The organism is Pseudomonas stagnisoli (assembly GCF_048595745.1).
Classification (GTDB): Bacteria; Pseudomonadota; Gammaproteobacteria; order Pseudomonadales; family Pseudomonadaceae; genus Aquipseudomonas; species Aquipseudomonas alcaligenes_A.
Window position 1 is genome coordinate 1,892,886 of record NZ_CP184361.1, and the last position, 87,115, is coordinate 1,980,000.

Sequence of the window (87,115 nt, forward strand, 5' to 3'; positions counted from 1 at the left end):
GGTGCTGGATGCCCGCATCAAGAAGCTCACCACCAGCCTCACCCCGCTGACCACCGATGCCGAAGCCAGCCATGGCGACCTGCTGGATCGTCTGGTTGCCGACATCGGTTGCAGCCCGCGTGCCCTGGCCGCAGCCCTGCTGAAGAAGGCCACCGGTGGTCAGGCCCTGGACCTGGCCAGCGTCGAGCGCGAGCAGCCGCTGGTGCCGAGCGCCGGTCCGGCCCGCGAGCGCCGTGAGCGCGACGGCGACCGCCCGGAGCGTTCCTACGATCGCGGTGAGCGTGGTGAAGTCCGCGAGCGTCGCCCGATGGCCGCGCCGAGTGAAGGCAAGGCCCGCTGCCGTACCGCGCTGGGCGCGCGTGACGGTATCGCGGCGAAGAACCTGCTGGGCGCCATCCTCAACGAAGGCGGCCTGCAGCGCGACGCCATCGGCCGCATCCAGATCCGCGAGACCTTCAGCCTGATCGAGCTGCCGGAAGACGGCCTCGATCGCCTGCTCGGCAAGCTGAAGGACACCCGCGTTTCCGGCAAGGCCCTGAAGCTGCGTCGCTATCGCGAGGACTGAGTCCTGCCGCTGTGAGAGAGCCCCGCTTGTGCGGGGCTTTTTTATGCACGGTGCTTGCGTCGGTCGATGAGCACCGCGATGGCGGCCAGCAGAATGGCCAGGCTGTAGGCGAACAGGCCGAGGTTGATGCCGAAGATCATCTTCTCCGAGCCGTCGGACAGCACCATGGAGCCGTCATAGTGGTCGCGCAGGGCGTAGGCGACGAGGAAGCCGCCGGTAACGAAGAGGGTGATCAGGCTGCTCAGGCGGATCTCGCTCCTGAGCCAGACCAGCCACATGCTGAAGGCGCCCAGGGCGCAGTTGGTGGTCAGCTGCCAGACCTCATGCAGGCGGGCATGGGGTGTCCAGTGCGGGTTGAACACGTGACTGGCGTTGATTTCGAAGATGGGCACCACCACGGCGTAGAAGGCGATACCGACTGTGACCAGTAGCTTGGCGAACATGGCGACGCTTCCCTATCCCTGAAGGTGCCACCACTCTAACCAGGCATTGGGCGAAAGCCCAGTTCAGGCGCGCTTGGGCTCCATCTGCTCGCGCACGCTGCGCAGGTCGCAGGCGTCCTGGTTGAGCAGGTGGATGACGTTGAGCAGCTGCTGGCGCAGCACCTCGTCGCTGGTCCGCTCGGCGGCGCGCATCACCGTCAGGGCGGCGTCCTCGTTGTGGCTGGCGACCAGATCCAGGGTCTTGCGGAGGGTGCGTGTGGTGCGCATGTCTGACGGCCTTGCTGGAAAACTGCCGGCAGCATAGGTGAAGGCTATTTCCTTTTTATTTCAGCAGCTTGCCCGTCAGTCGAAGCGATAGACATCCATCCCCAGCGCGCCATAGGTGAAGCCGCTGTGCACCAGGCTGAAGTGCTCACCGGCCCCCAGGGCGAAGAACAGCGGCAGCAGGTGTTCGTCGCTGGGGTGGTTGCGCACGGCGTGCGGTGCCTGACGGCGATAGTCCAGCAGGGCAGCACGGTCGTCCTGGTGCAGGCGCTCCACCATCCAGTCGCGAAACTCGCCGGCCCAGGGGGTGATCACCTCCGGGTCGGCGCGCCAGTTCAGCTCGCCCAGGTTGTGAGTGATGCTGCCGGAGCCGACCAGCAGCACGCCCTGCTCGCGCAGGCTGCGCAGGGCCTGGCCAACCCTCACTTGCAGGGCCGGGCCGGCATGACTGGGCAGGGACAGTTGCACGACCGGAATGTCGGCATCCGGGTACATCAGCATGAGCGGTACCCAGGCACCATGGTCGCGCGGGCGCTGCTCGTCGAGTTCCGTGGGCAGTTCTGCATCGATGAGCAGCTGGCGAACCTGCTGCGCCAGTTGAGGCTCCCCTGGCGCGGGGTACTGCACGGCATACAGCTCGGCGGGAAAGCCGCCGAAGTCGTGCCAGGTGCGCGGCTGCGCGGCGTTACCGACTCTTAGTTCGTAGCTTTCCCAGTGAGCGGAAACCACCAGCACCGCGCGCGGGCGTGGCAGCGCCGCAGCCAGCAGGGCCAGGGCGGGGCCGCTGGCACCTGGCTCGAGGGCGAGCATGGGGGAACCGTGGGAAATGAACAGGCTGGGCAGCATGGCGTTCTCCGGGTGTGGGTCGCCATTTTCTTGAATTGTTATGTTGATTAATAACTCAGTTTTTTTGGCGATAACATCTATTCAATCGATGGTTGGCCTTCAGGGCAGGTTGTCACCGAAGGCCGTCTCTATGTTGACGCCCAGGCTGATCACGCCCAGAAACTGGCCATTCAGGGGGTCGTACAAGGGAGCGGAAGCCTTGCTCTGGAAGTTCTGGGTCGAGCCGTCGTATTGGATGTCGCTGATGTGCACGTCGCCTGGCTTCAGGTCTCTGGCTTGCTTGAAATCAAGCTCATCTCCCTGCCAATAGTCACTGGTCGTCTCACTGCTGGCCACTAGTTCCCCATTGACGGCGCTGATGAACAGTTCGTTGAACAGGGGCTGGTATAGGTTCGCGATGCCTTTCAGCAGGCTGGATGGCTTGCTGCTCAGCACGCTGCGGATCAGAGGCTTTTCATCCAGCAGCAGTTCGCCTCGCCATTGCTGGTCCAGTCGGTCAATGCTGTCCTGGCTATTGCCTTGCTGCTGTTTGTCTCGCAGGGCCTGAAGCAGGTCGGGATGGTAGGCCCAGCGGTCGATGTGCTGGCTGATCAGCTGATGAAGATAGGTCTGCTCTTCGTCGCTCAGAGGGGTGCCGGGCGGAGCGCAGCTCTCTACCTGTTGGTTGAATGTTTTCAGGAAGTCAGGCTGTTCGTCCAGAAAGGAGCGCGAGAAGTAGACACCCAGCGGTGAATAGCGCACGAAGCGTTGGAGTAACGGGCGCTGCCAGTGCTTCTGTGGCGGCAGGCTGTCCATGACATGGCTGTCAGCCAGCAGCAGGTCGATACGTCCACGGTGTAGCAGGTCGACCAACTGCTCCAGGCGCGTGACCTTCTGCGCCACGGGAATGCCGCGTGCCTCCAGCCAGGTCAGGCTGTTGCTGCCAAGCACGCTGCCGATGCGCAGATGGCGATCCCAGATGGGGCGGTTCAGAACATGTGGGTCCAGGGCGTACCAGTACCACTTCTCAACCAGTAATGGCGCGGAGAGTTCGGCATAGCCGTCTACCTGGCTGTCGGGCGCGGAGCTGAAGAAGCCATCCGCAGTGCGCTGGCTCACGTTGTGCCTGGCCCGGCTCAGGGAGGTCAGCTTGATGTCATAGGGGCGTTGGAGTCGGTCGAAGATGCATTGCAGTACGTCGACGGAAAGGCCCCGCAGCTCGCCTTTCATCACGACTTGGTAGGGTTCTTCTGCACTGGTGTTGAGACGGACGGGCAGGGTGTCGGCTGTTTCCGCATTGGCCCAGCTGGTCAGCAGTAGAAGGCCGATGAGTAGGCGACTGGACATGAAGATCTCAAGTGCGTCGGGCTTGTCTCCAGTCTAGGCGGCGGCAAAGAAAAAAGGCGACCGGAAGGTCGCCTTTTCACCGAAGCCTGAGATCAGCCGCGACGACGCAGGGCCTCGATGCGGTCTTCCAGCGGCGGGTGGGTCATCAGCAGGCCGGCCAGACCGTTTTTCAGGCCACCGTTGATGCCGAAGGCGGTCATGCTGCTGGGCATGTGCACCGGCACGCCCTGTTCGGCACGCAGGCGCTCCAGGGCAGCGATCATGGCGCCGGTACCGGCCAGGCGGGCGCCGGCGTCATCGGCCTTGAACTCGCGACGACGGGAGAACCACATGACGATGATGCTGGCCAGGATGCCCAGTACCAGCTCGGCGAAGATGGTCGCGACAATGTAGCCGATACCATGGCCTTCGCCCTCGTTCTTGAGGATCACACGGTCGACGAAGTTGCCGAAGATGCGCGCGAAGAACATCACGAAGGTGTTCACCACGCCCTGGATCATGGCCAGGGTGACCATGTCGCCATTGGCAACGTGGCCGATCTCGTGAGCCAGGACGGCACGCACTTCATCGGGCGAGAAGCGTTCCAGCAGCCCCTGGCTGACCGCCACAAGGGCGTCGTTCTTGTTCCAGCCGGTGGCGAAGGCGTTGGACTCGTAAGCCGGGAAGATACCCACTTCCGGCATCTTGATGCCGGCCTCGCGGGACAGCTCCTCGACGGTCTGCAGCAGCCACTGCTCATGGCGGGTGCGCGGCTGGGTGATGATTTCGGTGCCGGTGCTCATCTTCGCCATCCACTTGGACAGGAACAGCGAGATGAAGGAGCCGACGAAGCCGAACACGGCGCAGAAAGCCAGCAGGCTGCCGTAGTTCTGGCCGGTGAAGCGATCGACCCCGAGCAGCTGCAGGGTGACGCTGGCGATCAGCAGCACCGCCAGGTTGGTGGCCAGGAACAACACGATACGCATCATGGTGGAAAGCTTCTCCTCAGGCGAGAGACGGTCTAAGTATGCGAGCTATATAAGGTTGGCCCGCCGCACCTTCAACCGAGGCACTATTTCAAACTATGTCGCTGGCCTGATTCAGAGCGCTTTCGAACAGCTGGCGAGTAAGGCGCGCGACCTTTTCGCTGTTGTGCTGGGCCAAGGCTTCGCGCAGTTGCCAGGCCAGGGTGGCATGAACGCGGCGCACGCTGGGAGGTAGGGCGTCGCCCTGGGGCAGGGCATGGGGTATGGCGCGTGACAGGCGCAGGAAGCCCTTCTCGGTGAGCACAGCCTGGTCCAGCGCATCGTAGGCAATGGTCGACTCGAAACGCAGGTAGCCTTCCTCTGCCAGCCACAGCAGCGCACCCAGGCAGGCCTGGTGGCGCTTGCTGGGCAGGCCGAACTCGTCGGGTTCCTCGCGGCCGATCAGGTCTTCCACATACAGCGCCACCTTGCGCGGGAAGGCCTGATAGAGCAGCAGCAAGCCGCTGGCCGCATCCTTGTAGAACTCGTCGATCTGCAGATCCATGCGGCTTACTGGCGGTAGGACTTGAGGAAGTTGCCGATGCGCCCGATGGCCTGCTCCAGGTCGTCGACGCGCGGCAGGGTGACCACGCGGAAGTGATCCGGCCATGGCCAGTTGAAAGCGGTGCCCTGGACGATCAGGAGTTTCTCGGACAGTAGCAGGTCGAGGACGAACTTCTCGTCGTTGTGGATCGGGCAGACCTTGGGATCGATCTTGGGGAAGGCGTACAGCGCGCCCATCGGCTTCACGCAGCTGACCCCGGGGATGTCGTTGAGCAGCTCCCAGGCGCGATTGCGTTGCTCCAGCAGGCGGCCGTTGGGCAGCACCAGGTCGTTGATGCTCTGGTAGCCGCCGAGCGCGGTCTGGATCGCGTGCTGGCTCGGCACGTTGGCGCACAGGCGCATGTTGGCCAGGATATCCAGGCCTTCGATGTAGCTCTGAGCCTTGTGCTTGGGACCGGAGATGGCGACCCAGCCGGAACGGAAGCCGGCTACGCGGTAGCTCTTGGACAGGCCGTTGAAGGTCAGGCACAGCACGTCCGGCGCCAACGAGGCGGTGGAGATGTGCTGGGCCTCGTCGTAGAGAATCTTGTCGTAGATCTCGTCGGAGAACAGCACCAGGTTGTGCTGGCGTGCCAGTTCGACGATGCCTTCCAGCACTTCCTTGGAATACACGGCGCCGGTCGGGTTGTTCGGGTTGATCAGCACGATGGCCTTGGTGTTGCTGGTGATCTTGGCCTTCATGTCGGCGAGATCGGGGAACCAGCCGGCCTGCTCGTCGCACAGGTAGTGCACCGGCTTGCCGCCGGAGAGGGCCACCGCAGCGGTCCATAGCGGGTAGTCGGGCGCCGGAATCAGCACCTCGTCACCGTTGTTGAGCAGTGCCTGCATGGCCATCACGATCAGCTCGGAGACGCCGTTGCCGAGGTAGATGTCCTCGATGCCGACGCCTTCCACCTGCTTCTGCTGGTAGTACTGCATCACCGCCTTGCGCGCACTGAACAGGCCCTTGGAGTCGCTGTAGCCCTGTGCGGTGGGCAGGTTGCGGATGACGTCCTGGAGGATTTCCTCCGGCGCCTCGAAACCGAACGGCGCCGGGTTGCCGATATTCAGCTTGAGGATGCGGTGGCCTTCCTCTTCCAGGCGTTTGGCGTGCTTGAGCACTGGCCCGCGGATGTCGTAGCAGACGTTGGCGAGCTTGTTCGATTTGCTGACCTGCATGATGCTTATGTCCCGATGCGAATCGCCGCGCTGTAATGCGGCAGCCAGACTGGCGTCCAAAGAGGGACGCATGATACGTGCGGCCAGAAGCCCGGAAAAGGGACCGGTCGGGCTTTTTTCAGCCCCTGAGGTGTGCTCCATGGAAAAGATCGATAAACCCCTGGAAGCCTGGCGCGACGAGCTTTCCGACGCCCAGTTCCATGTCTGCCGGCTGGGTGGTACCGAGCGTGCTTTCACCGGCGAATACCACGACAGCAAGGTGCCCGGCATCTACCACTGTGCCTGCTGCGGCGAAGCGCTGTTCGACTCGGACGCCAAGTACGATTCGGGCAGCGGCTGGCCCAGTTACTTCCAGCCCGTCAGTGCCGAGGTGATCGCCGAGAAGGACGATTTCAGCCACGGCATGCAGCGCATCGAGGTCAAGTGCGCCAAGTGTGATGCGCACCTGGGCCATGTCTTTCCCGACGGTCCGCGGCCGACCGGGTTGCGCTATTGCATCAACTCGGTGGCGCTGAAGCTGGTGCCACGCTAGCGAAAGGGCCTGCCGCTTGGCGGGCCTTCTTTTTTGGTTTTTAAATTGTACGCAATTGAATTGCTCGCTATATTCGCCGCATCTTCACTATCAACGGAGCCACAGGCCATGAGCGACAAGCTTTTCGATATCCCGGTCACCACCATCAAGGGCGAGCAGAAGACCCTCAAGGACTTCGGCGGCAAGGCCGTGCTGGTGGTCAACACCGCCAGCAAGTGCGGCTTCACCCCGCAGTACAAGGGCCTGGAGAGCATCTGGCAGCAGTACAAGGACAAGGGGCTGGTGGTGCTGGGCTTCCCCTGCAACCAGTTCGGCAAGCAGGAGCCGGGCGACGAGGGGGCGATCAGCGAGTTCTGTGAACTGAACTTCGGCGTGACCTTCCCGCTGTTCAAGAAGATCGATGTCAACGGCAGCGATGCCCACCCGCTCTACGTGCAGCTGAAGAAGCGCGCCCCCGGCCTGCTCGGCAGCCAGGGCATCAAGTGGAACTTCACCAAGTTCCTGATCAGCGGCGACGGTGCCGAGGTCAAGCGCTTCGCCCCGACCACCAAGCCCGAAGAGCTGACCGCCGAGATCGAAGCTCTGCTGAAATGAGTGACCGCGACCTCGAAGCGCAGCTGCTGCTGGATAACCAGCTGTGCTTCAAGCTCTACGCCGCCTCTCGGGCGGTGACCCGGGCCTACAAACCGATGCTCGACGAGCTCGGCCTGACCTATCCGCAATACCTGGTGATGCTGGTGCTGTGGGAGTGGCACGCCACGCCGCCGGCGCAGGCCACGGTCAAGGCGCTGGGTGAGCGCCTGCTGCTCGATTCCGGCACCCTGACGCCGCTGCTCAAGCGTCTGGAGCAACTGGGGCTGGTGCAGCGGCGGCGTTCCAGCAGCGACGAACGTGAGCTCTGCCTGGCGTTGACCGCCGCGGGTGAGGCACTGCGCGACAGGGTTCTGCCGCTCAAGCAACGCCTGCTGTGCGAGAGCGGGGTCGACATGGACGAACTGGAAGGGCTGCGGCACAGCCTCGGGCAGTTGCTGGCGCGGGTTACTGCGCACTCGTGAGCGGTAGCCAGCTGTCCAGCAGCGCGGACAGGTCTTCCCGGCGGAAGGGTTTGGCCAGGTAGTCGTTCATGCCGGCGGCCTGGCAGCGCTCGCGTTCGTCCGGCAGGGCATTGGCGGTCAGGGCGATGATCGGCAGGTTGGGCCAGCGGCCGCTCTGGCGGATGCGTCGGGTCGCCTCGTAGCCATCCATGACCGGCATGTTGCAATCCATCAGCACCAGGTCCACCGGCTGCTGCTCCAGATAGGCGATAGCCTCGCCACCGTGACCGGCGACAGCCACCTGGCAGCCCAGCTTGGTCAGCATGCCCTTGGCGACCATCTGATTGACCTGATTGTCTTCCACCAGCAGCACGCGGGCCTGGTGTGACCTGGGTGTTGCGTTGCTGGCTGGCTCCACGCTGGGTTCACGCTGCGGCGCTAGCAGGCGCTGCAGGGCCTGGTGCAGGGCCGTGCGCCCGAGCGGGCGGGGCAGTTGCTCGAAGGGTGCCAGGGTGGCGACCTGCTCGCTGGCAATGAAGGTGCCGTAGGGCGATACCAGCAGCAGCGGCGCGCTCAGGCGCTGACGCAGCGGCAGCAGGCTGTCGGGCGCTGCGCAGATCAGCAGATCGGTAGATTCGGCAGTGACCTCGTCGATGCTGTTAACCCGCCGGTAGTGCACGCCCCAGTTGGGCAGCCAGCTGGCGAGCAGTTCGGCCAGGCCGCTGTCGGCGGCGCACAGCGCCACTATCCGGCCCGGCAGCTGCGGCCAGTTGAGTGCGGGCGTGTGGCCGCGCAGCGGCAGGATGGCGCTGAACTGGCTGCCGATGCCCTCCCGGGAGGTCAGCAGTAACTCCCCCTGCATGGCTTCGCACAGGCGCCTGGTCAGTGCCAGACCCAGTCCGGTGCCGCCAAACTGCCGGGTGATACCCGCGCCAGCCTGGATGAAGGGCTGGAAGATGCGCAGCTGTGCGTCTTCGGGGATGCCGATGCCGGTGTCATTGACCTGGATGCGTACGCCACTGCTGTCGAGCGCGATGCGCAGGTCGACGCGTCCGCGCCGCGTGAACTTCAGGGCGTTGGACAGCAGGTTGCTGATCACCTGGCGCACGCGGGTCGGGTCGCCGAGCAGCTGCGCCGGCAACTGCGGGTCGATCAGGCAGGTCAGTTCGACCCCGGGAGCGGTGTTCTGCGAGAGCAGGCTGGCGGTTTCCTCCGCCAGGGCACCGAGGTCGAAGGGGATGCTTTCCAGTTCCAGCTGTCCGGCCTCGAACTTGGACAGATCGAGGATGTCATTGAGCAGGTCGACCAGCACCTTGCCGGAGTCATGGGCGATCAGCAGCTGCTGGCGTTGCTCATGGTTCAGGCTACCGTCCAGGGCCAGCGCCAGCATGCCGAGCATGCCGTTGAGCGGGGTGCGAATCTCGTGGCTCATGTTGGCCAGGAAGGCGGCGCGGGCCTGGGCCATCTCCAGGGCGGTACTGCGAGCCTGCTCGAGGTCGCGGTTGGACTGGGTCAGGCGCGCGTTGGTCGCTTTCAGCTCGGCGGTGCGGACCGAGACGATGTTCTCCAGTTCACCCAGGTACTGGGTCAGGCGGTCCTCGGCCTCGCGGCGCTGGCTGATCTCCTGGTGGATATTGGTCAGCTGCTGGTTGGTCACCGCGACCAGGATGCCCACCTCGTCGCGCTCGTGGCCGCTGGGGCAGGGTACGGGGGAGAAGTCGCGGCGCGGATCGCGGTCGCTGAGGGCGCGGATCACCCCGACCAGGGGTTTGGTCAGCATCGCGTAGAACAGCACCAGCAGGATCAGCGACAGCAGCAGGCTGCGGGCGAAGCCGGTGAGCAGGGTGAGCAGCGCGCGGCGCAGGAAGTGGCTGCCGAAGGCGTAAGTGTCGACCTCCAGGCGCAGCACGCCGAGGGGTTCCGCAGTGGAGTGGCTGACGAACAGCGGGTCTTCGAACTGGCGCCGCTCGCCGAACAGGAAGTCGCTGAACACCCGATAGCCGCTCTGTGCCGGAGGGCGCTCCACCGAGGCCAGCACCAGGCCGCTGTTGTCGACGATCTCCGCACGCATCACCGCCGGTGAGCGCAACAGGCCAAGGACCAGCTCCTGGGCCAGTTCGGCGTCGATGTTGTAGGAGATGCGGGCGGCTGGGTTGTGGCTGATTTCCAGCAGGGAATGGATTTCGCGGTCGATGGAAGCGTCTTCGCTGGCATAATCCAGGCTGATCTGGATCAGGCTCAGCAGGGTCCCCAGGATGAAGGCCACCAGCACCGTCAGCTTGGCCTGCTTGAACGACAGGCGGTGGGTGAGAGAAATATCCATCGGCGGGGTGGTTTGCGTCCTGGGTTGCGGGCCCTGCCAAGCATAGCCCATAGCACTGGATCACCGGCAGTAGCGGATATGAGGAGTAAGTCGTGGATTCCCTTTTGAACAGCTTTCTGCAGCGTGCCGACGCTGTGCTGCAACGGCTCGAGCCTTTGTTGCCGGCCGAGCGCGTGACACTGGACTGGCAGACGGTGATCGCCGCACGCTGGCAGCGCGAGGGGCGCACGGGCTATCTGCAGCCGCTGCGCGTGAGTCTGGACCTGAGGCTCGACGACCTGGTCGGGGTGGATACCCAGCGTGAGCAGCTGTCGCGCAATACCCAGCAGTTCGTCGCCGGCCTGCCGGCCAACCATGCGCTGCTCTGGGGCGCGCGTGGCACCGGCAAGTCTTCGCTGGTACGCGCGCTGCTGGCTGCGCATGCGGACGCCGGGCTGCGCCTGATCGAGATCGAACGTGACCATCTGGCCGACCTGCCCCGGGTGGTGGAGGCCCTGGCCGGGCTGCCGCAGCGCTTCGTGCTGTTCTGCGACGATCTCTCGTTCGAATCCGGCGAGGGGGATTACCGGGTGCTCAAGAGCGTGCTGGACGGCTCGCTGGAGCGGGCGCCGGACAATGTGCTGCTGTACGCCACCTCCAACCGCCGCCACCTGGTTCCGGAGAAAGAGAGCGATAACGACAACTGGCAGCGCGTCGAGGGTGAGCTGCACCCGAGCGAGGCGGTGGAGGACAAGATCGCCCTGTCCGATCGCTTCGGCCTGTGGATCTCCTTCTATCCCTTCACCCAGGACCACTTCCTCGCCGTGGTGCGCCACTGGATCACCAGCCTGGCAGAGCCGGCCGGGTTGCAGTGGAGCTGGAGTCACGAGCTGGAGATTCTCGCGATTCGCTGGGCGCTGGGGCGCGGCAATCGCAACGGTCGCTGTGCCTACCAGTTTGCGCGCAGCTGGGTGGGCCAGCGTTTGCTGGAGGTGCAGCCATGATCGATCTGCAGCAAGCCGGGCAGGGGCGTGAGGGCTATGGGCTGCTGGCTGCGCAGCTGGAGGCGCTGCTGGCCGATGAGCGCGACTTCGTGGCCAATGCTGCGCAGTTCGCCGCCTTCCTGTTCCATGAACTGGACGATCTCAACTGGGCTGGCTTCTACCTCAACAAGGGCGAACAGCTGGTGCTGGGGCCGTTTCAGGGCAAGGTCGCCTGTGTGCGGATTCCCTTCGGTCGGGGGGTATGTGGCGCTGCGGCGAGCAGCTGGCAGAGCCAGCGCGTCGACGATGTGCATGCCTTTCCGGGGCATATCGCCTGCGACAGCGCATCGAACAGCGAACTGGTGGTGCCGCTGGTCAAGGATGGGCGCCTGATCGGGGTGCTGGACCTGGACAGCCCGAGCGCCGCGCGCTTCGGTCCCGATGATCAGGCCGGCGTCGAGCGGCTGGTGGCGATCTTTCTGCGCCTGACCGACTGCTGAGCATGAAAAAGCCCGGCTCATGCCGGGCTTTCGGTGGGTGGTCAGGCTTTGCCGCTGACCTTGGAGACGACCTTGAGTTCGCCGGGTAGCAAGCTCTGCACCGAGTCGCGCGCCTGGATGCGTCGGAAGTGCGCAGCCAGCCCGGGCCAGCGTGCCTCGTCCAGCAGTTCGCCGCCATGCGCCATGTTCTGCAGCTGGCAGTAGATCGCCAGATCGGCCTGGCTGAGCGTGTCGTTGACGAAGTAATCGGCAGTGCCCAGGGTCTGTTCGAGATAATCGAAATGCCTGGGCAGCTTGTCATTCAGGGCGGCCTGTACGGCCTCTTCGTCGCAGCTCTGGCCCAGCATGGGCTTGAGCAGACGGTTGCGGAACACCGCGAAGGTGCACAGTGGCGCCAGCTCGTAATCGGCGTACTTCTCCAGCCAGCGTATGCGTGCCGCCTGCACGGGGGACTGGCCGAACAGACGCAGGCTGTCGGGATACTGCTCTTCCAGGTACTGGCAGATCACGCTGGAGTCGGCCAGGGTCAGGTCGCCGTCACGGAGGGCCGGAATGCGGCCCAGCGGGTTGAGTTCGCGATACCAGTCGGGCTGGCCGAAGGGGGTGATGATCTCCAGCTGGTAGTCCAGGCTCTTTTCCTGCAGACACAGGCGCAGCTTGCGCACGAACGGCGACAGCGGGGCACCGTAGACGATCCGGCTCATTGAGGTTCCTCGGCAGAGAGTCAGTCGTAGATGTTCTTCTTCTTCCAGTCCTCTTCACCGAGTGTTTTCAGGCCCTCGGTGAGTTCGCTGGGCTCGTTTTCGGCCGGTTTGGCTTTTTCCAGAACTACTGCGTTGGCGCGCGCCAGCGAATCCTCCAGCTGCTTGAGCTGGGTCTTGTAGCGCTCGGGGTCGGGCTGCTTGCGCAGGTACTGCACGCCACGCTCGTAGGCCAGGCGAGCCTGCCCGGGGTGACCCTGTTGCATGGATTGCTGACCGAGGTTGCTGAAGAACTCGAAGTGCAGCTGTACCAGGAGATGACGCAACTCACCCAGCCAGCGCTTGGCCTCGTTGGCCGGCAGCACGCCATCCTGCGCGGCGCGATTGATCTGGCCGTGGAGGTTCTCCAGCAGGAAGCGAATATCTTTCGCCTTGGCTTCAGTCAGGATCGGCTGAGGTGGATTGCGTACCGGTGCGCTGTCGCCCTTGGCGATCAGCTCGCGCAGTTCGCTCAGGCGACCCATCAGGTTGATGTTCTGCTTGTCCAGCGCCAGCAGGCGTTCGCCGTAGTGCAGTTCGAAACGGCTGAGCAGCACCTTGAGCGCGGGGCTCATCAGCTGCCCGGGCATGTTCTCCGACACGTCACGGCTGCGACGCACCCGGTCATTCAAATCCGCCTTGAGCCGGGCTTTCTCCAGTTTGCTGTTCTCGACCATATGGTTGATATAGCCAATGACGAACAGCACCACTATGCCAGCGATAATCAGAGCGGTGATGACGAGTGGGGACACCGTGAAAACTCCCGAGGCGCTTCTTGATGTGCCGAGTGTAGTGCCTTCGCCATTGGGCTGATAGCGCTGGATCAATTTATGAATCGAAGTCTTTGATTTAAAAAAAGTTTTGAATGAGGCTTGACGCTCTTCGGTCGGCTCCCTAGAATGCGCGCCACTTCAAGCGATGACGGCAACGAATTCGCAGGAAGCCGGAAAGCTGTTGTAAGCTCCGGGCCACGTCCCCTTCGTCTAGTGGCCTAGGACACCGCCCTTTCACGGCGGTAACAGGGGTTCGAGTCCCCTAGGGGACGCCATTGCGGGAATAGCTCAGTTGGTAGAGCACGACCTTGCCAAGGTCGGGGTCGCGAGTTCGAGTCTCGTTTCCCGCTCCAAATTCTCGAAGTCTCACTTCGGTGAGGTTTCGGATAAAAGTCCAGGGTGTGGCAACACAGCCTGGCAATTCGGGAAGCTGTTATAAGCTCCTGGCCACGTCCCCTTCGTCTAGTGGCCTAGGACACCGCCCTTTCACGGCGGTAACAGGGGTTCGAGTCCCCTAGGGGACGCCATGCGGGAATAGCTCAGTTGGTAGAGCACGACCTTGCCAAGGTCGGGGTCGCGAGTTCGAGTCTCGTTTCCCGCTCCAAATTCACGAAACGCCACCCACCCGGGTGGCGTTTTCGTTTGTGCCGCAAGGCCATGAAAAAAGCCCCGCATCAGCGGGGCTTTTTCGTTTCAGTGCTGGGCGCTGTCGTCGGGCAGGGCCAGCAGCTGTTTTTCCCGGTTCCAGTCGAACGGCTCGTCGTTCTCCTCGGCCTCGAAGCGGCGCTCGTCGAGGCGTTGATAGAGGGCGATTTCCTCATCCGGCATGAAGTGCAGGCAGTCGCCGCCGAAGAACCACAGCAGATCGCGCGGCACCAGATGAGCGATCTGCGGGTAGCGATGGAACACCTGGCTGATGATGTCCTGGCCCAGGTACTGGCTGCTCTCCGGATCGCTGGGCAGCTGCGCGACCAGCTCGTCGAAGCGTTCGAGGAACAGCGCGTGGCTGTCGTCCTCCACCTGTTCGGCTTCGCCCAGTGCGACCAGGATGCCGCGCAGATGGGCGAGCAGGGCGAGGTGATGGTCGAGGTAATGGGTAGGCATGGTGCGAGTCCTGAAAACATGAGCGGACGCGGATTATAGAGAGGCACACCGCGCGGCGACAGGGCCGCCATGCTTGGCCGGATTGCCGCTTTCGGCACAGGGTAGCGCCGTTAGACTGGGGCAAACAGGGAGACATTCATGCACGCCAGCCTCAGCCCCGCCCGCTTCATCGACAGCGATCACCCGCTGGTCGTCGACTTTGCCGAGCGTTGGCGTGGTGCCAGCCGCGACCCGCGCGAACAGGCGGTCAACCTGTATCGGGCGGTACGCGACGAGATCCGCTACAACCCCTACGTGTTCAGCGCCGACCACCAGACGCTCAAAGCCAGCCACGCGCTGGCAGCGGGGGAGTCCTACTGCGTGCCCAAGGCCCTGTTGCTGGCGGCCTGCGCGCGGCACTGCGGGATTCCCGCGCGCATCGGCCTGGCCGACGTGCGCAATCACCTGTCCACCCCGCGCCTGATCGAGATGCTGCGCAGCGAAGTGTTCGCCATGCATGGCTACACCGAGCTATTCCTCGAGGGACGCTGGGTCAAGGCCACGCCGGCCTTCAACCTGGCGCTATGTCGCCTGTTCAAGGTAGCGCCGCTGGAGTTCGACGGGCGCACGGACAGCGTGTTCCATCCCTTCAATGCCGAGGGCGAGCGCTATATGGAGTACCTGGTTGACCACGGCCAGTTCGATGATCTGCCGGTGGAGCTGTTCTTCGCTTACCTGCGCCAGTGCTACCCGCACCTGTTCGCAGTGGATTCGGCCTTCCTGCGCGGCGACCTGCAGGCCGAAGTCGCCGCCATGAAGCGCGTCGATAGCTGACATCAGCCCAGCGGGCTTCTTTTCGCGGCACCGTGCAGGCAGGCTAGCCTGTAACCAGAGGTTGCAAATAGCCGCGCGCGACCTTATCTAAGCCATCCCCTTGCCGAAGTAAGCGCACACCATGACCTCCGCTCTGTCCATCCGGCAGCTGACCAAGACCTACGCCAACGGCTTCCAGGCCCTCAAGGGCATCGACCTGGAGGTGGAAGAGGGCGACTTCTTCGCCCTGCTGGGCCCCAACGGCGCCGGCAAGTCCACCACCATCGGCATCCTCTCCACCCTGGTGAACAAGAGCGGCGGTACGGTCGAGGTGTTCGGCCACGACCTCGACCGCGATCCCTCCGGCCTCAAGCGCTGCCTCGGCGTGGTGCCGCAGGAGTTCAACTTCAACCAGTTCGAGAAGTGCTTCGACATCCTCACCACCCAGGCCGGCTACTACGGCATCCCGCTCAAGCTGGCCAAGGAGCGTGCCGAGCAGTACCTGACCCAGCTCGGCCTGTGGGACAAGCGCAACAATGCCTCGCGCGAGCTGTCCGGCGGCATGAAGCGCCGTCTGATGATCGCCCGCGCGCTGATCCACCAGCCGCGCCTGCTGATCCTCGATGAGCCGACCGCCGGCGTCGACATCGAGCTGCGCCGCTCGATGTGGAGCTTCCTCACCGAGCTGAACCAGCAGGGCATCACCATCATCCTCACCACCCACTACCTGGAAGAGGCCGAGCAGCTCTGCCGTAACATCGGCATCATCGACCACGGCCGCATCGTCGAGCGCTCCAGCATGAAGGACCTGCTGAAGACGCTGCACGTGGAAACCTTCCTGCTCGACCTCAAGGAGTCGACCCTGGTCATGCCGCAGCTGAGCGGCTACCCGGCGCAGCTGGTCGACGACCATACCCTGGAAGTGCAGGTGGAGAAGAGCCAGGGCATCAACGACCTGTTCCGCCAGTTGGCGGCGCAGAAGGTCGAGGTGCTGAGCCTGCGCAACAAGAGCAACCGCCTGGAGGAGCTGTTCGTCTCCCTGGTCGAGAAGAACCTGGAAAAGGTGGCCAAATGAGCCCGGAACTCGCCTCCAACTGGGTCGCCCTGCAGACCATCGTGCGCCGCGAAGTGCGCCGCTTCATGCGTATCTGGGCGCAGACCCTGCTGCCACCGGCCATCACCATGGCCCTGTACTTCGTGATCTTCGGCCGCCTGATCGGCAGTCAGGTCGGCGGCGTGGGGCAGTACTCCTACATGGAGTTCATCGTGCCCGGCCTGATCATGATGTCGGTGATCACCAACTCCTACAGCAACGTGGTGTCGAGCTTCTTCTCCAGCAAGTTCCAGCGCAACGTCGAGGAGCTGCTGGTATCGCCGGTATCGCCGCACACCATCCTCATCGGCTACACCATTGGCGGCGCCCTGCGCGGCCTGGCGGTAGCCCTGATCGTCACCCTGCTGTCGCTGTTCTTCACCCACCTGCAGGTACACCACCTGGGCGTGACGGTGCTGGTGATCCTGCTCACCGCCATCACCTTTTCGCTGGGCGGTTTTATCAACGCGGTGTACGCGCGCAACTTCGACGATATTTCGATCATCCCGACTTTCGTGCTGACGCCGCTGACCTACCTGGGCGGGGTGTTCTACTCGATCAGCCTGCTGCCCGAGTTCTGGCAGACGGTGTCGCTGGCCAACCCCATCCTGCACATGGTCAACGCCTTCCGCTACGGCATCCTCGGCGTGTCCGACATCAACATCGGCATCGCCATCGGCATGATGCTGCTGGCCAGCACAGTGCTCTACATCGTCTGCATTCGCCTGCTGAAGAGCGGCCGAGGCATGCGCCAGTAAGCATCGCGTAACATTTGCGGCGGTCGGCAAGCCCGCCCGGCATCGGTAGACTCGACCACTTGGACAACAAGAGGTCGCTCGATGACTACCCGCCGCCGTCACGCTCTGTTCATCGCTTCCCTGCTCGCCATCGCCGCGCCGGCGGCCCTGGCCGAGCGACCTCCGCGGGTGGAAGTGGTGCAGCCCGAGCGGGCGCTGGTGCGCGACGAACTGGTGACTTTTGGCTCGCTGCGCTCGGACGAGTCGACCATGATCCGTCCGGAAGTCGACGGCCGCGTCGCCAGCCTGCAGTTCCGCGAGGGGCAGGCGGTCAAGGCCGGCGAGCTGCTGGTCAGCCTGGATGACGCCATCGCCCGCGCCGAGCTGGCCCAGGCCCGCGCCAATCTGGACCTGGCCGAGAAAAGCTTCGAGCGCACGCAGATGCTGTTCAAGCGTGGCGCCAGCAATGCCCAGACCCTCGACGAAGCGCAGTCGCAGCTGCAGGCGGCACGCGCCAGCCTGGCCCTGGCGCAGGCACGCCTGGACAAGACGCAAATCCGCGCGCCCTACGACGGCGTGCTCGGCCTGCGCCTGGTCAGCGCTGGCGACTACCTCAGCGCTGGCGACGATATCGTCAACCTGGAAGTGCTCGACCCGCTCAAGGTGGATTTCCGCATCCCGCAGAAGGCGGTCAGCCAGGTGCGCCTGGGCCAGGCCATCGAGCTGAGCCTGGACGCCTATCCCGGCGAGCGTTTCCGTGGCGAGATCATCGCCCTCAACCCGCGTCTGGACGAAGTCGGCCGCAGCCAGGCGTTGCGCGCGCAGGTGGCCAATGCCGACCGGCGCCTCAAGCCCGGGCAGTTCGTCAAAGTGTCAGTGATCCTCGCCGAGCGTCCGCAGGCCCTGCTGATTCCGGAAGAGGCGGTGATGCCGCTGGGCCAGCAGCTGTTCGTCAACCTGGTGGTGGGTGGCAAGGTCGAACGCCGGCAGATCGGCCTGGGCCAGCGCCAGCGCGGCAAGGCCGAGGTGGTCGAGGGCCTGGACGGCAGCGAAACGCTGATCAGCGCCGGCTGGCAGAAGGTCGCGCCGGGTCGCGAGGTGCGTAGCGTGGCGCGGGGTGAGGCGCAATGACCCTGTCCGATGTCTGCATCCGCCGGCCGGTGTTCGCCACCGTGCTGTCGCTGATCATCGTGCTGCTCGGCCTGCTGGCCTACCAGCGCCTGGCGGTGCGCGAATACCCCAACATCGACGTGCCGATCGTCACGGTCAACGTCATGTACCCCGGCGCCAGCCCGGAGATCATGGAATCGCAGGTCGCCCAGCCGGTCGAGGATGTGCTCTCCGGCATCGAGGGCCTGGACTTCGTCAGCTCCATCAGCCGCTCGGAGAACACCCAGATCACCGCGCAGTTCCGCCTTGGCACCGACTCCGACGAGGCGGCCAACGACGTACGCGACCGCCTGGGCCGGGTGCGCAGCCTGCTGCCGGACGAGATCAACGAACCGATGGTGCAGAAGGTCGAGGCCGACGCCCAGCCGGTGATCTGGCTGGCCTTCTACAGCGAGCGTTTCTCCGCCATGGAGATCACCGACGTGATCGAGCGGGTGGTGCAGGATCGCCTGCAGACCATTCCCGGCGTGTCCGAGGTGCTGATCCGCGGGGCGCGCACCTATGCCATGCGCATCTGGCTGGATCCGGAGAAGCTGGCCGCGCATGACCTGACGGTGCAGGACGTGGAGGACGCCCTGCGCCGGCAGAACGTGGAGATTCCCGCCGGGCGCATCGAGTCGGTGCAGCGCGAGTTCTCCGTACTGGCGGAAACCGACCTGCAGACCCCCGAGCAATTCAACCAGTTGATCCTCGACGACTCGCGCGGCTACCTGCTGCGCCTGGCCGACGTCGGCCACGCCGAGATCGGCGCCGCCGACGAGCGCACCCTGGCGCGCTTCAACGGCCGCTCGGCGGTGGCCGTGGGGATGATCAAGCAGGCCACGGCCAACCCGCTGGACATCTCCGATGGCCTGGAGCAGGCGTTGCCCAGCCTGCGCAAGCTGCTGCCCGAGGGTATGGAGATGCAGGTGTCGAACGACAACTCGCAGTTCATCCGCGAGTCGATCGACAACGTCTACACCACCATCTGGGAAGCGGTGCTGCTGGTTATCCTGATCATCTTCCTGTTCCTCCGCTCGCTGCGCGCCACCCTGATCCCGCTGGTGACCATCCCGGTGTCGCTGATCGGCGCCTGCGCGCTGATGGCGCTGATGGGCTTCTCCATCAACACCCTGACCCTGCTGGCCATGGTGCTGGCCATCGGCCTGGTGGTGGACGACGCCATCGTCGTGCTGGAAAACATCCACCGGCACATCGAGCAGGGCATGAGTCCCCTGCGGGCGGCCTTTGTCGGCAGCCGCGAGATCGCCTTCCCGGTGATCGCCATGACCCTGACCCTGGCCGCGGTGTACGCGCCGATCGGCTTCATGCAGGGCACGACGGGAAAACTCTTCACCGAATTCGCCTGGACTCTGGCCGGCGCCGTGCTGGTGTCCGGCTTCGTCGCCCTGACCCTGTCGCCGATGATGTGCGCCTACCTGCTCAAGGCGCACCAGCCGCAGCAGCGCCACAGCCGCCTGTACAATGTCATCGAGCGTGGCCTGGAGGGGCTGAACCAGGGCTATGGGCGTCTGCTGCAGCGGGTGCTGCGCGCCTGGTGGCTGGTGCTGGTGGTGCTGGCGGCGATGCTCGCCCTGAGCGCCTGGCTGTTCCTCGGGCTGCGCAGCGAGCTGGCGCCGACCGAGGACACCGGCACCATCGTCGGCTCGATCAACGGCCCGGACGGCGCCACCCTCGGCTACACCAGCCGCTACGCCAAACAGCTGGAGGAGGCCTACGCCTCCATCCCCGAGGCCAATCGCTACATGGTCATCGTCGGTTTTCCCACGGTGGCCCAGGGCCTGTCGTTCATGAAGCTGGAGGACTGGGACGAGCGTGAGCGCAGCCAGTTCGAGATCCGCGACGAACTGCTGCCCAAGCTGCAGGATATTCCCGGCGTGCGCGCCTTTCCGATCAACCGGCCGCCGCTGGGGCAGAGCGCGCGCAACCAGCCGGTCAACTTCGTGATCCGCTCCTCGCTGGAATACGCCGAGCTGCAGCCCTACGTCGAGCAGCTGCTGGCCGAGGTGCGCCACTACCCGGGCCTAGAAAGCCTGGACAGCGACCTCAAGCTCAACACGCCGCAGCTCAAGGTCACGGTCAACCGCGAGCAGGCGGTGGCGGTGGGCACCGACGTGGCCACCATCGGCCGCAGCCTGGAGAGCCTGTTCGGCAGCCGCCAGGTGACCCGCTTCAAGCAGAACGGCGAGCAGTACGACGTGCTGGTGCAGTTGCAGGACGTCGACCGCAGCAACCCCGACGACCTCAATCGTGTCTACGTGCGCGGCCGTGACGGCAGCATGGTGCAGCTGTCCAACCTGATCGAGGTGCGCGAGACGGTGGCGCCGCGCGAGCTTAACCACTTCAACCAGCTGCGTGCGGTCACGGTAACCGCCAACGTCGGCTCCGGCTACACCCTGGGCCAGGCACTCGATCACCTGGAGGAGCGGGCAAGGGCGATCTTCCCGCCCGACACCCAGTTCGACTACACCGGCACCTCGCGCGACTTCAAGGAGTCCGAGAGCGGGGTGGCGCTGATCTTCGTGCTGGCCCTGGTGTTCATCTTCCTGGTGCTGGCGGCGCAGTTCGAGAGCTTCCTCGACCCGCTGATCATCCTTTTCAGCGTGCCGCTGTCGATGGCCGGCGCGCTGCTGGCGCTGACCCTGTTCGGCGGCACCCTGAACATCTACTCGCAAGTTGGCCTGGTGACCCTGATCGGGCTGATCACCAAGCACGGCATCCTTATCGTCGAGTTCGCCAACCACCTGCTGCGCGAAGGCCGCGAGTTGGGCGAGGCGGTGCTGGAGGCGGCGCTGCAGCGCCTGCGGCCGATCCTGATGACCACCGGGGCGATGGTCCTCGGCGCGGTACCCCTGGCCATCGCCAGCGGCGCCGGCGCCGAGAGCCGCCAGCAGATCGGCATGGTCATAGTCGGCGGCCTGCTGGTGGGCACCTTCTTCACCCTGTTCGTGGTGCCGACGCTGTACATGCTGCTGCGTCGCTGGCGGCCGATTAAGGTGGGGCAGGGGGAGGTGGGGTTGGCTTAGGGTGTTTGCAGGCGATGTGGTTGGCTGTTGTCGGCCAGAAGCTGCCAGCCTGCAAAGTTCATGTACCATTTGTCTGAATAACCATCTAGCGAGCATGCACGCATGGAAGCAGGAGCCGTACACGAGGCCATAGAGTTTTTCTTGGGAGATAAAAAGCTGTCGGAATTGTGCGAAGTCCTTAAAACGGGGGACGACATCCTTGATGTCATTGCTCTGAGCGAAAACCAGCACTCAGACCTTCTCGCCTGGATGTTTGACCCTCGCGAAGGGCACGGTCAAGGCGATCAAATCCTCAGTGACTTGCTCCTAGGCGCCGCTCAAGCAGCTTCGCAAGGTTGCGGACTGGATCGCAGAGGAACTACAGCACGTTTCTTTGCTGAGTGGACGCCCTCCCGGATTCGCACCTCAAGTTTTGGCACGGTATTTACCGCCCGTGAACTGGGTATGAAAGCATCGGAGCGAGTGGATCTGTTTGTGATTGACCCAGCCAACAAGTTCGTTCTGCTGATTGAGAATAAGGCAGGCGCTACCCATAGCAGTGACCAACTAGACGGTTACCGTGATAGTTGGATGGAGGCTATCGCCAGTAACGCACATCTCCGAGAGTACAGCAGTGTATTCATTGCCTTGGACCGGCAGTTTGCGGGTGATGACTGGTCTGATCGCCCTTCAAACAGCTATTGGCTACACCTTGGCTACGACTGGTTGAAGGCATCTGCTGACAGGGCGTTGCTCCATGTTGAGCGCGGTAATGCTGCGGCTCGGCTTGTTGTCAGTTATTGCAATCGGCAGACCGACTGGGAGAGTCCGGCAAGCCAGCGGGCCATAACGCTTGCTGCTGAGCTTCATGAATCGCATGGAGCAGCTATCAAGCAACTGCTTGAGGCCTCTACCGGTCGCCTTGAGAAGAATTGGATTGAGAGCCGCAGCGATACCCACAAGCTGTTTATGCTGCAGAACAAAGCTGCTATTTCTCTTCTACGTGAAACCCAAGGCATGGCTTCAATCAAGGAGACAATTGCAGCGAAAGTGCCTCGTCTGAAGCGTGAGAATATCGCCCACTCCCGTGCTTGGCTGGATATCTGTCCGCCTGGCTGGGAGAAATACGAAGGGGAGAACTGGTGGCCGGTTTACTTCAGTGTCAGCTACTCCGATAGCTCCAAATCAAAATGCGACGTTGCACTGATTTTGGACAAGGGCCACGCAAATTCTGAGGAAGAAGCCGAGGAACTCCGAGAATGTCTGAAGGTATTCGATACACGCTTTGCCAAGCATCAGAGTACTGACCGGCGCCGAGTTGTTCTAGATAAAGGCCTCAGCGTTTCAGAGCTCGTACGGAAGCTTGATGAACACTCCATACGCTTGCTCAAAGCTATTGCATAGCTCAGGGGAGGCCAGTTCAAGCCTGCACAATGAGCTGACTGAAGCGGTCTAGCTATGTGGGCGCAGGGTGACCGCTCTTGGCCGCGTCCTGCCTGATGCGGCTGGCTAGCCCGGGCCAATCCCGGACACTTCCAATAATGGAGTGAGGCTATCAACTCGCTAACTCAAGCGCGTAGAAAAGATTAGCCTCGCTCTTAATGAGGCTCGCCACTATCAGTCCCCAATGCGGGTCATTGCTTCCAAGGTTTTTTTAGCATGAGTTTTGAAGCTCTCTCGATTTGGTACTGCTCCAACCATTTCTCTGAACTCATCCGTGAAATACAGCACTGACAGCGCCCCGCCATACCGGCGTGAGTCTCGGGCAATTTGATCATGTCGACTCCATGTGTTGATGACGTGCCTCATATAGCTCGCATGATTTGGATGGGCTAATGAACCTTTGCAGACGTCGCTGTAATCCGGAGCATTCAGCCATTGACCACGGTTCAGCCAACTAAGAGCCGCAACAAATGCGGCATCCGAAAGGCGTTTCACAATAGCGGATTTTTCCTCTGTAACCCGAAGTTGCTCAGAAAAAAGATCTATTCGCTCTGCATACAATTGAACCCAGTAGTCCATCCGGATTACCGGATACGGATGGGTACCAACTGGTTCGGCATCAAGCTGAACAGGTCTATCTCCGTTGAACAGAAACATGATGCAACTGACCATCGCGCAATGAAGGTAGGCATGATCCAAATAGTCACTGTCCTCAAATACTTCTAGCTGCGTCGCCATCCAGTCCAGTGCTTCAGCGTCCGCTGCGAACTCTGTGGCATGAGAAATCGCTGCCTCAGCCCCTGATATCGACTCTTCACCGGCAATCTCGAAATCATCTATTGTGCAACTTGCTGTACCAGTACCGTACAGACTTCGAATCGCCCCATGGTTCTGGTTGAGATGGCCAATCTCGTGATAAATCACGAAAAGAACCCCGGCCGTGAACATAAGATCCGCTGCCTCCAGCAAATCGAACTGCGCCGGAAGCATATGTACTCCGAGATGAACACCCTGCTGCTCGGGACGGCCTTTCGTAAAACGGGCGAATTCCAAAGCAATTGAGTACAGCTCTTGGATCAGTCCATAGCTCAAAGAGATGACATGGCGACGAACCCGATCAAGTGAAGGTTCGACGGAAGCGGTCGCTCGGATTTCATTGGTATGCAGCCATCTAATGCAAAGCTCGATGTCGGAGGCTGCGTACCACCTAGAGTCCAAATCCCCCTTAATATGGTCTGCTAAGTGAACAGCGCGATCTATAAGCTCAGGCAACTGGGGTAACGTCATGACCGTCTCAACAACTGTGAAATAGATATTAGAACAGAGAAGTGTCAGTCAACCTCAGCTCAATTTCGCCAATCGAGAAAAAGTATCATCGATGTTAGAGGTTGCGCCAACTGCCCAGCGGTCACTATGAAGCCGCTGGTGCTGGGTCATGAGGCTTGATTTCCTCCATACCCTGTACCTCACCTGGGGCATAAGGGCGTATAAAGTCGTCGTAAGTCTCGCAAAGGTGGATCAATAGTGATATGTCGTCACTGAGCTTTCGGGCGGTTTTTTCCGTCTCTCTGAGCTCTGCATACGTCATGGTCGCCATTTGATCTGTTTTTTTATCGTATCTAATCATCTCCATCTGCCCATCACCGACAAGCGCTAATACACCATGGGCGATATGATTACGATTATCCATTAACACCTTAACGCGTGCGAAGATTCGTTTTATACGTAAGGTGGCTGGAGACTCAGGCATTTTATACAGCCCAGCCTCAACCAGCTTTAGTCGATCAGAGGTTGTTAGCTTTTGCCATTTGTTTGGTAATTTGATTGGCCTTTTCTGTTGAGTAATAAAACCATAAAAATTAATAAGCATCATGTCTACTTCATTGACTGAGTAGATGATCCACCCCATCCCTGATGCCCAATGACTCCGCATCGAGCCTTCTACGTCTTGCATTACTAACTCTCAAAGTAAATACTGAAAAGCTGCGCTAATGTTTACAGCCGCCCAATGCTGCCGAAAAAAGAAACATCGGCTTAATCAGCCGGCTCTTGTGCGATCATTTCATTAAGCTCTCGATAGCCTACGAGCTTTAAGCGTACTCTCCCTTAAACAGCTTCGATAGACCGCTGACGGCTTTGGACCAATCAGCGTGTCGTTGATTTCTTGCTCCGCATAGTCGCTGGTGATGAACTGACGATCTCGGGCTCACTGAATCGCCCAGCGTTTTGAAGACGCTGAACGACTGCTTCTGGCCGAAAGCAGTCACTCAGCACTGCCTCAAGGGCGTAGTTCAAGTACCCGATTCAAGGCTGCATCTACCGCCAGCAATGCCCCTTCCATATAGCCGCCGTGTTCACCGCCAGCTTCACTGCCGATCAGTGCTAGTCGGGCGTCCCAAACGGGATCAAGCATATGTGTTAGGTCGTAGAGGCTATGCCCGCGAGGGGGCGTTCGGTCTTCCGTGGTCGCAGTGAAGGGTTCTGCGGCCCAGTCCTGAATCCAGTCTTCCAACGGATTGACTGCCTCGTCACCGAACAGGCGGCTCAGCTGCGCCCGACAGTGGTCACGGAGTTCTGCGTCACCGAATCGCCCGCGCCGCGTGACGCTTATGGCGAAGAACCCAAACAGCGCCGCAGCTTCACCAGTGCTTGCATCGTGGATTTCCCCGAGCGGGCCCACGGAGCTGAAGGCATCCCCCGAGAGGCCTTGTTTCCGCCAAAACGGATGAGAGTAGCGCGCCACATATTTGGCATGAGCCGCCATCCAAGTTGGAACGGAGGAAAGGTGCCTGACGCTGTGGTCTGAAAGCGCCGGGGTGAAGGCAATGCGCTGTGTGAGGCGCGGAGGTGTTGCCAACCAAATATGGCTGTACGAATGCCGTTCGGAATGATCGGCGCCCAGACGCAATGCCGCACCGACTTCATCCAGATAGGCTGCGACCACCTCGGTACCGAGGTGGATTCGACTGGCCGGCAAGTTGGCAGACAGGGCTGTGATCAGACGAGTCGTGCCGCCCTCGATGCGCATTGAAGTATTGCCCGAACGATAGCCCTGACGGCGCGATACTGGGCCAAACCCTCGCTCTAGCAATGCGTCGCCATGTTCGTGCTGGGCGAATGTGAGCAGGCCCAGTTCAGTCACCAGCGCCTGCATGCGGGGTTGGAAGTCAGGCCAGAACCAGGTTGGCCCCAGATCCAAACCCGTCTCGGTCGAATGGATACGGCCGCCCAGACGATCGCGCGCCTCGAATAGATCAAAGTCGATACCCGCGTGGTCGAGGCGGTAGGCGGCATAAACACCCGCTAAGCCGCCGCCGACGATGGCAATCTTGTGCTTGCGCATGTAAGGACTCCAGCAAACAAAGCGGACGCCCTAAGGCGTCCCCAGATCATCACGGCTTGTCGAAGGCAGCCACGGCGTCAAATACCCTGGCGCTGTAGGTCAGGGCCGCTCCGGCGTTCAGGGCGATCGCCACACTCAGGGCCTCGGCAATTTCCTCCTTTGTCGCGCCATGTTTCAGTGCGGCCTGAGCGTGCACCGATATGCAACCATCGCAACGGGTCGTCACTGCGACGGACAGGGCGATCAGCTCATGCACCTTCGGTTCCAGATGCTTCGCCGGCACATTGCCAAGCGTGTTCAACCCACGCATGGCTTCCGGAGCCAGCTTGCCGAACTCGCCGACGCGTTGCATGAGATTGGCGAAATAGTCTTTCCAGCTCTTCATTCTGGTCGTCCCTCAGTTCCGCCCAGCGGTGACACCACCGTCAACCGGTAGTACGGTTCCGGTGATCCACGCAGCGTCCTGCGAGGCGAGGAAGAGGATGGCTGACGCCACGTCCGCGGGTTGGCCATTGCGTCCCAGCGGGTGGAAAGCGTTGAAGGTCGGCAACACTTCCTTGACCTGCTCGGCATCCATAAAGGTGCCGTAAACCGGAGTCTCTACCACCGCCGGAGCCACGGTATTGATGCGGATGTTCGAGCTGGCCAGCTCGATGGCCAGGTTGCGGGTGAGTGCATGTACGCCGGCATTGGCGGCGGAGTAGGCAGCCGAGGGCGTGGCACCGATAGCCTGGATGGCCCAAAGCGAGCCGGTTTGTACGATGGCGCCGCCACCACGCTGTTGCATGGCTTTGGCCGCCGCCTGCGCCATGAAGAACTTGCCTTTGAGGATGGTATCGAGGAACCAGTCGTACTCGGCTGGATTGACCTCCAGGAAGGGCTTTGGATTAAAGACACCGGCGTTATTGACCAGGATGTCCAAACCACCGAATTCGCTCACAGCCAGGTCGACCAGTGCCTGCGCAGTTGAAGGTTGAGCGATGTCGCCGGCCAGGGTACGGATACGGCTACCACTGACGTCGATATCACGCGCCGCTTGCGCCAGTTTGGCTGCGTCTCGGCCGCCGATAACTACCGACGCGCCAGCTTCCACCAGACGCTTGGCAACTTCCTTGCCGATACCCGAGCCACCGCCGGTAACGATGGCAACCTTGTTAGAAAAACTTTTCATATTCTGATCTCCTCAGTCGTGCTGAGCGCAAGGAATGGATGATGCCCAAGGCCTTGAGGAAGCTTCACCTTCTGCTATCTTCGCGGTGTATGGCTCCCGACCTGGTGTGCATTGTTGATTCGCGAGATGACTCCAACAACGCATAAGATTTTGTCTGTTGAGATAGAATTTCTTTCAATGACAACGCCTGCTTATCTCAATGCTCTGCGTGCTTTCGAGGCTGCCGCCCGCCACCGAAGCTTTTCCGCCGCCGCCGCCGAGCTGAACGTCACTCCAGCCGCGGTGGGGCAGCAGGTACGTAATCTGGAATCGTGGCTCGGTATCCCGCTGTTCTCTCGCGCAAGTAGCGGCTCGGCACGACTGCTACTGACCGATGCGGCACGGGCCGCCCTGCCTGACATCCGAGAAGGCTTCGAGCGATTGAGCCTGGGGCTGGCACGATTGAAGGATGCCGGGGGGAATGCGGAGCTGACGGTCACCGTGAGCCCGGCATTTGCCTCGAAATGGCTGCTGCCACGGATCGAACGTTTCCAGCAGGCCTATCCGGATCTGGATGTGCTGCTCGATACCAATTCGCGGTCGGTGGACTTTCAGGCTGAGCGGATCGATGTCGGAGTGCGTTACGGTGCCGGTAACTGGCCCGGCCTTAACGCTGTTCGGCTGATGGATGAGGTCATTTTCCCGGTCTGCTCACCCGGCTATCACCTGCTAGAAGGGGGGCGCTTGCAGCCTGAGGTGATACCTCGCTGTACGCTGATCCATGATCTTTCGATGGCCAACTACGCCGACTATCCCACTTGGAGAATGTGGCTGGATGCCGCTGGATATGGCCAGGTGAAAACCGAGCACGGATTGCGCATCAACAATTCAGCGGCAGTGTTGCAAGCAGCAATAGACGGGCAAGGATTGGCGCTGGCACGCAGCGTAATGGTCAAAGACGACCTGGCGGCGGGCCGGTTGATTCGCCCGTTTGCTGACAAAGGCATGGATTGCCCGCTGACCCAGGCCTATTACGTGGTCTATCGCCCAGAAAGTGGTGAGCTGCCGAAAGTACAGGCCTTCCGCGACTGGTTACTCAGCGAAGTAGATCGGGTGTCAGAAGCCTAGAGTGGGCGCTGCATCGTTCACCCACAGGCATGCACCACTGCGCCTGCCTCGGCCTCTCATGCAACGCCCGGTGTCAGCTGCATCCAGCCAGTAGCCGGGGTCGCTGCACGGTGGGAAGCGCTGCGCGATTTTCCACCCTACGATCGCTTCGGGTCGTTTTTGAAGGCCAGGAGAAGATCCACTCAAGCGGCGCTGCGCAGACGGGCGTCAGCCTTCTTCAGCCAGCAGTTCGCTGATCCAACGGGTCTGCCGGGTGAGCGCCTGCACCTTGTCCTCAGGTACGGCCTGCCGAGCCTGGGCGAAGTGGGTCAGGGTTCGTTGCTTCAGCTGCAACAGGCGCTGCCATTTGGCCAGAAAGGCTGGGCTGCGTTCCTGTAACTGCAGTGGGCCGAAGTACAGTTCCTGGGTGGTATAGCGCACCGGCCCGCTGCGTTCGGCGACGATGATTTCGTAGTTGAAGCGGTTTTCCCGCAGCACTTCCTCGTGGAGGATACGGTAGCCATTGTCCATCAGCCATTGGCGCAGGGGTTGCTCGCCGCCGTTGGGCTGCAGGATCAGGCGCTCCTCGCCAGTGAGGCGCGACTTGTCGCGGTCGAGGATGTCGCGGATCGTCTCGCCGCCCATGCCGCAGAGGCTGATGGCGCTGATTCTGTCTTCCGGCTCGATCGCCGCCAGTCCACTGGCCAGACGCACGGCGATTCGCTGGCTCAGGCCATTTTCGCGCACGGTTCGCTGCGCCGCGTGAAAGGGCGTCAACGCCACCTCGCCGGCCACCGCCGCCGCGATGACGCCGCGCGTCATCAAGGCTACGAGCAGGTAGCCGTGATCCGAGCCGATATCGGCCAGCCGCGCGCCTGCCGGGACATGCGCCGCCACGCGCTCCAGGCGCTCGGACAATCTTTGTTCGTTCAACTGCTGCCTCTGCTCACCACGATCGTCCGGCACGTCGGGCCGGAACGGCGGGCGATTCTGTCGGGCAACAGTGGGCCTGGCAAACTTCGGCGACCAATGCCCTGGCTCGGCGTGCAGGGGCCATGCATGCACATGCCTGCTCATGGGGGTGTAGCGATTGAGCCGATGCGGATTGCTTTAGCCCCTCTGCCACAAGTGGGAGAGGGGAGGCACTCGGGCTCTTAGGCGGGAAACTCCAGGATAAAGCGCGTCCAGCCCTTGGCCGACTCGCACTGAATCGCGCCACCGTGGGCCTGGACAATGGAGCGGGTGATGGCCAGGCCCAGTCCGGCGTGCTCGGTGCCGCCTTCGCGGCGTGCCGGGTCGGCGCGGTAGAAGCGGTCGAACAGGCGCTCGCGAAGATCAAAGGGGATCTCGGGGCCCTGGTTGGCCACCTCGATGCGCACCTTGGCACCCTGTTGCGCGCTGCTCAGGTGCAGCTCGCCGCCGCGCGGGGTGAAGCGCAGGGCGTTGTCGATCAGGTTGCTCAGGGCGCGGTGCAGCAGGGCGCGGTCGGCGCTCAGCGTGGCCTGGCCGTCGACCTGCAGCCGTACCCCGGCTTCCTCGGCCAGCGGGGTGAAGTATTCGGCCAGCGCCGTCAGTTCCCGTTCCAGGTCGAACGTCTCGCGGCGGGTCTGCAGCAGGCCGTTGTCGGCCTTGGCCAGCAACAGCATGTCGCCGACCATCTGCGCCAGGTGCTGCAGCTCCTCCAGGTTGGAGTGCAGGGCTTCCTGGTAGTCCTCCAGTGCGCGCGGCTGGCTGAGGATGACCTGGGTCTGGGTCAGCAGGTTGGACAGCGGCGTGCGCAGTTCGTGGGCGATGTCGGCGGAGAAGGCCGAGAGGCGGGCGAAGGCGTCTTCCAGGCGGGCCAGCATGGCGTTGAACGACGCGGCCAGCTCGCCCAGTTCGGCCGGCAGGGCGTCCGCCGGCAGGCGTGCGGTCAGCGAGCTGGCCGAGACCTGCTGGGTTACCCGGGTCATCTGGCGCAGCGGACGCAGGCCGCGGCGCGCGACCCAGGCACCGAGCAGGGCAGTGGCCAGGGCCGAGAGGCCGACGCATAGCCAGATCAGCCGCTGCATCTGTTCGAGGAAATGCTGGTGGTGGGTGATGTCCAGCAGCAGGGTCAGGCGCAGGTCGCCCTGCTTAGCGCTCATCACCCGGTAGGCCGTGTCCTGGTGATTCCAGTGCTGCGTGTGCGGCAGGCTGTCCGGCAGTGCGCGGCTGCTGAACCAGACCTGGCCGTCCGGCCCCTCGATGCGCAGCGCCAGTTCGGGGTGGCGCTGCAGCTCCTGTTCCAGTGCCGGGCGCCGCGCGACCAGCGCCGTGGTGCTGGTCACGCCGTGCAGCAGCTCGCTGAACACCGCCAGCTTGCCCTGCAGCTGCTGCTGATCGAGTTCGATGAAGTGCACCTCGCTGGCGCGGTTGAACAGGGCGCCGGCCAGCAGCGCGACGGCGGCGGTGCAGGCGGCGAACAGCAGGGCCAGGCGGTTGGCCAGCGACATCAGGCGCGCGCCTCCAGCACATAGCCCATGCCGCGCACGGTGTGGATCAGCGGCTGGGCGAAGCCGTCGTCGACCTTGGCGCGCAGGCGGCGGATGGCCACCTCGATGACGTTGGTGTCGCTGTCGAAGTTCATGTCCCACACCTGCGAGGCTATCAGCGACTTGGGCAGGACCTCGCCCTGGCGGCGCAGCAGCAGTTCCAGTAGGGCGAACTCCTTGGCGGTCAGCTCGATGCGCTGGCCGGCGCGTTCAGCGCGGCGGCGCAGCAGGTCGAGGCTCAGGTCGGCCACCTGCAGGGTGTTGTCCTGCGGCGCGCCGTTGCTGCGCCGCAACAGCGTGCGCACACGGGCGAGCAGCTCGGTGAAGGCAAAGGGCTTGACCAGGTAGTCGTCGGCGCCAGCTTCCAGGCCGCGTACGCGGTCCTCCACTGCATCGCGCGCGGTGAGGAACAGCACCGGCACCTCCAGCCCGGCGCCGCGCACGCTGCGCAGGATCTGCCAGCCGTCGCGGCCGGGCAGCATCACGTCGAGGATCAACAGATCGTGCTCGCCGGACAGCGCCAGCTGCTCGCCGCTGACGCCATCGCCGGCCAGCTCCACGGCGAAGCCGGCCTCGGCCAGGCCCTGGCGCAGGTACTGGCCGGTCTTGGGTTCGTCTTCGACGATCAGCAGCTTCATCGGGGCATTCGCAAGGTGGGGGCGTTGCCGGCTTTATACGCCAGGCGCCGGGCTGAATGAACCCAGCTGACAAAGTTGTAATCTTCGCGTCAGCTTGGCGCCAGTTGCTGCGGCCTAGAGTGGGGCATCTTCCATCCCCGGAGCCTCACTCATGTCCGTACGTCTTGTTCTGCCGCTGCTCTGTGCCCTCAGCCTGCCGGCGCTGGCCGACCAGAGCCATCACGCCTTCGGCAAGCCGGCCAAGGCCGCCGATGCCGATCGCACCGTCGAGATCACCCTGGGCGACATGTACTACGAACCGGACTCGGTGCAGGTCAAGGCTGGCGAGACCGTGCGCTTCGTGCTGAAGAACGAGGGTGCGTTGCTGCACGAGTTCAGCCTGGGCAGCGCCGCCATGCATGCCGAGCACCAGAAGCACATGCTGGCGATGCAGCAGATGGGCATGCTGACGCCGACCTCCATGCAGCACGACATGAGCAAGATGGATCACAGCCAGCATGACATGAGCGGCATGCAGCACGGCAAGATTACCCATGACGACCCCAACACCGTGATGCTTGAGCCGGGGCAGAGCGCCGAGCTGACCTGGACCTTCGCCCAGGCTACCGGCCTGGAGTTCGCCTGCAACATCCCCGGCCATTACCAGGCCGGCATGGTCGGTAACGTCGAGGTGCAGCCGTGAAACGCCTGCTACTTGCCGCCGGACTGCTGGGCCTGAGCCTGGTTGCCCAAGCTGGTCGTTATGAACTGGTGATCGACGAGGGCCAGGTGCGCTTCTCCGACGGTGTGCGCCCGGCGCTGACCGTCAACGGCCAGAGCCCGGCGCCGGCGCTGCGCTTCCAGGAAGGCGAAGAAGTGGAGATCGCCGTCACCAACCAGCTCGACCGCATGACTGCGTTGCACTGGCACGGCATCATCCTGCCCTACACCCAGGACGGCGTTCCGGGCATCAGCTTCCCCGGCATCCAGCCCGGCGAGACCTTCACCTACCGCTTCACCCTCAACCAGTCCGGCACCTACTGGTACCACGCCCATGCCGACTTCCAGGAGCAGGAGGGCATCTACGGCCCGCTGATCATCGAGCCGAAGAAACGCGAGCCGTACCGCTACGACCGCGAATACACCGTGCTGCTGTTCGACTGGCAGGACGAGAAGCCGGAACGCACCCTGGCCAACCTGAAGAAGCAGGCCGACTACTACAACGACCAGCAGCCGACGCTTGGCGACCTGCTGCGCGATGCCAAACGCGATGGCTGGGGCACGGCGCTCAAGGACCGCTGGGACTGGGGCAATATGCGCATGGCCAAAACCGACATTGCCGATGTCAGCGGCTTCCGCTTCCTGGTCAACGGCCGCGACACCGAGCAGAACTGGACCGTGCTGTTCAAGCCGGGCGAGCGGGTGCGCCTGCGCATCATCAATGGCTCGGGGATGAGCTACTTCGACCTGCGCATCCCCGGCCTGGCCATGACCGTGGTGCAGGCCGACGGCAACGATGTGCAGCCGGTGGTGGTGGATCAGCTGCGTATTGCCGTGGCCGAGACCTATGACGTGATCGTCCAGCCGCGCGAGGACAAGGCCTACACCCTGTTCGCCGAGTCCATGGACCGGCGTGGCTATGCCCGCGCCACTCTGGCGCCGCGCCCTGGCATGCAGGGCGAAGTACCGGCGCTGCGCGAGCCGCGCCTGCTGACCATGGCCGACATGGGCATGGCCCATGCCGGTATGGATCACGGCGGTATGGATCATTCGGGCATGGCCGGTATGGATCATTCCCAGATGGCGGGTATGGACCACTCGCAGATGGCCGGTATGGATCATTCGGCCATGGCACCTGCTGGCAACCCGGACTACGCCGCCGGCAGCGGCATCGCGCCCGAGCCGGTCGATGGCGGGCGGGTGCTGGTCTACGGCGACCTCAAGGCGATGCGCCCAGCCGCCGGCTACCGGGCGCCGGACCGCACCATCGAACTGCAGCTGACCGGCAACATGGAGCGCTACTTCTGGTCGTTCAACGGCGTGAAGTACTCCGAGGCCGAGCCGATCCGCCTCAAGTACGGCGAGCGGGTGCGCTTCCGCTTCGTCAACCAGACCATGATGAATCACCCCATGCACCTGCACGGCATGTGGATGCAGCTAGACAAGGGCAACGGCCAGTTCAACCCGCTCAAGCACGTGGTCAACGTGGCGCCGGGGCAGACCCTGGAAGTGGACGTGCCGGTCGATGCCATGGGCGAGTGGGCCTTCCACTGTCACCTGATCTACCACATGGGCAGCGGCATGTTCCGCAAGATCGTGGTGGAGGCGGCCGATGGCAGTACCCAGCCGTTCTACAGCGAGCAACCGGCGGCCAAGGAGAGCGAACATGCGCATCATTAATCTGCTGCCGGCCCTGCTGTTGGCCACTCCGGCGCTGGCCATGGAACAGCACATGGACGCCATGCCGGTGGCCAAGCTGGCCGTCGATCATCTGGAGCAGCGCTTCGACGGCGATGAGCAGGCCCTGGCCTGGGAGCTGGAGGCGACCTATGGCAACGACTTGCACAAGGCCGTGTTGAAGAGCAGCGGCGAGCGCGCCGACGGCGGGCCCACCGAGTCCAGCGAGACCCAGCTGCTGTACCGGCGCATGGCCAGCGAATTCTTCGACTGGCAGGCCGGCTTGCGTCATGACGACCAGCCGGGCCCTTCGCGCGCCTATGTGGTGCTCGGCCTCAAGGGCCTGGCGCCGCAGTGGATCGAGCTGGACGCCAACCTGTTCGTCAGCGAGCGCGGCGACCCCTCGCTGCGCGTCGAGGCCGAGTACGAGCTGCTGCTGACCCAGCGCTGGGTGCTGGAGCCCAAGCTGGAGTACGACCTGGCGCTGGCCGACGATCGTGATCTGGGCGTCGGCGCCGGTGGCAGCACCCTGGAGGCGGGCCTGCGCCTGAACTACCGGGTCAGCCCGCAGTTCTCGCCCTATATCGGCTATGTCTGGGAGAAGACCTATGGCCGCACCGGCGACTGGCTGCGCGAGGAGGGCGAGCACGATGAGGAGGGCGCCTGGGTGGTGGGGTTGAAGTTCTGGCTGTGAATCACCCCTCTCCCATTTGTGGGAGAGGGGCGGCCAGCGCATGGCCATTTACCCTCTCCCCAGCCCTCTCCCGTGAACGGGAGAGGGAGTAAGCCAGCCTGTAGCCCGGATGCAATCCGGGGGGCTTGGTAGTCTGCTTCCCGGATTGCATTCGGGCTATGGGTGACGAGAGGGCGGCGGGCATGGGGTACAATGCCGGCTGTTTTTTCGTTTTCAGGCCACCGCCATGCAGCATCCCGCCGAACACTCGCCGCTGGGCAAATCCAGCGAGTACGTTTCCCAGTACGCACCCGAACTGCTGTTCCCCATTTCCCGCACCACCAAGTGGGCCGAACTGGGGCTTGAGGCCGGCAAGCTGCCGTACCAGGGCGTGGACTACTGGAACTGCTACGAGCTGTCCTGGCTGACGCCCTCCGGCAAGCCGGTGGTGGCCATCGGCGAGTTCGCCATTCCGGCCGACTCGCCGAACATCATCGAGTCCAAGTCGTTCAAGCTCTACCTCAACTCGCTGAACCAGAGCGCCTACGCCGACGCGGCGGAGGTCGAGCGGCTGCTGGCGCGCGACCTGTCGGCCTGCGCCGGTGCGCCGGTGGCGGTGCGCGTGCGCAGCCTCGACGAGGTGGCCGCCGAGGGCGTGGCGACTTTGCCGGGGCGTTGCATCGACGGCCTGGACATCGTGGTCAGCGACTACGCCCATCCGCGGCCCGAGCTGCTGCGCTGCGCCGCGGGCGAGGTCGTTGAGGAAACCCTCTATAGCCATCTGCTCAAGTCCAATTGCCCGGTCACCGGCCAGCCGGACTGGGGCACGCTGGTCGTCGACTACCACGGCGCGCGCCTGGATGCGGCGAGCCTGCTGGCCTACGTGGTGAGCTTCCGCCAGCACCAGGATTTCCACGAACAGTGCGTGGAGCGGGTATTCCTCGACCTGCAGCGCCTGCTGCAGCCCGAGCGGCTGACGGTGTATGCCCGCTATGTGCGCCGTGGCGGGCTGGACATCAACCCCTACCGCAGCACCGAGGCCATCGCGCCGGACAACCGTCGGCTGGTGCGCCAGTAACGAAAAAGCCCGCGAATGCGGGCTTTTTGTTGGGCGCTCGGTTCAGATGCCCATGTTGGCCAGGCTCTGCAGGATATTGCGCAGGGTGCCGGTGAGGGTCGGGTGCTGGCTCTCGAAACGCTCCACCGCCAGGTTGACGCCGTCGACCAGTGTGGCGTCGGGATCGCTGGCCAGCTCCTTGGCCAGCTTCAGGTCGATCTCCTGCATCAGTTCAAGCAGCGCGGCGCGGTCATCCGCGTCCAGCGGGATATCGGCGGCGAGCTCTTCGCGCAGTTGCTGGAAGTGTTGCTGCAGGCGTGCGGACATGGTCGTCTCCTTCTGGGCTACTGCAGAGTTGACCCGAACATCGTGTGCGGGTTCGCTCCCTCTGCCTGAAGGTTAATCCATGGCCTTTGCGCCTGCCTGATCCAGGACAAGTTTTGGATGTCAGGGTTTTTCGCCCTTGCTGCGGCGTATGGCCAGGTCATCCAGGCAGGCGGGTAGCTCGCCGGGATGATCGATCACTGAGTGTGCGCCCAGGCGGTACAGCTCCAGGGTGGCCTGGGCGCGCAGTTTTTCGCGCTCTGCGGCGGACAGCGCCTGCCAGTCGCCCAGCGCCAGGCCGCACAGCGGGCCGCAGGCGGCCAGGCCGACGCACCAGAGACCGGCGTTAAGCCCGGCCTGCAGCAGGCGTGGCTCGCTGGCGATCAGCACGCAGCCGTCCAGGCGCTCCACTTCGAGTTCGCCGAGGGCCTGCCAGATGGCATCCGGTGCCGGCCAGCGGCGCGCAGTCTGCTGGCGACAACCGCGAACGCCGCGTGGCAAGGCTCTGGCCAGGGTTTGGGTGACGACATCAGGCAGTTCGTCCAACCAGGCGTGGGGCAAATGGCGGGTGTGCAGCCGCTGCAGCAGCTCGACTATCCCGGGCAGGGCCTCGGCGCGCTCGGCGGCGCTGGCTTGCAGCGCCGGCAGCAGGCGCGGGTCCTGGGGATCGCTCAGGCCGCTGTGTTGCAGAGCGACCGGCAGGGTGCGGGCACCATGGTCGACCAGGCAGCCGGTGAGACCGAAGAGCAGGGCAGTGAACGGGGACTCTGGCATGGGGCTCGTTTCCCGAGGCGGTCGGGGCAGGCTAACGAGCGCGTATGACGATCCGGTTACGCGCCCATGACCTGGCGCAGGTCCTCTGGCACCGGCACCGAGGTGCCGCTGGCATGGTCGATCCAGACCAGCTTGCAGTGGCCCTCGCCGTAGCAGTTGTGCGGATCTTCCAGGGTGCGCAGGCGGTGCTCCACCACCAGGCTGCTGCGCCCGACCGCGCCGGCGTAGAGCTCGATCACCACGGTGGCCGGGTGCACCACCGGCTTCAGGTAGGTGTGCAACGTCTGCAGGACCACCGGTCCCTGAGGTGCATGATCGATGTGGATGCCGACGCGGGTGAACCAGTCCACCCGTGCCTCCTGGACGTATTCCAGATACACGGTGTTGTTGACGTGGCCGTAGTTGTCCATGTCGCCCCAGCGCACGGGAATGTGGGCAGTGTGGAGTAGGCGTTTATCCGGCATGCTGGAGTCCGCTATGCTGCTGCCTTATCAGGCCGCGATGTTTATACTGCGCGGCCTGGAAGGATTTCCGGACGGCGTTGCGCCGCCACACTACTGATGCGATGGGGAGACTGCAAATGCGAGTGATCGAAGCGAGCTGGCTCGATCGTCTGGGCCGCCTGTGCGCTTGCGCCGTGCTGGCTGTACTGCCGCTGGCGGCGAATGCCGCCGACGAAGACCCCTGGGAAGGTTTCAATCGCCCGGTCTTCAGCTTCAACGACACCCTCGACACCTATGCGCTGAAGCCCGTTGCCAAGGGCTACCAGGCTGTAACCCCGCAATTCCTCGAAGATGGCGTGCACAACGTATTTCGCAATATCGGCGACGTCACCAACCTGGCCAACAACCTGTTGCAGGGCAAGGTGCACGACGCTGGCGTCGACGGCGGCCGCCTGATCTTCAATACCACCTTCGGTCTGCTCGGCTTCTTCGACGTGGCCAGCGAGATGGGCCTGCAGCGCAACGACGAAGACTTCGGCCAGACCCTGGGTGCCTGGGGCCTGGGCAGTGGCCCGTACCTGGTGGTGCCGTTCCTCGGCCCGAGCAGCCTGCGCGACGCTCCGGCCAAGATCCCGGACAGCTTCCTCGGCCCTTACCCCTACATCGACCATGTGCCGACGCGTAATGTCACCCGCGCGGTGAATGTGGTCGATACCCGCGCCAGCCTGCTGTCGGCGGAGAAGATGGTCTCCGGTGACAAGTACATCTTCGTCCGCAACGCCTACCTGCAAAACCGCGAGTTCCGGGTGAAGGACGGCGAGGTGGTGGACGACTTCTGATTCGTCCAGCGCAAACAGCAGAAAGGCGGCCTAGGCCGCCTTTCTCGTTTCAACTCATCGACAGTATCGCCAGGCCGATCGCTGTGCGGCCATCTTCGAGTGGAGTAACGCGCACCACTTCGGCGTGGGCGTCGAGGCCCTTGAGTTCGCTGTGTTCGGACGGAATGTGCACTTTCACCTGGTCACCCATGGCGACCTGGCAGTTGGCCTCCACCTGCATGCCGGTGCTGGACAGGTCGAGGCACAGGGCCTGGATTTCCTTGCCGGCGTGATGCAGGGTCACCGGGGTTTCGAGTTGCATGCGGATGAAGTCACGCTTCTCGCTGTAGGCACGATCGTTCTGGCTCATGGACCCTATCCTCTTGTTGTAAGGGCGCTCCCCGAGGGTCTTATAACCCCCGTCGATTTGAGGTGTAAAGGCGCCGGGCGACAATCGGCAGGCGGCTTGAATCACCCGGAAGATGGGAGTACCGTCTGCGCCGTGAATCGTCCGAGTGCAGCTGTTTTTTCTGTGTGCGGATGGCAAACCCAATCATTTTCCGGCGTCGTTTGCCTGGATGGCCCATGCACAAACCCAGCGCCAAGCTGCTGCTTATCGATGATGACGAGGTGGTGCGAGCGAGTCTCGCCGCCTATCTAGAGGACAGTGGTTTCCAGGTGCTGCAGGCCGGGAACGGACTGCAGGGTCTGGAAGTGTTCGAGCGCGAACAGCCCGACCTGATCATCTGCGACCTGCGCATGCCGCAGATCGACGGTCTCGAACTGATCCGCCGGATCAGTCAGATCAACAGCGAGATGCCGGTCATCGTGGTGTCCGGCGCCGGGGTCATGAGCGACGCGGTGGAAGCCCTGCGTCTGGGCGCTGCCGACTACCTGATCAAACCCCTAGAAGACCTGGCTGTGCTGGAGCACTCGGTGCATCGCGCGCTGGATCGGTCTCGCCTGCGCCTGGAGAACCAGCGCTACCGCGAGAAGCTGGAGGCGGCCAACCGCGAGTTGCAGGCCAGCCTGCACCTGCTGCAGGAGGATCAGAACGCCGGGCGTCAGGTGCAGATGAACATGCTGCCGACCACGCCCTGGGAGGCGGACGGCCTGCATTTCGCTCATCAGATCATCCCTTCGCTTTACCTGTCCGGCGATTTCGCCGACTACTTCCGTGTCGACGAGCATCGGGTCGCCTTCTATCTGGCCGACGTTTCCGGCCATGGCGCCTCCTCGGCCTTCGTCACCGTGCTGCTCAAGTTCATGACCACGCGTCTGCTCTACGAATGGCGGCGTAACGGTGTGTTGCCCGAGTTCAAGCCTTCCGATGTGCTCGGCCATATCAACCGTGGTCTGATCAACTGCAAGCTGGGCAAGCATGTGACCATGCTGGGTGGCGTGATCGACCTGCAGAGCAGTCAGCTGACCTACAGCATCGGCGGGCATCTGCCGCTGCCGGTGCTGTTCAGCGAGGGCGAGGCCCGCTATCTGGAGGGTCGTGGCCTGCCGGTGGGGCTGTTCCAAGAAGCCAGCTACAACGATCTGGTGATGCAGCTGCCGCCATCCTTCAGCCTGAGCATGATGTCCGACGGCATTCTGGACCTTTTGCCTGGCGACACGCTCAAAGAGAAGGAAGCCGCGCTGCCCAGACTGGTCAGCGAGGCCGGAGGCACGCTGGATGGCCTGCGTCAGGTGTTCGGGCTGGCCAATCTGCGCGATATGCCGGATGATATTGCCTTGCTGGTGTTGAGCAGGAACCTTGCATGAATCCTGGGAATAGCCCCGGTAGGATCCAGTTCGCCGAGCAGGACGGTACCTTCGTTCTGAAGTTCATTGGCGAAGTCCGCCTGACCCTGTGTTCGGCGCTGGATTCAACAATCGAAAAAATCTTCTCGGCGCTGAATTTCTCGGCGATCGTGATCGATCTGACGGAAACCCGCAGCATCGATAGCACCACCCTCGGGCTGCTGGCCAAGCTGTCCATTCTGTCGCGGCAGAAGATTGGCCTGTTGCCCACCGTGGTGACCACCCACGAGGACATCACCCGTCTGTTGCAGTCGATGGGCTTCGATCAGGTGTTCAACATCGTCGATCGCCCGATTCCCTGCCCGGAGTGCCTGAGTGACCTGCCGTCGCAGGATCAGTCGGAAGAGGTGGTCAAGGCCAAGGTACTGGAAGCGCACCGCATCCTGATGGGGCTCAACGAGTCCAACCGCGAGGCCTTTCACGACCTGGTGAACGCACTCGAGCGCAGCTGACCGAGCCAACGCGCATGAAAAAGGGCGATATCCCCGCGGATATCGCCCTTTTTGTTTGCGCCGGGACTAGCGGCGAGCGGCCAGCAGCGCCTCCAGTTTTTCCTGGTCGCGGGCGAACAGGCGGATGCCCTCGGCCAGCTTCTCGGTGGCCATGGCGTCTTCGTTCATGGCCCAGCGGAAGGCGCTCTCGTCCAGTGCCTGGCGTGCTTCGCCGGCGCCGGGGGTGAGGATGCGCGGCAACTGGCCCTGGTCATCGGCCAGCTGCTGCAGCAGCTCGGGGCTGATGGTCAGGCGGTCGCAGCCGGCCAGCTGCTCTATCTGGCCCAGGTTGCGGAAGCTCGCGCCCATCACCACGGTGCCGTAGCCGTTGGCCTTGTAGTACTGGTAAATGCGCGACACGGACTTAACGCCCGGGTCCTCGGCGCCGACGAAGTCGCGGCCCTCGGCCTTTTTGTACCAGTCGTAGATACGTCCGACGAAGGGCGAGATAAGGAATACCCCGGCCTCGGCACAGGCCACGGCCTGGGCGAAGGAGAACAGCAGGGTCAGGTTGGTCTGGATGCCGGCCTTTTCCAGCTGCTCGGCGGCGCGGATGCCTTCCCAGGTCGAGGCGATCTTGATCAGCACGCGCTCGCGGCCGATACCGGCCTGGTCGTAGAGGCCGACCAGGCGCTCGGCGCGGCGCAGGGTGGCCTGGGTATCGAAGGACAGGCGGGCGTCCACCTCGGTGGAGATGCGCCCCGGAATCACCTTGAGGATTTCCTGGCCGACGGCCACGCCGAAGCGGTCGCAGGCCAGGCCCAGGTCGCCGGCGCAGCCGGCCACGGCCTGGTCGAGCAGCTCGACGTAGCGGGGCAGGGCGGCGGCCTTGAGCAGCAGCGAGGGGTTGGTGGTGGCATCCACCGGCTTGAGTCGGCTGATGGCGTCGAGGTCGCCGGTGTCGGCGACCACGGTGGTGTACTGCTTGAGTTGTTCCAGCTTGGAGGTCATGACGAGGCCCTGTCGTTACATGACCCCGACCTTACCCGAGCCACGCGGGGCGCTTCAATGTCTGGCTCGGGCTTTTCCGCTGCTGGGGGAGAGAAGCGCTACCACGCGCGCTGGAATGACCGTTTCAGTGGCCAGCGAGCAGCTCGATGGCCTGGTCGAGCAGGGCCAGCGGGTCGGTGGTCTTGTGCACGTCCACCGAGAGCAGCTGGCGGAAGCGCCGCGCCCCCGGAAAGCCCTGGGCCAGGCCCAGCACATGGCGGGTGATGTGGTGCATGGCGCCGCCCTCGGCGAGGTGTTGCTCGATGTAGGGGCGCATGCGCGTCAGTGTCTCGGCGCGGCTGATCACTGGGCGGTCCAGGCCGAACAGCAGCTGGTCGACCTGCGCCAGCAGATAGGGATTGTGGTAGGCCTCGCGGCCCAGCATCACGCCATCGAAGGTCTGCAGGTGCTGCTGGCACTCTTCGAGCGTCTTGATGCCGCCGTTGAGGATGATCTCCAGGTCCGGGAAGTCCTGCTTGAGCTGCGCGGCGATCTCGTAGCGCAGCGGCGGGATCTCGCGGTTCTCCTTGGGCGACAGCCCTTCGAGGATGGCGATACGCGCGTGCACGGTGAAGCTGGTGCAGCCGGCCTCGCGCACGGTGCCGACGAACTCGCACAGCTCGGCGTAGCTGTCGCGACCGTTGATGCCGATGCGGTGCTTGACCGTCACCGGGATGTCCACCGCGTCGCGCATGGCCCTGACGCAATCGGCCACCAGCTGTGGATGGCCCATCAGGCAGGCACCGATCATGTTGTTCTGCACCCGGTCGCTGGGGCAGCCGACGTTCAGATTGACCTCGTCGTAGCCATGCGCCTGCGCCAGCCGCGCGCAGGCAGCCAGGTCGGCCGGGTTGCTGCCGCCAAGCTGCAGGGCCAGCGGGTGTTCGCAATCGTGGTAGCGCAGGAAACGCTGGGTATCGCCATGCAGCAGCGCGCCGGTGGTGACCATCTCGGTGTATAGCAATGCCTGGCTGGACAGCTGGCGAAGGAAATAGCGGCAGTGGCGGTCCGTCCAATCCATCATAGGGGCGACACTGAATCTTCTGTTGATAGGGCTTCTATTCATCGTTCTTCGAGTTCGGCGAGTCCGGCAGGCGTGCCGGCAAAGAGTGGCAGTATACAGGGGTGTGCCCCTGCCTCGCGGGGGAGAGAGGTGCGTGCGCAGCCGTTTGGCGCCGCCAACTGCCAATGGGCACCCCTGAATCCGAAGGGCAAGGTTGGCAATTGGATTTCAATCGATCGCGGCCCTGAGCTATACAGGGCGGTAACAGCTGCTGAGGATGATGCTGATTGAAGCTCGCGAGAATTAGCAATTTGCTGACCTGGTTGGTCGTTGGTCTGTTGGTGAGTGCGTGTGCCTCGGTCTGGCTGGCTTTCGAACTGAATGGCCGTTACCGCACCGAGGTCGACCAATTGCACCGGGCCGGAGATGCAATCAATCACCTGCAATTGCTCTCGCACCAGCGCAGCATGGCGGTGCGCAGCTATGTGAGTACTACCGAAGAGACCTACTACCGCAACTATCAGGCGCTTCGGGCATCCGCCAACGACTTTGACAAGGTGGTACAGGGCTTCGTCATCCAGCGCATGCCGGAGAGTCAGGTGATGCAGGTGCTGGAGGCCCGGGATAAATCAGCCCTGATGGCGGAGTACGAACTGCAGGCATTCGCGCTGGCGCGTGAGGGGGACTGGAAGCAGGCGATTGAGCGGGTCTTCGGGCAGGAGTACCAGCAGGTATCGCTGGCGGCGCTGGAGCCGCTGAGGTCCATCGAGCAGGCATTGCATGAACGCGGGCAAGTTCAGGTCAACCAGGTTGAACGGTATGCTCGCATAGCCATGTACTTTGCCGTGCTCCTGACCCTCGGCGGGTTGCTGCTGGTCGCACTGGTGCTGCGCAGCTTCTATCATCGGCGCGTGCTGAAACCTCTGGTCGAGATGACGGCGGCCACCGATCATCTTCTGCATGGCCAGCGCGACATCCAATACCGTCATGCCGATGAGCAGTCGGAGATTGGTGACTTGAGTCGGGCGTTGTGCCGTTACCGTGACGCCATGCATGAGCTCGACTGTCAGCGCCGACAGTTTTCCGAGGCCGAAGCCTGGTACCGGCAGATCATCGAGTTCGCGCCTGATGGCATGCTGGTGGTGGATGAAGCGGGCACCATCCTGATAGCCAATCCGAAGGTCCATGAGCAGTTCGGCTATGTCCATGGGGCCATGCTGGGGCTCTGTGTCGATGATCTGGTGCCTTTGAGTGTTCGCCCCGTGCATGCGCAGATGCGTGCCAAGTTCATGAACTCCAACCGCTCCCGGGCCATGGGCAGCATCAGTGGCGATTTTCGGGCCGTCGATCGGCAGGGCAGGGAGTTCCCGGTAGAGCTGGGACTTACCCGTTTGCCGCTGATCGAGGGACGCAGCCCCTGTGCTTGCGTGACCATTCGCGATATCAGCGAGCGCAAGCGCCTCGACCGGCAGATATCCGATCAACTGGCTTTCCAGCGGGTGTTGCTCGACACCTTGCCTTATCCGGTGTTCGTGAAGGACGCCGATATGCGTTACATCGATTTCAACCAGTCCTTCCTCGATACCTTCGGGGTGCGTCGCGAGGATTTGCTCGGGCGTACCGTGCTGCAGTTTGCAGGGCTCCCGGCCGAGGACATTCCGACCTATCAGGAGGCCAATCAAAAGGTTATTCGCGAAGGCGGCAGCCATGTTGCCGAGGTGCGCATCCCGCTTTCTGATGGTCAGCTGCACCCGGCTATCTACTGCCTCTCCAGCTACAAGGGCAGTGATGGTCATGCGGCTGGCTTGGTGGGGACGCTCATCGACATCAGCGCGCAGAAGCAGGCAGAACTGGATCAGGCGCATGCCAAGGAGTTGGCTGAGGAAGCGACGCGCCTCAAGTCGGACTTCCTGGCCAACATGAGCCATGAAATCCGTACGCCAATGAATGTCATCATGGGTATGGCCCATCTGGCGCTGGAGAGTGGATTGGAGGGGCGCCAGCGCAGTTATGTCGAGAAGATCCAGACGGCTGCGCAGGGGCTGCTCGGCATCATCAACGACATTCTCGACTTTTCGAAGATCGAGGCTGGCCGCATGCACTTCGAGCAGGTCGACTTCTTTCTCGAGGATGTGCTCAGCGGCCTGGTTGACCAGGCGACGCTCAAGGCCCAGGAGAAGGGCCTGGAGCTCCTGTTCGATATCGCGACCAATGTGCCGACCGCTCTGGTGGGGGACCCTCTGCGTCTCGGACAGGTTCTCAACAATCTGCTGAGCAACGCGCTGAAATTCACCGAGCGTGGTGAGGTCACCCTGTGCATCCGTCCTGAACAGGAGAGTGATGGCAAGGTCTGGCTGTATTTCGAGGTGCAGGACACGGGCATCGGTATGAGCGCTGAGCAGATTTCCCGGTTGTTCAGGGCGTTTACCCAGGCCGACAGCTCGACATCGCGCAAATACGGCGGCACCGGCCTGGGGCTCACGATCTGCCAGCGTCTGGTGCAGTTGATGGGCGGCGATATCGGCGTTGACTCGGAACCTGGTATTGGCAGCAGCTTCTATTTCCGTGCGCCGTTCGGGCTGCAGAAGGAGCAGCGTCAGCTGATCATCGGCATGGATGATCTGTTGGGCATGCCGGTGCTGGTGGTGGATGACAATGCCACCGCCCGGGAGATTCTCACCAGTATGCTGACCTCCCTGAGGTTTCAGGTCGACAGCGCCGCCTCCGCGGTGCAGGCCATCGACAAGCTTGAGCAGGCACATGCGGCCGGCAAACCGTTCCGTCTGGTGCTGATGGACTGGATGATGCCAGGCGTTGATGGTGTCGAGGCATTGCGGCGTATTCGTGGCGATGAGCAGATCGCTGACACCCCCTTGTTCATCATGGTGACCGCATACAGTCGTGATGAGCTGAGAGAGTGCTTGGGTGAACTGGAAGTCCAGGATGTGCTGGTCAAGCCCGTAACGCCTTCTACGCTGCTGGATAGCATCCTCAATGCTTTTGGGCGCGAGGCCCTGGCCAGGCCCAGACGGCGCGAGGTTGCGCAGGAGGTCGAATGGGCACAGCGGCAGCTCTCCGGAGCCCATTTGCTTCTGGTCGAGGATAACCTGGTCAACCAGGAAATGACGGTTGAGATTCTCGGGCGAGCCGGCATTCGCGTGGATGTCGCCAGTAATGGTGCGCAGGCGTTGGCCATGGTCGTGCAGAGGGCGTATGACGGCGTGCTGATGGACTGCCAGATGCCGGTGATGGATGGCTTCGAGGCCACCCAGCGCATCCGGCAGTTGCCCGGCATGGCGCAGCTACCGATCCTGGCCATGACGGCCAATGCCATGGCGGGCGACAGACAGCGTTGCCTGGATGCGGGCATGAACGAACACATTGCCAAGCCGCTGGATGTCGGTCAGTTGTTCATCACGCTCAGTCGCTGGATCAAGGGGCATGGGGTGCAGTCTCCGGTGGTGGTGCCAGAGCCAGGCCCGTTGATTCCGGTCATCGAGGGGCTTGAACTGGAAAGTGCATTGCAACGCCTGGCAGGTGATAGCGCTCTGTTGCGCAGGCTGCTGGAGCGCTTCTGTGATTCCGAGCAGGGCTCCATCGCACGGGTTCGGCAGGCGCTGCTGGCGGGTGAGCGTGGTGAAGCAGAGCGTCTGGTTCATTCGCTCAAGGGGCTGGCAGGCAACATTGGGGCTCGCGAGCTGGCCCAGCGGGCCGGCGATCTCGAAAGCATGTTGCGCCACAAGCGTGAGGGCTTCGAGTTTGAAACACTGCTGACACGTGTAGAGCAGGATCTTCGCAGGTTGGTCGATTCGATCAGAGCGGGGCTCCGGTCCGCTGACGCTGAGCCCGCCAGCTCAAGGCAGCAACCTACAGGCGAGATGGATAGCGCGACACTCGTGGCATGCCTCGATCGGCTGGAAACGCTCCTGCGTAAGGATGATGGCGAATCGATGCAGGCTCTGGAGCCAGTGTTGCCAGCGCTCGAGGCTCTGGGGTACGGACATGAGGCCAGCATCCTCGCGGAGCTTATCGGCCGTTATGCATACGAGGAGGCGCTGGATGGACTGGCGTCGCTGCGCCAGTCACTGAGTACGGGCAAGGGGGCATGATGGATAGCACTGAGGCGCGGGCGACGATCCTGGTGGTCGACGATGTTGTCGACAACATCGATATCCTCAACCGCATCCTGCTGCCGCACTACCACACCAGGATTGCCCTCAATGGGGAAAAAGCACTGAAAATCGTGTGTTCGGGCAATCCTCCGGATTTGATTCTGCTCGATATCATGATGCCGGGGATCAATGGCTACGAGGTATGCCGGCGACTCAAAGACAACCCGGAGACTCGCGATATTCCTGTCATCTTTGTGACCGCCATGAGCGAGGTCGAGGATGAGCGGCATGGCCTGGAGCTCGGCGCGGTCGACTACATCACCAAGCCGGTCAACCCTGCGATCGTGCTGGCGCGTGTGCGAACGCACCTCGCGCTTTACGACCAGAATCGCGAACTGGCCCGTCAGGTTCGGGAGCGCACTGCAGACCTGTTCAATACCCGTCAGCAGATCATTCGTCGGCTCGGGCGTGCGGCGGAGTTCCGTGATAACGAAACCGGCAATCACATTATTCGCATGAGCCACTTTTGCCGCCTGATCGGGATTGCGGCTGGTCTTGGCGAAAAGACGGTGGAAATTCTCTACAACGCATCGCCCATGCACGATGTGGGCAAGATCGGTATTCCTGATCATATCTTGCTCAAGCCCGGCAAGCTGACCGAGGACGAGTGGCAGGTCATGCGGCGGCATCCGCGCATCGGTGCCGACATCATCGGTCAGCACAGTGATGACCTGCTGCAGAGCGCCTGGGCCATTGCCCTGTGCCACCACGAAAAGTGGGATGGGACAGGATATCCCTCCGGGCTCAAGGGGGAGGCGATTCCGCTGATGGCGCGCATCGCCGCGCTGGCCGATGTGTTCGATGCTCTGACGACCGAGCGCCCCTACAAGAAGGCCTGGACGGTCGAGGCTGCCGTGAGTCATATCGAGGCGCATGCCGGCAGTCATTTCGATCCGGGCCTGATGGAGCCCTTCAGGCAGGCCCTGCCGGAGATGCTGCGTATCCGCGAACAATTTTCCGATACGTTCGGCGCCATGGAGGACTATGGGCCGTCGCAGCCCTAGGCTGCGCCTTCTGCACTTGCGTGCAACCCTGCTATAACTTGATCATGCAATTAGACAGTTCGTGCAACAGTTTCATCTGCAACAGGAGTTTCATTATGCACAGCAAGTACTGGTTGGCCGCAGTGGCGTTGGGGCTCAGTCTGCAGGTGGGTGCCACCAGCTTTGTGGTGACCACCGATGGTCTGGTGAATACGGTTGACGGCACCACTGACGTTACGTCGTCCAGCTTCGGTGACGACAAGATCGTGCGCGAGGCCAAGGATGATGCCGCCAGCTTTGTCGCCAGTGCCGGCGCCATCCGTGGTGCACATCTGGAAGCGGCCTTCCTGCACATCCGGAGTCAGCAGCCGACGCTGCAGATGGACGATATGCAGCTGGCTCAGGCCATCCTGGCCATCTGAGCGATCTGCGGAAATGAAAAACGGCGCCCTTGGGCGCCGTTTCTGTTTGCGGTCGGTATTACAGGCCCAGCTTGTCGCGCAGGCTGTAGTACCAGGCGCCCATGGCGGTGAAGGGCACGCGGAACAGACGACCACCCGGGAAGGGGTAGTGCGGCAGGCTGCCGAAGGCGTCGAAACGCTCGGCCTGGCCACGCAGGGCTTCGGCGAGGATCTTGCCGGCCAGGTGGGTGTAGGTCACGCCGTGGCCGCTGCAGCCTTGCGAGTAGTAGATGTTGTCGCCGATGCGGCCGACCTGCGGCAGGCGCGACAGCGTCAGCAGGAAGTTGCCGGTCCAGGCGTAGTCGATCTTCACGCCTTTCAGTTGCGGGAAGGTCTTGAGCATCATCGGGCGGATCATCGCCTCGATGTTGGCCGGGTCCTTGGCGCCGTAGACCACGCCGCCGCCATAGATCAGGCGACGGTCGCCGGTCAGGCGGAAGTAGTCGAGCAGGTAGTTGCAGTCTTCCACGCAGTAGTCTTGCGGCAGCAGGCTCTTGGCCACGTCTTCGCTGAGCGGCTCGGTGGCGATCACCTGGCTGCCGCACGGCATGGTCTTGGCGGCCAGTTCCGGCACCAGATTGCCCAGGTAGGCGTTGCCGGCGACCACGATGAACTTGGCCTTCACGCGGCCTTCGGGGGTATGCACGACCGGGTTGGCACCGCGTTCGATGCGTACGGCCGGGCTCTGTTCGTAGATGACGCCACCCAGGCTTTCCACCGCTGCGGCTTCGCCGAGCGCCAGGTTCAACGGGTGGATGTGGCCGCCGCTCATGTCGAGCATGCCGCCGATGTAGTTCTCGGTCTTGACCACTTCACGGATGCGCTGGGCGTCCATGATCTCCAGCTGGGTGTGACCGAAGCGCTCCCACAGCTTCTTCTGCGCTTCCAGGTGCTTCATCTGCTTGGGCGTGAAGGCGGCAAACACGCCACCGTCCTTCAGGTCGCACTTGATGTCGTACTTGGCGATGCGCTCGCGAATGATGCGACCGCCTTCGAAGGCCATCTGGCCCATCAGCTGGGCCTGCTTCGGGCCGACGGTGCGTTCGATGACGTCGATGTCGCGGCTGTAGCTGTTGACGATCTGGCCGCCGTTACGGCCGGAGGCGCCGAAGCCGACCTTGGCGGCCTCGACGATGCTGACCTTGAAACCGTTCTCCAGCAGGAACAGGGCGGTAGACAGGCCGGTATAGCCGGCGCCGATGATGCAGACATCGGTCTCGGTCTCGCCCTGCAGGGCCGGGCGCTGCGGCACCGGATTGGCCGAAGCGGCGTAGTAGGACTGGGGGTAGGGGGTGTGCGCCATATTTGAACCTATGTTCTTTATTTTTTACGGAATGAGCGGATGCTACCCGAGTCAAAATGCGCCGGCTAGCCTCTGTGCAAAATTTTCAACGTACCGCTGTGCGGCAAAAAATCCACTTTTTCAGAGGCTTAGCGAAAAAAGGTGTTGACACCTCGGCGAATCTCCCTAAAATGCGCCTCCATTGCAGGCACATAGCTCAGTTGGTTAGAGCACCACCTTGACATGGTGGGGGTCGTTGGTTCGAGTCCAATTGTGCCTACCAAATCCGAAAGGGGTCGTTGATACGACCCCTTTTTTATTGGCTGCTTGCCAGAGAATAGGCTTTCTGGAAGCATCCGCGATTCTGTTTACCTCCAGTGACTCTGGTTCGGTTCTGGTTGGCCCGCAAGGCTCCTGCCATCGTCAGGCAGGTATACCGCCGGATCGCTTCCTGGCTCATCCCAACCCATGTGACCTTTGGTAGGGGTCACCACTAGGAGAGGAGGCGCCATGCCCATCATTACTCTTCCCGACGGCAGTCAGCGTTCGTTCGATCATCCGGTGTCCGTGCTTGAGGTGGCTCAGTCCATCGGTGCAGGCCTGGCCAAGGCCACGTTGGCCGGCAAGGTCAATGGCAAGCAGGTGGATGCCTGCGATCTGATCGAGATCGATGCGACCCTGCAGATCATCACGCCGAAGGACGAGGAAGGGCTGGAGATCATTCGCCACTCCTGTGCGCACCTGGTGGGGCATGCGGTCAAGCAGCTCTATCCGAACGCCAAGATGGTCATCGGTCCGGTGATCGAAGAAGGCTTCTATTACGACATCGCCATCGATCGTCCTTTCACGCCGGAAGACATGGCGGCTATCGAGAAGCGCATGGCCGAGCTGATCGACAAGGACTACGACGTCATCAAGAAGATGACGCCGCGTGCCGAGGTCATCGAGCTGTTCCAGGCGCGTGGCGAGGAATACAAGCTGCGTCTGATCGACGACATGCCGGACGAGAAGGCCATGGGTCTGTACTTCCATGAAGAGTACGTGGACATGTGCCGTGGCCCGCACGTGCCCAATACCCGCTTCCTCAAGTCCTTCAAGCTGACCAAAATCTCCGGTGCCTACTGGCGCGGCGATTCGAAGAACGAGCAGCTGCAGCGTATCTACGGCACCGCCTGGGCGGACAAGAAGCAGTTGGCGGCCTACATCCAGCGCATCGAGGAAGCCGAGAAACGCGATCACCGCCGCATCGGCAAGCAGTTGGACCTGTTCCACCTGCAGGAAGAGGCGCCGGGCATGGTGTTCTGGCATCCGGCTGGCTGGACCGTCTACCAGGTGCTGGAGCAGTACATGCGCCAGGTGCAGCGCGAGAACGGCTACGTCGAGGTGCGCACGCCGCAGGTGGTCGACCGCATTCTCTGGGAAAAATCCGGCCACTGGTCGAACTACGCCGAGAACATGTTCACCACCAGTTCGGAAAACCGCGACTATGCGGTGAAGCCGATGAACTGCCCGTGCCACGTGCAGATCTTCAATCAGGGGCTGAAGTCCTACCGTGATCTGCCGCTGCGCATGGCCGAATTCGGCTCCTGCCACCGCAACGAGGCGTCCGGCGCCTTGCACGGCATCATGCGCGTGCGCGGTTTCACTCAGGATGATGCGCACATCTTCTGCACCGAAGAGCAGGTGAAGAAAGAGGCCTCCGACTTCATCAAGCTGACCCTGCAGGTCTACGCCGACTTCGGCTTTACCGACATTTCCATGAAGCTGTCGACTCGTCCGGCCAAGCGCGTAGGTTCCGACGAGCTGTGGGATCGTGCCGAAACCGCGTTGGCGGATGCGCTGAACGAGTCTGGCCTGGCCTGGGAATACCAGCCGGGCGAGGGCGCCTTCTACGGCCCGAAGATCGAGTTCACCCTGAAGGATTGCCTCGGCCGTAACTGGCAGTGCGGCACCCTGCAGTATGATCCGAACCTGCCGGAGCGCCTGGATGCCAACTACATCGCCGAAGACAATAGTCGCACGCGCCCGGTGATGCTGCACCGCGCCATTCTCGGCTCCTTCGAGCGCTTCATCGGCATGCTCATCGAGCACTACGCCGGTGCATTCCCGGCCTGGCTGGCGCCCACCCAGGCGGTGATCATGAATATCACCGACAAGCAGGCTGATTTCGCCCTGGAAGTCGAGAAAACTCTCAACCAAAGCGGATTCCGTGCCAAGTCGGACTTGAGAAACGAAAAAATCGGCTTTAAAATCCGCGAGCATACTTTGCTCAAGGTTCCCTATCTCCTGGTTATTGGTGACAGGGAAGTTGAGACACGATCCGTTGCTGTGCGTACCCGCGAAGGTGTCGACCTGGGCTCCATGCCTCTGGAACAGTTCGCCGATCAGCTCAAGCAAGCGGTTTCCCGGCGTGGTCGCCAAGATTCGGAGTAATCATTATTAAGCGTGAAATGAGACAGGATAAGCGGGCCGTACCAAAGGCTCCGATCAACGAGAACATCACTGCACGTGAGGTCCGCCTGATTGGCGCGGATGGCGAGCAGATCGGTATCGTTTCGATTGATGAGGCATTGCGCGTGGCTGAAGAAGCCAAGCTGGATCTGGTAGAGATCTCGGCTGACGCGGTACCGCCAGTTTGCCGAATCATGGACTACGGCAAGCACCTGTTCGAAAAGAAGAAGCAGGCTGCGATTGCGAAGAAGAATCAGCACCAGCAGCAGATCAAAGAAATCAAGTTTCGTCCAGGGACGGAAGAAGGGGATTACCAGGTAAAGCTACGCAACCTGGTACGTTTCCTTAATGAAGGGGACAAGGCCAAGGTATCCTTGCGATTCCGTGGTCGTGAGATGGCCCACCAGGAGCTGGGAATGGAGCTGTTGAAGCGGGTCGAAGCCGACCTCGCCGAATTCGGCACCGTCGAACAGCATCCCAAGTTGGAAGGACGCCAGCTGATGATGGTCATCGCTCCCAAGAAGCGTAAATAACCTCCCGGGCACTGGCAGGCCTGATGGTTATCAGTTGTTAATGAATGCGGAGTACTAAACATGCCAAAGATGAAAACCAAGAGCGGTGCAGCCAAGCGTTTCCTCAAGACCGCTGCTGGCTACAAGCACAAGCACGCTTTCAAGAGCCACATCCTGACCAAAATGTCCACCAAGCGTAAGCGTCAACTGCGCGGTAGCGAGCTGATGCATCCGTCGGACAAGGCAAAAGTCGAGCGCATGCTGCGCGTTCGTTAATTCGGTCAAGATATTTTAGAGGTTATTACTCATGGCTCGTGTTAAGCGTGGCGTTATCGCTCGTGCTCGTCACAAAAAAATCCTGAAACTCGCCAAAGGCTACTACGGTGCGCGTTCGCGCGTGTTCCGCGTTGCCAAGCAGGCTGTGATCAAGGCAGGCCAATACGCCTACCGGGACCGCCGTCAGCGCAAGCGTCAGTTCCGCGCTCTGTGGATCGCTCGTATCAACGCTGGTGCTCGCGTCAACGGCCTGTCCTACAGCCGTCTGATCGCTGGCCTGAAAAAAGCGTCGATCGAAATCGACCGCAAGGTTCTGGCCGATCTGGCAGTGAACGAAAAAGCGGCGTTTGCTGCGATTGTCGAGAAAGCTAAGGCCGTTCTGGCTTAAGTCCCCCGACAATCACCGGGCTTGCCCGGTGGCAACGTCAAAGATAGGGGAAGAGCCTTCAAGCTCTTCCCCTATTTCGTATCTGGAGTCCGTACATGGAAAACCTGGATGCATTGGTCTCGCAAGCGCTTGAGGCCGTGCAAAGCACCGCAGATGTGAACACCCTGGAGCAGCTCCGGGTCCAGTATCTCGGCAAGAAGGGCGAACTGACCGCCCTGATGCAGACCCTTGGCAAGCTCTCCGCCGAGGAACGCCCGCAGGCCGGCGCCCTGATCAATGCCGCCAAGAACCAGGTTCAGGATGCCCTGAACGCCCGCAAATCCGTGCTTGAGCAGGCCCTGCTCGCCGAGAAGCTGGCGTCCGAGCGTATCGACGTAACCCTGCCGGGCCGCGGTCAGGCCTCCGGTGGCCTGCATCCGGTCACCCGTACCCTGGAGCGCGTCGAGCAGTTCTTCACCCATATCGGCTATAGCGTGGCCGAGGGTCCGGAAGTCGAAGACGACTACCATAACTTCGAAGCGCTCAATATCCCCGGCCACCACCCGGCGCGGGCGATGCATGACACCTTCTATTTCAACGCCAACATGCTGCTGCGCACCCATACCTCGCCGGTGCAGGTGCGCACCATGGAATCGCAACAGCCGCCGATTCGCATCGTCTGCCCCGGCCGCGTTTACCGCTGCGATTCCGATATCACTCACTCGCCGATGTTCCATCAGGTCGAAGGCCTGCTGGTCGACGAGGGCATCAGCTTCGCCGACCTCAAGGGCACCATCGAGGAGTTCCTCCGGGTGTTCTTCGAGAAGCCGCTGGGCGTGCGTTTCCGTCCGTCCTTCTTCCCCTTCACCGAGCCGTCGGCCGAGGTCGACATGCAGTGCGTGATGTGCTCCGGCAAGGGCTGCCGCGTGTGCAAGCAGACCGGCTGGCTGGAAGTGATGGGCTGCGGCATGGTGCATCCGAACGTGCTGCGCATGTCCGGCATCGATCCGGAGAAGTACCAGGGCTTCGCCTTCGGCATGGGCGTCGAGCGCCTGGCCATGCTGCGTTACGGCGTCAACGACTTGCGCCTGTTCTTCGATAACGACCTGCGGTTCCTGGCGCAATTCCGCTAGCCGCATGCCCCGTATCGAATTCGCTTAATGGAGAACAGACAGCATGAAATTCAGTGAACAGTGGCTGCGCAGCTGGGTAAACCCGGGCGTTTCGCGCGACGAACTTGTGGCCCGCCTGTCCATGGTCGGCCTGGAAGTGGACGCCGTGATCCCGGTCGCCGGCCAGTTCAGCGGCGTGGTGGTGGGCGAGATCCTCAACGCCGAACAGCACCCGGACGCCGACAAGCTGCGCGTGTGCCAGGTCAGCAACGGCAGCGCCACCTTCCAGGTGGTCTGCGGCGCGCCCAATGCCCGTGCCGGTATCAAGATCCCCTTCGCCATGATCGGCGCTGAGCTGCCGGGCGACTTCAAGATCAAGCAGGCCAAGCTGCGCGGCGTGGAGTCCCAGGGCATGCTCTGCTCGGCCTCCGAGTTGCAGATCAGCGACGACAACAGCGGCCTGATGGAGCTGGCGGCGGATGCCCCGGTCGGCCAGGACGTCCGCGCCTACCTGGGCCTGGACGATGCCAGCATCGAGATCGGCCTGACCCCCAACCGTGGCGACTGCCTGTCGCTGGCCGGCCTGGCCCGCGAAGTCGGTGCCATCTACGGCGCGCAGGTTACGCCGGTGTCCATCGCGCCGGTCGCCGCCGCCCATGACGAAGTGCGCACGGTCGAAGTGCTGGCGACCAAGGCCTGCCCGCGCTACCTGGGCCGTGTCATCCGCAGCGTCGACCTGTCCAAGCCGACTCCGCTGTGGATGGTCGAGCGCCTGCGCCGTTCCGATATCCGCAGCATCGACGCCGCCGTCGACATCACCAACTACGTGATGCTCGAGCTCGGCCAGCCGATGCACGCCTTCGACCTCGCCGAGATCAACGGCGGCATCCGCGTACGCATGGCGGAAGAGGGCGAGAAGCTGGTCCTGCTGGATGGCCAGGAAGTCAGCCTGCGTGCAGATACCCTGGTGATCGCCGACCACAACCGCGCCCTGGCCATCGCCGGCGTGATGGGTGGCGAGCACAGCGGTGTCAGCGGCAAGACCCGTGATCTGTTCCTGGAAAGCGCCTTCTTCGACACCGTCTCGGTGGCCGGCAAGGCCCGCTCCTACGGCCTGCACACCGACTCCTCGCACCGCTTCGAGCGTGGCGTGGACTCGCAGCTGGCGCGCAATGCCATGGAGCGCGCCACCGCGCTGCTGCTGGAGATCGTTGGCGGCGAAGCCGGCCCGATCATCGAAGTGGCCAGCGCCGCTGACTTGCCGAGCGTCGCACCGATTACCCTGCGTGCCGAGCGCATCAGTCAGATGCTGAGCATGGACATGGACGGTGCCGAGGTCGAGCGCCTGCTCACCGCGCTGGGCCTGGGCGTGACCGCTCAGGGCGCCGGTCAGTGGCAGGTCAGCGTGCCGAGCCACCGCTTTGACATCAGTCTGGAAGTGGACCTGATCGAAGAGCTGGGCCGCCTGTACGGCTACAACCGCCTGCCGGTGCGTTACCCGCAGGCTCGTCTGGCTCCGCAGGCCAAGGCCGAAGCCCGTGCCGAACTGCCGGCCCTGCGCCGCCTGCTGGTCGCTCGTGGTTATCAGGAAGCGATCACCTACAGCTTCATCGATCCCAAGTTGTTCGAGCTGTTCAATCCGGGCGTGGCGCCGCTGCAACTGGCCAACCCGATCTCCGCCGACATGGCTGCCATGCGTTCCACGCTGTGGCCAGGCCTGGTCAAGGCGCTGGAGCACAACCTCAATCGCCAGCAGTCGCGCGTGCGCCTGTTCGAGAGCGGCCTGCGTTTTGTCGGTCAGCTCGAAGGTCTGCAGCAGGAAGCCATGCTGGCGGGCGTGATCAGCGGCAGTCGCCTGCCGGAAGGTTGGGCCAACGGCCGCGAGAGCGTGGACTTCTACGACCTCAAGGCCGATGTCGAGGCGCTGCTGGGCTATGCCGGCGCCGCCGCTGCCTTCAGCTTCGTGCCTGGTGAGCACCCGGCTCTGCATCCGGGCCAGACCGCGCGCATCGAGCGGGAAGGGCGCCTGGTTGGCTTCATGGGAGCACTGCACCCGGAGCTGGCCAAGACCCTGGGCCTGGATCAGCCGGTGTTCCTCTTCGAGCTGGTGCTGGCCGAAGTCGCCACCGGGCGCATGCCGGCGTTCAGCGAGTTGTCGCGCTTCCCCGAGGTGCGTCGGGACCTGGCGCTGCTGGTGGATCGTGAACAGCCTGCCGAAGCCGTGCTCGCCACCATTCGCGAGGCTGCAGGCGAATGGCTGACTGACCTCAAGCTATTTGACGTCTATCACGGTAAAGGTATTGATCCGCATAGAAAAAGCCTGGCAGTCGGCTTGACCTGGCAACATCCATCGCGCACTCTTAATGACGATGAGGTGAGTACAACTACGCAAAACATCATCACCTCGCTGGAAGAAAGGTTCAACGCCACGTTAAGGAAGTAGCGTATGGGGGCTCTGACGAAAGCTGAAATGGCGGAACGTCTGTATGAAGAGCTTGGCCTGAATAAGCGGGAAGCCAAGGAGTTGGTGGAGCTGTTTTTCGAGGAAATCCGCCACGCGCTGGAAGACAACGAGCAGGTCAAATTGTCCGGTTTCGGCAATTTTGACCTGCGCGACAAACGTCAGCGCCCAGGTCGCAATCCCAAGACAGGCGAAGAAATCCCGATCACGGCTCGCCGTGTCGTCACCTTTCGTCCGGGCCAGAAATTGAAGGCCAGAGTAGAGGCATATGCTGGAACCAAGTCATAACGACGAGCTGCCGCCTATCCCTGGCAAACGCTACTTCACCATTGGCGAAGTCAGCGACCTCTGTGCCGTCAAACCTCATGTTTTGCGTTACTGGGAGCAGGAGTTTCCCCAGCTCAATCCGGTGAAGCGGCGGGGTAACCGTCGCTATTATCAGCGCCAAGACGTGCTGATGATCCGCCAGATCCGAGCGCTCCTGTACGACCAGGGCTTCACCATCGGCGGGGCGCGTCAGCGTCTCTCCGGCGACGAGGCCAAGGACGACACCACCCAGTACAGGCAGCTGATCCGGCAGATGATTGCCGAGCTTGAGGATGTTCTGCTGGTACTGCGTAAATAAGTGCCCTGCAGTAAAAAAAACTTCCACAATTCAGCAGCTTATTGTAAAGTCCACCTCGCTTTCGGTAACACGGAAGCATCGTCGGGGCGTAGCGCAGCCCGGTAGCGCACTTGCATGGGGTGCAAGGGGTCGAGTGTTCGAATCACTCCGTCCCGACCAAAAAACCCTAAAAAATCCAGTCACTTAGCGGTGACTGGATTTTTTTATGGGTGCGGTTTTCTTTTCTGAATGTCGAAGGCCGTTTCTGGTGACCGTTTGGTGACCGTTTGTGCTGGACTCGCTTTGGTGGGTTTACCCCTATCACAATCGCAAGCGTGTTTGAGGCGGTGGTTGTTCGTGGCGCTACAATCTGAAAGTGCTGGCCAGCCCATTCCTGACTGGCTTCTTTGCTTTGGCGATCCCCTAGATAGAGCTTCCCGGGCCTGCAGAGCATTGTCGCAGGCTACTTCGCTCTGGCTAAATATCCCACTTTAATCTGAGCCTCTAGGACACATCATTGTTATGGAATTCGACGAAGACGCGGTACTTGCAAAGCGGAAGCAGCTAATAGAGTACGCGGCGCTCAGTTCAGTTGGTGCAACCCTTACGGCGGAAGATAGGCTTCGCGTGGTGAACGCTTTCGCTAGGATCACCCCACCCGAAGAGCCTGAGTTCACGGTTGGACTCATAACGATCAACTCTTTGTACGACTCGCCGAGAGCACGGTCCCGGAAGCCTGGCAACCTCGTGCTGAACTGGAGGAAGCTGCTCGAGGTTGTCCCAGATGTGACGCTTGCCGGTCTCGGTGCTGCATCACTGCCCGTCGCGCCGCAAATCGCCATCGCCCTTGTTGGTCTTTACATCTGGAACAAGGTGTGGCGCGGAGCGGTTGAAGAGTTTTCGGAGATCGAGGCCGTCACGATACTTGCACTTTGGAATCATCGAAATGGTGAGCGCAAGATAGCTGAGTCGGAGGGCTTCAAGCGCGTAAACGAACTCAGAGCCAATTGCACTTTACCTCCGCTGACCGCTGGCCAGTATGCGTCGGCGATCAACCGGCTAGTCCAATTGGAATGCATCGAACTCGAGAATGGCGTCATTTGGCTGCGCGAGTGGATTCAGGTGAAGTTCTCATAGATCCGTCAGGCGCAAGCGGCTTTTAATCACGGGCTCCAGTCAACCGCTTTCGGCCCCAAAGCGGATTCTGTACAGGCTTGTCGCGAGGTTAGATTTCCGATCTCCAAGCCTCCAGCCGGAAGCTAACTCTGTGCTGCATTTGGCTCAGTTTGCTGAGTTGCGGCACTGGGGATTGCCCTGCGTAGGAAGTTGCCCAGATGGAGCCTCGCGCGACACCTACCCGTGTAATCCAGCGGCAAGGTAAAGTCGACTCAGTACTGCAGTGCTATTACTGCGATCCGATCTATGGACGTCGGTGCGAAAGTTCAAAACGACTACGGTATTGAGGGGTAGGGGGCAGGGTGAGCGAATATCAGGGGATGCGCTGGTTCAAAATGGATTTTCAGGTTCAGACGCCAGAGGACAATCGCCACTGGGCTGATGACGATATGCGGCTGCTGAGCCCGCGTCGGCCGATGCAAGACGGCATACCTAACGAGGACGATATACAAAGCAAGGCCAAGCGCTTTCTACATCGCTGCCATGAGTTGGAGCTCGAGGCTATCGGTATCACCGATCACAACTTTTCTGAGAAGACTGAGCCCCGCGATTGGTTCCTTACCCATCTAATCGAGCAGAACAAGGCTGTTGCTAGGGAGCTTGGTCGTCCACCTCTCTGCATTCTGCCGGGCTTTGAGGTGGATATTGGCTACCACGTCTTGTGCCTATTTGAGCCTGCCACCAAGGTAAGTCACCTGCGGCGTGTCAACATGATCCTAATTAAGCTAGGACTCGCAGAGAATCAGCGCTTTCGTGCTGGGATGCCTACTGCGTTGCGGCGAGGGGACGAGCCGGTCAGCCTGAAGACTTTGCTTGAGGTAGTTCAGAAGGATCATGGCGGGATTGTAATTGCCGCCCATGCTGACCAACAGGACGGCTTGCTTTCGGCATCTCGCAATATTGATGACTACAAGCTGCCAGGGCTTTTGGCTCTGGAGGTAACCGGTTATCCAATGTCCGAGAAATATCGCTCGATCTTGGAGGGGCGCAATAAGGACTGGTCGCGTGCTGGGCGGCAGCCCGCATATGTGCAGTCGTCGGATGCAAAGTCGCTGCAAGCAGATGCTGAGGGGCATCCTCTCCAAAACGCGTTGGGCTATCGCTACACCTGGGTTAAGTCATCAAAACCTTCGATCAGCTCGCTCCGCCAGGCTTTTCTCGACGGTAAGTCGAGGCTTCGTCTGCAAGAAGACCGGCCCTCAGACGCGCAAACACACCCGCGAATCGTGTTCCTGAAGTGCCGCGGTTTCAAGTTTCTCGCTGATCAGGAGATTTATTTTTCACCGAACCTCAATACGTTGATTGGCGGGCGAGGTACGGGAAAATCTACGGTTCTGGAGCTATTGCGGTTTGCATTCGGACGCGACCGAGGGGACTCCTTCTCTGCCTCTAACCGGGCGAAATTCGAGCGGGTTAAAGCGACCTTTACTGAGGAGGCAGAGGTGCAGGTGGGCTGGGAGGGAATTCCAGGCCAGGTGGACGTCATCTCGCTTAAACCGCAAGAGGGCCATGCGCTACTCCAGGGTGAGGCGCATGACCTTGAGGTCTTTCTCCGCCAGCTTCCCGTGCAGTTCTATAGTCAGCAGCAACTGAGCGAGCTCACGGATATTAATGGTGGTGACAGTCTGCTGGCGATGATTGATGAAGCTTGCTCCGTTGAGCTCCAAGAACTGAAAGGTCAGGAGGATACTCTACGAGCAGAGATCCACCAGCTGTTCGCTGGCATGGATCAGATCGGCGCTTTGACTGAAGAAGTCAGGGTTCTCAAGCAGGAGATCCAGGAGCTTAATCGACAATGGCAAGCGCGGCGTGAGGTTCAAGAGGAGGCGCAGCAGTATCAGTATGCAGAAGCGGCCCGACGTTATGCCGATCAGGTGCGCACTCAGGTCGATGAAGACATACAGCGGTTTTCCCAGCTGGCCGAAGATCTGTCAACGCGGGGCGTGCTCAATGATGGTCATGTACAGGTCTGGCCCAGGTCAGAGTGGTTCAATGAGTTCACTGAAGAGGCAGCCAAGATGCGGCTGGGTTACCAAGCACAGGTAGCCGCACTGGCAGCACAGCTTAGGCAAGATGCGATCAAACTCTTCGGCTGCGGTGAAGGATGGGAGCAGGTTTCGCGAGAGTTGGAAAGCACCAAAGGGACGTTCCTCCGGGCTTGCCATGAGCGAGGCTTGCAGCCGCAGGATGTAGCGCGGTTGCAGGAAATTGATAGATCTCGACAGGCCAAGCTGCAGTCTTTGCAGGGGAAGGAGGAGCGGTTAAATGTGCTTGCTCCTCAGCGTGAGCGTTTGAGTAACGCCCTGGATGAAATAAGCGCGTTGTGGGGGAGACAGTTTGCTGTTCGACAGAGCACTGCCATTGAAATAAATGAAAGAGCCCAAGGCTCTATTCGTGTGCTTATCCAGCAAATGGCAGACGCAGGGGGATTCCTTCAGGCCTGGGAGCTTATGGCCCCTGATGGTCGAAGCCGCTTGGGAAGGGCGTGGACGCACATTGGCACAATAATGTTTGAAAGCTTCTCTAGTCATCTGCAGGAGGCTCCGCAGGAAGCATGCTCACCTTGGTTGCATATCCGTGAGGTGATGGCAGGGCGGCGCGATTTGCCAAAAGCGCTGCTGGAGTACAAAGACGAGCTGAAGGGCTACATTAACAATCAGAAAGATTCGTGGCGAATCGCTCGACTGACCCGAGTCGAGGAGCGCGTCGATATTGAACTATACCGAGCAGATAAAACACTGGTTGGTAGTGTGCAGAGTCAGGCCCTCTCTGAGGGGCAGCGTAATACGGCGATCTTGCACTTACTGCTGGCCAAAGGTGAGGGGCCAATTGTCATTGACCAGCCAGAAGATGAACTGGACTCAAATTTTATCTATCGCGAACTAGTGCCTTTGCTACGTAGCGTGAAGAACCAGCGTCAGCTAATTCTGGCCACGCATAACGCCAACCTCCCTGTGAATGCGGACACCGACTTGGTGTATGCCTTAGAGGTCACCGACGGAAGGGGCACTAAGTTGGCTGCAGGCGGCTTAGATCGGACTGATACGGCCACTGCAGTTCTGGACATCATGGAAGGGTCTGCTGAGGCCTTTAAACGCCGGTTCGACAAGTACCATTTCTAGATGTTGCGCCTGTAGGTGTTATCGGAAGGTGGTTTTTCTTGAGATGTAGCCCCATGCATGGAGCAGTAGATGACTGACGTCGTAATCAACGAAATGGATTTGAAGCGTTTCTCCGCTCTAATAGGCCAGTCCCGCAGCCCAATGACCGAGTTTTTTACCCGCGAAATTGGGTGGTTCGCAAACCAAGATGAAACTGTCCTAGGCGTCGTGCTCATCGATATCCACGACAAAGACTTCACTGCAATTCTGCTGGGAAGAGATGCTATAGGTCGTTACCGTTGTATCGATCAGAAAGTCTCTATGGAGACACCGCAGTCCGCGCATGCCTGGCTGGTAGATAAGATCACCGCCATGACGATGGGTGGGGAAACGGTTTTCGAGCAAGGCGATGAAGAGGGTAAAGCCCTGGATATCTTCACCCCGGTTAAAGCTGAGGAAAAACTCCACCCCTACTTTCAAATCCTCTCGAAGGAACCGTCGCACGTGGCTGCCAGGGGCATTATCCGCGAGATGATGCCTCACTACATCGATATTGATGGAAACTTTATCGAGCAGTTTCAGACCACAGGCTTCGATGCCAGGGTATGGGAGCTCTATCTAAATGCTTATTTGGTGGAAGAGGGGCTCTTCTTCGACCGAGCACATTACGCTCCTGATTTCATCGTTCAAAAATACGGACATACAGTAGCTATCGAAGCGACCATCGTTGGCCGTAAGGGGGCGCTTGAACTCAACACATTCCCTGAGATGACTCTGGAGCAGATGCTAGAGAAGACTCGGAATGAAATGCCTATAAAATTCGGCAGTCCACTCTTCTCTAAGCTTCAAAAAAAGTATTGGGAGATGGAGCACGTTTCCGGAAAACCTATAGTTATCGCTATCGCGGATTTCCATGACAACCAGTCCATGCTGTGGACATCTACTGCTCTCATAAATTATCTCTACGGCGTGCATCACGACCATCACTATGATGAATCGGGAAGGCTGGTCATCACCCCTCAGAAAATTGATAAGCACATCTTGGGTAATAAGGAGATCCCTTCCGGCTTCTTCTTCCAACCTGGTGCAGAAAACATCAGTGCCATCATGTTTTCTGCGAGCGGAACGATCTCCAAATTCAATAGGATGGGCAAGCAGGCAGGCTTCGGTGATAGCAACATCAGATTGATCCGCAGAGGCGCCATGCATGATCACGATCCCAATGCGTCGCTGCCAAAATTGTTTGCCTATGAGGTCGACGAGAACTGCGAGGAAACCTGGGCCGAAGGTATGAACATGTTTCACAACCCTCGCGCCTTGTATCCTGTGCCGGAGGAGTTGTTTCCCTCAATTGCTCACCACTACTTCAAGGACGATATGATCGTGGCTAATCTACCGAAGGTTCATGTCTATTCGTCGATGACCATGATTCTAAATGTCGTAAGCGATGAGGAGTGGAAGAATAAAAAGTGACAGTGACCTAGCAATTCGTTTTGCCAAAGTCCTTTCCATCGACAAAAAATGGGAGGGGCTCTTAGTGTCGGATGAGGATCTGGCTCCATTAGCGCTATTGGTAGAGAGTGGTTATAAAAAAATCACTGTCTACAATAATGATTTGGTCGGAAGAGTATTAAGCCGTACCCGTTTTAGTGATCGCTGCAACAGTCAGGGAAAACTTTCTTCGGCCTACCAGCTTGCCGAGCTCTTTCATCTGCTCGGCGTTTCGCCTCGATGACTCGCTCTTCGTCATCCATCGCAAATTATCGGGGAAGAACCCCTGTGTTTTATCTATCCGGGAGAGTGCCATTCCGGCCTGGCTGGGCTGGCCAACATCAGTAAGAAAGTTTGAGAAATTCCACCAAGGTTCATGCATGTGGATATCCTTTATGTAGATCTTACTATTCGGATTCAGGACGCCGTGAACCAGCCTACTCCAAGATTTATAAGCAGGTGTTTTGCATAGTCCCTTACCTGGTTTGGGAGGTGCTTTTACATCAATACGTCCTGTGCGAATCCTTGCTTTGGCTGCTGCTAGAGAAATTACTCTTGTCTTAACAAGATACTCGGCGCCTGATCTTTTGCTGGGGAAAATGATCCCGTCAATAGGGGTTGTCATACCACATGAGCCACCGCTACATCCTCCTGCTGAAATATTGTAGCCGTGAGGAGCTAGTGTATTTAGCTTGGAGATCCAATATCGCTCTAGCTCCTCAAGGCCGGCCTTTGTAGTGCCACTATCAATTTTTTTAACGTGGAATTGGTCAGGGCCATATTGGCGTATGGCTGCATGTAATGAGAATGAGTTTTTAATTATCCCTCTAGCAGCTTGTTCGCAGTGTCTCTGCCAGCGTTCTTCGAGAGTAAGTATCGAAAGACCAATATATTGTTTTCTATTTAATTTGTTTTCGGCTAAATAAATTATGCCGTTTGCATAGCCTGGGTTGGGTATTTTGGCGAAGGCTTCATCGGAGGAGATTCCAGATTTTAGCCAGCGGGAAATAGTTGTGCTCGTTGCAGGTGGATCTATAGCGCGAACTGCGGCCTCTACATTTGGGTAGCTAATTCCGTAAACAGTTATCTCGTTGATTGCTCTTTCAGAGCGTAGCGGGGACTCACTAAAGACTCGCTCATAAGACATGCCGGATTGGCGGCGTTTAAGTGCGCTCCAATAGTTGACGCCATGCTTCTCGCATTCGGATTTAAATGATCCTTTGTGCTTTAGTTTTTTTGCGCAGGCTGGGCATTTTGTGCCGCGAAGGTGGTTGTTTGGAGATTGCCAAAAGCTTCCATGCTCAGGGCAGATAATTTCACCCTTTTCTCTAGCTCCTCGATAGATGAATTTACTGTAGTCGTAATAATTTCCATGGCGTGCAGCTGCCCGTCGAAGAAAGTCCATGATGGATCCTCGTGTGGTAATAAAAAAGGGGGAGGGTATGCGGGTGTTCTATTTTTCGGAATCGTTTCCGTAGAACATTTCTTCTATTTCTTGAGCGAAGGGGGTTTTTATGTCGTCAGGCACCTCGTAAACCCCTTCAAGCATCCCTGTGCGTGAATGTTTAACTGGTACAATTCGTGCAATTGACTTCCCGTTCCTGCTGATTGTAGTGATCTCTCCGCGTGCCGCGGACTCAATCATTTCGAGGAATAGTGCTTGGGCTTCGCTTATGTCGACTTCTTTCACAGGCAGGCTCTCTTGTGTATGGAGGTCGTGATTGCCTGGGTGTGGATGATGCAGGTGATGAAGAAGTAAATAAAATATCGTTTTGTTATTTTTTTGCGGGTATTTTTAGTGGATTTGGTTTATTCACTAATTGCTTAGTTATTATTTGAGGGGCGCGGCAGCTGACAGCGAAGCCAGCTGCCGTGGCTATTAGTTCAGTATTAACTCCAGAACCTTGTCCATGTAGTTGTCTTCCCCAATGAAGAATACGTGCAGATCGCCCAGGTTAGGTGCGCCAAGGCCTTGTTGGCTCCACAGATGCTCGATACGCATGCGGTTCGTACTTGGCGATAGGATGGCCGACTCTAGCCTCACTTCTGGATCATTCAGGCGCGCTTCAAGATCTTTGATGTTTTGGGCGAGCTGAACCTTGTCGCTGCCAGGGCCTTCATGCTCAAGACCGTGCGGGTCGATGAAGCAGATGCGCTGGCTGCCGTCAGACTTCAGGCACCAAAGGATGAAGTCGGGATAGAAGTTACCTGCCTCGAAGAAGCCAACGCCTTTGCGAGCCAGGTTGCGTAGCAAGAAGATGCGCTCACCACGCTCGGCAAGATTCTCCTCGTTGGCTTGCAGCCATCGTCGTAGGTCGTCAACGAACTGGAATTCGGATTTGTTCAGCGCGACAGGCTGGATCTTCACCTTCTCGCTGGAAAGTAGTGGCTCGTAGAGGTGAGCATCCAGCCTCAAACCCTGGATATAGCCGCTGTCGCGCCAGCCAACCTGAACGAGCTCGTCCTTCAGCTTGCGGATGTCGTCGATCAGGTATTGCTCCGTTGCTTCGACGATCAACTGATAGCTGGCGTCGTCGCCTGGCAGGTTTTCATGCTCACGCGTGAGCAGCACCAGCTCCATGCGCGGGTCGAGGTATTTGCGCTTCTGGTGATTGAAGCAGCGTTCGAGAGCGCCACAGAGCAATTCCAGTGCAATGGACTGCCAGTGACGCTGATTGGCCATCGAAGGTGTCCAGCAATGCGCCGGCACCAGGATGCGATACCAGTCCGGGATCTCCAGCAGCGAGCGTAATGCCCCGGCTTTGATAATGACGTTATCCAGATGTCGCTGGCGACGGAAACGCTCCAAATCGAACCAAAGCCGATCCCAGTCCAGCATCGACAGCCGCAGATTGTCGAAGTGGCGAGGTGGGTTGGCCATAGCCTCTGGTGTCTGGCCGGTGACCTCGGTGGCCTGGAGCATCTGCAGGCGTGGGAAGCGATCGACCACCAACGGCATGGCGCCTTTGGTCATGCCTGGGGGGAGGGCATCGATACTGAGATCCACGATGGGGCCATGTTTGCGGAAGTCGTACTGTTCCTGAGTGTCCTTGCGGAACTTGGAGCGCAGGATCTTGAGCTTCTGGCCGAAGTCATGGGTGACGTTGAGCTTGATTTCCTCGACATGCGGCGCGTCGTTCGGAGGCAGACCTTCGCTTTCCAGAAAGTCGCGGAAGGTCGCCATGAAGTCAGCCTGCACGCCGAACACGTTCAGCGTTTCCAGGAAGTGAATATCCTGTGGCGGATTGACCGGCTGATAGCGGCTGGTACGCATCAAGCTGATGTCCTTGCCTTGCAGGCGCACGCCACGGCCGAAAAGCTGAATGATCTGTGCGCCCTCGCTCTGGCCCATACGCATCAAGCCAAGGCTGGACACGCGCCAGCAGTCCCAGCCCTCGATGAATTTCTTCGAGCCGACCAGCATATGGATGGGCGAAGTCGGCTTGTGCACGTCCGCGAATACCGGCTCGCCAAACTCGCTCGGGCGAACCTCGGCCAGGGAGTGTTTGTCTTCCAGCTCGCTCTGCACATGCTTGGCCAGCGCTGCGGCGTCACCCACGTTGATCACGCCAAAGGGTTGTTCGGCCTCGCCCACCTTGAGCAGCAATTCGCCGCTGTCGCCTTTCACCCGCTCGACCACCAGATGACCACCACCAGGGGCATGGAACAGGCGTTGGCAGATATCGGCATAAAGCTGCGCCGCGCTGTGCTTCAAGCTTTTCAGGTAGGGGAACGACTGTATGAAGATATCGCGGCCCTGGGCGTCGAGCAGGCCGGTCTGCTGGCTATTGCCGTTGAGCACGGTGTCGATGAGCGTAGTGAAGGCTTCACGATGGGCCAGGAAGCGCGCGAGGAAATCGAGGATCTGCGCGACGTCCGAGGGCGATACGCTTTCCTCGTCGACCTTGCGCCCGCTGACGCTGGCGCCGACGAAGACCCACAGTGGTTTTTCCAGGTTATAGCCGGCGTAACGCTTGCCGGCCTCCGTGTACATGCGTAGCTGCTGGTAGAACGCCAGCAGAGCGGCGGTGAGGTAGGTGTCCTTGTGCGCCAGCTCATCCTTGGGCAGGTTGAATATGCGGTAGTCCTTGCCGTAACCGTCTGCATAAAAGTAGCGGTAGCTGTAATCGAACAGCACGGCCTTGGCGTAGCTTTCAGCCAGTGCACGGTCATTGGCCGCCTTGACGGCCTGTTTGAAGGTGGCGGAGTACTCGAAGGTAAAGCCCTTGGCGGCCAGCTTGTCGCGCTTGCTCTTCCAGTCGCTGCCGCTCATGCCGCGATGGCCTTCATCCACCAGCAGCAGGTTGGCATCGCCGAAGCTGTCGACAGCCATCTGCTTGACCTTTTGCTCGTCCGCCAGCTTGGTGATTTCGGTCAGCAGCGGCACATCCAGGGCATTTTGCCCGCGTGAGATAAGGTCGCTTTCTTGCCTGAGCGGCTCGGGATAGAAGCCGTTCTCACGCAGCTCACGCTCGTGTTGCTCGGATAAGCGCTCATTCGGCGATAGTACGATCACCCGGCTGTAATCATCGGCTTGGCTGGTAGCCCGTGCATGCTGGGCAAACTGCAGCAGGTTGACGTGCATCAGCAGCGTTTTCCCGCTGCCTGTGGCGTTTTGCAGGCAGAGCTTGTTGAGGTCTTCGACGGCGTAAGCGCCGATGCCGGTTTCACGCCCCAACGTGAGGTGGTGCTGGTTGAAACGCTCGATAAAGGCGTTGAGAGCAACACAAAGCCCCTGGCGGTCGTTGAAATAGCGGTCGAGGTAAATCTCGACGAACAACAGCGTCAGCCACTGGAAGTACTTCCAGGCAATTTCACCTTTGTGCTTGCGGCGCGCATTGATGGTGCGCGTATGGGCCACCAGATTGGCGTCGTAGCGCTCCAGCTCCGCCGGGCTCAACGCAGCATGGGGCGGCAAGTGCGAGAGCAGGGCGGTGAGAAAGTGATGCTTGCCATTCTTGTCGATGCCCGCCGTGGCACCGCGCAGGCTTTTGGCGATGATCTCCAGCGGGCGAACGTTGTGAGTGCCGTCCTTGTGCGTGACCAGCGGGTCGATACCAAACAGACTGACCAGGTACTGGTTGAGCACCAACGCCTCTTGGAAATGGCTGGCCACCAAGGGCGGTTGAGCTTTGCCTTTACGTGGAGCACGAGCCATCTCAGGCGTCCTCCCACATGCGCTGAGCGAAGGTTTCTTCGATCAAGCGCACACGCATGGCCGCTTCCCCATCGCTGGGCAGTGCATGGTTGCCATTGACGTAAATGGTGGCGAACTCACTCTCAAGTGGGGTGATGCCACGTTTGCCCAACCAGGCCTCCAGCGCCGCCTGGTCGCGACCGGAGTTACCGGTGAGCTTGCGCCAGATGACCAGCACGCGCTCACGTGACAATTCATCACCCGGTACACGCAGCACATGGCCTTCCACCGCGCGGAACCAGAACTCGCCGTCTTCACGCTCCTTGATTGAGGTGGTGCGCCAGCGCGTGTCCTGATCCTGCGGCAGCTCGGGGTCGGCTTCGCGCACCATTTCAATGGCATAACGGCGCGGCTGATCGAGGTGGGCGACATGCAGGCCAATCAGCCAGTTGAAGGTCTCCACCAGGTCGATGGTTTTCTCCACCTGAGCATCGCTGCCTGGCTGTTTGACCTTGAGTGTGTAGGCAGTCGGGTCACTAAATTCGCTAACATTGAGCAGGCTCGGGCTGCTAGTTGTTTCGAATTCCAGCCAGTATTTGAGCAAGTAGTCGCGGGCCATCTCGCTGGTGTCGGTCGAGCTGACATTCAGGTGAGGCGTGTCTGGAAGTTTCAGGTTATTTAGGGTGTCCTCGAAAGACTCCAAGCGCAGATATTTAAAGCAGTGGCTAATACCTTTGCGAGAGGTTGGTTTGCCGTTCTTCCAGTCCGTAGAATAGGAAGCTTTCTGTATTCTTGGTCTTAGGACTTCGTCAAAATGCTTGCCTTGCTCTATTAGTATGTACTTCCTGGTGCTCTTACCTTCTTCTTTGTTGATTGCGATAACCGCATCTGCTGTAGTGCCAGAGCCGCCAAAGAAGTCTAGTACAACCGCATTGTTGTGATGGCCGGCGCCACAGGCTCGTAAAGAGTCCTCTACAAGTTTTTTGGCTTTTGGGTAGTCAAATGTGTTTTCCTGAAAAAGTGCCTTCAGTTCTGCAGCGCCATAGTTTGCAGATGCATATTCAGGCTTGTCCCACCATGTAACAGGCAAGGCGTCTTCATCCATCCGGGTTTTGAAATCTATACTGATCTCTCCCGTGTTTGTTCGACGTACTCTGTAGTCACTGTAGTCCGAGTGGACGCGAACGTGCCCGCGCTGCCATCTTTTCTCTATGCGACTCCCGTTGATCTCCTTGATCGGGAACACTAGTTGTTCATCAGGAGCTATCTCTTCCTGAAGCTCATAGCTCTGGCTTTCAGCATTCCATGTCATTTTAGGAATGCGTATGTTGTTTTCTGAGTTGACGGCAATAGGGTAATAAAGTGTTGGTCTATCTTGTCGCAGATCATTGTTGCCGGTTCTTATGAAGTTAAGCCAGGCGTAACGACCGTTTTCGTCGCTAAATGGATATCGTGCCGCTTTTGTTTCGCTATAGCCTATAGAATATGGCGTTGTTTCTTCAGAGTTTCCGTAAAATAGGATGTACTCATGAACAGGGGAAAGTTTTCCTGTGGCTTTTCTGCTTTGAGGGTTAGATCTGACGATAGCTACGCCTAGCTCCTTCTCAAATATTTCGTCAAGAATAAAACGGAGTGGCGAAACTTCCTCGTCATCAATGGCGATTGCGATGATTGAATGATCTTTCATCAATTCCTTTGCAAGAACTAATCTGTCTTGCATTAAGGTGTGCCAGGAGGAGTCTTTGTAATTGTTTTTGTAAATGATAGATGATGCGCTTGTGTTGTATGGTGGGTCTGTGTAGATGCAATCAATATTTTTCTTGTACTTTGCCTGGAGTAGGTTTAGAGCTTGAAAATTATCAGAGTGAACCAGGATTCCATTATTTGTTGAATCTAGGTCTTGTTGCGAGGCAATTATTCTGTTTTTCGTGCTTTCATCAAAAAAGGCAGTGTCAATCTGCAGGTACGGATTACCCTTTAAGAAGTCAATGGTGAGTGGTGTGGTATAGCCTGATTGAGTCATATCTTCCTTGATTTCATCAATGGCAAATAGCTTTACCCACTCATCCCGTTGCCGAGCATTGGCCGCAATTTCAGGATAAAAACTTTCCGGTATGCGATCCAAAGTGATGCAGTACTGAGTCTCGACAACGAATTTTTTCTTGAGCCAAAGCTTCTTCTGAAAGTCTTCGAGCTGGGCGAGAAAGTCGATAATGCGGCGGGCAATCTTGCGCAGCACACGCAGTTTCTTCAGGTATTCATCCACGCGCGGAGCATCGGCGGCTTCGATATCGTCGAGGCGGATGATCTCGTTCTTGATATAGAAATCCAGCTCACGACGCAGGAAGCCGCCGAGGTTCTTGTGGATGAAGTAGTCCATTGTATTGCGGGCGGTGAACTGCCCCAGGTATTTACCCAGCAGCGTACGGTTGGGCTGTTTATCGGTCGGTGCGGGGGCGAACAGCAGTTCCTGGAATGGGCGAAGTTCTGGATGAGCGAACAGCAGATTTTCCAGTTGCTCGGCGACTACCTGTTCGGCCTCTGCCAGGCGCTTTTGCTGCCAGGTGCCGGTCTGGCCGGATTTTTCAGTATCGGGGCGGTAGTCGAACTGGACGACGAGCTCCGTTTGGCCCTGGTCGTTGACTTCCAACTGCAGGGCTTGCGAGTCGTGGATGATAAAGAAACGCTCCTGGCTTTCTTTGACGTTGTTGTGCTCGCCTTCTGCGGCAGCAGCCAGGCGGAAGTGCACCTTCAGCGGGCTGGCCTGTGCGGGTTGGAAGTCGAATCCGCTTTGCTGACCTTGTTCCTTGGCCTGTGCCGTGCTGAGGTCGAAGGTGAAGTTGCTCAGCGCTTCGCTCGACTTGATGTAGTACTGGTCTTTGTTGGCCCAGTGCAGCATGACTTCACGGCCGTCATAAGGCACGGCATAGGGTGCGGCGCGACTGTCGTTCTCGGCGACGAAGTAGCGCTTGGACATGAAGTCGCCTTTGTCGTAGTAGCGGCTGAAGAATCGGTACAGGTGCTCGTATACCTGGGCATCGTCCGCTAACACGCCGCCGCCGTCGCGGGCTTGCTGCTGAGCGAGCTCGAACTCCTTGCCAACCTTGGTGCCGCGATACTCGGGTTTCAGTTCACCCGTGGGCAGAAAGGCATCTTCGCCGAGTGTTTCGGCGACCTTGACCCGGGCGGCTTCGAGCGAGTCGTGAGCGTTGCTTTGCGATTGCTCGGCAAAGTGGGCATCAATCTCGCTGCCCAACTCGGTGTCGATAAAGGCCTTTATCTGGGCGCTACGGGCGTGAAGGATGCGGTACAGGCCAAAGTCGAGCTCGGGTTGGTTGAGCTGGAACAGTTCCCCCAGCAGGGCGATGAATTGGTCTTTTTGCTTGCTCATGGGTATGTCTCGATAAAGGTCAGGCGTAGGCCTGGAATACGTTGCTGTCGCGCGTCAGGAGCTGCATCAGCTTGGGATGAATGAAGAGTTTTTCCTTACCGACCTGCACTTCGCGCAGGACGTCGATGCCGACCAGCTCTTTCAGATAGCGGGAGGCGGCCTGCCGCTGCGCGATCTGCTTGTCGACCAGGTTGCTGATACGGCAGTAGGGCTGTTCGAAAATCACGTCGACCAGCTCACGGGAATAGGTTTTCGGCAGGCGTTCGCGCACGAACTCGGTGGTGTGTTCTGAGAGGCTGCGGATGGCGGCGATTTTGGCGGTGGTCCAGCGGGCGGTTTCTTCCACGGCGCTGAGCATGTACAGCAGCCAAGGTTCCCAGGCCTGTTCGCGGGTGACATCCAGCAGCAGGCGGTAGTAATCAGCGCGGTGGGCGATGATGTATCGGCTGAGGTAGAGAATCGGCAGGCTCAGCAGACCTTCCTGAATCAGGTACAGGGTGTTGAGCACGCGCCCGGTGCGGCCGTTGCCATCGGCGAATGGATGGATGGCCTCGAACTGGTAATGCCCAACGGCCATGCGCACTAGCGGGTCTAGGTCGGTTTCGTTGTGCAGGAAGCGCTCCCAGTTGGCGAGCAGGTCGCGCAAATGCTCTTCACCTTCCGGTGGTGTGTAGATGATCTCGCCGGTGCGGTCGTTGGCCAACTGGGTACCCGGCACCCGACGAATATCCATATTCACGCCCTTGAGCGTGCGGCAGATCTCGACTGCCGTGACGGTCGATAGTGGGCGCGCCCTTAAGGACTGATAGCCCTGGTGTAAGGCTTTGCGATAACGCAGGGCTTCCTTGGTGGCCGGGTCGGCGTGATTTTCACCATCCTGTGCATGCTGGAAGAGCAAATCCGTGGTAGTGACGATGCTTTCGATTTCCGAGCTGTCCTTGGCTTCCAGCAACGGGATGGTGTTGATCAATACCGTTTGGTTCGGAATCAGCTCGGCTGCTTGCTTCAATTCCGCCAGGGCTGTGCGGGCCTCGATGCAGCGCTTGAGCACTGCACGGGTCTCCAGCTCTGCCGTGGGCGGCAATGGCGGAAGTTGGTTATAGGGCTTGTCAGCCTGCCAGGGCAGGGGGGATGCAGTCATGGATGCAATCCTGATCCTTGGTATCCATCTAATGGCAAGGGCGCTCTGGTGAGCGCCCTTTTCGTGGTTGCAGTGTAAACATGTATGCACGACGTGTCGCTATTTTTAGATTTCGGCGACACGTTTTGCGTTCATGTCGCTGTTAGCGACATGTGTGCCCCTCGTGTTCTCGAAATGCTCTTTCGGAGACGTGTCAAATCACGGCCCAGCGCACGGTGAAGAGTGTTTGGGTACGGCTGGCGCGATGCAGGCGTTTCTCCAGAGCTTCTATGAGCGCATCGCGGCGAGCCTCGATTTCGTCCTCCACGGAGAAGATTTCCTGGCGTTGACGCCGCTGTTCTCCCTCTACCTTGCGAATGTCATCCTGCAGACGGCGGGCCTCGTCCATGCTCTGGGCAACTCGCGCTTGACGTTTCAGTCCTTTGAGCTTGAGCTTGGTGTCTTGTAGGGCTTGCTCGGCAGCGAGAATGCGGTCTTCGGCCCAGGCATCCAGCTTGTCGCGTTCTTGCTGGAAGAACTTGTCATTTTGTTCCAGTGCTTGGCTCAATGCGGCATCGATCTGGCGACGGGCATTGCCATGTAGATCATCAGGCGGGCTGATCTGCGTTGGCTCTACATTTGCGCAAAGCTGGAAGAGCTTCTCGCACGTTTCTTGATCGAGTAGCTCGCCGCTATCGGTCATGGCGGTGAAAACCAAGTGCTCTTCGCGCTGAAAACTATCGAGCTCAAGCAGGTTGAGCTGAAGCCAGCCCTGTTTACCCAGCAGTTGCTCGATAACGCTGATGCGTGGGTTACGGGCTTCAAGCCATTGCGCATAACTGAAGTGCAGCGTTGAGCTGGGTGTCGAAGCGCTGCGGCCTCGATCGAGAACGTATTCACCAAGCGGGTGTGTAAGCCGGTAGATGCGGGTGTTTTCAGGCTGAATCTGCTTGGCCTGTTCGCCTTTGCGGATGAGCTGATAATGCCCTATGACCACCTGTGGAAGAGGTGGCAGCTTGAGATCGAAAGCCAGGTTCTGACTGTCGAATTTAGCGTGCTCAGCCAGGATGTACTGAGTTAGCTTCCAGAACAGGCGGGTTATACGGTCTAGCTGGCTTTCGGCGCGCTCTTTGTGGGTCTTGAGCAGGCTGTGAATGTCCGCGTCGAAGTTTTCCAGCAGGAGCTTTTCGGTTTCCAGCATTTTTGCCTGGATGTCGGCGTCCAGCTCAGCACGCAAGCTGGCGAACGCTGCGTCGATCTCTTGTGGGGTGCGGCAGCAGTCGTAGATCTCAGCAATGCGTTTCTCGAAATCAATGCCGGCTTCGATCCTGCCGAGCACCTGGTCGGACGCACCAAAAACGCCATCGAACAAATGAAACTTGTCCTGAAGGAGTTCCAGGACTCGTCGATCTGCGGCATTGCGCTGGTTGAGGAAGTTGATGACGACCACGTCAAACCGTTGGCCATAGCGGTGGCAACGCCCAATGCGCTGTTCTACCCGCTGCGGGTTCCACGGCAGGTCATAGTTCACAACCAAAGAGCAGAACTGCAGGTTCACACCTTCAGCGGCAGCCTCGGTCGCAATCAGAATTTCGGCCGTATCACGGAAGTGATCGATAAGCGCTGTGCGGCGATCGATAGCTGGCGAGCCGGTTACACGGTCACTACCGTGGTAGCGAGCCAACCAGCGTTGATAGATGCCGGTAGCGGCCTCACCCTGGTTGCCGCCACTGAAGGTGACGACTTTGCCAAGGTGGCCGTGGGCTTCTAGAAAACGGGCCAGGTATTCTTGAGTCCGGCGTGACTCGGTGAAAATGACGGCCTTGCGTGGGGCGCCCATGCCGGACATGCGTGCAAAGCCTTGCTCCAGCGCATTGAGCAAGGCGAATGATTTCTGGTCTTCGCGGATGCTGTGGGCAATCTCGATGTAGGTATCGAGCTCGGTGATTTCCTTGCTCAGCAGCTCGAAGTCGATCTTGCTTGCAGAGTCTTGGGATTCGTAGCTAGCTGCGGCTTCCAGTAGGTCTTCTTCGAGTTCGTTCTCTTCGATCAGATGCTCGAACCATTCCTCATCGATGCTCTGGCGATCCAGTAGCTTCTGTAGACGCGCTTTGATTGCTTCCAGGGTAGCCAGAACGGCTTCTGTAGAAGAGGCCAGGAGCTTGCGCAGGATGAGTGCGACGAGATGTTTTTGCCGCTGTGGAAAGCCGTAGCTGAAGTCGCGATGCAAGTAGGCGGAAATGAGATCGTAGAGGCGCTGTTCATCATCGCTGGGGGTGAACGGCGTAGTCAGTGCGTGACGCTGCGTATAGGGAACGTACTCAAGGACGTCTTTACGCAGTGTGCGCTTGATGAATGCATGCAGGCGGCGACGTAGCGCAGCCAGGTCCGCGTCGATGTTGCTGTACTGGGCACGGAAGCTGCGCTCATCGCCGAAGATGTCTTCGTCTATCAAGGAGCTGAGACCATACAGCTCCATCAATGAGTTCTGCAGAGGGGTGGCGGTCAGCAGAAGCTTGCGCCGTCCAGCCAATGAACGCTTGAGCGACTGGCCGGTTTCATTGCTTTTGCGATGGGCGTTGCGCAGCTTGTGGGCTTCATCGATGGCGACCAAATCCCAGGGAATGTTGCCAAGCTGCTCTTCCATCCGGGCTGCAAAGTTCAGCGACATAATGCTGATGACGTCGCGATCCAATGGGTCGTAGATGCCTTGCTCGCGGAGCAATTTCCAGGTCCGTGCGTCCAGCACCTGGGTCGGTAGATTGAATTTGTCGGAGAGCTCCTGTGCCCACTGTTTGCGCAGTGCTGCCGGGCAGATGACGAGCAAACGACGGCGGCGTTCTGCCCACATCTGGCACAGGACCAAGGCGGCCTCGATCGTTTTGCCGAGGCCTACCTCATCCGCCAGCATCACCCCTTTGCTGAGTGGGTTCTGCAAGGCGAAAAGAGCTGCGTCTATCTGGTGTGGATTGAGATCGACACTGGCATCGAACAGAGATTGGGAGAGCCGATCCTCTTCGCTGGCAGCGCGACGGCGCGTGAGCTCCCAAGCGAAATACTTGGCGTGATGAGGGGTAAGGCTGCTTGGGGGAGTGAGCGACGACATCAGGTTCCCTCGGTAATGTCCATTGATCCGAGCGATGCAAATCCTGCACCCGGGCTCAGGATCATATTGAAGCTTTAGCGTGAGGGGAACTGTCTTCTGAGGCGAGTACGAGTTTTGGGATCCGGATTAGGAATCGGTAGACATTCGTTATGCGCTGGTTATATCTGTAAGGTTATTTTTCCGGGGTGCAGGCGGGAGAAGGAATGAGTGTGTTGAGAAAGTTAAAATTTACACAAAATACTTACTCTGGCATGAATAAAGCCTGAACATTTTTTAACTTTTCCGAGTGTGGCTCTAGTGTAAGGTGTGATGTGGTTTTTTGTCGGCTTTTAGACTTGTATAGGGTTGGTGTTGGCGTTGGTTTCTAAGACTTTGACAAGCTCTTGTTTCGGATTGTGTGACTGCGCATAGATAAAATTATTAAGGTTTATTGTGGATGTTAAAAAGGGGGTGAAATTACCCCCTTTTTATCTAGCTAGCTTAGCTCTGTCTCTAAGTCGAAGAGGTCTTCAGGTAATTCCTCTTGCTCTATGTAAGATGCCCACTTAGCAAACTCGGGATGCCCTCTGTAGCGCTCTATAAGCTCGATTGGGCTTGCTGCAGTACTCCGGGTGCTGCTGGGTGAGATCGTCGCATGTTCGAGCTTATAGAGCGTTTCTGGTGCGCATTTTTCTGGGCTTTGAGTGGTTTGCTTTATCTCTCCATTCTGGTCAGCGTACTGCTCATATCCGAGTCTCTCGGCAAGTTTCCGGCGAAATACTTCCGGGTCGTTGGCTGCCTGTTTTTTATAGTCCCAGGTTCTTCTGTAGCGTTCTCGCCTAGTCAGTACCTTTCGAGCACGGTGTTGCTCAATCAACAAAACTAAATTCGGGCAGGCAGGAGCGCTAATCGAGAGCTTCTTCAGGCTGTTGATTTCATTTTTCAGAGTTTTCAACGTGGGAATGCCTTGCAGCCATTTTTTAAACTCGTTATAAAGCTCTTCCCCGGCCTGGCTTGCTTGCTTACTTGCAAATGTGGCGGCCTCAAGGCATTGGTCTGGCGTGTTCAATGTCGCTGTGCAATATGCTGCCCATCCTCCGGTGGTTCTAATAGGTTTAATACAAACGGCTTTGTTATTCCAAGCTTCGATATAGTCTTCGGCAAACACTTGCTTCAGTCGCTTGGTCAGCTGACTGATTTTTTCAGCCGGAGCTCTGAGGGCCGCATGAAAATGAAGTCCAGGGTTATTGCCTTTTCTATTGGTGGAGTCTTCAAGTGTGAGTGCAATCATTGGGGGGAGGCCAAGCTCAATCGCCAGATATCGCAGCTTTCTGCCAATGTAATCTGCGGCCCCTCTATATGAGCTGTTTGCTCGTGTGGCAGTCAGGTGGGAGAGGTTGCAGCTAAGGGCGATAGAGCTTTTATCCCGGCCGCAGGCAGCTGTTCTAAAAACGTGCTTGAGATGGTCTGGTAGTTTTTTCCATGCCGGTAGACTGATTTTCTTTCGGTAGTGTTTGGCTTTGGCTAGGTTTTGGAATTTTTGGAAGGTTAAGAAGGATAATTCATCTTCTTGGTCTATCTTTTCTTTTTCACTGTTACTAACAAGATAGTTATCTATAACTACGCAGAGCTCCTTGAATCGCCCCAGCTTTCCTAGACACTCTCCAAGCTCTGGTGGACTACCCCCGCTCCGGTAGACATCCCCGGCCTATGCTTTGAGCATAGGAGGAAGTCTATGAGCACCCAGCGATTCACCCCGGAATTCAAGGCAGAAGCCGTCAGACAGGTCGTTGAGCGCGGATATTCAGTAGCGGAGATCGCCGCGCGCCTCGGAGTCTCTACTCACAGCCTCTACAAATGGGTGAAGGTCGTCACCCCCGATAAGTCGGAGAAGCAGGCCAGCGAACTGCTCGAAGCCAAGAGTGAAATCCTACGGTTGCGAGCCCAGATGCGCCGCCTTGAAGAAGAGCGGGATATCTTAAAAAAAGCCGCGCGGTACTTTGCCAGGGAGCCCGAGTGAAGTACCGCTTCATGAACGAGCATCGCCACCAGCACGCCATCACCACGATGTGCCGGGTATTGCGGATTGCTCGTGCCGGGTTCTATCAATGGCTGCACAAGCCCGTTTCTGATCGTGAGCAGGAAAACCACCGGTTGCTGCAACTGATCCGCGACTCCTACGCGGCCAGTCGTGGTGTTTACGGCGCACGCCGGGTCTTTGGCGACCTGCGGGAAGCCGGTGAAACTTGCGGCAAACACCGCGTCGCTCGTCTGATGCGTGCCCACAAGATCAAGGCCCTGCGGGGCTACAAGGCGCCACGCCCAATCGCTGGGCGGCCCTCGATAATCGCACCCAACCATCTCAACCGTGAATTCACTGTCGATGCTCCCAACAAGGCTTGGGTGACCGACATCACCTACATCCGTACCTGGCAGGGCTGGCTGTACTTGGCTGTGGTGGTGGATCTCTATGCACGCAAGGTGGTCGGTTGGTCGATGAAGCCGACACTGACCCGCGAGCTGGCCCTGGACGCGCTACTCATGGCGCTCTGGCGGCGCAAGCCTAAGAGTCGGGTCATTGTTCACTCCGATCAGGGTAGCCAGTACGGCAGTGATGACTGGAAACGTTTCTGCGCTGCCAACAACCTGGAGCCCAGCATGAGTCGCCGCGGTAACTGCTGGGATAATGCGGTGGCCGAGTCCTTTTTCAGCAGCCTGAAGAAAGAGCGCATCCGTAAACGCATCTATAAAACCCGCGACCTGGCTAGGGCTGATGTGTTCGACTACATCGAGGTTTTCTACAACCGAACCCGACGCCACAGTCACTTGGGTGGCGTCAGTCCCGAGGCCTTTGAAAGCGCCTCGTTATGAGGCCGGAAAATGTCTACCGGAGCGGGGGTAGTCCAAAGCATAGGCCGGGGATGTCTACCGGAGCGGGGGTAGTCCAAGCCCGAGCCGCTGCTGACCTTCAAACGCGGTGCGCTAGTGCACTTTGCCGTGAGCCAGGATGAGGTGGCGATGACCACTAAGCTGGCCGGCAAGGAGACCTTCTTCCTGCCGTTCAACCTGGGCAGCCTCGACGGCGGCGCCGGCAACCCGCCTGCGCCGGATGACAGCCAGTACGCCACCGGCTACCTGTGGCAGCGCCTTTTCCAGCCGGATGCCTGGCTCAAGGTGCTGGGCCGCTTCCTGCACCTGCAGAAGAGCGTGAAGGAAGATGCCGACGGCAATCGGGTGACCAAGGAAACCCTGATCTTCCCGCGCTACCACCAGTGGGAAGTGGTCAACACGCTGATCGAAACCACCCGCGCCGAAGGGCCGGGCAAGCGTTATCTGATCCAGCACAGCGCAGGTTCCGGCAAGTCCAACTCGATTGCCTGGACGGCGCATCAACTGGCCTCGCTCTACGATGCCGAGGGCCAGCGGCTGTTCAATTCGGTGATCGTGATTACCGACCGCACCGTGCTGGACAAGCAGCTGCAGGACACCATCTACCAGTTCGAGCACGCCCAGGGCGTGGTCAAGTGCATCACCCGCGATATCGGCAGCCAGAGCAAGTCCGAGCAACTGGCCGAAGCGCTGGCCGAGCAGACGCGCATCATCATCGTCACCATCCAGACCTTCCCGGCGCTGTTCGATGCGCTGGACAAGTACCCCAAGTTGGCCAGCGGCCGCTATGCGGTGATCGCCGACGAGGCGCATTCCTCGCAGACCGGCTCATCGGCCAGCAAGCTCAAGCAGATACTCGGCAGCGATGCGCCAGAGGCCGAAGAGATCAGCGCCGAAGAGCTGCTGGACGCCGCCGTGGCCGCACGCGCGCCCAACGAACGCATCAGCTACTACGCCTTTACCGCCACGCCCAAGGCCAAGACCCTGGAGCTGTTCGGTCGCCCGGCCAATCCGGCGCTACCGGTGAGCGCCGACAACAAGCCCGAAGCGTTCCACCTGTACTCCATGCGCCAGGCCATCGAGGAAGGTTTCATCCTCGATGTGCTGCAGAACTACACCACCTACAGCACCGCCTGGAAGATCGCCCACCCGGACGGCGACGACGAGGAAGTGGACTCGAAAAAGGCGCGCATGAAGCTGGCGCGCTGGGTGCGCCTGCATCCGTACAACATCAGCCAGAAGGTGGAGGTGATCGTCGAGCACTTCCGCGCCAATATCCGCCACCTGCTGGGCGGCCAGGCCAAGGCCATGGTGGTCACCAGCAGTCGGCAGGAGGCAGTGCGCTATCAGTTGGCGGTGCAGGCCTATGTGAAGCAGGTGGGCTACAACGATGTGCATCCGCTGGTGGCCTTCTCCGGCAGCGTGCTGCCGGATGGGGTGATCCCCGAAGAGGTGACGGAAAGCAGCAGCCTGCTAAATCCCGGCCTGAATGGACGTGACCTGGCTGAAGCCTTCGACACCCAGGACTTCAACGTGATGATCGCCGCCAACAAGTACCAGACCGGCTTCGATCAGCCCAAGCTATGCGCCATGTACGTGGACAAGAAGCTGCAGGGCGTGGACTGCGTGCAAACCCTGTCGCGGCTGAACCGCACCTTCGGCGACAGCAAGCCGACCTTCATCCTCGACTTTTTCAACGACGCCCAGGACATTCTCGACGCCTTCCTGCCGTACTACACCAAGGCCGAGCTGACCGACGTAACCGACCCGCAGCTCATCTATGACCTGCAGAAGAAGCTGGATGCCGAGGGCATTTACCACTGGGAGGAAGTGACGGCGTTCGCGCTGGCCTTCTTCGACCCGAAAGCCGCAGCCAGCAAACTCAGCTACTACTGCGCGCCGGCCAAGGAGCGCTTTGCCAAACGCTACAAGTTGGCTCAGGAATCACGCCAGCACGCGCTGGACTTCAAGCGTACCGCCGAGAAGAACGGCGACAGCGCCGGCCTGAAAAAAGCCGAAGCAGCTGTCAAGGAAGCCGGCGAGCAGGTGGATCAGCTCGACCTGTTCCGCAAGAACCTGCAGAGCTTTGTGCGCCTGTACGAGTTCCTCTCGCAGATCATTCCCTATGAGGATCGCGAGCTGGAGCAACTGAGCGTGTTCGCCCGAAACCTCTATCCGCTGCTGCGCGTGGATCGCCTGGAGCAGGAAGACGTGGACGTGGGCGAACTGCAACTGACCCACTACCGCCTGACCAAGCGCGCCGAGCATCAGCTGCGCTTGAGCGAGGAGCAAGGCGACTACGGCCTCGAACCGGCCACGGGGTTGGGCAGCGGCAAGCCCCATGATCCGGAGAAGAAGCGGCTATCGGAAATCATCGAGGCGCTGAACGATATCTTCGGCGCCGAGGTGAGTGATGAGGACCAGCTGCAATTCCTCACCGGCATCGCCAACCGCATCAGCCGCCAGGAAGATGTGATGGCTCAGGTCAACAACCACTCGGTGGAGCAAGTGATGCACGGCCTGTTCCCCAAGCGGGTGCTCGATACCGTGCTTGACGCCATGACCGACAACGAAAAGATGTCGTTGGAAGTGCTGGATAACGAGACCAAGAGCCGGGCGTTTGCGCTGGTGATCCTGAAGATGCTGAAGTCAGCTGTGGGGCTCGATGAGAGCAATTTGCGCGGTTTCTGAGGGCTGTCAGCAGGCGATGCGGGGGCTGTAGATCGCCAACGCCCGCTGTTGTTGCCGACAAGCTCGAGTGCGTAGCGCCTGGCCCGGCAGAGAAAAGCAAAAAGCCCCTGGTCGTGAGGCCAGGGGCTTTTTTACTTGGGGCTTTAGCTGGGGGGCAGCCGCTTTATCGGTGGCTGAAGACTCGATGCCACGCCAGGGGCTAGCCCTCGGCCTGTTCTGCCACTACGTCAGCGGCGGGGGCCTGGGCAGCCGCTTTCGGCTTGGCCTGAGCTCGTCGGGCCTGCCCGCGCTGTCGCTTGGCCTGCTGCTTGGCATGCAGCGCCTGGTTGGCGGTTACCACGCCCGCTGGCTGGCCGTTAAGGTCCAGGCGCGGTGCGTTCTCGGTCATGCTGGCCCAGTATCGACTGCCGCGGCACCAGGTGGCGATGCCCTGCTTGAGCTGTTCGCTGGTGATGCCAAGCAGTTCCAGGTGTTGCTCGGCATCTTTGAGAATGCCTTCCTTGAGCGGAACCTTGGGCGCCGGGTTGACCGGGAAGGCCAGCGGGAAGTGCTTCTGCAAGCGCCAGATGGCCTCCACCGCAGGGTCCTGCTCGCGAGGGCTCTTTTGTGGGGAGGGCTGCCGTTTGCGCGGCTTCGGGCTATCGGTCTTCACCTGCTCTTTTTCGGCCCGCAGGCGGTCGCGTAGCTCAGCTAGTTGCTCAAAACCCATTGTTCAGTTCACAGCCTCGTGGTTGATTCGCGGCGCGAGGTCATCCCGCGCAGCTTTTTGGAACGCTAGTCGGGCGGCGACAGGTGTCGCTGCAATCCCTGCGCATGCTGACAAGCAATGCAGCAGCATGACATGTGGCCGTGCCGGACCCAAGGACAAGCGTCTGATTCCGGCCGAAAGTGGCGACAGTTGCGCCGCCTTACCCCTTGAAGCCTTTGCCTACCAGGTACACCTCGCGCGAGCGCGGGCGCGAGGCTTCCGGCTTGCGGATCATGACTTTCTCGAACGAGCTGCGCACGTCCTTGAGGAAGGCTTCCGAGCCTTCGCCCTGGAACACCTTGACCGCGTAGTTGCCGCCGGGCTTGAGCACCTGGCGCACCATGTCGAGGGTGAGTTCGACCAGGTACATCGACGCGGCCTGGTCGGCGACGGCGACGCCGCTGATGTTGGGGGCGATATCGGAGATGATCAGGTCGGGCTGGCGGCCGTCGAGCGTGGCGAGAATCTGCTGGAACACGCTGTCTTCGGTGAAGTCGCCCTGGATGAAGTCGACATTGTCCAGCGGGTCCATCGGCAGGATGTCGCTGGCGATGACCCGGCCGCTGTCGCCGACGATCTTGCCCGCCACCTGCGACCAGCCACCGGGTGCCGAGCCCAGGTCCATGACCAGCATGCCGGGGCGGATCAGCTTGTCCTTCTCGTTCAGCTCGAGCAGCTTGTAGCTGGCCCGCGAGCGGTAGCCATCCTTCTGCGCGCGTTTGACGTAAGGGTCGTTGACGTGTTCGTTCAGCCAGCGGCTGCTGCTTTTGGAGCGTTTCATGAGGGGGCCAGGCACGGAGAAGCGAGTGAGAGGCGCGCTGCCTTGGAGCGGTGCAGGGCGCACAGTGGTGGCGATTATAAGCCGAGAGTGCCGCTCAGGTTAAATCCGCGGGCCACACGGCCCTGACAGAGGCGCGCGGCGGCGGCTACAATTGCGCGCTTACCTACCTTCTATTGCCTCCTTTGCCGGAGTCACCGGCCAGGATACCGCCATGATTCGCATCACCGAACTGTCCCTGCCCCTCGACCATGCCGCTGGCGAATTGCGTCAGGCCATCGTCCGTCGCCTGGGTATCGCCGACGCCGACCTGCTGAACTTCACCGTGTTCAAGCGCAGCTATGACGCGCGCAAGAAGAACAGCGTGATCCTGTTCATCTACATCATCGACCTGGAAGTGCGCGACGAGGCGGCCCTGCTGGCGCGCTTCGCCGATGATCCGCACGTGCGCCCGGCGCCGGACACGAATTACTACCCGGTCGGTCAGGCGCCGGCCGGGCTGAGCGAGCGGCCCATCGTGGTGGGTTTCGGCCCCTGTGGCCTGTTCGCCGCACTGCTGCTGGCGCAGATGGGTTTCAAGCCGATCGTGCTGGAGCGTGGCAAGGATGTACGCCGGCGTACCAAGGATACCTGGGCGCTATGGCGCAAGAAGACCCTGACGCCCGAGTCCAACGTGCAGTTCGGCGAGGGTGGGGCGGGGCTGTTCTCCGACGGCAAGCTTTACAGCCAGATCAAGGACCCCAAGTTCTACGGGCGCAAGGTAATGCATGAGTTCGTCCGTGCCGGCGCGCCGGAAGAGATCATGTACGTGAGCAAGCCGCACATCGGCACCTTCCGCCTGACAGGCGTGGTGGCGGCCATGCGCGAGGAGATCATCGCGCTCGGCGGCGAAGTGCGTTTCGAGAGCAAGGTGACCGACCTGCTGATCAGTGATGGCCAGCTCGAAGGCGTGGTGCTGGCCAGTGGCGAGACCCTGCGCAGCCGCCATGTGGTGCTGGCGCTCGGGCACAGCTCGCGCGATACCTTCCGCATGCTGCATCGCCAGGGCGTGTTCATTGAGGCCAAGCCTTTCGCCATCGGCTTCCGTATCGAGCACCCGCAATCGCTGATCGACCAGGCGCGCCTGGGCAAGTACGCCGGCCACCCGGAGCTGGGTGCCGCTGACTACAAGCTGGTACACCACGCCAAGAACGGTCGCGCCGTGTACAGCTTCTGCATGTGCCCGGGCGGCACCGTGGTGGCCGCCACCTCCGAGCCGGAGCGCGTGGTTACCAACGGCATGAGTCAGTACTCGCGCAACGAGCGCAACGCCAACTCGGGCATCGTCGTCGGCATCAACCCGGAGCAGGACTTCCCCGGTGGCCCGCTGGCTGGCGTGGAGTTCCAGGAACGTCTCGAATCGCGTGCCTATGAACTGGGTGGGCGCGACTACTGTGCGCCGGCGCAGCTGGTGGGGGATTTCATCCGCGGCACGCCGTCCAGCGAGTTCGGCGAGGTGGAGCCTTCGTACAAACCCGGCGTGCGCCTGGGCGACCTTGCGTCGTCGCTGCCGGACTACGCCATCGAGGCCATTCGCGAGGCGCTACCGGCTTTCGGCAAGCAGATCCGCGGCTTCGACCGGGATGACGCGGTGCTGACCGGTATCGAAACCCGTACCAGCTCGCCTGTGCGCATCACCCGCGACAACGAGACCCTGCAGAGCCTCAACCTCAAGGGCCTGTACCCGGCCGGCGAGGGCGCCGGGTACGCCGGCGGCATCCTCTCGGCGGGGGTGGATGGCATCAAGGTCGCCGAGGCGGTGGCCAAGGCGATCCTGGCGGGCCACTGATGAAACTCGACGACATCAAGAAGCTGCAGCAGAAGAAGTACCGCGCCGAGTTCGGCCACTTCCTGGTGGAAGGCGAGCATCTGGTGCTGGAGCTGCAGAAGGCGGCGCAGCACAACCCGTTGCTGCAGCGCAGCCAGCTGTATGTCACCGAGGCTCATGAACAGTGGGAAAGCCCGTTCAAGACCCAGGTGATCAGCGAGCGGCAGATGGCGCAGATCTCCGACACCAAGACGCCGCAGGGCATCATCGCCGTGGTGCCTATGTTGGAGAGCGCCGCGCCGGTCTCTGCGGGCGAGCGCGCCATCTACCTGCACGAGGTGCAGGACCCGGGTAATCTCGGCACCATTTTGCGCACGCTGGCCTGGTTTGGCGGCCTGCGCTGCCTGCTCAGCCCTGGCAGCGTCGATCCCTACAATCCCAAGGTGGTGCGCTCCAGCATGGGGGCGATCTTCCATGTGCCGCTGGAGCTGGATGTCGAGCTGGGCGCGCTGCCGGAGCGCTTCCCGCGCATCGCCTGCCTGGATATGCAGGGCGAGCCGTTGCAGTCCGCCGGCTTCGCCGACTTCGATTGCTATCTGTTCGGCAACGAGGCCCGTGGCGTACCCCGCGAGCAGTTGGGCGCGCTGGGCGCGCGGCCGTTCACCATTGTCGGCTGTGGCACCATCGAATCACTGAACCTGGCTACCACCGTGAATATCTGTGCGTACGAGCTGAACCGCTAGCCTGGCGGCCAGGGGTAGCAACCTGTTTGCCTGGACAGCTTTTCATCCAGTAGATTGCGCAGCCTCTTTTCTGCCTGGGGACTTGCGTCGTGTCCGCCGAACCTTCCGTCTATCGCCAGCCCGGTTTTTTGCCGTTCCTTGCTGCCCGCGTGCTGGCCATGTTCGCCGTGCAGATCATGGCCGTGGTGGTGGCCTGGCAGGTCTATGACCTGACGCGCGACCCGATGAGCCTGGCCTATGTCGGTCTGGCGCAGTTTCTGCCGATGCTGTTCCTGTTGCTGCCGGCCGGCGACCTGATCGATCGCTACGACCGCAAGTGGATTCTCGGCCTGAGTTGGGCGGTGGAGGCGGTATGTGCCGGCGTGTTGCTCTGGCTGTCGCTGGTTCACGGGCCGGTCGAGGCGTTCTACGGCGTGCTGGTGGCCTACGGTTGTGCTCGCGCCTTTACCGGGCCGGCACTGTCCAGCCTGCTGCCGCAGATCGTGCCGCGCGAGCGCCTGGCAGCGGCCATCGCAGCCAACAGCATGATCGTGCGCGCCTCGACCATCTCCGGTCCGGTTATCGGCGGCGGGCTCTATGCGCTGGGTGGCGGCGAACTGACCTACTCGCTGTGTCTGCTGTTCTTTGCTGCCGGCGTGTTGATGCTGAGCCTGGTGCAGGTGCGTTACCGCGAGGACAGCAAACCGTTGGAAGCGACCGCCTGGAGACGCTTTACCGCCGGCATTCAGTTCATTCGCTCGCGGCCGATTATCCTCGGCACTATCTCGCTGGATCTGTTCGCTGTGCTGCTGGGCGGCGTGGTGGCGTTGTTGCCGGTGTATGCCCAGGAGGTGCTGCACGTGGGGCCGACCGGCCTCGGCATCCTGCGCAGTGCCATGGCCATCGGCGAGGTTCTGGTCGGCTTCTACCTGAGCCTGCGGCCGTTTAACCGCCATGTGGGCATGAGCATGTTCATCGCGGTAGCGGTGTTCGGTGTGGCCAATCTGGTGTTCTCGTTGTCCAGCCTGTTCTGGCTATCGTTCGCTGCGCTGGTGGTGGCGGGCGGGGCGGACATGGTGAGCATGTACATCCGCTCCTCGCTGATCCAGTTCTCAACCCCGGACGTGATGCGCGGCCGGGTGAATGCGGTGAACATGCTGTTCATCGGCTCCTCCAACGAGCTGGGCGAGTTCCGCGCAGGCAGCAGCGCCGCCTGGTTCGGCGCCGTACCGGCAGCGCTGCTGGGCAGCCTGTGCACGCTCGGTGTAGTCGGTGGCTGGATGTGGGGCTTCCGCAGTCTGCGTACGGTGGACCGTTTCGAGGATGCGGCGCCGAAGCCCTGAATGCGGGCGCCGGCAAGGGTTTGCAGGGCAAGGTCGTGTTGCCGGGCGCAACTGGCGCGGAGACCTGGCAACGTAGAGGAGTGGGCGAGCAGCTAGCCGCTAACGTGGATGGTCATAGAAGTGGACGAGACTCTCGTCGGCCGGATCAGTCCCCGGTCTGCTGCGCAGTAGACCGCGGGTAGCGGTTCGTAGCAGCTCCGCTAGCTCCGGTCGTTGACGCTGCGCGACAGCACCAGAGCACCGACCATGGCTGAGAGGACAAGCGCGCTCTGCTTCTCGGTATCCTCCCCGGGTAGGTGTGTGGCGATCATCGCCAGGCGATCGCGCACTATCTGGTCGGTAACCGGGCTGGGCTGACCGCGTTGGCGCAGTTCGGCGGAGATGGTCGGTAGCGGACAACCTGCGCCGGGCGCCTTGCAATGGGCGGTTTGATCAGGCCCTGCAAGGGGGGGGCGGGTCCTGCTCCAGCTCCGACCCAGGGCTCTAAGACCAGCTGCTATTGAAGATGGGGAGACGTCGCCTGGGCCGGCTTGAGCGATTGGCTGGATGCTGAAGTGGAGCGTCTGTATGTTCGGCCATCTCATTGGCCGAGGATCTGCTTGGGCGCGCGTGGTGTGTGACGCTGATGGGCTGCAGGTTCAGCTATTGCCTATGTATAGTTAGAGGACGTGCCCAGGAATATGTTCCGAAAGCAGTTGACGGCCCGTTCAGGGTCCTTATAATGCGCGCCTCTTCCGGTGCAGTCCTCTCGGAAAACTCCTTGAAAATCAAAGAGTTGAACGAAATAAAAGACTGCATCGGCGGCGGATTCAGTTAGAATGCGCCGGGCTGGCAGGGTGGCGGTTTGGCTCTGTCAGTGCTTCGATTCTGCGGAGTCGAAAGCGCTAGAAAGGAGGTGGTTGACAGCGGTTTTGAACGCTGTAGAATGCGCCTCCCGCTGATGAGATCGGAAGCGATGTCGGAAGCGCAAGCGGTTGAGAAGAAACGAAAAATTCTTCAAAAACAGCTTGACAGGTTGAAAGGCTGCTGTAGAATGCGCGGCCTCGGTTGAGACGAAAGACTTAATCG

General features: G+C 60.5%; 72 protein-coding genes, 6 tRNA genes and 2 pseudogenes (1 of these 80 running past the window's edge). 45 read left to right on the plus strand and 35 right to left on the minus strand.

Features of this window, described 5'->3' with window-relative positions:
- Nucleotides 1-565, plus strand: a pseudogene (locus tag ACOAPY_RS09130) (DEAD/DEAH box helicase) (it extends 1,170 nt beyond the left edge of the window).
- Between the two features lie 41 nt (nt 566-606).
- Here the strand turns inward: ACOAPY_RS09130 and ACOAPY_RS09135 are convergent.
- From ACOAPY_RS09135 to ACOAPY_RS09165, 7 genes are all read right to left on the minus strand, one after another.
- Entirely contained in the window at nt 607-1,008 is a 402-nt protein-coding gene (locus ACOAPY_RS09135; protein WP_465156336.1) for a hypothetical protein, read from the minus strand.
- A 63-nt stretch (nt 1,009-1,071) separates the two neighbouring features.
- Nucleotides 1,072-1,275 carry a hypothetical protein gene (locus tag ACOAPY_RS09140; protein ID WP_076428526.1) on the minus strand — a complete coding sequence of 68 codons (204 nt, stop codon included), beginning with the start codon at nt 1,273-1,275 and terminating at the stop codon, nt 1,072-1,074.
- Nucleotides 1,276-1,350: 75 nt separating this feature from the next.
- The gene (locus tag ACOAPY_RS09145; protein WP_465156338.1) at nt 1,351-2,118 is read right to left on the minus strand and encodes a DODA-type extradiol aromatic ring-opening family dioxygenase; all 768 of its coding nucleotides are present in this window, start codon (nt 2,116-2,118) and stop codon (nt 1,351-1,353) included.
- Between the two features lie 99 nt (nt 2,119-2,217).
- Nucleotides 2,218-3,444, minus strand: coding sequence for a transporter substrate-binding domain-containing protein (locus ACOAPY_RS09150; protein ID WP_465156340.1), 1,227 nt, complete (start codon nt 3,442-3,444; stop codon nt 2,218-2,220).
- A 92-nt stretch (nt 3,445-3,536) separates the two neighbouring features.
- Nucleotides 3,537-4,412, minus strand: coding sequence for a protease HtpX (gene htpX / locus ACOAPY_RS09155; RefSeq protein ID WP_076583564.1), 876 nt, complete (start codon nt 4,410-4,412; stop codon nt 3,537-3,539).
- A gap of 88 nt (nt 4,413-4,500) precedes the next feature.
- Nucleotides 4,501-4,953: a hypothetical protein gene (locus tag ACOAPY_RS09160; RefSeq protein WP_076583561.1), complete on the minus strand. Its 453-nt coding sequence runs from the start codon at nt 4,951-4,953 to the stop codon at nt 4,501-4,503.
- Between the two features lie 5 nt (nt 4,954-4,958).
- On the minus strand, nt 4,959-6,170 hold the full coding sequence (locus ACOAPY_RS09165) for a pyridoxal phosphate-dependent aminotransferase (protein ID WP_076428534.1): 1,212 nt from the start codon (nt 6,168-6,170) through the stop codon (nt 4,959-4,961).
- Nucleotides 6,171-6,309: 139 nt separating this feature from the next.
- Here ACOAPY_RS09165 and msrB point away from each other — a divergent pair, with 139 nt between their 5' ends.
- The 3 genes from msrB (at nt 6,310) to ACOAPY_RS09180 (ending at nt 7,757) form a co-directional block, all read left to right on the plus strand.
- Nucleotides 6,310-6,702 (plus strand): peptide-methionine (R)-S-oxide reductase MsrB, encoded by a 393-nt coding sequence (gene msrB / locus ACOAPY_RS09170; RefSeq protein WP_076583558.1) that lies wholly within the window; start codon nt 6,310-6,312, stop codon nt 6,700-6,702.
- A 108-nt stretch (nt 6,703-6,810) separates the two neighbouring features.
- Nucleotides 6,811-7,296, plus strand: a complete 486-nt coding sequence (locus ACOAPY_RS09175; protein WP_278959462.1) for a glutathione peroxidase — start codon at nt 6,811-6,813, stop codon at nt 7,294-7,296.
- Nucleotides 7,293-7,757: a MarR family winged helix-turn-helix transcriptional regulator gene (locus tag ACOAPY_RS09180; RefSeq protein WP_465156342.1), complete on the plus strand. Its 465-nt coding sequence runs from the start codon at nt 7,293-7,295 to the stop codon at nt 7,755-7,757. Before ACOAPY_RS09175 ends, ACOAPY_RS09180 begins: the two co-directional genes overlap by 4 nt.
- On the opposite strand, the gene ACOAPY_RS09185 is transcribed toward ACOAPY_RS09180, so the two are convergent.
- On the minus strand, nt 7,741-10,059 hold the full coding sequence (locus tag ACOAPY_RS09185) for a hybrid sensor histidine kinase/response regulator (RefSeq protein WP_465156344.1): 2,319 nt from the start codon (nt 10,057-10,059) through the stop codon (nt 7,741-7,743). The genes ACOAPY_RS09180 and ACOAPY_RS09185 overlap by 17 nt on opposite strands.
- Before the next feature lie 92 nt (nt 10,060-10,151).
- Here ACOAPY_RS09185 and ACOAPY_RS09190 point away from each other — a divergent pair, with 92 nt between their 5' ends.
- Both ACOAPY_RS09190 and ACOAPY_RS09195 read left to right on the plus strand, forming a co-directional pair.
- Nucleotides 10,152-11,042 carry an ATP-binding protein gene (locus ACOAPY_RS09190; protein ID WP_465156346.1) on the plus strand — a complete coding sequence of 297 codons (891 nt, stop codon included), beginning with the start codon at nt 10,152-10,154 and terminating at the stop codon, nt 11,040-11,042.
- Nucleotides 11,039-11,521 carry a GAF domain-containing protein gene (locus ACOAPY_RS09195; RefSeq protein WP_465156348.1) on the plus strand — a complete coding sequence of 161 codons (483 nt, stop codon included), beginning with the start codon at nt 11,039-11,041 and terminating at the stop codon, nt 11,519-11,521. Before ACOAPY_RS09190 ends, ACOAPY_RS09195 begins: the two co-directional genes overlap by 4 nt.
- A gap of 41 nt (nt 11,522-11,562) precedes the next feature.
- On the opposite strand, the gene ACOAPY_RS09200 is transcribed toward ACOAPY_RS09195, so the two are convergent.
- Both ACOAPY_RS09200 and ACOAPY_RS09205 read right to left on the minus strand, forming a co-directional pair.
- The gene (locus ACOAPY_RS09200; protein WP_465156350.1) at nt 11,563-12,225 is read right to left on the minus strand and encodes a glutathione S-transferase family protein; all 663 of its coding nucleotides are present in this window, start codon (nt 12,223-12,225) and stop codon (nt 11,563-11,565) included.
- A gap of 20 nt (nt 12,226-12,245) precedes the next feature.
- The gene (locus tag ACOAPY_RS09205; protein ID WP_465156352.1) at nt 12,246-13,013 is read right to left on the minus strand and encodes a hypothetical protein; all 768 of its coding nucleotides are present in this window, start codon (nt 13,011-13,013) and stop codon (nt 12,246-12,248) included.
- A 220-nt stretch (nt 13,014-13,233) separates the two neighbouring features.
- Between ACOAPY_RS09205 and ACOAPY_RS09210 the strand changes: the two genes are divergently transcribed.
- The 4 genes from ACOAPY_RS09210 (at nt 13,234) to ACOAPY_RS09225 (ending at nt 13,638) form a co-directional block, all read left to right on the plus strand.
- Nucleotides 13,234-13,309, plus strand: a tRNA-Glu gene (locus ACOAPY_RS09210).
- A 2-nt stretch (nt 13,310-13,311) separates the two neighbouring features.
- Nucleotides 13,312-13,387 (plus strand) — tRNA-Gly (locus tag ACOAPY_RS09215).
- Between the two features lie 98 nt (nt 13,388-13,485).
- A tRNA-Glu gene (locus ACOAPY_RS09220) sits at nt 13,486-13,561 on the plus strand.
- Nucleotide 13,562: 1 nt separating this feature from the next.
- Nucleotides 13,563-13,638, plus strand: a tRNA-Gly gene (locus ACOAPY_RS09225).
- A gap of 89 nt (nt 13,639-13,727) precedes the next feature.
- On the opposite strand, the gene ACOAPY_RS09230 is transcribed toward ACOAPY_RS09225, so the two are convergent.
- Entirely contained in the window at nt 13,728-14,138 is a 411-nt protein-coding gene (locus ACOAPY_RS09230; protein WP_465156354.1) for a PA2817 family protein, read from the minus strand.
- Nucleotides 14,139-14,276: 138 nt separating this feature from the next.
- Here ACOAPY_RS09230 and ACOAPY_RS09235 point away from each other — a divergent pair, with 138 nt between their 5' ends.
- The 6 genes from ACOAPY_RS09235 to ACOAPY_RS09260 all read left to right on the plus strand — a co-directional run bounded on the left by ACOAPY_RS09235 (nt 14,277) and on the right by ACOAPY_RS09260 (nt 22,339).
- Nucleotides 14,277-14,951: a transglutaminase-like domain-containing protein gene (locus ACOAPY_RS09235; protein ID WP_465156356.1), complete on the plus strand. Its 675-nt coding sequence runs from the start codon at nt 14,277-14,279 to the stop codon at nt 14,949-14,951.
- Nucleotides 14,952-15,072: 121 nt separating this feature from the next.
- Nucleotides 15,073-16,005, plus strand: a complete 933-nt coding sequence (locus ACOAPY_RS09240) for an ABC transporter ATP-binding protein (RefSeq protein ID WP_279999087.1) — start codon at nt 15,073-15,075, stop codon at nt 16,003-16,005.
- Entirely contained in the window at nt 16,002-16,781 is a 780-nt protein-coding gene (locus ACOAPY_RS09245; protein WP_465156358.1) for an ABC transporter permease, read from the plus strand. Before ACOAPY_RS09240 ends, ACOAPY_RS09245 begins: the two co-directional genes overlap by 4 nt.
- A gap of 81 nt (nt 16,782-16,862) precedes the next feature.
- Nucleotides 16,863-17,891: an efflux RND transporter periplasmic adaptor subunit gene (locus ACOAPY_RS09250; RefSeq protein ID WP_465156360.1), complete on the plus strand. Its 1,029-nt coding sequence runs from the start codon at nt 16,863-16,865 to the stop codon at nt 17,889-17,891.
- Nucleotides 17,888-20,956 carry an efflux RND transporter permease subunit gene (locus ACOAPY_RS09255; RefSeq protein WP_465156362.1) on the plus strand — a complete coding sequence of 1,023 codons (3,069 nt, stop codon included), beginning with the start codon at nt 17,888-17,890 and terminating at the stop codon, nt 20,954-20,956. The genes ACOAPY_RS09250 and ACOAPY_RS09255 overlap by 4 nt, the downstream gene beginning before the upstream one ends.
- A gap of 102 nt (nt 20,957-21,058) precedes the next feature.
- A complete protein-coding gene (locus ACOAPY_RS09260; protein ID WP_465156364.1) occupies nt 21,059-22,339 on the plus strand; it encodes a PDDEXK-like family protein in 1,281 nt (426 codons plus the stop codon).
- 213 nt (nt 22,340-22,552) lie between these two features.
- Here ACOAPY_RS09260 and ACOAPY_RS09265 read toward each other — a convergent pair whose 3' ends face one another.
- From ACOAPY_RS09265 to ACOAPY_RS09285, 5 genes are all read right to left on the minus strand, one after another.
- A complete protein-coding gene (locus tag ACOAPY_RS09265; RefSeq protein ID WP_465156366.1) occupies nt 22,553-23,665 on the minus strand; it encodes a hypothetical protein in 1,113 nt (370 codons plus the stop codon).
- Between the two features lie 124 nt (nt 23,666-23,789).
- On the minus strand, nt 23,790-24,332 hold the full coding sequence (locus ACOAPY_RS09270; RefSeq protein WP_465156368.1) for a hypothetical protein: 543 nt from the start codon (nt 24,330-24,332) through the stop codon (nt 23,790-23,792).
- 324 nt (nt 24,333-24,656) lie between these two features.
- On the minus strand, nt 24,657-25,721 hold the full coding sequence (locus ACOAPY_RS09275; protein WP_465156370.1) for a flavin monoamine oxidase family protein: 1,065 nt from the start codon (nt 25,719-25,721) through the stop codon (nt 24,657-24,659).
- A 49-nt stretch (nt 25,722-25,770) separates the two neighbouring features.
- The gene (locus ACOAPY_RS09280; protein ID WP_465156372.1) at nt 25,771-26,106 is read right to left on the minus strand and encodes a carboxymuconolactone decarboxylase family protein; all 336 of its coding nucleotides are present in this window, start codon (nt 26,104-26,106) and stop codon (nt 25,771-25,773) included.
- Between the two features lie 12 nt (nt 26,107-26,118).
- Nucleotides 26,119-26,892, minus strand: a complete 774-nt coding sequence (locus ACOAPY_RS09285) for an SDR family NAD(P)-dependent oxidoreductase (protein WP_465156374.1) — start codon at nt 26,890-26,892, stop codon at nt 26,119-26,121.
- A gap of 177 nt (nt 26,893-27,069) precedes the next feature.
- Between ACOAPY_RS09285 and gcvA the strand changes: the two genes are divergently transcribed.
- Nucleotides 27,070-27,999, plus strand: a complete 930-nt coding sequence (gcvA, locus tag ACOAPY_RS09290; RefSeq protein ID WP_465156758.1) for a transcriptional regulator GcvA — start codon at nt 27,070-27,072, stop codon at nt 27,997-27,999.
- Between the two features lie 207 nt (nt 28,000-28,206).
- Here gcvA and ACOAPY_RS09295 read toward each other — a convergent pair whose 3' ends face one another.
- The 3 genes from ACOAPY_RS09295 to ACOAPY_RS09305 form a co-directional block, all read right to left on the minus strand.
- Nucleotides 28,207-28,911: a tRNA (adenine(22)-N(1))-methyltransferase gene (locus tag ACOAPY_RS09295; protein WP_465156376.1), complete on the minus strand. Its 705-nt coding sequence runs from the start codon at nt 28,909-28,911 to the stop codon at nt 28,207-28,209.
- Between the two features lie 221 nt (nt 28,912-29,132).
- Nucleotides 29,133-30,452, minus strand: a complete 1,320-nt coding sequence (locus ACOAPY_RS09300; protein WP_465156378.1) for a heavy metal sensor histidine kinase — start codon at nt 30,450-30,452, stop codon at nt 29,133-29,135.
- Nucleotides 30,452-31,129, minus strand: a complete 678-nt coding sequence (locus ACOAPY_RS09305; protein WP_076428564.1) for a heavy metal response regulator transcription factor — start codon at nt 31,127-31,129, stop codon at nt 30,452-30,454. The genes ACOAPY_RS09300 and ACOAPY_RS09305 overlap by 1 nt, the downstream gene beginning before the upstream one ends.
- A 151-nt stretch (nt 31,130-31,280) precedes the next feature.
- On the opposite strand from ACOAPY_RS09305, the gene ACOAPY_RS09310 reads away from it, so the two are divergent.
- The 4 genes from ACOAPY_RS09310 to queF all read left to right on the plus strand — a co-directional run bounded on the left by ACOAPY_RS09310 (nt 31,281) and on the right by queF (nt 35,256).
- Nucleotides 31,281-31,811, plus strand: a complete 531-nt coding sequence (locus ACOAPY_RS09310) for a cupredoxin domain-containing protein (protein WP_465156380.1) — start codon at nt 31,281-31,283, stop codon at nt 31,809-31,811.
- Nucleotides 31,808-33,508, plus strand: a complete 1,701-nt coding sequence (locus ACOAPY_RS09315) for a copper resistance system multicopper oxidase (RefSeq protein WP_465156382.1) — start codon at nt 31,808-31,810, stop codon at nt 33,506-33,508. The genes ACOAPY_RS09310 and ACOAPY_RS09315 overlap by 4 nt, the downstream gene beginning before the upstream one ends.
- Complete coding sequence (locus ACOAPY_RS09320; RefSeq protein WP_465156384.1) at nt 33,495-34,199, plus strand: copper resistance protein B; 705 nt, start codon at nt 33,495-33,497, stop codon at nt 34,197-34,199. The genes ACOAPY_RS09315 and ACOAPY_RS09320 overlap by 14 nt, the downstream gene beginning before the upstream one ends.
- Before the next feature lie 226 nt (nt 34,200-34,425).
- Nucleotides 34,426-35,256, plus strand: coding sequence for an NADPH-dependent 7-cyano-7-deazaguanine reductase QueF (gene queF / locus ACOAPY_RS09325; protein WP_465156386.1), 831 nt, complete (start codon nt 34,426-34,428; stop codon nt 35,254-35,256).
- A 42-nt stretch (nt 35,257-35,298) separates the two neighbouring features.
- Here queF and ACOAPY_RS09330 read toward each other — a convergent pair whose 3' ends face one another.
- The 3 genes from ACOAPY_RS09330 to ACOAPY_RS09340 form a co-directional block, all read right to left on the minus strand.
- Nucleotides 35,299-35,562, minus strand: coding sequence for a DUF4404 family protein (locus ACOAPY_RS09330; RefSeq protein WP_076428573.1), 264 nt, complete (start codon nt 35,560-35,562; stop codon nt 35,299-35,301).
- Between the two features lie 120 nt (nt 35,563-35,682).
- Entirely contained in the window at nt 35,683-36,333 is a 651-nt protein-coding gene (locus ACOAPY_RS09335; RefSeq protein ID WP_465156388.1) for an HAD family phosphatase, read from the minus strand.
- 56 nt (nt 36,334-36,389) lie between these two features.
- A complete protein-coding gene (locus ACOAPY_RS09340) occupies nt 36,390-36,797 on the minus strand; it encodes an acyl-CoA thioesterase (protein WP_142137532.1) in 408 nt (135 codons plus the stop codon).
- A 116-nt stretch (nt 36,798-36,913) separates the two neighbouring features.
- Between ACOAPY_RS09340 and ACOAPY_RS09345 the strand changes: the two genes are divergently transcribed.
- Nucleotides 36,914-37,615 carry an MlaA family lipoprotein gene (locus ACOAPY_RS09345; protein ID WP_465156390.1) on the plus strand — a complete coding sequence of 234 codons (702 nt, stop codon included), beginning with the start codon at nt 36,914-36,916 and terminating at the stop codon, nt 37,613-37,615.
- Nucleotides 37,616-37,664: 49 nt separating this feature from the next.
- On the opposite strand, the gene ACOAPY_RS09350 is transcribed toward ACOAPY_RS09345, so the two are convergent.
- Complete coding sequence (locus ACOAPY_RS09350; protein ID WP_021701583.1) at nt 37,665-37,964, minus strand: PilZ domain-containing protein; 300 nt, start codon at nt 37,962-37,964, stop codon at nt 37,665-37,667.
- A 215-nt stretch (nt 37,965-38,179) separates the two neighbouring features.
- On the opposite strand from ACOAPY_RS09350, the gene rssB reads away from it, so the two are divergent.
- Entirely contained in the window at nt 38,180-39,364 is a 1,185-nt protein-coding gene (gene rssB, locus ACOAPY_RS09355) for a two-component system response regulator RssB (RefSeq protein ID WP_076583500.1), read from the plus strand.
- Nucleotides 39,361-39,855, plus strand: coding sequence for an anti-sigma factor antagonist RssC (rssC, locus tag ACOAPY_RS09360; protein WP_021701581.1), 495 nt, complete (start codon nt 39,361-39,363; stop codon nt 39,853-39,855). Before rssB ends, rssC begins: the two co-directional genes overlap by 4 nt.
- 66 nt (nt 39,856-39,921) lie before the next feature.
- On the opposite strand, the gene tal is transcribed toward rssC, so the two are convergent.
- Together tal and dusA are read right to left on the minus strand one after the other, a co-directional pair.
- Nucleotides 39,922-40,845 (minus strand): transaldolase, encoded by a 924-nt coding sequence (tal, locus tag ACOAPY_RS09365; protein ID WP_465156392.1) that lies wholly within the window; start codon nt 40,843-40,845, stop codon nt 39,922-39,924.
- Nucleotides 40,846-40,969: 124 nt separating this feature from the next.
- Complete coding sequence (gene dusA / locus ACOAPY_RS09370; RefSeq protein ID WP_465156394.1) at nt 40,970-41,950, minus strand: tRNA dihydrouridine(20/20a) synthase DusA; 981 nt, start codon at nt 41,948-41,950, stop codon at nt 40,970-40,972.
- 248 nt (nt 41,951-42,198) lie between these two features.
- Here dusA and ACOAPY_RS09375 point away from each other — a divergent pair, with 248 nt between their 5' ends.
- The 3 genes from ACOAPY_RS09375 (at nt 42,199) to ACOAPY_RS09385 (ending at nt 47,464) form a co-directional block, all read left to right on the plus strand.
- Nucleotides 42,199-45,996, plus strand: a complete 3,798-nt coding sequence (locus tag ACOAPY_RS09375) for a response regulator (protein ID WP_465156396.1) — start codon at nt 42,199-42,201, stop codon at nt 45,994-45,996.
- The gene (locus tag ACOAPY_RS09380) at nt 45,993-47,063 is read left to right on the plus strand and encodes an HD-GYP domain-containing protein (RefSeq protein WP_218642289.1); all 1,071 of its coding nucleotides are present in this window, start codon (nt 45,993-45,995) and stop codon (nt 47,061-47,063) included. Before ACOAPY_RS09375 ends, ACOAPY_RS09380 begins: the two co-directional genes overlap by 4 nt.
- Before the next feature lie 95 nt (nt 47,064-47,158).
- Nucleotides 47,159-47,464: a DUF2388 domain-containing protein gene (locus ACOAPY_RS09385; RefSeq protein ID WP_076428605.1), complete on the plus strand. Its 306-nt coding sequence runs from the start codon at nt 47,159-47,161 to the stop codon at nt 47,462-47,464.
- Between the two features lie 58 nt (nt 47,465-47,522).
- Here the strand turns inward: ACOAPY_RS09385 and ACOAPY_RS09390 are convergent, their stop codons facing one another.
- Nucleotides 47,523-48,806 carry an NAD(P)/FAD-dependent oxidoreductase gene (locus ACOAPY_RS09390; RefSeq protein WP_465156398.1) on the minus strand — a complete coding sequence of 428 codons (1,284 nt, stop codon included), beginning with the start codon at nt 48,804-48,806 and terminating at the stop codon, nt 47,523-47,525.
- A gap of 185 nt (nt 48,807-48,991) precedes the next feature.
- Here ACOAPY_RS09390 and ACOAPY_RS09395 point away from each other — a divergent pair.
- The 13 genes from ACOAPY_RS09395 (at nt 48,992) to ACOAPY_RS09455 (ending at nt 62,318) form a co-directional block, all read left to right on the plus strand.
- Nucleotides 48,992-49,068, plus strand: a tRNA-Val gene (locus ACOAPY_RS09395).
- 227 nt (nt 49,069-49,295) lie between these two features.
- Nucleotides 49,296-51,218, plus strand: a complete 1,923-nt coding sequence (gene thrS / locus ACOAPY_RS09400; protein WP_465156400.1) for a threonine--tRNA ligase — start codon at nt 49,296-49,298, stop codon at nt 51,216-51,218.
- Nucleotides 51,218-51,769: a translation initiation factor IF-3 gene (infC, locus tag ACOAPY_RS09405; RefSeq protein ID WP_175613984.1), complete on the plus strand. Its 552-nt coding sequence runs from the start codon at nt 51,218-51,220 to the stop codon at nt 51,767-51,769. The genes thrS and infC overlap by 1 nt, the downstream gene beginning before the upstream one ends.
- A gap of 60 nt (nt 51,770-51,829) precedes the next feature.
- Nucleotides 51,830-52,024 carry a 50S ribosomal protein L35 gene (gene rpmI, locus ACOAPY_RS09410; RefSeq protein ID WP_021701550.1) on the plus strand — a complete coding sequence of 65 codons (195 nt, stop codon included), beginning with the start codon at nt 51,830-51,832 and terminating at the stop codon, nt 52,022-52,024.
- A gap of 31 nt (nt 52,025-52,055) precedes the next feature.
- Nucleotides 52,056-52,412 (plus strand): 50S ribosomal protein L20, encoded by a 357-nt coding sequence (gene rplT, locus ACOAPY_RS09415; protein ID WP_003243409.1) that lies wholly within the window; start codon nt 52,056-52,058, stop codon nt 52,410-52,412.
- A gap of 95 nt (nt 52,413-52,507) precedes the next feature.
- Nucleotides 52,508-53,524, plus strand: coding sequence for a phenylalanine--tRNA ligase subunit alpha (gene pheS / locus ACOAPY_RS09420; protein ID WP_076428613.1), 1,017 nt, complete (start codon nt 52,508-52,510; stop codon nt 53,522-53,524).
- Nucleotides 53,525-53,567: 43 nt separating this feature from the next.
- The gene (gene pheT, locus ACOAPY_RS09425; RefSeq protein ID WP_465156402.1) at nt 53,568-55,946 is read left to right on the plus strand and encodes a phenylalanine--tRNA ligase subunit beta; all 2,379 of its coding nucleotides are present in this window, start codon (nt 53,568-53,570) and stop codon (nt 55,944-55,946) included.
- Nucleotides 55,947-55,949: 3 nt separating this feature from the next.
- Nucleotides 55,950-56,252, plus strand: coding sequence for an integration host factor subunit alpha (gene ihfA / locus ACOAPY_RS09430; RefSeq protein WP_002553164.1), 303 nt, complete (start codon nt 55,950-55,952; stop codon nt 56,250-56,252).
- On the plus strand, nt 56,233-56,589 hold the full coding sequence (locus ACOAPY_RS09435) for a MerR family transcriptional regulator (protein WP_021701547.1): 357 nt from the start codon (nt 56,233-56,235) through the stop codon (nt 56,587-56,589). Before ihfA ends, ACOAPY_RS09435 begins: the two co-directional genes overlap by 20 nt.
- An 82-nt stretch (nt 56,590-56,671) precedes the next feature.
- Nucleotides 56,672-56,748 (plus strand) — tRNA-Pro (locus tag ACOAPY_RS09440).
- Nucleotides 56,749-57,090: 342 nt separating this feature from the next.
- Nucleotides 57,091-57,705, plus strand: coding sequence for a hypothetical protein (locus ACOAPY_RS09445; RefSeq protein WP_465156404.1), 615 nt, complete (start codon nt 57,091-57,093; stop codon nt 57,703-57,705).
- Between the two features lie 341 nt (nt 57,706-58,046).
- Nucleotides 58,047-60,866: a TrlF family AAA-like ATPase gene (locus ACOAPY_RS09450; protein WP_465156406.1), complete on the plus strand. Its 2,820-nt coding sequence runs from the start codon at nt 58,047-58,049 to the stop codon at nt 60,864-60,866.
- A 69-nt stretch (nt 60,867-60,935) separates the two neighbouring features.
- Complete coding sequence (locus tag ACOAPY_RS09455; protein WP_465156408.1) at nt 60,936-62,318, plus strand: hypothetical protein; 1,383 nt, start codon at nt 60,936-60,938, stop codon at nt 62,316-62,318.
- Between the two features lie 157 nt (nt 62,319-62,475).
- On the opposite strand, the gene ACOAPY_RS09460 is transcribed toward ACOAPY_RS09455, so the two are convergent.
- From ACOAPY_RS09460 to ACOAPY_RS09490, 7 genes are all read right to left on the minus strand, one after another.
- Nucleotides 62,476-63,741 carry a GIY-YIG nuclease family protein gene (locus ACOAPY_RS09460; protein ID WP_465156410.1) on the minus strand — a complete coding sequence of 422 codons (1,266 nt, stop codon included), beginning with the start codon at nt 63,739-63,741 and terminating at the stop codon, nt 62,476-62,478.
- 48 nt (nt 63,742-63,789) lie between these two features.
- On the minus strand, nt 63,790-64,026 hold the full coding sequence (locus ACOAPY_RS09465; RefSeq protein WP_465156412.1) for a type II toxin-antitoxin system Phd/YefM family antitoxin: 237 nt from the start codon (nt 64,024-64,026) through the stop codon (nt 63,790-63,792).
- A 189-nt stretch (nt 64,027-64,215) separates the two neighbouring features.
- The gene (locus ACOAPY_RS09470) at nt 64,216-67,236 is read right to left on the minus strand and encodes a DEAD/DEAH box helicase family protein (RefSeq protein ID WP_465156414.1); all 3,021 of its coding nucleotides are present in this window, start codon (nt 67,234-67,236) and stop codon (nt 64,216-64,218) included.
- Between the two features lie 259 nt (nt 67,237-67,495).
- The gene (locus tag ACOAPY_RS09475; RefSeq protein ID WP_465156416.1) at nt 67,496-70,864 is read right to left on the minus strand and encodes a site-specific DNA-methyltransferase; all 3,369 of its coding nucleotides are present in this window, start codon (nt 70,862-70,864) and stop codon (nt 67,496-67,498) included.
- Between the two features lie 19 nt (nt 70,865-70,883).
- The gene (gene fic, locus ACOAPY_RS09480) at nt 70,884-72,005 is read right to left on the minus strand and encodes a protein adenylyltransferase Fic (RefSeq protein ID WP_465156418.1); all 1,122 of its coding nucleotides are present in this window, start codon (nt 72,003-72,005) and stop codon (nt 70,884-70,886) included.
- A gap of 193 nt (nt 72,006-72,198) precedes the next feature.
- Nucleotides 72,199-75,090 (minus strand): SNF2-related protein, encoded by a 2,892-nt coding sequence (locus ACOAPY_RS09485; RefSeq protein ID WP_465156420.1) that lies wholly within the window; start codon nt 75,088-75,090, stop codon nt 72,199-72,201.
- A gap of 475 nt (nt 75,091-75,565) precedes the next feature.
- Nucleotides 75,566-76,360, minus strand: coding sequence for a hypothetical protein (locus ACOAPY_RS09490; protein ID WP_465156422.1), 795 nt, complete (start codon nt 76,358-76,360; stop codon nt 75,566-75,568).
- A gap of 444 nt (nt 76,361-76,804) precedes the next feature.
- Here ACOAPY_RS09490 and ACOAPY_RS09495 point away from each other — a divergent pair.
- Nucleotides 76,805-77,940, plus strand: a protein-coding gene (locus ACOAPY_RS09495; RefSeq protein WP_465155687.1) for an IS3 family transposase whose coding sequence is annotated in 2 segments (ribosomal slippage) — nt 76,805-77,057 and nt 77,057-77,940 — 1,137 coding nt in all. Because the reading frame shifts where the segments join, the coding sequence is not laid out codon by codon here.
- Nucleotides 77,941-78,015: 75 nt separating this feature from the next.
- A pseudogene (locus ACOAPY_RS09500) lies at nt 78,016-80,649 on the plus strand (type I restriction endonuclease subunit R); the annotation flags it as partial.
- A 199-nt stretch (nt 80,650-80,848) separates the two neighbouring features.
- On the opposite strand, the gene ACOAPY_RS09505 reads toward ACOAPY_RS09500, so the two are convergent.
- Both ACOAPY_RS09505 and rlmE read right to left on the minus strand, forming a co-directional pair.
- Complete coding sequence (locus tag ACOAPY_RS09505; protein WP_280003578.1) at nt 80,849-81,358, minus strand: ProQ/FinO family protein; 510 nt, start codon at nt 81,356-81,358, stop codon at nt 80,849-80,851.
- A 199-nt stretch (nt 81,359-81,557) separates the two neighbouring features.
- Nucleotides 81,558-82,178, minus strand: a complete 621-nt coding sequence (gene rlmE, locus ACOAPY_RS09510; RefSeq protein WP_465156424.1) for a 23S rRNA (uridine(2552)-2'-O)-methyltransferase RlmE — start codon at nt 82,176-82,178, stop codon at nt 81,558-81,560.
- A 211-nt stretch (nt 82,179-82,389) separates the two neighbouring features.
- Between rlmE and ACOAPY_RS09515 the strand changes: the two genes are divergently transcribed.
- The 3 genes from ACOAPY_RS09515 to ACOAPY_RS09525 all read left to right on the plus strand — a co-directional run bounded on the left by ACOAPY_RS09515 (nt 82,390) and on the right by ACOAPY_RS09525 (nt 86,047).
- Entirely contained in the window at nt 82,390-84,003 is a 1,614-nt protein-coding gene (locus ACOAPY_RS09515; RefSeq protein ID WP_465156426.1) for an NAD(P)/FAD-dependent oxidoreductase, read from the plus strand.
- Nucleotides 84,003-84,725: a TrmH family RNA methyltransferase gene (locus tag ACOAPY_RS09520; RefSeq protein WP_465156429.1), complete on the plus strand. Its 723-nt coding sequence runs from the start codon at nt 84,003-84,005 to the stop codon at nt 84,723-84,725. The genes ACOAPY_RS09515 and ACOAPY_RS09520 overlap by 1 nt, the downstream gene beginning before the upstream one ends.
- A gap of 89 nt (nt 84,726-84,814) precedes the next feature.
- Nucleotides 84,815-86,047: an MFS transporter gene (locus ACOAPY_RS09525; RefSeq protein ID WP_465156431.1), complete on the plus strand. Its 1,233-nt coding sequence runs from the start codon at nt 84,815-84,817 to the stop codon at nt 86,045-86,047.
- Nucleotides 86,048-87,115 lie beyond the last annotated feature (1,068 nt).

What these genes read in the sequence shown, in the direction of transcription:
- ACOAPY_RS09270 (WP_465156368.1), bottom strand. Translation starts at nt 24,332, where the DNA reads ATGCAAGACGTAGAAGGCTCGATGCGGAGTCATTGGGCATCAGGGATG.
- ACOAPY_RS09245 (WP_465156358.1), top strand. Translation starts at nt 16,002, where the DNA reads ATGAGCCCGGAACTCGCCTCCAACTGGGTCGCCCTGCAGACCATCGTG.
- msrB (WP_076583558.1), top strand. Translation starts at nt 6,310, where the DNA reads ATGGAAAAGATCGATAAACCCCTGGAAGCCTGGCGCGACGAGCTTTCC.
- ACOAPY_RS09335 (WP_465156388.1), bottom strand. Translation starts at nt 36,333, where the DNA reads ATGCCAGAGTCCCCGTTCACTGCCCTGCTCTTCGGTCTCACCGGCTGC.
- ACOAPY_RS09305 (WP_076428564.1), bottom strand. Translation starts at nt 31,129, where the DNA reads ATGAAGCTGCTGATCGTCGAAGACGAACCCAAGACCGGCCAGTACCTG.
- ACOAPY_RS09280 (WP_465156372.1), bottom strand. Translation starts at nt 26,106, where the DNA reads ATGAAGAGCTGGAAAGACTATTTCGCCAATCTCATGCAACGCGTCGGC.
- ACOAPY_RS09260 (WP_465156364.1), top strand. Translation starts at nt 21,059, where the DNA reads ATGGAAGCAGGAGCCGTACACGAGGCCATAGAGTTTTTCTTGGGAGAT.
- rssB (WP_076583500.1), top strand. Translation starts at nt 38,180, where the DNA reads ATGCACAAACCCAGCGCCAAGCTGCTGCTTATCGATGATGACGAGGTG.
- ACOAPY_RS09240 (WP_279999087.1), top strand. Translation starts at nt 15,073, where the DNA reads ATGACCTCCGCTCTGTCCATCCGGCAGCTGACCAAGACCTACGCCAAC.
- ACOAPY_RS09350 (WP_021701583.1), bottom strand. Translation starts at nt 37,964, where the DNA reads ATGAGCCAGAACGATCGTGCCTACAGCGAGAAGCGTGACTTCATCCGC.
- ACOAPY_RS09265 (WP_465156366.1), bottom strand. Translation starts at nt 23,665, where the DNA reads ATGACGTTACCCCAGTTGCCTGAGCTTATAGATCGCGCTGTTCACTTA.
- queF (WP_465156386.1), top strand. Translation starts at nt 34,426, where the DNA reads ATGCAGCATCCCGCCGAACACTCGCCGCTGGGCAAATCCAGCGAGTAC.
- ACOAPY_RS09310 (WP_465156380.1), top strand. Translation starts at nt 31,281, where the DNA reads ATGTCCGTACGTCTTGTTCTGCCGCTGCTCTGTGCCCTCAGCCTGCCG.
- ACOAPY_RS09380 (WP_218642289.1), top strand. Translation starts at nt 45,993, where the DNA reads ATGATGGATAGCACTGAGGCGCGGGCGACGATCCTGGTGGTCGACGAT.
- ACOAPY_RS09340 (WP_142137532.1), bottom strand. Translation starts at nt 36,797, where the DNA reads ATGCCGGATAAACGCCTACTCCACACTGCCCACATTCCCGTGCGCTGG.
- ACOAPY_RS09330 (WP_076428573.1), bottom strand. Translation starts at nt 35,562, where the DNA reads ATGTCCGCACGCCTGCAGCAACACTTCCAGCAACTGCGCGAAGAGCTC.
- ACOAPY_RS09145 (WP_465156338.1), bottom strand. Translation starts at nt 2,118, where the DNA reads ATGCTGCCCAGCCTGTTCATTTCCCACGGTTCCCCCATGCTCGCCCTC.
- fic (WP_465156418.1), bottom strand. Translation starts at nt 72,005, where the DNA reads ATGACTGCATCCCCCCTGCCCTGGCAGGCTGACAAGCCCTATAACCAA.
- htpX (WP_076583564.1), bottom strand. Translation starts at nt 4,412, where the DNA reads ATGATGCGTATCGTGTTGTTCCTGGCCACCAACCTGGCGGTGCTGCTG.
- ACOAPY_RS09285 (WP_465156374.1), bottom strand. Translation starts at nt 26,892, where the DNA reads ATGAAAAGTTTTTCTAACAAGGTTGCCATCGTTACCGGCGGTGGCTCG.
- ACOAPY_RS09445 (WP_465156404.1), top strand. Translation starts at nt 57,091, where the DNA reads ATGGAATTCGACGAAGACGCGGTACTTGCAAAGCGGAAGCAGCTAATA.
- gcvA (WP_465156758.1), top strand. Translation starts at nt 27,070, where the DNA reads ATGACAACGCCTGCTTATCTCAATGCTCTGCGTGCTTTCGAGGCTGCC.
- ACOAPY_RS09185 (WP_465156344.1), bottom strand. Translation starts at nt 10,059, where the DNA reads ATGGATATTTCTCTCACCCACCGCCTGTCGTTCAAGCAGGCCAAGCTG.
- ACOAPY_RS09505 (WP_280003578.1), bottom strand. Translation starts at nt 81,358, where the DNA reads ATGGGTTTTGAGCAACTAGCTGAGCTACGCGACCGCCTGCGGGCCGAA.
- ACOAPY_RS09345 (WP_465156390.1), top strand. Translation starts at nt 36,914, where the DNA reads ATGCGAGTGATCGAAGCGAGCTGGCTCGATCGTCTGGGCCGCCTGTGC.
- ACOAPY_RS09235 (WP_465156356.1), top strand. Translation starts at nt 14,277, where the DNA reads ATGCACGCCAGCCTCAGCCCCGCCCGCTTCATCGACAGCGATCACCCG.
- pheT (WP_465156402.1), top strand. Translation starts at nt 53,568, where the DNA reads ATGAAATTCAGTGAACAGTGGCTGCGCAGCTGGGTAAACCCGGGCGTT.
- ACOAPY_RS09150 (WP_465156340.1), bottom strand. Translation starts at nt 3,444, where the DNA reads ATGTCCAGTCGCCTACTCATCGGCCTTCTACTGCTGACCAGCTGGGCC.
- ACOAPY_RS09195 (WP_465156348.1), top strand. Translation starts at nt 11,039, where the DNA reads ATGATCGATCTGCAGCAAGCCGGGCAGGGGCGTGAGGGCTATGGGCTG.
- ACOAPY_RS09475 (WP_465156416.1), bottom strand. Translation starts at nt 70,864, where the DNA reads ATGAGCAAGCAAAAAGACCAATTCATCGCCCTGCTGGGGGAACTGTTC.
- ACOAPY_RS09435 (WP_021701547.1), top strand. Translation starts at nt 56,233, where the DNA reads ATGCTGGAACCAAGTCATAACGACGAGCTGCCGCCTATCCCTGGCAAA.
- ACOAPY_RS09520 (WP_465156429.1), top strand. Translation starts at nt 84,003, where the DNA reads ATGAAACTCGACGACATCAAGAAGCTGCAGCAGAAGAAGTACCGCGCC.
- tal (WP_465156392.1), bottom strand. Translation starts at nt 40,845, where the DNA reads ATGACCTCCAAGCTGGAACAACTCAAGCAGTACACCACCGTGGTCGCC.
- ACOAPY_RS09165 (WP_076428534.1), bottom strand. Translation starts at nt 6,170, where the DNA reads ATGCAGGTCAGCAAATCGAACAAGCTCGCCAACGTCTGCTACGACATC.
- rplT (WP_003243409.1), top strand. Translation starts at nt 52,056, where the DNA reads ATGGCTCGTGTTAAGCGTGGCGTTATCGCTCGTGCTCGTCACAAAAAA.
- ACOAPY_RS09230 (WP_465156354.1), bottom strand. Translation starts at nt 14,138, where the DNA reads ATGCCTACCCATTACCTCGACCATCACCTCGCCCTGCTCGCCCATCTG.
- ACOAPY_RS09390 (WP_465156398.1), bottom strand. Translation starts at nt 48,806, where the DNA reads ATGGCGCACACCCCCTACCCCCAGTCCTACTACGCCGCTTCGGCCAAT.
- rpmI (WP_021701550.1), top strand. Translation starts at nt 51,830, where the DNA reads ATGCCAAAGATGAAAACCAAGAGCGGTGCAGCCAAGCGTTTCCTCAAG.
- ACOAPY_RS09135 (WP_465156336.1), bottom strand. Translation starts at nt 1,008, where the DNA reads ATGTTCGCCAAGCTACTGGTCACAGTCGGTATCGCCTTCTACGCCGTG.
- rssC (WP_021701581.1), top strand. Translation starts at nt 39,361, where the DNA reads ATGAATCCTGGGAATAGCCCCGGTAGGATCCAGTTCGCCGAGCAGGAC.
- ACOAPY_RS09460 (WP_465156410.1), bottom strand. Translation starts at nt 63,741, where the DNA reads ATGGACTTTCTTCGACGGGCAGCTGCACGCCATGGAAATTATTACGAC.
- ACOAPY_RS09385 (WP_076428605.1), top strand. Translation starts at nt 47,159, where the DNA reads ATGCACAGCAAGTACTGGTTGGCCGCAGTGGCGTTGGGGCTCAGTCTG.
- ACOAPY_RS09275 (WP_465156370.1), bottom strand. Translation starts at nt 25,721, where the DNA reads ATGCGCAAGCACAAGATTGCCATCGTCGGCGGCGGCTTAGCGGGTGTT.
- pheS (WP_076428613.1), top strand. Translation starts at nt 52,508, where the DNA reads ATGGAAAACCTGGATGCATTGGTCTCGCAAGCGCTTGAGGCCGTGCAA.
- ACOAPY_RS09175 (WP_278959462.1), top strand. Translation starts at nt 6,811, where the DNA reads ATGAGCGACAAGCTTTTCGATATCCCGGTCACCACCATCAAGGGCGAG.
- ACOAPY_RS09490 (WP_465156422.1), bottom strand. Translation starts at nt 76,360, where the DNA reads ATGATTGCACTCACACTTGAAGACTCCACCAATAGAAAAGGCAATAAC.
- thrS (WP_465156400.1), top strand. Translation starts at nt 49,296, where the DNA reads ATGCCCATCATTACTCTTCCCGACGGCAGTCAGCGTTCGTTCGATCAT.
- ACOAPY_RS09455 (WP_465156408.1), top strand. Translation starts at nt 60,936, where the DNA reads ATGACTGACGTCGTAATCAACGAAATGGATTTGAAGCGTTTCTCCGCT.
- ACOAPY_RS09485 (WP_465156420.1), bottom strand. Translation starts at nt 75,090, where the DNA reads ATGTCGTCGCTCACTCCCCCAAGCAGCCTTACCCCTCATCACGCCAAG.
- ACOAPY_RS09200 (WP_465156350.1), bottom strand. Translation starts at nt 12,225, where the DNA reads ATGAGCCGGATCGTCTACGGTGCCCCGCTGTCGCCGTTCGTGCGCAAG.
- rlmE (WP_465156424.1), bottom strand. Translation starts at nt 82,178, where the DNA reads ATGAAACGCTCCAAAAGCAGCAGCCGCTGGCTGAACGAACACGTCAAC.
- dusA (WP_465156394.1), bottom strand. Translation starts at nt 41,950, where the DNA reads ATGAATAGAAGCCCTATCAACAGAAGATTCAGTGTCGCCCCTATGATG.
- ACOAPY_RS09320 (WP_465156384.1), top strand. Translation starts at nt 33,495, where the DNA reads ATGCGCATCATTAATCTGCTGCCGGCCCTGCTGTTGGCCACTCCGGCG.
- ACOAPY_RS09250 (WP_465156360.1), top strand. Translation starts at nt 16,863, where the DNA reads ATGACTACCCGCCGCCGTCACGCTCTGTTCATCGCTTCCCTGCTCGCC.
- ACOAPY_RS09255 (WP_465156362.1), top strand. Translation starts at nt 17,888, where the DNA reads ATGACCCTGTCCGATGTCTGCATCCGCCGGCCGGTGTTCGCCACCGTG.
- ACOAPY_RS09515 (WP_465156426.1), top strand. Translation starts at nt 82,390, where the DNA reads ATGATTCGCATCACCGAACTGTCCCTGCCCCTCGACCATGCCGCTGGC.
- ihfA (WP_002553164.1), top strand. Translation starts at nt 55,950, where the DNA reads ATGGGGGCTCTGACGAAAGCTGAAATGGCGGAACGTCTGTATGAAGAG.
- ACOAPY_RS09300 (WP_465156378.1), bottom strand. Translation starts at nt 30,452, where the DNA reads ATGTCGCTGGCCAACCGCCTGGCCCTGCTGTTCGCCGCCTGCACCGCC.
- ACOAPY_RS09180 (WP_465156342.1), top strand. Translation starts at nt 7,293, where the DNA reads ATGAGTGACCGCGACCTCGAAGCGCAGCTGCTGCTGGATAACCAGCTG.
- ACOAPY_RS09160 (WP_076583561.1), bottom strand. Translation starts at nt 4,953, where the DNA reads ATGGATCTGCAGATCGACGAGTTCTACAAGGATGCGGCCAGCGGCTTG.
- ACOAPY_RS09140 (WP_076428526.1), bottom strand. Translation starts at nt 1,275, where the DNA reads ATGCGCACCACACGCACCCTCCGCAAGACCCTGGATCTGGTCGCCAGC.